97 protein-coding genes and 2 CRISPR repeat arrays (1 of these 99 only partly in view) are annotated in these 113807 nt (G+C 70.8%); of the genes, 52 read left to right on the top strand and 45 right to left on the bottom strand.

Annotated elements, in window-relative coordinates:
• Positions 1-295: transposase (locus tag BM424_RS25055; protein WP_139274155.1), on the top strand; the 295-nt coding region annotated here is incomplete at its 5' end.
• Between the two features lie 226 nt (positions 296-521).
• Positions 522-1412 (top strand): oxidoreductase, encoded by an 891-nt coding sequence (locus tag BM424_RS25050; RefSeq protein ID WP_217649829.1) that lies wholly within the window; start codon positions 522-524, stop codon positions 1410-1412.
• Between the two features lie 10 nt (positions 1413-1422).
• On the opposite strand, the gene BM424_RS25045 is transcribed toward BM424_RS25050, so the two are convergent.
• Positions 1423-2277: a VOC family protein gene (locus tag BM424_RS25045; RefSeq protein WP_093422778.1), complete on the bottom strand. Its 855-nt coding sequence runs from the start codon at positions 2275-2277 to the stop codon at positions 1423-1425.
• A 423-nt stretch (positions 2278-2700) separates the two neighbouring features.
• On the opposite strand from BM424_RS25045, the gene BM424_RS25040 reads away from it, so the two are divergent.
• The 3 genes from BM424_RS25040 (at position 2701) to xylB (ending at position 6709) form a co-directional block, all read left to right on the top strand.
• Positions 2701-3963: an ROK family transcriptional regulator gene (locus BM424_RS25040; protein ID WP_217649828.1), complete on the top strand. Its 1263-nt coding sequence runs from the start codon at positions 2701-2703 to the stop codon at positions 3961-3963.
• A 69-nt stretch (positions 3964-4032) separates the two neighbouring features.
• Positions 4033-5190: a xylose isomerase gene (xylA, locus tag BM424_RS25035; protein ID WP_093422775.1), complete on the top strand. Its 1158-nt coding sequence runs from the start codon at positions 4033-4035 to the stop codon at positions 5188-5190.
• Between the two features lie 94 nt (positions 5191-5284).
• Positions 5285-6709: a xylulokinase gene (gene xylB / locus BM424_RS25030; protein ID WP_093422773.1), complete on the top strand. Its 1425-nt coding sequence runs from the start codon at positions 5285-5287 to the stop codon at positions 6707-6709.
• Between the two features lie 108 nt (positions 6710-6817).
• Here xylB and BM424_RS25025 read toward each other — a convergent pair whose 3' ends face one another.
• A complete protein-coding gene (locus BM424_RS25025; protein WP_093422770.1) occupies positions 6818-7342 on the bottom strand; it encodes an NADPH-dependent FMN reductase in 525 nt (174 codons plus the stop codon).
• Between the two features lie 338 nt (positions 7343-7680).
• The gene (locus tag BM424_RS25020; protein ID WP_093422768.1) at positions 7681-8907 is read right to left on the bottom strand and encodes an MFS transporter; all 1227 of its coding nucleotides are present in this window, start codon (positions 8905-8907) and stop codon (positions 7681-7683) included.
• Between the two features lie 227 nt (positions 8908-9134).
• Between BM424_RS25020 and BM424_RS29610 the strand changes: the two genes are divergently transcribed.
• The 9 genes from BM424_RS29610 (at position 9135) to BM424_RS28570 (ending at position 17024) form a co-directional block, all read left to right on the top strand.
• Positions 9135-9470, top strand: coding sequence for a hypothetical protein (locus tag BM424_RS29610; protein WP_245776113.1), 336 nt, complete (start codon positions 9135-9137; stop codon positions 9468-9470).
• A complete protein-coding gene (locus BM424_RS29605; RefSeq protein WP_245776112.1) occupies positions 9458-9928 on the top strand; it encodes a potassium channel family protein in 471 nt (156 codons plus the stop codon). The genes BM424_RS29610 and BM424_RS29605 overlap by 13 nt, the downstream gene beginning before the upstream one ends.
• A gap of 218 nt (positions 9929-10146) precedes the next feature.
• Complete coding sequence (locus BM424_RS25010) at positions 10147-11283, top strand: endo-1,4-beta-xylanase (protein ID WP_093422765.1); 1137 nt, start codon at positions 10147-10149, stop codon at positions 11281-11283.
• Between the two features lie 139 nt (positions 11284-11422).
• The gene (locus BM424_RS25005) at positions 11423-12061 is read left to right on the top strand and encodes a RiPP maturation radical SAM C-methyltransferase (protein ID WP_093422763.1); all 639 of its coding nucleotides are present in this window, start codon (positions 11423-11425) and stop codon (positions 12059-12061) included.
• 231 nt (positions 12062-12292) lie between these two features.
• Positions 12293-13657, top strand: coding sequence for a sigma-70 family RNA polymerase sigma factor (locus tag BM424_RS25000; RefSeq protein ID WP_093422760.1), 1365 nt, complete (start codon positions 12293-12295; stop codon positions 13655-13657).
• A 101-nt stretch (positions 13658-13758) separates the two neighbouring features.
• Complete coding sequence (locus tag BM424_RS24995; protein WP_093422758.1) at positions 13759-14712, top strand: VOC family protein; 954 nt, start codon at positions 13759-13761, stop codon at positions 14710-14712.
• 13 nt (positions 14713-14725) lie between these two features.
• A complete protein-coding gene (locus tag BM424_RS24990) occupies positions 14726-15682 on the top strand; it encodes an alpha/beta fold hydrolase (protein ID WP_093422755.1) in 957 nt (318 codons plus the stop codon).
• Between the two features lie 96 nt (positions 15683-15778).
• Positions 15779-16393 (top strand): alpha/beta hydrolase, encoded by a 615-nt coding sequence (locus BM424_RS24985; protein ID WP_093422825.1) that lies wholly within the window; start codon positions 15779-15781, stop codon positions 16391-16393.
• 331 nt (positions 16394-16724) lie between these two features.
• Positions 16725-17024 carry a hypothetical protein gene (locus BM424_RS28570; protein ID WP_139274154.1) on the top strand — a complete coding sequence of 100 codons (300 nt, stop codon included), beginning with the start codon at positions 16725-16727 and terminating at the stop codon, positions 17022-17024.
• Here BM424_RS28570 and BM424_RS24980 read toward each other — a convergent pair.
• From BM424_RS24980 to BM424_RS24950, 7 genes are all read right to left on the bottom strand, one after another.
• Complete coding sequence (locus BM424_RS24980; RefSeq protein ID WP_093422753.1) at positions 17015-18019, bottom strand: LacI family DNA-binding transcriptional regulator; 1005 nt, start codon at positions 18017-18019, stop codon at positions 17015-17017. The genes BM424_RS28570 and BM424_RS24980 overlap by 10 nt on opposite strands.
• A 76-nt stretch (positions 18020-18095) precedes the next feature.
• A complete protein-coding gene (locus tag BM424_RS24975; protein ID WP_093422750.1) occupies positions 18096-19589 on the bottom strand; it encodes a long-chain-fatty-acid--CoA ligase in 1494 nt (497 codons plus the stop codon).
• A 315-nt stretch (positions 19590-19904) separates the two neighbouring features.
• On the bottom strand, positions 19905-20144 hold the full coding sequence (locus BM424_RS24970) for a hypothetical protein (protein WP_093422747.1): 240 nt from the start codon (positions 20142-20144) through the stop codon (positions 19905-19907).
• 45 nt (positions 20145-20189) lie between these two features.
• Positions 20190-20597, bottom strand: a complete 408-nt coding sequence (locus BM424_RS24965; protein ID WP_093422745.1) for a hypothetical protein — start codon at positions 20595-20597, stop codon at positions 20190-20192.
• A gap of 71 nt (positions 20598-20668) precedes the next feature.
• Entirely contained in the window at positions 20669-21370 is a 702-nt protein-coding gene (locus tag BM424_RS24960; RefSeq protein WP_175548258.1) for a helix-turn-helix domain-containing protein, read from the bottom strand.
• A gap of 440 nt (positions 21371-21810) precedes the next feature.
• Positions 21811-22503, bottom strand: a complete 693-nt coding sequence (locus BM424_RS24955; RefSeq protein WP_093422740.1) for a haloacid dehalogenase type II — start codon at positions 22501-22503, stop codon at positions 21811-21813.
• A gap of 121 nt (positions 22504-22624) precedes the next feature.
• A complete protein-coding gene (locus tag BM424_RS24950) occupies positions 22625-23098 on the bottom strand; it encodes an Lrp/AsnC family transcriptional regulator (protein WP_245776111.1) in 474 nt (157 codons plus the stop codon).
• 190 nt (positions 23099-23288) lie between these two features.
• Here BM424_RS24950 and BM424_RS24945 point away from each other — a divergent pair, with 190 nt between their 5' ends.
• Positions 23289-23948: a YitT family protein gene (locus BM424_RS24945; protein WP_093422820.1), complete on the top strand. Its 660-nt coding sequence runs from the start codon at positions 23289-23291 to the stop codon at positions 23946-23948.
• Positions 23949-23963: 15 nt separating this feature from the next.
• Here the strand turns inward: BM424_RS24945 and BM424_RS24940 are convergent, their stop codons facing one another.
• Entirely contained in the window at positions 23964-24893 is a 930-nt protein-coding gene (locus tag BM424_RS24940; protein ID WP_093422737.1) for a fumarylacetoacetate hydrolase family protein, read from the bottom strand.
• A gap of 49 nt (positions 24894-24942) precedes the next feature.
• Positions 24943-26058: an FAD-dependent monooxygenase gene (locus BM424_RS24935; RefSeq protein WP_093422735.1), complete on the bottom strand. Its 1116-nt coding sequence runs from the start codon at positions 26056-26058 to the stop codon at positions 24943-24945.
• A 217-nt stretch (positions 26059-26275) separates the two neighbouring features.
• On the opposite strand from BM424_RS24935, the gene BM424_RS24930 reads away from it, so the two are divergent.
• On the top strand, positions 26276-26926 hold the full coding sequence (locus BM424_RS24930; protein ID WP_093422732.1) for a class I SAM-dependent methyltransferase: 651 nt from the start codon (positions 26276-26278) through the stop codon (positions 26924-26926).
• Positions 26927-27019: 93 nt separating this feature from the next.
• Positions 27020-28189 (top strand): APC family permease, encoded by a 1170-nt coding sequence (locus BM424_RS24925; RefSeq protein ID WP_093422817.1) that lies wholly within the window; start codon positions 27020-27022, stop codon positions 28187-28189.
• Here BM424_RS24925 and BM424_RS24920 read toward each other — a convergent pair.
• Positions 28167-31133, bottom strand: a complete 2967-nt coding sequence (locus tag BM424_RS24920) for an AfsR/SARP family transcriptional regulator (protein WP_093422729.1) — start codon at positions 31131-31133, stop codon at positions 28167-28169. The two genes, BM424_RS24925 and BM424_RS24920, sit on opposite strands and share 23 nt — an antisense overlap.
• Before the next feature lie 905 nt (positions 31134-32038).
• Between BM424_RS24920 and BM424_RS24915 the strand changes: the two genes are divergently transcribed.
• From BM424_RS24915 to BM424_RS24895, 5 genes are all read left to right on the top strand, one after another.
• A complete protein-coding gene (locus tag BM424_RS24915) occupies positions 32039-32671 on the top strand; it encodes a carbonic anhydrase (RefSeq protein ID WP_093422726.1) in 633 nt (210 codons plus the stop codon).
• A gap of 75 nt (positions 32672-32746) precedes the next feature.
• Positions 32747-35113 (top strand): wax ester/triacylglycerol synthase domain-containing protein, encoded by a 2367-nt coding sequence (locus tag BM424_RS24910; protein WP_093422724.1) that lies wholly within the window; start codon positions 32747-32749, stop codon positions 35111-35113.
• Entirely contained in the window at positions 35110-36018 is a 909-nt protein-coding gene (locus tag BM424_RS24905; protein ID WP_093422722.1) for a DMT family transporter, read from the top strand. Before BM424_RS24910 ends, BM424_RS24905 begins: the two co-directional genes overlap by 4 nt.
• Positions 36015-36701 (top strand): SDR family NAD(P)-dependent oxidoreductase, encoded by a 687-nt coding sequence (locus BM424_RS24900; protein WP_093422815.1) that lies wholly within the window; start codon positions 36015-36017, stop codon positions 36699-36701. Before BM424_RS24905 ends, BM424_RS24900 begins: the two co-directional genes overlap by 4 nt.
• 68 nt (positions 36702-36769) lie before the next feature.
• A complete protein-coding gene (locus tag BM424_RS24895) occupies positions 36770-37579 on the top strand; it encodes an SAM-dependent methyltransferase (protein WP_093422720.1) in 810 nt (269 codons plus the stop codon).
• Positions 37580-37759: 180 nt separating this feature from the next.
• On the opposite strand, the gene hpnH is transcribed toward BM424_RS24895, so the two are convergent.
• The 8 genes from hpnH to BM424_RS24855 form a co-directional block, all read right to left on the bottom strand.
• Complete coding sequence (hpnH, locus tag BM424_RS24890; RefSeq protein WP_093422717.1) at positions 37760-38761, bottom strand: adenosyl-hopene transferase HpnH; 1002 nt, start codon at positions 38759-38761, stop codon at positions 37760-37762.
• Between the two features lie 2 nt (positions 38762-38763).
• Positions 38764-39423 (bottom strand): 5'-methylthioadenosine/S-adenosylhomocysteine nucleosidase family protein, encoded by a 660-nt coding sequence (locus tag BM424_RS24885; RefSeq protein WP_093422715.1) that lies wholly within the window; start codon positions 39421-39423, stop codon positions 38764-38766.
• Positions 39424-39425: 2 nt separating this feature from the next.
• Positions 39426-41366: a squalene--hopene cyclase gene (shc, locus tag BM424_RS24880; protein WP_093422712.1), complete on the bottom strand. Its 1941-nt coding sequence runs from the start codon at positions 41364-41366 to the stop codon at positions 39426-39428.
• A complete protein-coding gene (locus BM424_RS24875; RefSeq protein ID WP_093422710.1) occupies positions 41363-42370 on the bottom strand; it encodes a polyprenyl synthetase family protein in 1008 nt (335 codons plus the stop codon). The genes shc and BM424_RS24875 overlap by 4 nt, the downstream gene beginning before the upstream one ends.
• Positions 42367-43728, bottom strand: coding sequence for a hydroxysqualene dehydroxylase HpnE (gene hpnE, locus BM424_RS24870; protein ID WP_093422707.1), 1362 nt, complete (start codon positions 43726-43728; stop codon positions 42367-42369). Before hpnE ends, BM424_RS24875 begins: the two co-directional genes overlap by 4 nt.
• The gene (hpnD, locus tag BM424_RS24865) at positions 43725-44588 is read right to left on the bottom strand and encodes a presqualene diphosphate synthase HpnD (protein ID WP_093422705.1); all 864 of its coding nucleotides are present in this window, start codon (positions 44586-44588) and stop codon (positions 43725-43727) included. Before hpnD ends, hpnE begins: the two co-directional genes overlap by 4 nt.
• Positions 44585-45493 (bottom strand): squalene synthase HpnC, encoded by a 909-nt coding sequence (gene hpnC, locus BM424_RS24860; protein ID WP_093422702.1) that lies wholly within the window; start codon positions 45491-45493, stop codon positions 44585-44587. Before hpnC ends, hpnD begins: the two co-directional genes overlap by 4 nt.
• A gap of 327 nt (positions 45494-45820) precedes the next feature.
• Positions 45821-47014, bottom strand: coding sequence for a dipeptidase (locus BM424_RS24855; protein ID WP_093422699.1), 1194 nt, complete (start codon positions 47012-47014; stop codon positions 45821-45823).
• 139 nt (positions 47015-47153) lie between these two features.
• On the opposite strand from BM424_RS24855, the gene BM424_RS24850 reads away from it, so the two are divergent.
• Complete coding sequence (locus tag BM424_RS24850) at positions 47154-47351, top strand: hypothetical protein (RefSeq protein WP_093422696.1); 198 nt, start codon at positions 47154-47156, stop codon at positions 47349-47351.
• Between the two features lie 46 nt (positions 47352-47397).
• Here the strand turns inward: BM424_RS24850 and BM424_RS24845 are convergent, their stop codons facing one another.
• The 3 genes from BM424_RS24845 to BM424_RS24835 are packed head-to-tail and all read right to left on the bottom strand — an operon-like array spanning position 47398 to position 50131.
• Positions 47398-48156, bottom strand: a complete 759-nt coding sequence (locus BM424_RS24845) for an ATP-binding cassette domain-containing protein (RefSeq protein WP_093422694.1) — start codon at positions 48154-48156, stop codon at positions 47398-47400.
• On the bottom strand, positions 48153-49130 hold the full coding sequence (locus BM424_RS24840; protein ID WP_093422691.1) for an ABC transporter permease: 978 nt from the start codon (positions 49128-49130) through the stop codon (positions 48153-48155). The genes BM424_RS24845 and BM424_RS24840 overlap by 4 nt, the downstream gene beginning before the upstream one ends.
• A complete protein-coding gene (locus tag BM424_RS24835; RefSeq protein WP_093422689.1) occupies positions 49127-50131 on the bottom strand; it encodes a substrate-binding domain-containing protein in 1005 nt (334 codons plus the stop codon). The genes BM424_RS24840 and BM424_RS24835 overlap by 4 nt, the downstream gene beginning before the upstream one ends.
• A 222-nt stretch (positions 50132-50353) precedes the next feature.
• On the opposite strand from BM424_RS24835, the gene BM424_RS24830 reads away from it, so the two are divergent.
• Positions 50354-51457: a sensor histidine kinase gene (locus tag BM424_RS24830; protein ID WP_093422812.1), complete on the top strand. Its 1104-nt coding sequence runs from the start codon at positions 50354-50356 to the stop codon at positions 51455-51457.
• Positions 51454-52107, top strand: a complete 654-nt coding sequence (locus tag BM424_RS24825; RefSeq protein WP_093422686.1) for a response regulator — start codon at positions 51454-51456, stop codon at positions 52105-52107. The genes BM424_RS24830 and BM424_RS24825 overlap by 4 nt, the downstream gene beginning before the upstream one ends.
• Before the next feature lies 1 nt (position 52108).
• Here BM424_RS24825 and BM424_RS24820 read toward each other — a convergent pair whose 3' ends face one another.
• Complete coding sequence (locus BM424_RS24820; RefSeq protein ID WP_093422810.1) at positions 52109-53560, bottom strand: serine/threonine-protein kinase; 1452 nt, start codon at positions 53558-53560, stop codon at positions 52109-52111.
• A gap of 214 nt (positions 53561-53774) precedes the next feature.
• Between BM424_RS24820 and BM424_RS24815 the strand changes: the two genes are divergently transcribed.
• Complete coding sequence (locus BM424_RS24815) at positions 53775-54971, top strand: cytochrome P450 (RefSeq protein ID WP_093422684.1); 1197 nt, start codon at positions 53775-53777, stop codon at positions 54969-54971.
• Between the two features lie 53 nt (positions 54972-55024).
• Here BM424_RS24815 and BM424_RS24810 read toward each other — a convergent pair whose 3' ends face one another.
• The gene (locus BM424_RS24810) at positions 55025-56464 is read right to left on the bottom strand and encodes a glycoside hydrolase family 30 protein (RefSeq protein WP_093422681.1); all 1440 of its coding nucleotides are present in this window, start codon (positions 56462-56464) and stop codon (positions 55025-55027) included.
• A gap of 316 nt (positions 56465-56780) precedes the next feature.
• Between BM424_RS24810 and BM424_RS24805 the strand changes: the two genes are divergently transcribed.
• Positions 56781-58604: a glycoside hydrolase family 3 protein gene (locus tag BM424_RS24805; protein ID WP_093422679.1), complete on the top strand. Its 1824-nt coding sequence runs from the start codon at positions 56781-56783 to the stop codon at positions 58602-58604.
• Between the two features lie 51 nt (positions 58605-58655).
• Here BM424_RS24805 and BM424_RS24800 read toward each other — a convergent pair whose 3' ends face one another.
• From BM424_RS24800 to BM424_RS24790, 3 genes are all read right to left on the bottom strand, one after another.
• Positions 58656-58880: a hypothetical protein gene (locus BM424_RS24800; RefSeq protein WP_093422676.1), complete on the bottom strand. Its 225-nt coding sequence runs from the start codon at positions 58878-58880 to the stop codon at positions 58656-58658.
• 838 nt (positions 58881-59718) lie between these two features.
• A complete protein-coding gene (locus tag BM424_RS24795; protein ID WP_245776110.1) occupies positions 59719-60879 on the bottom strand; it encodes a helix-turn-helix domain-containing protein in 1161 nt (386 codons plus the stop codon).
• 1217 nt (positions 60880-62096) lie between these two features.
• Positions 62097-63302, bottom strand: a complete 1206-nt coding sequence (locus BM424_RS24790) for a helix-turn-helix domain-containing protein (protein ID WP_093422671.1) — start codon at positions 63300-63302, stop codon at positions 62097-62099.
• A gap of 80 nt (positions 63303-63382) precedes the next feature.
• Positions 63383-64212: a CRISPR direct-repeat array (repeat unit 36 nt; unit sequence GTGGCAATGAGGACCGGCCGGGGAGGCCGGTGACAG).
• Positions 64213-64944: 732 nt separating this feature from the next.
• Between BM424_RS24790 and BM424_RS24785 the strand changes: the two genes are divergently transcribed.
• From BM424_RS24785 to BM424_RS24715, 15 genes are all read left to right on the top strand, one after another.
• Positions 64945-65946, top strand: a complete 1002-nt coding sequence (locus BM424_RS24785; protein WP_093422669.1) for an aldo/keto reductase family protein — start codon at positions 64945-64947, stop codon at positions 65944-65946.
• Positions 65947-66022: 76 nt separating this feature from the next.
• Entirely contained in the window at positions 66023-66742 is a 720-nt protein-coding gene (locus BM424_RS24780) for a haloacid dehalogenase type II (RefSeq protein ID WP_093422666.1), read from the top strand.
• A gap of 145 nt (positions 66743-66887) precedes the next feature.
• On the top strand, positions 66888-68324 hold the full coding sequence (locus tag BM424_RS24775; RefSeq protein WP_093422663.1) for a mCpol domain-containing protein: 1437 nt from the start codon (positions 66888-66890) through the stop codon (positions 68322-68324).
• A gap of 175 nt (positions 68325-68499) precedes the next feature.
• Positions 68500-70269, top strand: coding sequence for a Cas10/Cmr2 second palm domain-containing protein (locus BM424_RS24770; RefSeq protein ID WP_139274153.1), 1770 nt, complete (start codon positions 68500-68502; stop codon positions 70267-70269).
• Entirely contained in the window at positions 70269-71312 is a 1044-nt protein-coding gene (locus tag BM424_RS24765; RefSeq protein WP_093422657.1) for a type III-B CRISPR module-associated Cmr3 family protein, read from the top strand. Before BM424_RS24770 ends, BM424_RS24765 begins: the two co-directional genes overlap by 1 nt.
• Entirely contained in the window at positions 71312-72214 is a 903-nt protein-coding gene (cmr4, locus tag BM424_RS24760; RefSeq protein ID WP_281248800.1) for a type III-B CRISPR module RAMP protein Cmr4, read from the top strand. The genes BM424_RS24765 and cmr4 overlap by 1 nt, the downstream gene beginning before the upstream one ends.
• Positions 72211-72594 (top strand): type III-B CRISPR module-associated protein Cmr5, encoded by a 384-nt coding sequence (locus BM424_RS24755; protein ID WP_093422652.1) that lies wholly within the window; start codon positions 72211-72213, stop codon positions 72592-72594. The genes cmr4 and BM424_RS24755 overlap by 4 nt, the downstream gene beginning before the upstream one ends.
• On the top strand, positions 72594-73409 hold the full coding sequence (gene cmr6 / locus BM424_RS24750; RefSeq protein WP_093422650.1) for a type III-B CRISPR module RAMP protein Cmr6: 816 nt from the start codon (positions 72594-72596) through the stop codon (positions 73407-73409). The genes BM424_RS24755 and cmr6 overlap by 1 nt, the downstream gene beginning before the upstream one ends.
• Positions 73406-74251 (top strand): hypothetical protein, encoded by an 846-nt coding sequence (locus BM424_RS24745; RefSeq protein WP_093422647.1) that lies wholly within the window; start codon positions 73406-73408, stop codon positions 74249-74251. Before cmr6 ends, BM424_RS24745 begins: the two co-directional genes overlap by 4 nt.
• Entirely contained in the window at positions 74248-75612 is a 1365-nt protein-coding gene (locus BM424_RS24740) for a hypothetical protein (protein WP_139274152.1), read from the top strand. Before BM424_RS24745 ends, BM424_RS24740 begins: the two co-directional genes overlap by 4 nt.
• Entirely contained in the window at positions 75609-76823 is a 1215-nt protein-coding gene (cmr1, locus tag BM424_RS24735) for a type III-B CRISPR module RAMP protein Cmr1 (RefSeq protein ID WP_175548256.1), read from the top strand. Before BM424_RS24740 ends, cmr1 begins: the two co-directional genes overlap by 4 nt.
• 994 nt (positions 76824-77817) lie before the next feature.
• Entirely contained in the window at positions 77818-79464 is a 1647-nt protein-coding gene (locus BM424_RS24730; protein ID WP_093422640.1) for a CRISPR-associated endonuclease Cas4/Cas1, read from the top strand.
• Positions 79465-79468: 4 nt separating this feature from the next.
• Positions 79469-79753, top strand: coding sequence for a CRISPR-associated endonuclease Cas2 (gene cas2 / locus BM424_RS24725; protein ID WP_093422637.1), 285 nt, complete (start codon positions 79469-79471; stop codon positions 79751-79753).
• Positions 79754-79769: 16 nt separating this feature from the next.
• Complete coding sequence (locus tag BM424_RS24720) at positions 79770-80501, top strand: DUF5343 domain-containing protein (protein ID WP_093422635.1); 732 nt, start codon at positions 79770-79772, stop codon at positions 80499-80501.
• A 6-nt stretch (positions 80502-80507) separates the two neighbouring features.
• Positions 80508-82202, top strand: coding sequence for a DEAD/DEAH box helicase family protein (locus BM424_RS24715; protein WP_093422807.1), 1695 nt, complete (start codon positions 80508-80510; stop codon positions 82200-82202).
• Positions 82203-82426: 224 nt separating this feature from the next.
• A CRISPR array of direct repeats spans positions 82427-82898; the repeat unit is 33 nt; unit sequence CCGTCACCGGCCGCTCCGGCCGGTCCTCATTGC.
• Between the two features lie 221 nt (positions 82899-83119).
• Here BM424_RS24715 and csb2 read toward each other — a convergent pair.
• Positions 83120-84094 (bottom strand): type I-G CRISPR-associated protein Csb2, encoded by a 975-nt coding sequence (csb2, locus tag BM424_RS24710; protein ID WP_175548255.1) that lies wholly within the window; start codon positions 84092-84094, stop codon positions 83120-83122.
• Here csb2 and BM424_RS24705 point away from each other — a divergent pair.
• Positions 84022-85326 carry a DUF222 domain-containing protein gene (locus BM424_RS24705; RefSeq protein WP_093422632.1) on the top strand — a complete coding sequence of 435 codons (1305 nt, stop codon included), beginning with the start codon at positions 84022-84024 and terminating at the stop codon, positions 85324-85326. The genes csb2 and BM424_RS24705 overlap by 73 nt on opposite strands.
• A 219-nt stretch (positions 85327-85545) precedes the next feature.
• On the opposite strand, the gene BM424_RS24700 is transcribed toward BM424_RS24705, so the two are convergent.
• The 3 genes from BM424_RS24700 to BM424_RS24690 form a co-directional block, all read right to left on the bottom strand.
• Entirely contained in the window at positions 85546-86829 is a 1284-nt protein-coding gene (locus tag BM424_RS24700) for a PrsW family intramembrane metalloprotease (protein WP_093422629.1), read from the bottom strand.
• A 78-nt stretch (positions 86830-86907) separates the two neighbouring features.
• Positions 86908-88401: a CoA-acylating methylmalonate-semialdehyde dehydrogenase gene (locus BM424_RS24695; RefSeq protein ID WP_093422627.1), complete on the bottom strand. Its 1494-nt coding sequence runs from the start codon at positions 88399-88401 to the stop codon at positions 86908-86910.
• Positions 88398-89696, bottom strand: a complete 1299-nt coding sequence (locus tag BM424_RS24690) for an aspartate aminotransferase family protein (protein ID WP_093422624.1) — start codon at positions 89694-89696, stop codon at positions 88398-88400. Before BM424_RS24690 ends, BM424_RS24695 begins: the two co-directional genes overlap by 4 nt.
• A 553-nt stretch (positions 89697-90249) precedes the next feature.
• Between BM424_RS24690 and BM424_RS24685 the strand changes: the two genes are divergently transcribed.
• The gene (locus tag BM424_RS24685) at positions 90250-90480 is read left to right on the top strand and encodes a hypothetical protein (protein ID WP_093422622.1); all 231 of its coding nucleotides are present in this window, start codon (positions 90250-90252) and stop codon (positions 90478-90480) included.
• Positions 90481-90528: 48 nt separating this feature from the next.
• On the opposite strand, the gene egtD is transcribed toward BM424_RS24685, so the two are convergent.
• From egtD to egtA, 4 genes are read right to left on the bottom strand one after another with little or no spacing between them, the layout of a single operon-like run.
• Positions 90529-91494: an L-histidine N(alpha)-methyltransferase gene (gene egtD, locus BM424_RS24680; protein WP_093422619.1), complete on the bottom strand. Its 966-nt coding sequence runs from the start codon at positions 91492-91494 to the stop codon at positions 90529-90531.
• The gene (gene egtC / locus BM424_RS24675) at positions 91476-92237 is read right to left on the bottom strand and encodes an ergothioneine biosynthesis protein EgtC (protein WP_093422616.1); all 762 of its coding nucleotides are present in this window, start codon (positions 92235-92237) and stop codon (positions 91476-91478) included. The genes egtD and egtC overlap by 19 nt, the downstream gene beginning before the upstream one ends.
• Positions 92238-92239: 2 nt before the next feature.
• The gene (gene egtB / locus BM424_RS24670; RefSeq protein WP_093422614.1) at positions 92240-93568 is read right to left on the bottom strand and encodes an ergothioneine biosynthesis protein EgtB; all 1329 of its coding nucleotides are present in this window, start codon (positions 93566-93568) and stop codon (positions 92240-92242) included.
• Between the two features lie 38 nt (positions 93569-93606).
• Complete coding sequence (egtA, locus tag BM424_RS24665) at positions 93607-94779, bottom strand: ergothioneine biosynthesis glutamate--cysteine ligase EgtA (RefSeq protein ID WP_245776106.1); 1173 nt, start codon at positions 94777-94779, stop codon at positions 93607-93609.
• A gap of 286 nt (positions 94780-95065) precedes the next feature.
• Between egtA and BM424_RS24660 the strand changes: the two genes are divergently transcribed.
• From BM424_RS24660 to BM424_RS24650, 3 genes are all read left to right on the top strand, one after another.
• Complete coding sequence (locus tag BM424_RS24660; RefSeq protein ID WP_093422612.1) at positions 95066-95659, top strand: TetR/AcrR family transcriptional regulator; 594 nt, start codon at positions 95066-95068, stop codon at positions 95657-95659.
• Between the two features lie 65 nt (positions 95660-95724).
• The gene (locus BM424_RS24655; protein WP_093422610.1) at positions 95725-97821 is read left to right on the top strand and encodes an FUSC family protein; all 2097 of its coding nucleotides are present in this window, start codon (positions 95725-95727) and stop codon (positions 97819-97821) included.
• A 98-nt stretch (positions 97822-97919) separates the two neighbouring features.
• A complete protein-coding gene (locus BM424_RS24650) occupies positions 97920-99437 on the top strand; it encodes an alpha/beta hydrolase (protein ID WP_093422607.1) in 1518 nt (505 codons plus the stop codon).
• Between the two features lie 66 nt (positions 99438-99503).
• On the opposite strand, the gene BM424_RS24645 is transcribed toward BM424_RS24650, so the two are convergent.
• Positions 99504-100982 carry a peptide MFS transporter gene (locus BM424_RS24645; protein ID WP_342742650.1) on the bottom strand — a complete coding sequence of 493 codons (1479 nt, stop codon included), beginning with the start codon at positions 100980-100982 and terminating at the stop codon, positions 99504-99506.
• 423 nt (positions 100983-101405) lie between these two features.
• On the opposite strand from BM424_RS24645, the gene BM424_RS24640 reads away from it, so the two are divergent.
• From BM424_RS24640 to BM424_RS24625, 4 genes are all read left to right on the top strand, one after another.
• On the top strand, positions 101406-102743 hold the full coding sequence (locus BM424_RS24640; RefSeq protein ID WP_093422799.1) for a hemolysin family protein: 1338 nt from the start codon (positions 101406-101408) through the stop codon (positions 102741-102743).
• Positions 102740-103780: a hemolysin family protein gene (locus tag BM424_RS24635; RefSeq protein ID WP_093422605.1), complete on the top strand. Its 1041-nt coding sequence runs from the start codon at positions 102740-102742 to the stop codon at positions 103778-103780. Before BM424_RS24640 ends, BM424_RS24635 begins: the two co-directional genes overlap by 4 nt.
• 217 nt (positions 103781-103997) lie before the next feature.
• Positions 103998-105698 carry a protein kinase domain-containing protein gene (locus BM424_RS24630; protein WP_093422602.1) on the top strand — a complete coding sequence of 567 codons (1701 nt, stop codon included), beginning with the start codon at positions 103998-104000 and terminating at the stop codon, positions 105696-105698.
• A 27-nt stretch (positions 105699-105725) separates the two neighbouring features.
• Positions 105726-106604 carry a 3-methyladenine DNA glycosylase gene (locus BM424_RS24625; RefSeq protein ID WP_093422600.1) on the top strand — a complete coding sequence of 293 codons (879 nt, stop codon included), beginning with the start codon at positions 105726-105728 and terminating at the stop codon, positions 106602-106604.
• On the opposite strand, the gene BM424_RS24620 is transcribed toward BM424_RS24625, so the two are convergent.
• A complete protein-coding gene (locus BM424_RS24620) occupies positions 106576-107490 on the bottom strand; it encodes a DMT family transporter (RefSeq protein ID WP_175548253.1) in 915 nt (304 codons plus the stop codon). The genes BM424_RS24625 and BM424_RS24620 overlap by 29 nt on opposite strands.
• 79 nt (positions 107491-107569) lie before the next feature.
• Between BM424_RS24620 and BM424_RS24615 the strand changes: the two genes are divergently transcribed.
• Positions 107570-108487, top strand: a complete 918-nt coding sequence (locus tag BM424_RS24615) for a LysR family transcriptional regulator (protein ID WP_093422595.1) — start codon at positions 107570-107572, stop codon at positions 108485-108487.
• On the opposite strand, the gene BM424_RS24610 is transcribed toward BM424_RS24615, so the two are convergent.
• The 6 genes from BM424_RS24610 to BM424_RS24585 form a co-directional block, all read right to left on the bottom strand.
• A complete protein-coding gene (locus BM424_RS24610; protein ID WP_093422592.1) occupies positions 108471-109685 on the bottom strand; it encodes a Bcr/CflA family multidrug efflux MFS transporter in 1215 nt (404 codons plus the stop codon). The two genes, BM424_RS24615 and BM424_RS24610, sit on opposite strands and share 17 nt — an antisense overlap.
• A 130-nt stretch (positions 109686-109815) precedes the next feature.
• A complete protein-coding gene (locus BM424_RS24605) occupies positions 109816-111315 on the bottom strand; it encodes a class I adenylate-forming enzyme family protein (protein WP_093422590.1) in 1500 nt (499 codons plus the stop codon).
• Positions 111316-111383: 68 nt separating this feature from the next.
• Positions 111384-112166 (bottom strand): energy-coupling factor ABC transporter ATP-binding protein, encoded by a 783-nt coding sequence (locus BM424_RS24600; RefSeq protein WP_245776105.1) that lies wholly within the window; start codon positions 112164-112166, stop codon positions 111384-111386.
• Positions 112163-112930: a cobalt ECF transporter T component CbiQ gene (gene cbiQ, locus BM424_RS24595; protein ID WP_093422585.1), complete on the bottom strand. Its 768-nt coding sequence runs from the start codon at positions 112928-112930 to the stop codon at positions 112163-112165. The genes BM424_RS24600 and cbiQ overlap by 4 nt, the downstream gene beginning before the upstream one ends.
• A gap of 1 nt (position 112931) precedes the next feature.
• A complete protein-coding gene (locus tag BM424_RS24590) occupies positions 112932-113267 on the bottom strand; it encodes a PDGLE domain-containing protein (protein ID WP_093422582.1) in 336 nt (111 codons plus the stop codon).
• A protein-coding gene (locus BM424_RS24585) for an energy-coupling factor ABC transporter permease (RefSeq protein ID WP_093422796.1) crosses the window boundary here: on the bottom strand, positions 113264-113807 show its 3' portion. 125 nt of this gene lie beyond the right edge of the window; only the last 544 of its 669 coding nucleotides appear in the window; its start codon lies beyond the right edge, outside the window; its stop codon occupies positions 113264-113266. Before BM424_RS24585 ends, BM424_RS24590 begins: the two co-directional genes overlap by 4 nt.

Below are 113807 nucleotides of genomic sequence, written 5' to 3'. Positions count from 1 at the left end.
TCGCCTGCGCTATCTGTGCCCGACCATCCGATTGGTCTGGGCCGATTCCGGCTACACCGGCACGCTCATCGACTGGACCAGATCGTTGTTCGGGATCAGCATCGAAATCGTCTCGAAACTCGCAGGTCAGGTCGGGTTCGTCGCCCTGCCACGTCGATGGGTCGTGGAACGCACTCTGGCCTGGATCAACCAGCACCGCCGCTGCGTGCGCGACTACGAACGCCGCCCCGAACACCACGAAGCCATGGTCCGCTGGGCCATGATCCACACCATCAGCAAGCGCCTCACTCGCTAGTTCAGGAACAGGCTCTCAGGACCTGACCCGAACAATCCGAACGGCCCGTGGATCGAGAAGTACCGGTCGGCACCACGGGAAGCAATAGGTGACGCCACTCCGCTCGACGCGAGAGCAGTCGATCCCTGCTGATCATGTCCTGCTGAAGGGGGGAACGTCGATGACCACGGCCGCCGCGCGGTCGTGGTCATCGGCACGTCCCGGCATCGATGGCACGATGGTGCCCATGACGCGATGGAGCAGCGACCAGCTACCCGACCTGGTGGGCAAGACGGCCGTCATCACCGGAGCGAACAGCGGCCTCGGGCTGGAGACCGCGCAGGCGCTCGGGCGCGCGGGGGCGCACGTCGTGCTCGCGGTGCGCGACATGGCCAAGGGCGAGCGGGCGGCCGGCAGCGTCCCGGGATCGGCGGAGGTGCGCAGGCTCGATCTCGGCGACCTCGCCTCGGTGCGGGAGTTCGCCGAGGGTTTCGACGGGGAGATCGCGCTGCTCATCAACAACGCCGGGGTGATGTTCCCGCCGGAGGGCGTCACCAAGGACGGCTTCGAGATCCAGTTCGGCACCAACCACCTCGGGCACTTCGCGCTGACGAACCTGCTGCTGCCGCAGGTCACCGACCGCGTGGTCACGGTGTCGTCGGGACTGCACCGGTCGGTGAGCGGAATCCGCTGGGAGGACCCGAACTTCACCGGCGCCTACGATCCGCGGAAGGCCTACGGACAGTCGAAGCTGGCGAACCTGCTGTTCACGCTGGAACTCCAGCGCCGGCTCACCGACGCGGGATCGCCGGTGCGCTCCACGGCCGCGCACCCGGGATACTCGGCGACCAACCTGCAGAGCCACGCGGGCAACACGCTGGCGCGCCGGTTCATGGCGCTCGGCAACCTCGTGGTGGCCCAGTCGGCGAAAGCCGGTGCGCTGCCCACGCTCTACGCCGCGACCCAGGACCTGCCGGGCGCCAGCTTCGTCGGTCCGGACGGGCCGCTGGAGCTGCGGGGCTCGCCGACCCTGGTCGGGCGCAGCAAGGCCGCCAGCGATACCGAAGCGGCGCAACGGCTTTGGACGCTGTCGGAGCACCTGACCGGCGTCGGCTTCCCGCTCACCGGGAAGTCCTGAAACGCGTCCGTCAGCGGGCGGTGATGGTCAGCGGCACCCCGTGCGGGTCGATGAGCAGCGGTTCGGTGCCCGGCCGCAGCACGGCGCCCGCGCCGGCGGCGGTCATGGCGCCCACGGCGCCGCGGGGTTCGGCCACGCCGAGCCCGAGGGAGCGCAGGCCGTGCCGGGCCTGCCCGGCCGACCAGGTGCTGGGCCGGGTCTCGCTGCGGAAGGTGAACAGCTCCAGCACGACGTCGCCGACGCGCACGTTGGTGATGACGAACCCGCGCGGGTCGTCGGTGCGCACGAGCTTGCCGATGACCCGGGCGCCGAGGGTGCGCACGTAGAAGTCGAGGGCTTCCTGCAGGTCCGGGGCGGTGACCGCGACGTGGTCGAAGACCGGACCGGCCTCGCGCGGCCGGTTCTGGTGCGCGGCGAGGTCTTCGGCGGCGAGTTCGTGCGAGAAGATCTCGTCGTGCTGGACGGCGCCTTCGACGAACTCCAGCAGGGTGCCGTCGGGGTCGGTGAAGAAGCAGATGCGGACCCCGCCGTGGGCGTCCTTGGGGTGCGCGGTGAACTCGACGCCCGCCTCGCGCAGCCGGGCGGCCTGGGCGTCGACGTCGCCGACCTTCATGCCGACGTGCCGCATCCCGCACTGCAGGTCGTCGGCTTCCCAGCCGCCGAGGTCGCCCTGGCCGACCTCGACCAGCTTGATCCGGGCGGGGCCCGCGTCCAGCCAGCTGATGCCGGATTCCACCGCGATCTCGCCGAATCCGAGCAGCTCGGAGTAGAACTCGCGGGAGCGGTCCAGGTTCCGGCACCCGATCTCGACGTGCCGGATCGCGGCGGTGGCCGCGCTCGGGTCGGCGGAATGGTTCGCGGTCATCGCCCCTCCGGCGAGGTCGTCCGGACGCCGCGCGCGGCGGTCCGCTGATCATGCGTGACGCATGATGCTGCCACCGGGTTCACCAGGAGAGCAACGGAATGTCGGGGACACGAACCTGAGCTGTCCGATTCCTGTCCCGGCATGAAGGGGGCGGGGTGCCCGCCTCGCCGAGGGGGCGGGGGCGAGACGGGCAGCCGCGAGGCTACGCCGTTCGGCCCACCCGGGGCTCCGCTGTCGGGGACCGTCCGGCGATCTCACCGGATTCAGCGATCACACCCGCTTTCGTTCAGCTCCTCAACTAACCCACCCGCAGTTCAGTGATCGCCGCCACACGTGACCAGGGAGAACGTCGATTTTCGCACGACCCTTGCCTCATCGGCGGCTCCGCATTAGTTTGATGCCCATACTTATTGGGAGGTGTTCGTGGCCGAACGTGGGAACGGCGAGGTCGTGCGGCTGGGCGGGACGTCCGGCGTCGACCAGACCTCGGTGCGGCGGGCCAACCTGGCTCGCGTGCTCGACGAGGTGCGTCGCGGTGAGGTCGTCTCCCGCGCCGACATCGCCACCCGCAGCGGGCTCACCAAGGCCACCGTCTCCAGCCTCGCCGCCGAGCTCATCGACCGCGGCCTCATCCGCGAGACCGGGCTGCGCCGCGACGGCGCCGTCGGCCGCCCCGGCCGGGCCCTGGAACTCGACGGCGGCGGCATCACCGCGCTCGGACTGGAGATCAACTCCCAGTACCTGGCCGCGCGCGGCACCGACCTCGCCGGGCGCGTCATCGTCGAGCGCCGCCTCGGTTTCGACGCCATCCACGCCGACCCCGAGGTCACCCTCGACCGGCTCGCCGGGCTGGCCCGCGACGCCGTCGCCGAACTCGCGGGCAGCGCCTCGTCGTACCTGGCAGGGATCGCGGTCGCGGTGCCGGGCCTGGTCGACGCCGAGACCGGGCGGGTCCGCTACGCGCCCAACCTCGAGTGGCGCTCCACCCCGATCGCCGAGGCGCTGCGCGAACGGCTCGGCAGCGACGTGCCGATCGTGGTGGACAACGAGGCCAACCTCTCCGCCCTCGCCGAACTGCACGCCATGCCGAACCCGGCGGCCGACCTGGTCTACCTGACCGGGGAGGTCGGCGTCGGTGCCGGCCTGATCACCGGGGGCCGGCTGCTGCGCGGTTCCGGCGGGTTCACCGGCGAGATCGGGCACATCCCCGTCGACCTCGACGGGCAGACCTGCGGCTGCGGGCGGCGCGGCTGCCTGGAGACCAAGATCGGCCTGCCCGCGGTGCTGCGCGCCGCGGCACCCGACCTGGCCGCCGACCGCGAGGCCGATCCGCAGGACCAGGCGCACGCGCTGCGGCAGCGCGCCGAGGACGGCGGGCCGGAGGCCATGGCGGGCTTCGACGAGATCGGCCGGTGGCTGGGCATCGGTGTCTCGATGCTGGTGAACCTGCTCAACCCCGAGGTCGTCGTGCTCGGTGGCTACCTCGGCACCGTCGCGCCCTACCTGGTGCCCGCCGCGATGCGGGAACTGCGGGAGCGCGCCGTGGCCGGGGACGCGGCGGTCTGCCGGATCACCGCGTCCACCTTCGGCTTCTCCGCCGCGGTGCGCGGAGCCAGCAGCATCGTCATCGAGGAGATCTTCAGCGACCCGCTGCGCATCCCCGCAGCCGAGAAAGCCGCTGAGTGAAGGACTTTCGGCACCTCCGGGTGCCGGTGGAGCACGCAGTGCACAACGAAGTGAGGAGTGACTGAAGCCATGACGGACTTCACCCCGAAGCGCGAGGACAAGTTCTCGTTCGGCCTCTGGACGGTGGGCTGGCTCGGCCGCGACCCGTTCGGCGAGGCCACCCGCAGCCCGCTGGACCCGGTCGAGGCCGTGCACCGCCTGTCCGACCTGGGCGCCTACGGCATCACCTTCCACGACGACGACCTGGTGCCGTTCGGCTCCACCGCCTCGGAGCGCTCGGCCATCGTGTCCCGTTTCCGCGGCGCGCTGGACGAGACCGGTCTCGCCGTGCCGATGGTGACGACCAACCTGTTCGCCCACCCGGTGTTCAAGGACGGCGGTTTCACCGCCAACGACCGCGACGTGCGCCGCTTCGCGCTGCGCAAGGTGCTGCGCAACGTGGAGCTGGCCGCGGAGCTGGGCGCCAAGACGTTCGTGGCCTGGGGCGGCCGCGAGGGCGCCGAGTCCGGTGCCGCCAAGGACGTGCGCGCGGCGCTGGACCGCTACCGCGAGGCCGTCGACACCGTCGCGGCCTTCATCAAGGAGCGCGGCTACGACCTGAAGCTGGCGCTGGAGCCCAAGCCGAACGAGCCCCGCGGCGACATCCTGCTGCCGACCGTCGGCCACGCGCTGGCGTTCATCAACGAGCTCGAGCACGGCGACATCGTCGGCGTGAACCCCGAGGTCGGGCACGAGCAGATGGCCGGGCTGAACTTCGCGCACGGCATCGCGCAGGCGCTGTGGGCGGGCAAGCTGTTCCACATCGACCTCAACGGCCAGAACGGCATCAAGTACGACCAGGACCTGCGCTTCGGCGCCGGCGACGTGCGCAACGCGTTCTTCCTGGTCGACCTGCTGGAGAACGGCGGCTACGAGGGCCCGCGGCACTTCGACTTCAAGCCGCCGCGCACCGAGGACTACGACGGCGTCTGGGCCTCGGCGGCCGGCTGCATGCGCAACTACCTGATCCTCAAGGAGCGCGCGGCGTCCTTCCGCGCGGACCCGCGGGTGAAGGAGGCGCTGGAGGCCTCCCGCGTCAGCGAGCTGTCGACCCCGACGCTGGGTGCCGGCGAGAAGGTCTCGGACCTGCTGGCCGAGGAGCTCGACGTCGACGCCGCCGCGGAGCGCGGCATGGCCTTCGAGAAGCTGGACCAGCTGGCGATGGACCACCTGCTCGGCGTCAAGTGAGCATGATCGCGTGATCGCCGGTTGATCGCGCACAATCGTCCGTGAGAAACCACCCCGGCCCGGGAGGCTTCACCGCCTCCCGGGCCGCGCGAGCATGAAGGATGACGCAATGCTGGTGCTAGGCATCGACTCGTCGACCCAGTCCACCAAGGCGCTGGTCGTCGACGCCGACAGCGGCGAGGTCGTCGCCGAGGCCAAGGCCTCGCACCCCGACGGCACCGAGGTGAACCCGGCGGCCTGGTGGGAGGCGGCGCAGTCCGCGATCGGCGAGGCCGTCGCGCAGGCGCCCGGCCGGATCGAGGCGGTGTCGGTCGGCGGTCAGCAGCACGGCATGGTCGCGCTCGACGAGCGCGGCGAGGTCGTCCGCGACGCCCTGCTGTGGAACGACACCCGCTCGGCGCCGCAGGCCGCCGAGCTCACCGAGCGCCACGGCGCGAAGGAGCTGGCCTCGCGCACCGGTCTGGTGCCGGTCGCCAGCTTCACCATCACCAAGCTCGCCTGGCTCGCCCAGAACGAACCGGCCAACGCCGACCGGGTCGCGCAGGTCCTGCTGCCGCACGACTGGGTCGGCTGGCAGCTCGCCGGGCGCCCGGAGCGGACCTGGACCGACCACGGCGACGCCTCCGGAACCGGCTACTACTCCCCCACCACCGGCGAGTGGCTGCCGGAGATGCTCGCCGAGGCGATGGGCGGGCGGACCCCGAAGCTGCCGGAACTGCTGGCCCCCAACGCCAAGGCCGCGGTCGCGACGCTGCCGGGCATCGAGGGCGCGACGATCGGCGTGGGCACCGGCGACAACATGGCCGCCGCGCTCGGGCTCGGGCTGCAGCCCGGTGACGTGGTGGTCTCGCTGGGCACCTCCGGCGCGGTGTTCGTCCCGGCCGAGCAGCCCAGCGCCGACGAGACCGGCATCGTCGCGGGCTTCTGCGACGCGACCGGCCGCTACCTGCCGCTGGTGTGCACGCTCAACGCCGCGCGGGTGCTGAGCTCGACCGCGCAGGTGCTCGGCACCGACCTGGAGGGCCTGTCGCGGCTGGCGCTGCAGGCCGAGCCGGGCTCGGGCGGGCTGAGCCTGCTGCCGTACCTGGAGGGCGAGCGCACGCCCAACCTCCCGGACGCCACCGGCACGCTGACCGGCCTGACCGGCGCGAACATGACGCCGCAGAACCTGGCCCGCGCGGCCGTCGAGGGGATGCTGTGCGGCATGGCCGACGCCATCGACGCCCTCCGCGACACCGGCGCCGAGGTCCGCCGCGTCCTGCTCATCGGCGGGGCGGCCCGCTCGGAAGCGGTGCAGGCGATCGCCCCGGGCCTGTTCGGCGTCGACGTGCACATCCCGGATCCCGCCGAGTACGTGGCCCTCGGCGCCGCCAAGCAGGCGGCCTGGGCCCACTCCGGTGCCGACACCCCGCCGGACTGGCCGGTCGCCGGCACCAGCCACCCCGTCGGCGACGACACCAGCGGCACGGCGGTCCGAGCCGCCTACGCCGCAGCCCGCCACCAGGTCCACGGAATCTGACCCCGCAGGGCGAATACCGCAGTTTTCGCCCGGTCAAATCCTGCGGTATTCGCCCGGTCGAAAACTGCGGTTTTTGACCGGGCGAATCCTGCGGTTTTTGACCCCGGGTCAGGCTGCGAGGGGTTCGGGGTGGGTGGCGGCGTGCAGGGCGCGGGCCGCCTGGTGGAGGAGGTCGCGGGCGCGGGGGTTCGGTGTCCAGGTCCGGTCGGGGTTCTCGGTGAACCACCGGTCGTAGAGGAAGGTGGCGGGCAGGACGTGCCCGTCTCCGAGGCCGCCGCCGAGCCCGATGGCGTGGCTGCGCATCGTGCCGAGACCGATCGGCAGCACCGGTGTGCCGGTCAGCGCACCGGGCGGGAGCATGTCGAGCCAGCAGCGCAGCGGTGCGCTGCCGTGCGGCTCGTAGCGGGGCGTCACCACGGCGATCGCGCTCGCCTCGGCCAGCCGCCGCCGGCTGCGACGCACGTCCGGGTTCCGGTGGTCCCCGGTCATCAGCGCCGAGTGCGGCAGCTCGCCGACGGCGATCTCGGCGACCCCGGCACCGGCGGCGCGCAACTCACCGGCGAGGGCTCGGGCGATCGCGCCGGGACGCGAGCGGCGGTTGAGGTGTCCGGTGATCACGGCGAACTCAACCACGTCGGCCCTCCTCGGGCCGCTGCGGGCGGAACGCGGGCGTGCCGGGGCACGACTTCATGCGGAACTCCTGAAGAAGCGGGATGCGCGGCGCGCGCGAGAACCGGTCGAAAACCGGTGGGAGAAGGGGAGATTCCGGTAGCGCGAGGCGTACCGGGGTCAGCCGCGGATCAACAGATCGCGCTGCACACGCGCAACAGGTCGATGTGGCACCGCACCACGAGACCGGCCAGGAGCGTCATACCGGTCATCCTTCTGCCTTCCGGGCGCGTCTGCAATGCCGCGCCGCGCGCATCCCACATGCCGGGCCGGGGCGCGTCGGCACCCCGGCCCGGAACGCCTCAGGCGGGTTGCCGCTTCGACACGAACGTCACCGCCACCAGGCCGATCACCGCGACCGCGGCGAAGGCGTAGAAGCCCCACGGGTAGGCCAACCCCGCGCTGAGCAGAGCACCGCCGAGCAGCGGGCCGCAGATGGCGCCGAGGCGGCCGACTCCGCTGGAGGCGCCGAGCGCGGTCGCCCGGCCCACGGCCGGGTAGTGGTGGCTGACGTAGGCGTAGACCAGCACCTGGGTGCTGAAGACGAACACGCCCGCCAGCAGCACGCTGACGTACACGCCGAACCCGGGCAGCGGCACGCTGAGCAGCGCCAGGAACACCGCCGCGGCGGTGAACCAGATCAGCGTGCAGGTGCGCACCCCGATCCGGTCGGAGACGCGGCCGGCCAGCAGCAGTCCCAGCACGGCGCCGACGTTGAGCGTCAGCAGCAGCGCCAGCGCGGCCCCGAGCTCGTACCCGGCCTCGCGCATGATCTCCGGCAGCCAGGTGTTGAGCCCGTAGACCAGCAGCAGCCCCATGAACGAGGTCACCCAGAACGCCAGCGAAGACCGCAGGTAGCCGCCGCGGAACAGGGTCGCCACCGGGTTGCGCGCCTCCTTCTCCTCGGCGCTGACCGGCAGCGATTCCGGCAGGTAGCGGGCCAGCAGCGGCACCAGGGCGATCGCCGGGATCGCGCCGATGACGAACATGGCGCGCCAGGTCAGCAGCGGGATCACCAGGATCCCCAGCAGCGAGGTGACCACCGCGCCGACGTGGTAGCCGGTCATCAGCGTGGTCGTCGCGCTGCCGCCGCGGGCCCGCGACGACTCGTTGACCAGCGCGATCGCCACCGGGAGCACGCCGCCCAGCCCGAGCCCGGCCAGGAACCGCAGGAGCCCGAACAACAGCGGGCCGGTGACCAGCGCGCACGCCAGGGTCAGCACCGAGAACAGCGTCACGGTGGCGATCATGAGCTTGCGGCGGCCGAAGCGGTCGGTCAGCGGCCCCACGCACAGCGCGCCGATCATCACGCCGACCAGGCCGACCGAGGAGATCAGCGAGGCGGTCGCGGGGGTGAGCTGCCAGCCGGGGTCGCGCAGCAGCTTGGGCAGCACGACGCCGAGCACCACCAGGTCGTAGCCCTCCAGCGCCACCGCCGACCAGCACAGCGCGGCGACGCCGCGGGCCGATGCCCGCCGGTCGATCGCCGGTCCCGGCTCGCCGCCGGACCGTCCTGACGCCGTTGTCATCCCAGGTCACCCCTTCGCCGTCCGTGTTGTGCACGGCATCATGCGATCCGGCTCCCCCGGCCCGACCAGCTTCGGTTTCCGATCAGCGGAACCCGCTGCGAGGTCGATACCCGGCCGTCGCCGAGGGTCATCGCCGGTCACCCCGCGCAGCGATCCTGGCGAAACGGGTGTACCGGATGTCTCCTTCGGTGCTCGTGGCGCGACCGGAAGGGGCATGATGTCGGGCCATGTACACCACGCACGAGGCCGCAACCGAGGTCGATGAGTCGCGTCTGCGCTGGTGGGAGCGGCGAACCGAGTGGCCGATGGTGGCCCTGTCGGTGCTGTTCCTGGGCCTGTACGCCTGGATGGTGCTCGACACCGGCATGAGCCCGGTGACGCACGCGCGCCTCGACGGAATCATGTGGGCGGTCTGGGCCGCCTTCGCCGCGGATTACCTCGTGCGCCTGGCGCTGGCCCGCCGCCGGGTGCGCTTCGTGCTGCACAACGTCTTCGACCTGCTGGTGCTGCTCCTGCCGCTGCTGCGGCAGTTGCGGGTGCTGCGCTGGTCGTGGTGCTGCTGACGCTCAACCGGCGGGTGCAGGCGCGTGTGCGCGGCCAGGTCGTGCTGTACGTGTCCGGCGCCGTGGTGCTGCTCGGCACCTCGGCGGCGCTGGCCGTGCTGGAGGTCGAGCGCACCGCGCCGGGCGCCGAGATCACCACCTTCGGCGACGCGCTGTGGTGGACCATGACGACGGTGACCACCGTCGGATACGGCGACTACTACCCGGTGACCGGGCAGGGCAAGCTCATCGCGGCCGGGCTGATGATCGCCGGGATCGCGCTGCTCGGTGTGGTCACCGGCAGCATCGCGTCCTGGTTCGTCGACCGCTTCGGCGGTCTGGAGCAGTCGATGAGCGCCAGCGCGGACGCCACCCGCAGGCTCGACGCCGAGAGCGATCAGCTGCGCGCGGAGATCGTCGCGCTGCGGGAGGAGATCACCGCGCTGCGCGCCGAGGTCGCCTCCCGCGACTCCCGCTGACACCCCGGCCCGAAACATTTCTGCAAACGAAGCTCCACCACGCCTCCCGGGCATCCGTGCCCGGGAGTTTTCCGCTCCTGCACCGCGTTGCCGCCGCGCATTCCGAAAGTTGCGATTCTTGACGTTTCGAACGACGCAACTCTAATCTTCGAAATCGCGAGAGTACAGAAATGTTTCGGAAACTGTTCGGCCAACGTCGACGAACACGGGAGCCCGCGATGAAGCCCATTCGCCTCGTCCCCGCCGCCGCAGCGGCGCTCATGCTGCTGCCCGCCTACGCCCAGGCCGCACCCGCGCCGTCGCAGGCCGAGACGCTGCGCGACGCCGCGCCCGACGGGCTGGTCATCGGTTCGGCCGTCGCCGGCGGCGGCCACCACGACGAGGCGCCCTACCCCGACCCGTTCAGCTCGGACCAGCCCTACCGCGACGTCCTAGGCCGCGAGTTCAGCTCGCTGTCGCCCGAGAACCAGATGAAGTGGGAGTACATCCACCCCGCGCGCGACACCTACAACTTCGGCGTCGCCGACTCCATCGTGGACTTCGCCCACCAGCACGGCCAGGTGATGCGCGGGCACACCCTGCTGTGGCACAGCCAGAACCCGGACTGGCTGGAGAACGGCGACTTCTCGCCCGAGGAGCTGCGCGAGATCCTGCACGACCACATCAGCACCGTCGTCGGCCGCTACGCGGGCAAGATCCAGCAGTGGGACGTGGCCAACGAGATCTTCGACGAGAACGGGAACCTGCGCACCACCGACAACATCTGGATCCGCGAGCTCGGCCCGGGCATCATCGCCGACGCCTTCCGCTGGGCCCACGAGGCCGACCCGCAGGCGAAGCTGTTCTTCAACGACTACGGCGTGGAGAGCGACAACGCCAAGAGCGACGCCTACTACGCGCTGATCCAGGAGCTGCTCGCCCAAGGCGTCCCGGTGCAGGGCTTCTCGGCGCAAGCACACCTCAACCTCGACGACGGCTTCCCCGCCGACCTCACCCCGAACCTGCAGCGCTTCGCCGACCTCGGCCTGGAGACCTCGATCACCGAGCTGGACGTGCGGATGACCCTGCCGGACGGCGGCGCACCGACCGAGCAGCAGCTGGCCGAGCAGGCCGACTACTACGCCCGCGCGCTGCGGTCCTGCCTGGACGTCACCACCTGCCACTCGTTCACCGTGTGGGGACTGCCGGACAAGTACTCCTGGGTTCCGGGCACCTTCCCGAACCAGGGCGCGGCGACGATCTACTGGGACGACTTCACCCCCAAGCCCGCCTACGACGCGCTGCTGCGCACCCTGTCCGAAGCGGGGCCGAAAAGCGGGAAAGCCGAGAACGAAGGGATGACGACGTCCGGGTGAACCTCGTCTGGTTTCGGTCGGCGGAACCTGGCACGGTGAACCGGACTGCGGGTCCGGCGGCGTCCGGACCACGAGCGCGCGAGCGGGGCGGCATCGGGCCGCCCCACCACGCCTGAGCGTGAAAGGTGTTGCGGGACCGATGCGGTCGCAGACCGAGGCCAGAACCGAGGTGTCCTTCGAGCGCCTGTCACGGTTGCGCGACACGGGTTTTCACCGGTTGCGCCCCGGCATCGACAACCTGAGCACGCGGGTGCTGCGGCTGGCGGGCAGCGCCGCCGAGGGCTGCGGGAACGTCCGGATGCTGCGCGACGCGCGGACCCTCGGGCTGTCGGTGGAGTGGCGCTACCGCTACGGGTTCCCCGGTGAGACCGACCGGGCCTACTCCCGGGTGCTCGCGCAGTTCCCCGCGCTGCACCACCTGCCGCCGATGTCGGGTGCCGAGCGCAGCGGCGACGGCATCTCCGCCGAGACCGAGACGGCGCTGCTGGCCGGGGTCGCGACGTGGCGCCGCGAGCACCCGGCCGGAACGCTGGAGGTCTTCGCCGACGGGGACGCGCTGGTGGTGCTCGACGATCGCCCGCGCTTCGGCAGGCACGAGTACGTCTTCGCGGGCCCGGGCGCGGAACTGCTGCGCTACCTGGAGGCGCCGTGCCCGCTGGCGGTGCTGTCGGCGCGCTTCGGGCCGCAGGTGCACGCGCGGCTGTCGGACCTGCGCGAATGCGGCCTGGTGTTCACCGACGCCGGTAACTGGGTGCACGTGCTGCCAAGCACCACCTGACCCGGACGGGGTGACCCCCGCCTCGATCGTGATCACCGAGTGCTCGCGCCGTGAGGTGTTCCGCCTATCGTCATCACCCGTCGGAGGGTGTCGCGCGCCGTTCGAACGAAGCAACGCGCGGTCACGAAGGCACAACGAAACCGGACCATGACAACCATCGTTGTCACGGTCGCGGTAGCAATTTCCCGTGCCGGAATCGGGTGGCACCGGGAAGTGAGCGGGGGGGACTGTATGGCGGCGTTGCCCACGGAAGCGGGTTCTCAGGAGCGCGGGGACAGCGAGCTCATCGAAGCGGTGCGCGACGGCGACACGGGCGCCTACGGGGTCCTCTACGAGCGGCACGTGGCCGCCGCGTACGCGATGGCCCGGCAGGTCACCAAGTCCTCCGCCGAGGCCGACGACGTGGTCTCCGAGGCGTTCGCGAAGGTCCTCGACCTGCTGCGCGACCAGCGCGGCCCCACCTCGGCGTTCCGCGCCTACGTGCTCACCGCGGTCCGGCACGCGGCCTACGATCGCACCCGCAAGCAGCAGCGGCTCCAGTACGCCGACGACCTGGAGACCGTGCCCAACATCGACGTCTCGCAACCGTTCCGCGACACCGCGGTCGAGGGCGAGGACCGGTCGCTGATCGCGGCGGCGTTCGCCAGGCTCCCCGAGCGCTGGCAGATGGTGCTCTGGCACGTCGAGATCGAGGGCGAGTCCCCGGCGAAGGTCGCACCGCTGCTGGGCATGACGCCCAACGGCGTGTCCGCGCTGGCCTACCGCGCGCGGGAAGGGCTCAAGCAGGCGTTCCTGCAGGTGCACCTGAGCAAGCTCGACGCCGAGCAGGAGCAGTGCCGGGCCAGCGTCGAGCGGCTCGGCGCCTGGACCCGCGGCGGTCTGTCCAAGCGCGAAACCGCCCAGGTCGAAGCACATCTCGACGACTGCGACCGGTGCCGGGCGCTGGCCGCCGAGCTCGCCGAGGTCAACGGCGCGCTGCGGGTGTTCGTGGCACCGCTGGTGCTGGGCGGCGGCGCCACCGCCACCGGCTACCTCGCCGCGGTCGGCGCCGGCGGCGTCCTCGGCGGCGGGGCGATCGGCGGGGCGATCAACGCCGTCGGCGGTCCGCGCCGCGCGGCGCTGTCGGGTGCCGCGCTCGCCGCGGTGCTGGCCGGGGTCGCGCTCGCCCTGACCTCCAACGACGGCGAGATCCCGCCGGTGGCCGCGCCGGCACCGCAGCAGCCCGCCTCCCCGCAGTCGCCGCCGTCACCGCCCGCTCCCCCGGCCGCGCCCGCACCGGCTCCGGCCGCACCCGGCGGTGCCGCCCCGGGCGGGCCCGCTCCCGCTCCGCCCGCGCCTCCCGCCGAGGACGGCGAGGCGCCGCTGCTGCCGATCCCGCTGCCGCTGCCCCCGGCCGCACCCGTCGCCGACGGCACCGTGCACACCGGGGTCGACCTGCTCGGCGTCGGCGTGGACGCCGACCCGCACCTGGTCGTCGACCGGAACGGCGTCGACGCGGGTGCGGAGGTGCGGCTGGGGCCGTCGGACCGCCTGCTGGGCATCGACCCGATCACCGGGGCCCTCGACCTGCTCGGCAGGCCGATCCTGGAGCGCTGACTTCCCTGCGCGAGCGGGACATTTGTCGGTGGAGGGCTTCTCGTGCGCGCTTGTAGCGTGGCGCCGATCATGCGCGCGCAAGTCGAGCGAGGAGGTTGTCCGTGACTTACCTCGAAGGCTCCCACCACGTGACGCTGTCGGTGGGACACGCCCAGGAGGACGTCGATTTCCACGTCAAGGTGCTGGGGATGCGCTTCATCAAGCGCACGGTGCTGTTCGACGGAGCCCTGCCGATCTACCACCTGTACTACTCCAACGCCGCCGGCGACCCGTCCAGCGTGGTGACCACGTTCCCCTGGGCGCAGGCGGGATTCTTCGGCAAGCGCGGCACGAACCAGGCGCGGGAGGTGCTGCTGTCGGTGCCGCACGAGTCGCTGAACTACTGGCACCAGCGGCTCACCGAGCACGGCATCGAGGTCACCGACCTGGAGCGGTTCGGCCGGCGGCGCTTGCTGTTCCACCACCCGTCGGGCATCGAGTACGTCTTCGTCGGCAACGCCGACGACCCCCGGGTGGGCCACACCGGCTACGGGGTGCCGCAGGAGCACGCGATCCACGGCATCCACGGGGTGGGTCTGCACGTGGCGACGCCGGACCGGATGGTGGAGTTCGCCGACGAGGTCTTCTTCTCCCAGGGCCAGCTCGCCGAGGAGGGCGACGTGGCGGCGCTGCAGATCGGCAACGCCAAGCACGGCAACCACCTCGAGCTCACCGTCAACCGCACCGACGAGCAGGGCACCTGGCGCTACGGGGCGGGCACGTTCCACCACTTCGCCTGGAACGCCGACACCCTGGACAACCAGGACGCGGTGAAGTTCGCGATCGAGGGCAACGGCTACACCGACATCTCCGAGCTCAAGGACCGCAAGTACTTCAAGAGCGTCTACGTCCGCACCCCCGGCGGCGCGCTGTTCGAGCTCGCCGTCACCCACGCCGACGGCGGCTTCACCTGCGACGAATCACCGCACGAGCTGGGCACCCGGTTCCAGCTGCCCGAGCAGTTCGAGCACCGGCGGGAGGAGATCTTCAGCCGCCTCGAGCACATCGAGATCTGACGGGAAGGATCGGATGACGGCACCACATCTGGACCCCGGCGACGCGCTGACGATCCGCCGGGGCCAGTTCTGGATCCCCGGCGAACGCGTGGCCACCGCGGCCGGAACCGCCCAGCGCGGACCGATGTTCGTGCAGTGGGAGGCGCCCGCCGACGGCGCGCACCCGGTGCCGCTGGTGCTGGTGCACGGCGGTGGCGGGCAGGGCACCGACTGGACCGGCACGCCCGACGGGCGCCCGGGCTGGGCGACCCGGCTGGTGCAGGCCGGTTTCGCGGTCTACGTCGTGGACCGGTGCGGGCACGGGCGTTCCCCGTACCACCCGGAGGTCATCGGGCCGATGGGCGCGCAGTTCCCCTACGAGGCCGCCGAGGCGCTGTTCCGCCCGGACCATCCCGGGCACACCCGGTGGTCCGGCGACCTCGACCAGGTGGTGGCGCCGATGGGCGCGATGCCCGCCGATCTCGCCGAGTCGCAGCGGATGGACGCCGACCGGCTCGCCCGGCTGCTCGACAGGACCGGCCCGGCCGTGCTGGTGACGCACTCGGCGGGCGGCCCGGTCGGCTGGCTGACCGCCAACCGGAGGCCCGGCCTGGTGACCGCGATCGCGGCGGTGGAACCGATGGGCCCGCCGTTCGGCGAGTTCCCCGGCATGGGCGCGCTCACCTGGGGCCTGACCGCCGCCGAGATCACCACCGAACCCCCGGCGAGCGGGCCCGGGGAGGTCGAGGGGCGCGAGATTCCCGGGTTGACCGGAACACCCGTGGCGGTGATCACCGGAGGCGCCTCGGCGTTCGCCGATTTCGCCCCGCGGGTGGTGGACTTCCTGCGCGGCGCCGGAGCCGACGCCGAGCGGCTGCACCTGCCCGACCGCGGCGTCACCGGCAACGGGCACGGGCTGATCTACGAGGCCAACTCCGACGAGACCGTGCGACCGGTCATCGACTGGCTGATGGCCTTCGAGAAGAGCTGAGAAGAGAGGCACGCGCCCTCCGGTCCGGCCGTGCCGCGCAACTGCGGCACAATGCCGGGAGTTCTTGGACCTCGTCGAACAGGAGTGATCGAGCGCATGTCGCCGATGCTGGAATGGGGCGCCTCGCGCGAGGACGCGCGTGTCGCGGTGCTGGCGGTGCACGGGCGCGGCGGTGATCCGGGCTCGATGCGCGAGGTCGCGGGCCGCTTCGGCGCGGCACCGGCGCGGTTCTTCGCGCCCGAGGCCCCGGGCAACGCCTGGTACCCGGGCGGGTTCCTGCAGCCGCTGGAGGACAACCAGCCCGCGCTGGAGAACTCGCTGCGCACCCTCGGGCAGTGCCTCGACGAGCTGGCCGGGGCCGGGTTCGGGCCGGAGCGGGTGGTGCTGTGGGGCTTCTCGCAGGGCGCCTGCCTGATCTCGCACTGCGCGCTGACCGTTGCGCCGCGCCGCTACGCGGGGCTGATCGTGTTCACCGGCGGCTTCATCGGGCCCGAGCTCATCGCCGACCCGGTGGACGAGCCGCTGGCCGGGGTGCCGGTGGTGCTGCGCAGCATCAGCGAGGACCCGTGGGTGCCGCGGCACCGGGTCGAGGAGACCGCTGCGTCACTGCGCGCAGCCGGCGCCGAGGTCGACCTGCGGATCGACCCGGGCACCGAGCACATCATCACCGACGAGGCCTGCGAGGCGGCCACCCGGCTGCTGAACAGCTGATCTCCGGACGAGACGTCCACCACCGCCGGTTCGGGGCGGGTGCCGCGGCACCCGCCCCGAACCGTTCGCGCAGCTCACCACCGTGATCACCGCCCGTGATCACCCGGCGGCCGAACGGGTGCAATCCCTCGAATTCCGGACGCGCCGGACAGGGACGCTTAACTTCTCCATCCCCCGATGACACATTGGACGCAGCAGCGCGGTGCGCGGGGAGAGGCGCACCGGTTCGATGCCGACCGAACGGACGGCACCGCTGCTGCCGTCGCAGGCGGGTGGAGGCGTCCATCCGCGGGCGCGGCGCAGGAAGACGCGAGCGAGGGGGACGCTGGTTTTGAGCACGGCACAGATCCAACGGAAGGCGCGACGCGGCAGCACGCGCAGGCAGCACGCCCGCGGCAGGCACAACGCGCGCCCGACCGCCACCCGGCCCTGGGTGGGACGCCCGCTCCCGGCCCGTCCCGGCACCTCGCCGATCCGCAGGCCGCTGCCGGTCACCCCGGCCGCGCCGCCCCCAGAACCTGAGAGCACCCAAGGACCCACGATGACCGCACGACACGCCGAAGTGATCACGGCGACACTCTCGATCGCGACGTTCCTGACCGTCGGCGCGATGTGGATCGGCTACTTCTGAGGAATCGCCCGCGTTGAGTCGCGGACGACGAGTTCCGGCTGGAACACGAGGCGCCGGTGCTGCACCGGCGCCTCCCCGGAGGTCTCGTCGATGAGCAGCTCCGCCGCCGTGCGCCCGATCCGGCGCGCGGGCTGGCGCACCGAGGTCAGCGGCACGGCCGCGGCCCCGGCGAACTCGATGTCGTCGTAACCGACGATGGCGATCTCGTCCGGCACCCGCACGCCCGCGGCGACCATCGCCTGCAGCAGCCCGAGGGCAAGCAGGTCGTTGGCGCAGAACACCGCCGTGGGCCGGGGGCTCAGGCCCAACAGGCGGGCGCCGGCGTCCCGGCCCGAGGCCACGTCCAGCGCGGGCGCGTCCAGGACGGTCAGGTGCGCGTCGGTGTCCTGCAGCACCGAGCGGGTGCCCGCTTCGCGGTCGCGGCACTGGGCCAGCAGCGTCGGGCCGTTGACCATCGCGATCTCGCGGTGCCCGGTCTCGACGAGGTGGCGGGCCGCCAGCGCTCCCCCGGCGACGTCGTCGACGGCCACCGAGCTGCCCTGCACCTCCGGCACGGTGCGGTCGACGAAGACGTAGGGGATGCCGTTGCGCGCGAACGAGCGCAGCCGTTCGCCGGTGGTGTCCACGGGTGACAGCAGCACGCCGCGCACCCGCTGCTCGGCCAGCATCGACAGGTACGAGGACTCCAGGTCGACGCGCTGCCCGCTGTTGCAGGTGATCACGTTGAGCCCTGCCTCGTGCGCGGCCTGCTCGGCGCCGCGGGCGATGTCGACGAAGAACGGGTTGGCGAGGTCGAGCACCAGCAGCGCCATGATGCGGCTGCGGCCCGCCCGCAGCTGCCGCGCCGACTCGTCGCGCACGTAGCCGAGCTCGTCGATCGCGGCCTGCACGCGCCGCCGCGTCTCCTCCGACACCAGCTGCGGCCGGTTGACCACATTGGACACCGTGCCGATGGAGACTCCCGCCGCGCGCGCGACGTCCTTGATTCCGACCATCCTCGAACCTCACTCACCGAACCATCGCGAGCCTAGTCCGAGGTGGTGGGCCCGGCGCGCAGCCGGGCCCACCCGCTCACGCCTCGCGCGGCATCTCCTTGACCTCGCGGCGGAGGATCTTGCCGGTGGGGCCCTTGGGCAGCTCGGGGACCAGCCAGATCTCGCGCGGGTACTTGTAGGCCGCGATGCGGGCCTTGACGAACTCGCGCAGCTCGTCCTCGGTGGCGTCCTGGCCGGGCTTGAGGGAGACGGCGGCGCCGATCTCCTCGCCGAGGTCGGCGTGCTTGACGCCGATGACCGCGGCCTCGGCCACGGCCGGGTGCTCGTAGAGCACCTCCTCGACCTCCCGCGGGTAGACGTTGTAGCCGCCGCGGATGATCAGGTCCTTCTTGCGGTCGACGATGAAGTAGTAGCCGTCGGCGTCCTTGGTGGCGATGTCGCCGGTGTGGAACCAGCCGTCCTGGATGGCTTCGGCGGTGGCCTCGGGCCGGCCCCAGTAGCCCTTCATCACGTTCTCGCCGCGGATGACGATCTCGCCGGGCTCGTCGATGCCGAGCTCGTTGCCGTCGAAGTCCACGACCTTCATCTCGCAGCCGCGCACCGGCAGGCCGATCGAGCCGGGCTTGCGCTCGTAGCCGGGCTGGTTGAACGAGGCGACCGGCGAGGTCTCGGACAGGCCGTAGCCCTCCAGGACGTGGCAGTCGAACTTGGCCTCGAAGCCGCGCAGCACCTCCACCGGCATCGCCGATCCGCCGGTGGCGCAGGTGCGCAGCGAGCTCATGTCGGCGCTGGCCGCGTCGGGGTGGTTGAGCATCGCGGCGTACATGGTGGGCACGCCTTCGAAGATGGTGACCTTGTCGCGCGGCACGATCTGCAGCGCCTTGGCCGGGTCGAACCGCGGCAGCAGCGTCAGGCACGCGCCGACCAGCACCGAGGTGTTCAGGGCGCAGGTCAGGCCGAAGACGTGGAACAGCGGCAGGCAGCCCATCACCACGTCGTCGGGGGTGAGCTCGAACAGCGTCTCCACGGCCATCGAGGCGTTGGAGGCGAGGTTGTGGTGGGTCAGCTCGGCGCCCTTGGGCTTGCCGGTGGTGCCGGAGGTGTAGAGCAGCACGGCGGTGTCGGAGTCGGCGCGCTCGGCCGGCTCGGTGATCGGCGTGCCGCCCAGCTCGTTCGGCCCCAGGGCCCCGACGACGATGCCGGGGATGCCGACCTCGGCCGCGGCGTCGGGCACCGCGTCACCGCCGCCGTCCCAGCCGTAGACCAGCGACATCTGCGAGTCCCGCAGGTAGTACTCGACCTCGCGGGCCTTGAGCAGCGGGTTCATCGGCACGACCGTCGCACCGGCCAGCAGCGCGCCGTAGAACAGGATCGGGAACGCGGGCACGTTGGGCAGCACCAGACCGACGCGGTCACCCGGTGAGATGCCGCGTTCCCGCAGGTCACCGGCCACGGCGGCGGCCGAGGCGTGGAGTTGGGCGTAGCTGAGCACGTGCTCGTCGAGACGGACCGCGGGCCGGTCGCCGTGCCGCTGCGCGGAGGCGACCAAGTTCGCTGCCAGGTTCGTCATGTTCCGTTCCCGTCGTCGTTGAGGTGGTCGGAGCAGGCGGGATCACCGATCCCAGGCAGATCGTCCATGCTCCGCAGCCACCTGGCAATCGTTTGGGTGTACATTTCGGTAACACGTAGTGCCGGTTCCTGTCAGCAAAGCCCCGACCTGCACGAACACTCTCGCCACACCCCGCTCGGCCCGCACGCGGCGATCCCCTCGCACGACGAATCCACCCACCGAGCACCACCCCTCGAGCACCAGGTCGGCGATTCGTCCGGTGGACGGCGAAGCGCCCCCGCCGTCCGACGGGGGCGCTTCGTCATGCTCTGCGGATCAGACGCTCACCGGTTCGAGGGCGCCGACCACCAGGTGGTCGAACTCGCCGTTCTTCACACCGGCGAAGAAGACCGCGAGGTTGCGGACCGTGGTCTGAACGATGACCGATGGATCATCGCTCTCCATCAGGTACGCATCCGTGCCCTTCGTGGAGACGTGGACGCATTCCTTGCCGTCCCAGTGCGAACGGCTCGCCTTGACGAAGGTCAGCTCGCTGCCGTCAACCGTGAGTTTCATTGCTGTGCTCCACATCCCGGAGCACGGGCCACGACACGGAACCTATCAGCGGTCGAAGCGCGCGAGAAGATCGTTCGCGCTAACGGATGAGTTGGCGATGGGGTTTCCCGAGCCGGTGAGGTCGTCCAGGATGCTGCCGTAGCGGGTCTGGCGCTCCCACTCGACGCGACCCGTGATGTCGAGACCCGACGAGCCGACGACCTGGAACTTGCCCTGGGCGATGATGTCGGCCAGGAACTCGTACACCCAGCCCGGAGAGTTCGTCTGGTCCCACTTCGTCCCGCAGGCGAAGCAGTCGACCTTGAACACCGACAGCGTCTCCGGGTCGGAGGGCGGGAACGAACCCGCCTGGAACCGCACGAATTCGTACGGGTGCAGGCACTGCTTCGGGTTCATCCAGATCTGCGACGGGTACTCCGGATCCCTGCCCGGAGCGAGCTGGTCGTCTTCCACAGTTCCCCCTTGATCAGCGGCGATGCCGATCAGAGTAGCGCTGAGTGCTCATCCGGTGACAGCGGGCGATGTCAGAGCGCGGGAACCAGGCCCTTGAGCAGGAACGCCCCGCACCAACGGCTCTCGACGTCGTCCTTGAGAAGGGCTTCCTTGGTCAGCGCCTTGGCCAGCTTCCGCGCTTCCGGGGCCTGGCTCGGATTCTTGGCGACCCGTTTGGACGTCTCCCAATCCCACTGGGTCAGCTTCGAGACCTCCGAGGCCAGCGAGAGGAACTGGAGCTTCTCGTCCGTCTCCAGCGCCTCGATGATGAGCTCCGCATCGCGCTTCTCGTTCACCTTCGAGAGCACCGCGAGTGCGTTGGCCCGCAACGTCGCGGTCTCCCCGGTGCGCACCCACTCACGGACGTGGTCGAGACCTGAATCAGCGAGCTTGGCCGCGAGGAAGAAGTCGACGGTGCGACTGCTCGGGTGGGTCTTGAGCACCCCGGGATCTCCGCCGTCGATCTGACGCGCGAGCTGTGTCAAAGTCGGCTTGTCCGCCTTCATCACGCCCGGGTGTGTGATGTCGCGACGACGCAGCATCTCGTCTCCAATCGGTCCAAAACGATCATCGTACGCCTTCACGATCGCCAGGCTGGGGCTTCGCCGTCCAGCCTCGATGTTGCTCAGATGCCCTACCGAGACGAAGAGCTCTCCGGCCCACTCCGTGAGGCCGACACCAGCCTCCTCCCGCGCGGCCTTCAGCGTCGAACCCACGTCGTCGGTTGAAAACACCTGAAAACTCCGATCCCTTTCGACCACGCACCGTGATCAGCAGACTACTGATCAGGATGTCTCGCCGGGCTCGGTCTGCCCCTTCCCCGGCCCGGTCTGGCGAGGCTCCGTCATGAAGGGAAAACCGTCCGGTCGGGGCCGCATCCGACATCGGAGCACGGGCCACAACCCGACCGGACAGCCGACCCCGTGTCTCCGGTTGGCGCTTGCGGCACGGGGTCGGCCCCAGCTTAGAGAGGTTGATCGGATGTGGAAATCCTGGAAGAGGTGGCGGGCTCGCCGACGGCTCCTGCGCGCACGCGTGCGGGTCCACCTCTAGCGAACTGACGGGTCGAACTCCCTGGCGCAGAAGAAGGACCCCACCGCGCCCAACCCGAGCCGCTGGGGTCCTTCTCAGGCGATGCCGCCCTGCAGCAGGGCAAAAACGCCATTCGAGGGGCTTACTCCTCCTCGGGAGTGGGTTGTAGGAGTTGGGCTGCGAGTTCGGCGATGGTGTTGGCGTGGAGGTCGAACTCGTCGGGGTCGGCCGGGTCGTCGTCCTCGCCTTCGCGGGTGATGTGGGCGGTGGCCATGCCGTGCTTGGCGGCGGCGCGCAGGTCCCAGGAGTGGGAGGCGACCATGAGCGCCTGGTCGGGTTCGACCCGCAGGAGCTCCAGCGCGCGCTGGTAGACGGCCGGGTCGGGCTTGTAGGCGCCGATCTGCTCGGAGGACAGGGCCAGCGCCCAGCGCAGGCCGCCGCGGCGGGTGATCTCGGCCAGCGAGCGCGTGGTGGTGTTGGACAGGGCGACCACGGTGAACCGGTCGGCGAGGGCGCCGACGCCCGGAGCGGCGTCCGGCCAGGGCTTGGGCCGCAGCCCCTGCTCGGCGAGGGCGGTCAGCGCGGGCTCGTCGAGGGAGGAACCGGTGGTGTCGGCCGCGTGGCGCAGGGCTTCCAGGTTGAGCTCGTCCATCGGCCGGTAGTCGTCGGCCTCGGTGATCAGGGCGTTGAGCCGGTCCAGCCACGCGGTGGCGAGCGCATCACCGCCCTCCCCCAGCGCGTCCCGCGCGGCGGCGAGGATCGAACCCCGCTCGTCGACCACGGTTCCCAGGACATCGAAGAGCAGCACGTTCAGGCGGGAGACATCGAGCGACACGTGGTGATCATGCCCGCTCCCGGACCATGATCACATCCCTCCGGCGGAACACGGTTCGGTTGCGAGCCGATGACCGCAGCGGCACAACACCGCGTCGGAACGGCCACTTCCCGCGCGCTGCTCAGGAGTTCCGCGCAGCGGCCTCCAGCAGGGCCCGCATCCGGGTGGTCATCGCCTCGTGCAGCGAGACGGCGGTGCTGGTGCGCTCGACGCCGTCGATGTCGAGGATCGCGTTGGTGATCCGGTGCAGGTCCTGGGTGTCGCGGGCGACGACCTTGACCATCAGGTCGGCGTCTCCCGAGGTCGCGTGGATCTCGATCACCTCGGGCAGCGCGCGCAGCGCCGTGGTGGTGGCCGGCTGCTGGGTCTGGCTGATCTGCATCGACACGAACGCCACCAGGTCGTAGCCGAGCGCCACCGGGTCGACGCGCCGGCTGAAGTCGCCGAGCACCCCGTTGCGGCCGAGCTTGCGCAGCCGCGCGTGCACGGTGTTGCGGGCGACGCCGAGTGCCCGGGACAGGCCGAGGATCGTCAGCTCCGGGTCGTCGTCGAGCGCCAGCAGGATCCGGGCGTCGAGGGCATCGATCTGGTTCACCGGCACATTCTCCTCCGCGCGGGGTGAAATCCCAGCGCAAGTGTGGTGCCGGGCACAGCGGGCGAGAACCGCGTGACGAGCACCGGATCGTTGAGCACTCTGACACACGATCGCGCGGATTCGCGACTTCCCGCGCAGCTCTCGAGGGCTGTGTTGCCCGATCTGACGCGCTTGCCCGACCATGTCGACCATGTCAGCACCGACCCTGTCCCCTACCCCGTCGGCCACCCCGACGCCCGCCGAGACCCGGCGGCCGGTGGTGCCGCACTCGCGCACCGAGGACGTGCTCGGTCTGCTCACCGGAACCTTCGTGGTCTCGCTCGGCCTGCACCTGCTCAAGGCCAGCGAGATCGTCACCGGCGGCACGGCGGGCCTGTCGCTGCTGCTCAGCTACGGGCTCCCGGTTCCCTTCGGGGTGCTGTTCTTCCTGGTGAACCTGCCGTTCATGGTGCTGGCGGTGGCCAAGAAGGGCTGGTCGTTCGCGGTCCGGTCGCTGATCTCGATCGCGCTGGTGTCGGTGTTCACGCCGCTGCACGCGCAGCTGTTCGCCGGGCTGCACCTGCCTGCGGTCTACGCGGCGGTGTGCGGCAACGTGCTGACCGGGATCGGGCTGCTGATCGTGTTCCGGCACAACTCCAGCCTGGGCGGTTTCAACGTGGTCGCGCTGATCGCCCAGGAGCGCCTGGGCTGGCGGGCCGGGTACGTGCAGATGGGCCTGGACGTGCTGGTGATCGTCGCGGCGCTCACCGTCGTCTCTCCCGTCGCCGTGCTGATCTCGGCCTTCGGCGCGGTGTTCCTCAACGGGGTGGTGGCCCTCAACCACCGTCCCGGCCGCTACCTGGGCACGTGAGGATCGCGGCGGGGCTCAGCGGTCGCGCGGGCGCGTGCGGGCCGGGGTGACCGCGGGGAGGTCGTGACCGGCGGTGACGCGGTTGCGGATCGTGCCGATGCCCTCGACGGTCATCTCCACGACGTCGCCGGGCCGCAGCGGCGGCGGGTCCTCCCGGTCGGGCCTGCCCCACAGCTCGCCGAGGCAGCCGCCGTTGCCGCAGGTCCCCGAGCCGAGCACGTCGCCGGGCCGGACCTCGGTGCCGCGCGAGGCGTAGGAGACGAGCTCCTCGAAGGGCCAGCCCATGTTGGACAGCAGGTCGTGGCCGATCCGCTCGCCGTTGACCGACACGCTCATCGGCAGCCGCAGGAAACCGTCGGCGTCGCGGTGGGTTTCGAGCTCGTCGGCGGTGACCAGGACCGGGCCGAGGGTGGTGGCGAAGTCCTTGCCCTTGGCCGGTCCCAGCCCCACTTTCATCTCGGCGGACTGCAGGTCGCGCGCCGACCAGTCGTTGAAGATCGTGTAGCCGATGATGTGCTCGCGCGCCTGCTCCGGGGTGAGGTCGCGTCCGGGGCGGCCGATGACGGCGGCGACCTCCAGCTCGAAGTCCATCCTGCGGCAGCCCGGCGGGATCGCGACGTCGTCGAACGGGCCGGTGATCGCGTACGGGTTGGTGAAGTAGAACGTCGGCGCCGCGTACCACTCGGCCGCGACGTTGCCGCCGGTCATGCCCTCGACGTGCTCCTCGAAGGCCACGAAGTCGCGCACCGTGGCGGGCTCCAGCGGGGCCCGCAGCTCCACCTCGGCCAGCGGCACGCCCGGCTCGGTCACCGCTTGCGCCCCGGCTTCGGGAAGCCGTTGGGAGCGCAGCAGTTCCAGGATCGGGGCGGGCAGCGGGTGGAACGTCTCGCCGTCGACGACCCCGCTGGTCTCGGTGCCGTCGTGGCGGGCTGTGGCGAATCGCATGGGCTCCTCCGGCTCCGAGCGCGGTGTTCTCCAGGCGGGTGGGCGTCCGCTAGGCGGGTTGGGTGAGCAGCGTCGTGACCCCGTCGAGCAGGCCGGGGACGTCGCCGCGCTCGCCGTCGAGCAGCCACTGTCCGAGCTGGTTGGAGGCGTCGACGACGGTCTTGGCGCGCGGGTGGCGCCGGTGCGCGTAGGCGGTGAGGACCTGGTCGTCGACGGTGCCTGCGGCCACCAGGAGCTCGGCGAGCACCGAGGCGTCCTCGAGCGCCTGGGCGGCGCCCTGGGCGATGGTGGGCGGGCAAGTGTGCGCCGCGTCGCCGGCGAGCACCACGCGTCCCCGGTGCCAGGGCGCGTCGAGCAGGTGAGTCTCGAACCAGGTGTAGTGGATGGTGTCCGGATCGGTGAGCCCGTCGTGGATCTCCCGCCACGGGCCGCCGTAGTGCGAGGCGAGTTCCCGCATCACCGCCAGCGACTGCTCGGGGGTGAGGTCGCTGCGGTCGCGGGCGTCCTCGGCGAGGTAGGCGTACATGTCGGACTCGCCGGTCGGGCAGTACCCGGCGATGTAGCAGTGCCCGCCGTAGTACAGCTCGGTGCGGGTGATCGACTCGGGCCGCCGGGTGAAGGCCCGCCAGATGCCCATGCCGGTGGGCCGGGTCCCCGCGTCGATGCCGAGCAGCTCGCGGGTCGTGGAGCGGATCCCGTCGGCGCCGACGACCAGGTCGTAGCGGCCGGTGCCGCCGTCGCCGAAGGTCACCCGCACGCCGTCGTCGTCCTGCTCCAGGCCGGTTACGGCGGTGCCGAAGCGCAGCCGCGCGCCCGCTTCGGCGGCGCGTTCGGTGAGCACCCGCGCCAGCTCGGGCCGGTAGGCGCCCAGGGTCGCGGGCAGCTCGGGTCCGCCGGTGCGGACGTCCTCGATCTCGGCCAGCAGCGTGCCGTCGGGGGCACGCATGCCCAGCCCGTCGAACGGGTAGCCGCTGAGCCGCTCCCACGCGCCGACCTGGTCGAGCACGCGAAGCGCGTTGCCCTGCAAGGTGATCCCGGATCCGGCGGTGGACACCGAGGGGCGCGCTTCGGCGATCTCGACCTCCCAGCCCCCTTCGGCGAGCAGGATCGCGGTCGCGGTGCCGGCCGCTCCTGCGCCGACCACCAGCACGGTCCGCGTCGTCATGGGTTTCTCCGAGATGAAGGGGGTGTTGCCGTTCCAGGGTGCGCCACGGGCCCGCATCGGCAAAGGGCGGCGTGGCTATGCCAGGTATCACCGGAACCGATAGTTGACCGATCTCACGGTCGCCCGCCCGCCGCGGGATCGACGGTCCGAACCGGCCCGTCGTGGTAGTTTTCGGTGGCAGCACGGGATATTTCACCGATCCGCTGTGGAGGCTCGCGTGAGCGAACTGCCCGATTTCGACGCCGTGTACCGGGGCGAGTCGCCGGTGCTGGAGGATCCCGGCGTGCCGTGGAACATCGGCGAGCCGCAGCCGGTGATCGCCGAGGTCATCGAGCGCGGTGAGATCGAGGGGCCGGTGCTCGACGCCGGGTGCGGGGTCGGCGTCACGACGCTGGACCTGGCGGCGCGCGGCTTCGAGGTGCTGGGTGTGGACGCGTCCGAGACCGCGATCGCCCAGGCCGAGGCCGGTCGCGACGCCCGGCACGCCTCGGCGACCTTCCAGGTCGGCGACATCACCGAGCTCTCCGGCCACGACGGCCGCTTCGGCACCGTCATCGACAGCACCCTGTTCCACTCCCTGCCGATCGACGCGCGCGACCCCTACCTCGCGGCCATCGCCCGCGCGGCCCGCGACGGCGCGCGGCTGCACATGCTGGTGTTCGACACCTCGGCGTTCCCGGAGGGCGGCGGCCCGAACGCGGTGGACGCCGAGGAGCTGCGCGCGGCCGTCGCCGAGCACTGGAGCGTCGACTCGATCGAGCCCAGCACCATCGCCGCGTTCATGCCGCCCGCCGTCGCCCACCACTACCCCGCCGACGAGCGGGGCCGGGCGCGCATCCCGGCGCACTTCCTGACCGCGCACCGCTGATCTACCGTCCCGGGCGTGACGACGAACCGGCCGGGGGCGCCGCTGGCCCGGCGCCTGGGCACGCTGGACGCGACCGCGATCGGTCTCGGCTCGATGCTGGGCGCGGGGGTGTTCGCGGTGTTCGCCCCGGCCGCTGCCGCCGCCGGCAGCGGACTGCTGTTGTCCCTGGTCATCGCGGGGTTCATCGCCTACTGCAACGCGGCGAGCTCGGCGCAGCTGGCCGCCGTGCACCCGGCCTCCGGCGGCACCTACGTCTACGGCCGCGCGCGGCTGGGGCACTGGTGGGGTTTCACCGCGGGCTGGGGTTTCGTGGTCGGCAAGACCGCGAGCTGCGCGGCGATGGCGCTGACCTTCGCCGCCTACGCCGCCCCGGGGTTCGAGCGGCCGGCGGCCGCGCTGGCGGTGGCGGTGCTGGCGGCGGTCAACTGCGCGGGCATCACCCGCACCGCCCGGCTGACCCGCGTCCTGCTGGTCGCGGTGCTGCTGGTGCTGGTCGGGTTCGCGGCGCTGAGCGCGCCGGCCGCCTGGTCCGGGGGCCCGCCGGACTGGTTCCCGCACGGTCCGCTGGGCGTGCTGCAGGCCGCCGGTCTGCTGTTCTTCGCCTTCGCCGGTTACGCCCGCATCGCCACCCTCGGCGAGGAGGTGCGGGATCCGGAGCGCACCATCCCGCGCGCGATCCTGCTGGCCCTGCCGATCGCCGCGGTGGTGTACGCGGGCGTGGGGCTGGTCGTGCTGGGCGTGCTCGGTCCGCACGAACTGGCCGCGAGCACCGCGCCGCTGGCCGACGCGCTCACCGCCGCCGGCCACGGCGGCCTGACGCCGGTGGTGCGCTTCGGCGCCGCGGCGGCCAGTCTCGGCGCGCTGCTGGCGCTGATCGCCGGGGTCGGCCGCACCGGGCTGGCGATGGCGCGGGAAGGCGACCTGCCGCGGTTCCTGGCGGCCGTGCACCCGAGGTTCCAGGTGCCGCACCGCGCCGAGCTCACCGTCGCCGCGGTGGTGATCGCGCTGGTGCTCACCACCGATCTGCGCGGAGTGATCGGCTTCTCCAGCTTCGGCGTGCTGGTGTACTACGCGATCGCCAACGCCTCGGCGTTCACCCAGCCCGCCGCCGAGCGCCGCTGGCCCCGCGCGCTCAACCTGCTCGGGCTCGGCGGGTGCCTGCTGCTGGCCGCGACGCTGCCGTGGACCTCGGTGGTCGTCGGGCTCGGGATCTTCGCGATCGGGCTGCTCGGCCGCCTGGTCAGCAGGGCACGCGCGAGGTGATCGCCTCGCTGAGCCTCCGGCGCAGCTCACCGGCCTCCGGTGCGTCCAGGGCCTCGTAGATCCGCACCGCCGTCTCCCAGTGGCGGCGGGCGGACTCGTGCCTGCCCGCGGCCTCGTGCAGGTCGCCGAGACCGGTGTGCGCGCGGGCGCGCACGTAGTGGCTGGAACCGCTGTTGGCGACGCCGAGGGCGTGCAGCAGGCAGCGGGTGGCCTCGACGTGATCGCCCATCGCCACGTGCGTCTCCGCCATCGCGGTCAGCGCCATCGCCTCCAGCGTCGCCGAGCGCATCTGGCGGGCGAACACCAGGGTCGCGCGGTGGTCGTCCAGCGCGCGCGGGTGGTCGCCGAGGCAGCGGTGGATGGTGCCCAGCCGGTACAGGGCCATGCCCTCCAGGTACCGGAAGCGGGTCCGGCGGGCCAGCACCAGCGCCCGCTCGGCGTGCTCGGCGGCCTCGCTGTAGCGGCCGAGGTCGCGGTGCAGCCCCGCCAGGGCGTAGGCCGCGTCGGCCTCGGCGGGCCGGTAGCCGTGCGCGGCGGCGACGCGGGAGGCTTCCTGCAGGCAGGTCAGCGACGCCTCGTGACGTCCCCACCTGCGGTGCAGCCGGCCCATGCAGATCATCGGCCGCAGTCCCAGCAGCCGCAGCCCCGCCTGCTGGTAGAGCCGGGTGGAGCGGCGCAGGTGCTCCAGCGCCAGCTCGGTGTGGCCGGTGACCACGCACACCTCCCCCAGGCTCAGCAGCACCGTCGCGGTCGCGCCCGGACCGTCGACCAGCTCCAGCGCCGCCTCCAGCAGTCGGCGCGCCGACTCGAACCGGTTGCGGCGCAGGCGCGCGACGCCGAGCCCGCGCAGCGCGACGCCCTCGGCGGCCCGGTCCCCGGTGCGGCGGGCGATCTCGCGGGCCCGGCCGTGCAGCCGCTCGGCCTCATCGACGTGCCAGCCGAAGTCCAGGGCGGAGTCGAGCACGATCGCGAAATCCACCGCGTAGTGGGCGAAATCGCCGTCGGCGGTCTCGGCGACGCGCGTCATCGTCTCGCGGTGGGCGTCCAGCCAGCGGGCCGCGTCCTCGTGGTCGCGCATCACCGGGATCTCGTAGCCGCTGTCGCGCTCGGGCAGCGCGCCGGGCGCGAGGAACCCGGTCGCGGTGGTGGCGGCCTGCAGGAAGTAGTCGTGGAGCCGCCGCAGCGCCGCGCGCCGCTCGGCGGCGGTCTCGGTCAGCTCGCACAGCTCCTCGGCGTAGGTGGCCAGCAGGTCGTGCAGCCGGAACCGCTTGTCCCCGACCTCCTCGACCAGGTGCGCGCGGGCCAGTTCTCCCAGCCCGCGCCGGGTGGTGCGCACGTCGTCGCCGGCCAGCGCGGCCAGCGAGTGGGCGTCCATCTCGTGGCCGGGGTGCAGCCCGAACAACCGGAACAACCGCGCCTCGGCGGCCGAGAGGTTGCGGTAGGAGGCCGCGAATATGGTGCGCACGCTGGCCTGCGGGTCGCCGCTGTCGAGCAGGTCCAGGCGCGCCTGGGCGCAGCCGAACTCGGCCACGGTCTGGTCGATGCCGCGGTGGCGGTTCCGCCGGACCCGTTCGGCGGCGATGCGCAGCGCCAGCGGGAGCCGGGCGCAGCACTCGATGAGCTCGTCGACGGCGTCGGAGTCGGTGACCAGGTCGCCCAGCAGTTCCTTGAGCAGCAGCCGCGCCTCGTCGGCGGTCATCCGGTCGAGTTCGACCCGCCGCGCTCCCTGACCGACGACCAGGCCGTTGAGCTGGTCGCGGCTGGTGATCAGCACGGCGCAGTGGGCGTTGCCGGGCAGCAGCGGGCGCACCTGGTCGGCGCTGACGGCGTTGTCGAGCACGAGCAGCACCCGCTTGCCGTCGAGCAGGCTGCGCAGCCGGGCGCCGCGCTCGGCCACCTCCAGCGGCACGTCCTTGCCGTCGACGCCCAGCGCCCGCAGCCAGCCGGCAAGCACGTCGCCGGGCTCGGTCGGGGCGTCGGTGCCGAAACCGCGCAGGTCGGCGTGCAGCTGACCGTCCGGGAAGCGGTTCTTCACCCGGTGCGCCCAGCGCAGCGCCAGCGAGGTCTTGCCGACCCCGGCGGTGCCGGCGATGACCGCGATCGGGATGGTGCGGGCGCTGTCGTCCAAGATCTGGTCCAGTTCGGACAGCGGGACCTCGCGACCCACGAAATCGGTGGCGCAGTGCGGGAGTTGGGCCGGCACCTGCGCCGGAGCGGAGACCTCGACGACCTCCCCGGCCCGGATCTGGCCGTGCAGCGCCCGCAGGTCCGGGCCGGGGTCGAGGCCGAGCTCCTCGTTGAGGACCTCGCGCGCGTGCTGGTAGGCCGACAGCGCCTCGGCCTGCCGGCCGCTGCGGTAGAGGGCCAGCATGAGCAGCCCGTGCAGCCGTTCCCGCAGCGGGTTCCGGTGCACGGCCTCGAACAGCTCACCGGCGACGGCGTCGTGCCTGCCCGCGCGCAGTTCGGCGGCGTGCAGCTCCTCGACGGCCAGCAGCCGCTGCTCGGCGAGCCGCTCGGCCTCGGCGGCGACCTCGGGCAGATCGATCTCCTGGTAGGGCCTGCCGCGCCACAACCCGAGCGCGCGCCGCAGGGTGGCGGCCGCGCGGGCCGGGTCGGGTTCGGCGGTGGCCTCGTCGAGCAGCGCCCCGAACACCGCCGCGTCGAGCTCGCCGGGTTCGACGCGCAGGCAGTACCCGGCGGGTCCGTGGCTGAGGCGGTCGGGTTCGTCGAGGTCCCGGCGCAGCCGGTGGACGTGGACCTGGAGCCGGCGCGCCTCCTGCTCCCCCGACTCGCCCCAGAGCGCTTCCAGCAGAACGCTGACCGGGACCGGTTCGTTGGCGTGCGCGAGCAGGACCGCCAGCAGGTGGCGCCGCAGCCCGCCGGTCAGCGGTGTCGCCGACCCCCCGTCGACCACCCGGATCGGTCCAAGAACGTCGAACCGCATCGTGCTCCCCCAGAAAAATCACAAACGATCAATACTGCCGCATCGAGACCCCTCGCCGCTGCCTCCCGAAAGCGACAAGAAAGCCACGCCGCGCACATTGGTCGCAAAACGCCGGGCGACTCAACGAGCGACACCCCAAAGAGTGATACCGGGTACCTGTTCGATACCCGATCAGAACTCGGGAACAGGCATGTCGACCCGATGACCGCACGCACGACCGCGTGCTCACGACCTCGCGGAACGGAACTCGAACCAATTCCGGGCATGCGTCACCCGGAATTCACGTTCCTCCGCCGAATGGACGCCCGCTCCCGCGAAACCGGACGGTGGAGCGCATTCCCGCCACACCCCACGTCCACGTGGGACTCGGCGCGTGCCGAATCCCGTTCGCAGCGACCGCGGACGACGACCGCCAACCCCGCCGCGCGAACCGGGTTCGCGCCGCGACGTCCGCCACGCGATCTACACGCGCTGCCGGAAAAGACGATGAACCATCGCTACACCCCCCAGGTGTTGGCGTTGCCTGCTGATCCCCCAGATCTCGGTGGCCGACACCACCGGGAATCCGACTTGATGATGAACGCTCACCCGAACAGCGCACAAGCTCTTGCGTCGAACAATTTTCGCCATTGCCCGGGATTACCATTCTGACCTGGCGAAACATCGCGCAATTCCGGGGATTTCGATTCACGCCCGGACACCGGGAACCCCGCGCAACACCGGTGTGGACCACTTCCGAACGAAAGAGGACCGGTGGTGAGGCGGCCCCCTCGCCCGCCTCACCACCGCAGGCCGAGCCTACGACGAACCGCAGATCGTTGCGAGATCAAACACCGCTGATCACCTGGGTGGTTTCGCCCACTCGCAGCCTGCCACGGCCACCCGGTTGGGTTAATCTCAGCAGCATGAACCGCACGCCCTCCACGCCGGCTGAAGCCTTCGCGACCCTCATGGAAGGCAACCAGCGCTTCGTCGACAGCACCCGGCTGCACCCCCACCAGGACGCCGACCACCGCGCCTCGCTGGCACCCGGCCAGACCCCGTTCGCCGTCCTGTTCGGCTGCTCGGACTCGCGACTGGCGGCCGAGATCATCTTCGACCGCGGCCTCGGCGACCTGTTCGTGGTCCGCACCGCCGGTCAGGTCACCGGTTCGGAGGTGCTGGGCAGCATCGAGTACGGCGTGGGCGTGCTGGGCACCCCGCTGGTGGTCGTGCTCGGCCACGACTCCTGCGGCGCGGTGGTCTCCGCCCGCCAGGCGGTCCTGGAGGGCACCAACCCGCCCGGCTACCTGCGCGACATCGTCGAGCGGGTCACGCCCAGCGTGCTGGCCGCCAAGGCCGCCGGGCACGAGGAGGTCGACGACATCGTCGACGTCCACATCCAGCGCACCAGCGAGCTGCTCGTCGAGCGTTCCTCGCTGCTGGCCGACGAGGTCGCCGCGGGCCGCTGCGCGGTCGCGGGCCTGTCCTACGGCCTGGCCGACGGCACGGTCCGGCTTGTCGCCAGCCACGGACCCCTCCAGCAGCAGGCCGCCTGAGCCGCTTCTCGGGGAGCCGATCTCCGCACCTCGCGTTAGCCTGCGAAGGCACGCTTGGTGAAAGGAATCGGTCGCGTGAGCTCCCAGCCGCGTCGAGTGCTGCTGATCAGCGCCACCATCGGTGAAGGACACAACGCGACCGCTCGCGCCGTCGAGGAGGCCGCGCGCCGGGTCTGGCCCGGGTGCGAGGTGGTGTGGCTGGACGCACTGCGCATCATGGGCCGCTGGGTTCCCCGCGCGTTCAACTGGATCTACGTCACCAACGTCGAGTCGACGCCCTGGCTCTACGACTTCTTCTACGACTCGCTGTGGCGGTACCGGTGGTTCGCCACCTCCTCCCGCCGCTTCGTCGGAGCCTGGTGCGGCCCGCTGCTGCGCCGCGAGATCCGCCGCGTCGCCCCGGATCTGATCGTCTCGACCTACCCGCTGGGCACCGCGGGGCTGGACTGGATCCGCAGGCACGGCGAGCTCGACGTGCCGGTCTCGGCGGTGGTGTCGGACTTCGCGCCGCACCCGTTCTGGGTGTACCCCGAGGCGGATCTGCACTACGTGATGAGCGAGGCGAGCCTGCGCGCGATGCACCGCGCCGAACCCGACGCGGTCGGGGCGGTGTCGGTGCCTCCGGTGCGCGGCGAGTTCCACCCGCGCGACCGCGCCACCGCCCGCGCCGAGTTCGGTGTCCCCGCAACGGGTTTCACCGCGCTGATCTCGTGCGGGGCGTTGAGCTTCGGCGCCGTGGAACGCGCGGTGGACGCCGCGCTGCGGGTGCCGGAGCTGGCCCGCGTGCTGGTGGTGTGCGGGCGCAACGAGGCGGTGCGCGAACGGCTGCTGGCGCGCGGCGATCCCCGGGTGGTGCCGCTGGGCTGGGTCGACGACATGCCCGGGCTGATGGGCTGCGCGGACGTGGTCATCACCAACGCGGGTGGTGCCACGGCGCTGGAGGCCCTGGCCTGCGGGCGCGCGGTGATCATGTTCGAGCCGATCGCCGGGCACGGCCGCGCCAACGCCGAGCTGATGGCCGACGCCGGCCTGGCCGAGCTGTGCCCGGAGGAGTCGCAGCTGACCGAGACGCTGCGCCGCTGGGTCGCCGACCCGCACGAGGTCGGCGAGCGGGAGGAACGGGCGTTCAAGCACTGCCGCGCCGCGGACTTCGACGAGCAGGTGGCCGCGCTGGCCGACCTCCCCCGCCACCGCGGTAGGCGGCCGCTGCGCCCGCAGGACGCGTTCTTCGTCTACGCCACGACCCCGGAGGTCGCGCAGCAGACCGGCGCGATCCTCCAGCTGGAGCCGTCGCTGAACTCCACGCACCAGTGGTGCGAGCACCTCGCGGCCCGGATCCGCGTGCACGCGCCGGCGCTGCCGATGCTCACCCGCAGGCTGGAGACCCGGACCGGACTGCGTCCGCAGTGGATCGCCGACGCCGACATCGACCCCGCCGACCACCTCAGCTCACGCGAGCTGCGCCCCGAGCACGACCCGGACGCGTTCATCACCGAGTTCTTCTCGACCCCGGTGCGCACCGACCGGCCGCCGTGGGAGCTGCGGCTGCTGCACGACCCGGCCACCGGCCGGGCGACGCTGCTGGCCAAGATGCACCACGCTCTCGGCGACGGGCTGGCGGTCACCGGGACGCTGCTGCGCCTGCTCTGCGACGGGCCCCAGCCCACGTCGAGACCGGCGCGAGGCGGCCGGACCGGGCAAGTGCGCGAGGTGCTGCGCGGCCTCGTCGGCCTGGCCACCACCGCGGGTGCGCCGAGCCGCGCCTGGACCGGGCGCAGCACCCCGGCCCGCAGCTTCGGACGCCTCGCCCTTCCGGCGGTGCGGGTGCGCGCGCACGCGCGGGACCACGGCGTGACGAGCAGCGCGCTGCTGATCGGTCTGGTCGCCGAGGCGCTGCACCGGGCGCTGGACGAGAACCGCACCGGCGCCCTGTTCCGCGTGATGGTGCCGCGCACGGCCCGCACCGGCCGCGACGGCGCGGGCCTGGAGACCCCCGGCAACCACACGCACACCCTGTCGGTGGACCTGCCGGTCGGCCCGATGCCGCTGGTGTGGCGGATCCGCGCGGTCGCCGACGCCCTGACCGCACCCGACCACTCCGGGCAGCCCGCAGCAGCGGGAGCGGTGCTGTCCGGGCTCGGCCTGCTGCCCGCGCCGCTGCACGCCTGGATCGTGCGCCGCATCTACGGGCGCCGGTTCTTCAACGCCGTGGTGTCGGTGATGCCGGGCAGGCGGCGCGCCGAGCACATCAACGGCTCCCGGCTCAGCCGGGTGCTGCCGGTGCTGTCGCTGGCCGACGGGGTGGGCGTGGCGATCGGCGCGATCGGCTGGGGCGAGGAGTTCGGCGTCGGCGTCACCACCGATCCCGGGCTCGCCCCGGACGCCGACGTGCTGGCCGGACACCTGCGGGACGCCTTCGACGAGCTGCGGGAGCGCCGGTGAGCTCCGGCACCGTGCTGGGCGTGGCCGTGCCCGCCGCGGTGGTGGGCGCCGCGAGCTTCGGGCTGGCCAGCGCCATCCAGCACCGGGTGACCAAGCAGGTGCCCCAGGTCGCCACCTTCAGCCCCCGCATGTTCTGGGACCTGGTGCGCAAACCGATCTGGGTGCTGAGCATCGGCACGGTGATCGTGGGCCTGTCGCTGCAGGTGGTGGCGCTGGCGTTCGGCCCGCTGGTGCTGGTGCAGCCGCTGCTGGTGACCTCGGTGCTCTTCGGCGCCGCGTTCGCGGCGTGGTTCGCGCAGCGGCGGATGGACCTGGTGCTCGCGCTCGGCGCGCTGTGCTGCGCGGGCGGGCTGGCGGCGTTCCTGGTGCTGGCGCGGCCTTCCGGGCAGGGCAGCGAGTTCACCGGGGCACCGGTGCTGCCGCTCGCGGTGGTGCTGGGGCTGCTGGTGGTGCTCTCGCTGCTGGCCGAGCGGTGGCTGCCGGGCGAGTTCGGCGTGGTCGGCCTGGCGGTGGCCACCGGCGTCCTCTACGGCGTCACCGCGGGGTTGATGCGGGTGGTGGCCGGGCAGTTCCGCACCGGCGGTCTGGTCGAGCCGTTCGGCCACTGGACCCTGTACGTGGTGTGCGTGGTCGGCCCGATGGGATTCCTGCTCAGCCAGCAGACGTTCCAGCGCGGCCGGTTGATGTCGCCGTCGCTGGCGGTGATCACCACCGTCGACCCGCTGGCGTCCGCGGCGATCGGGGTGAGCTGGCTGGGCGAGGAGATCGCCCACTCCCCCGCGATCCTGGCCGGGGAGGCGGTCGCGGCGGCGCTGATGGTCGGCGGGATCGCGGTGCTGGCGCGGCGCAGCGAGCAGCTGGGCCGCGAACTGGCCGCGCAGGAGGAACCCGGATCGTGGGGATGAACCACGCGCTGGTCACCGGCGCCTCGTCGGGCATCGGCGCGGCCACCGCGCTGCGGCTGGCCGCCGACGGCTGGAACCTGGTGCTCACCGGCCGCGACCGGCGGCGCCTGGAGGAACTGGCCGACCGCACCGGAGGCCGCGCCGTGGCCGCCGACCTCACCGACGACGACGCGCTGCGGCAGGTGATCGACGCCGGTCGCGGCGTGGACCTGCTGGTGCACAGCGCCGGGATCGGCTGGGCGGGCCCGTTCGCCGAGATGGAACCGGACCGCATCGACCGGCTCGTCGAGCTCAACCTGACCGTCCCGATGCGCTTGACCCGCGCCCTGCTGCCGCCCCGGGTGGCGTTCGTGGCGTCGGTGGCCGTGGTCGGCGTGCGCGACGAGGACGTCTACGCCGCGACCAAGGCCGGGCTGCGCACCTTCGCGGCGAGCCTGCGCTATCGCGGCATCACCACGACCGCGGTGTTCCCGGGCGCGGTGCGCACCCCGTTCTTCCACGGCCGCACCTACGACCGCCGCTTCCCGCGCATGGTCGAACCCGAGCGGGTCGCCGACGCCCTCGTCGACGCCGTCCTGCGCGGCCGGGCCGAGGTCTTCGTCCCCCGCTGGCTCACCGTCGCCGACCGCCTCCACGGCGCCCTCCCGGCCACCTTCCACCACCTCGCAAGGCGTTTCGGGTGAATCCCGCCGCACCCGGTCGCGTCGGTGGTTAAGCTCGTCGAGACGCCGTCGCGGGAGGTCCGTGCGTGATGTCCGATCCCATCGACACCAGCGTGCCGAGCATCGCTCGCGCCTACGACTACGCCATCGGCGGCACGACGAACTTCCCGGTGGACCGGGAACTGCTGCACCGCATGGACCAGGCCGTGCCCGAGGTCCGCCAGATCGCGATCAGCAACCGGATGTTCCTGACCAGGGCCGTGCGGTTCCTGACCGCCCACGCCGGGCTCGACCAGTTCCTGGACTGCGGGTCGGGCCTGCCGACCGCCGAGAACACCCACCAGATCGCCCAGCGGCTCAACCGCGATGCCCGCGTGGTCTACGTCGACAACGACCCGGTGGTGCTCGCCCACGGCCGCGATCTGCTGGCCGCCGACGAGGGAACGCGGCTGCTGGGCGCCGACATCTTCCGGCCGGAGCAGGTCCTCGACAGCGACGTGGTGCGCGACTTCCTCGACTTCTCCCGCCCGATGGCGCTGCTGCACGTGGCCACGCTGCACCACCACGAGGAGCGGTTCGGCCTCCCGCCGGCCGAGGTGCTGCGCACCTACGTCGACGCCCTGCCAGCCGGGTCCTACGTGGCGTTCACGCACTTCCTCGACCCGGAGGACGAGGACACCGCCACCGCCCGCCGGGTCGAGTCGATCATGCAGGGCGAGGGCGGGACGGGACGCGGGTTCTGGCGCACCCGCGCGCAGATCCTCGACATCCTCGGCGATCTCGAGCTCGTCGAACCGGGCTTGGTCGTCAACGACGACTGGTGGCCCGACGGCCCGCGCCTCACCCCGCTGTCCTCGGCCGCGCGCTGCATCGCGGCGGCCGTGGGACGCAAGTCCTGACCCCGCAGGGTGTTTCGGGTGACTCACTTCGGGTGCGTCGGTGGGCAGGGGGCAGTTTTAGCCCGAACTGTCCAGACAAAACGGATATTGATCATGGGTGATTTGGACTAAAACTGTCCCCTGCCCACGATCACCGACACCGCCGCGGCGCTCGATCGCAGGCGGCACCGCGCGGTGCGGTCAGCCGCGGAGGGCGCGCAGGGATTCTCGGAGGGAGCCCATGGTGGCCAGGACCGAGGTGGGTTCGTAGCCGCAGTGGGCCATGCAGTTGGCGCAGCGCGGATCGTTGCCCCGGCCGTAGGCCTGCCAGTCGGTGTCCTCCAGCAGTTCGCGGTAGCTGGCGGCGTAGCCGTCGTTCATCAGGTAGCAGGGCCGCTGCCAGCCGTAGAGCGAGTACGACGGGATCGCCCACGCGGTGCAGTCGAAGTCGACCTTGCCCTCCAGGAAGTCCAGGAACAGCGGCGAGTGGTTGAAGCGCCACTTCTTCCGCCGCCCGTCGGCGAAGACCTTCTTGAACAGCTCGCGGGTCTCGGTCACGCCGAGGAAGTGCTCCTGGTCCGGCGCCTTGTCGTAGGCGTAGGCGGGCGAGAGCATCATCTGGTCGACCTCGAGGTCGTTGTTGAGGAAGTCGAGCACCTCGATGACCGACTGCGGCGTGTCGGTGGTGAAGAACGTCGAGTTGGTCGTGACCCGGAAACCTCGCCGCTGCGCGTCCTTCACGTTGTCCACGGCCTGGGCGAACACGCCCTTCTTGCACACCGAGGCGTCGTGCCGCTCCTCCAGCCCGTCGATGTGCACCGCGAACGAGAAGTACGGCGACGGCTCGAACTCGTCGATCTTGCGCGGCATCAGCAGCGCGTTGGTGCACAGGTAGACGAACTTCTTGCGCTTGACCAGTTCCCGCACCAGCACGTCGATCTGCGGGTGCATCAGCGGCTCTCCCCCGGCGATCGAGACCACCGGGGCGCCGCACTCCTCGACCGCGGCCAGCGCCTGCTCGACCGGCATCCGCTGCTTGAGCACGTTGGCCGGGTGCTGGATCTTGCCGCACCCGGCGCAGGCCAGGTTGCAGGCGAACAGCGGCTCCAGCTCCAGGGTGAGCGCGAACTTCTCGCGCCGCGCGAGCTTCTGCTTGAGCAGGTAGGCCCCGACGCGGACCGCCTGGCGCACGGGAATGCCCATGGCTACAACGCCTCCTCACAGGTCGTGCGGACTTCCGGCGGGATCTGGCGGCCCCACCGCCGCAGGCACGAGCCCACGGCGTGCAGCCGCGCCAGCCCGGACATCGCCCGGCGGACGGTGCCCGGCCGCATCAGGGGGTGCTGCGGGGTGTCGACCACGACCCGCACCACCGCCAGCGGGCGGTGCCCGGCGGCCTGGGCCAGCACCGCCGACTCCAGGTCCACCGCCAGCGCACCGGTGGCGGCCAGCTCGGCGCGGCGCTGGCCGTGCGCCAGCGCGTCGGTGGTCACGATCGGCCCGCAGCGCACCGGGAAACCGCTGCGCACGAGCTCGGCCGCCAGCGAATCGGCGGCCTGGCAGCGCAGCACCTCCCGGTGCCCGCGCAGCTCGTCGGCGACGATCACGTCTCCGCTGCGCACCTCCGGCGACAGCCCGCCGGCGAGCCCGGCGACGACCAGGACGTCGAAGTCGGCGGCCAGCAACCGGACCGCGCTGCGGGCGCTGCGGCGCGGCCCGTAGCCGGTGCGGCGCACCGCCACCGAATCGGCCCCGAGGCCGGTGGTGCGCATGGTCTCCTGGCCCGACGCGGTGTTGTCGGCGGCCGAGCGCAGCGCGCTGGCCTCCAGCCGCATCGGAGCGCAGATCAGCATCCTCGTCGACATGCTCACTCCCCGTCCCGCAGGTAGCGCCCGAGCGCGGTCAGCGGGAAGATCACCCGGTACAGGTGGTAGTTGATGTAGAAGTCGCCGGGGAACCCGGTCCCGGTGAACTGCGGTTCGTCCCAGCCGCCGTCGGCGCGCTGGCTGCGGGCCAGGTAGCCGACGCCGCGGCGCACCGCGTCGCTGTCGTGCCGGTTCATCGCCAGCAGCGCCATCAGCGCCCACCCCGTCTGCGAGGCCGTGGAGGCGCCGCGGCCGATCCACTCCGGATCGTCGTAGGAGCGCAGGTCCTCGCCCCAGCCGCCGTCGGCGTTCTGGTGCTGCTCCAGCCACCGCACCGCGTCGCGCAGCGAGCGGTGCTGCCGGTCGACCCCGGCCGCGACCAGGGCGGGCACCACCGCGCCGGTGCCGTAGACGTGGTTGGCGCCCCACCGCCCGAACCACGACCCGTCCCGCTCCTGGTTGGCCAGCAACCACTTCACGCCGCCGCGCAGCACCTCGTCGTCCTCGCCGAGCACCGCCAGCGCCTCCACCACGTGCGCGGTGACGTCGGCCGACGGCGGGTCGATGACCTCGCCGAAGTCGCAGAACGGCAGCTTGCGGACCAACTGGCGGGTGTTGTCGGCGTCGAAGGCGGCCCAGCCGCCGTCCTTCGAGCGCATCCCGCGCAACCACCGCAGCCCGCGCGCGATCGCTCCGCGCACCGCCTCGGGATCGGGGTGGTCGACGCGGTTGAGCGCCAGCAGCACCTCGGCGGTGTCGTCGATGTCGGGGTATCCGTCGTTGTCGAACTCGAACGCCCAGCCACCGCCGGCGGGCAGATCGGGGCGCTGCACCGCCCAGTCGCCCTTGACCCGGATCTCCTCGGCCAGCAGGTAGTCCGCGGCGCGCCGCAGCGACGGGTGATCGGCCGGAACGCCCGCGTCGTGCAGCGCCTGCACGCCCAGCACCGTGTCCCACACCGGCGACTGGCAGGCCTCCAGCCTGCGCACCACGCCGTCGGGGGTCTGCTCGCGGATGAGGAACCGCTCCATCCCGCTGAGCCCCTGGGCGATCACCGGGTGGTCCATCGGATACCCGAGCAGGTGCAGCGCGAGGATCGAGTACACCCACGGCGGCTGGATGCCGCCCCACGAGCCGTCGGCCTCCTGGCGGGCCACGATCCACTCGGCGGCGCGGCGCATCGCGTGCTCGCGCAGCGACTTGACCGGGCGCCGGTGGTAGCGGTGCAGGACGCGGTCGAGGCTGTGGAAGCCGTAGGCCCAGGACCACTCCCGGCGCGGCGGCGACGCGGGCCGCCCGGTGCGCAGCTCGCGGACGCTGATGCCCAGGTCGCGGCGCGGCCGCAGGGTGCACACCACGGTCAGCGGCACCACGGTCTGGCGCGCCCAGCAGGCCCAGTCGGAGACGTTGAGCGGGCACCACTTCGGCAGCAGCACGACCTCCGGCGGCATGGCGGGCAGGTCGTCCCACGACCACTCGCCGAACAGCGCCAGCCAGATCCGGGTGAACACCCGCGTCTCCTCCAGCCCGCCGCGGGCGAGGATCCAGTCCCGCGTGATCCGCATGTGCGCGGCCTCGACGTCGTCGCCGGCGAGCTTGAGCGCGGTGTAGGCCTCGACGGTGGTGGACAGGTCGCCGGGACCGCCGTGGAAGTTCGCCCAGGTGCCGTCCTCGCGCTGCTGGGACCGGATCCAGCGCGCGGCCTGCTCGGTCTCGGTGGCGGTGCGGATGCCGAGGAACTGCCGCAGCAGGAGGTCCTCGACGTCCATCGTCACGTTGGTCTGCAGCTCGCCCTTCCACCAGCCCTCCGGGCTCTGCAGCGACAGCAGGTGGTCGCGGGCCGCCAGCGCGGCCATCCGCGCGTCCGCGCGCACCGCGCCCTGGCTGGGGATCTCCGCGGCCGTGGCGGCGGATCGCGCGGACTGTTGCAGCTGATCGGTCAAAGCTTCCTCCGTACGATGAATTCGGCGAGCTCTCCCAGTGCCGCGGTGTCGCCCAGCGATCCGGCTTCCAGCGCTGCCTCCGCGCGCTCGAGCCGACGCCGGCACTCCCGCCGCGTCCAGTCCTCGGAACCGGCGCGGCGCACCATCTCGGCGGCTTCGTGCAACTGCTCCTCGGTGAGCGGCTCGGTCTGCTCGTAGAGCTCCGAGAGCCGCTCGCCCGCTGTCGTGCCGGAGGTCAGGGCGTGCACCACCGGGACCGACTTCTTGCGGGTGCGCAGGTCCGACAGGACCGGCTTGCCGGTGACCTCCGGGTCTCCCCACAGGCCCAGCAGGTCGTCGACGAGCTGGAACGCCATGCCCAGCTCGGTGCCGTAGCCGTGCAGCGCGCGCACCTTCCCGCGCGGCGCGCCCGCGCTCAGCGGCCCGATGGAGCAGGCGCAGGCCAGCAGCGCGGCGGTCTTGTCGTGCGCCATGCTCAGGCACTCGGTGAGGTCGACGTCGGTGCGCTTCTCGAAGTCGAGGTCGGCGGCCTGCCCGGCGATGAGCACCCGGGTGGTCGCCGACAACGACCGCACCGCCACCGACGCGTGCGGCGAGGCGGACTCCAGCAGCACCTCCGGGGCGACCGCCAGCAGCGCGTCACCGGCCAGGATCGCCGCCGAGGAGCCGAACGCGGTCCAGGCGGTGGGCCGGTGCCTGCGGGAGGTATCGCCGTCCATCACGTCGTCGTGCAGCAGCGAGAAGTTGTGCACCAGCTCCACCGCCGCGGCCCCGGCGACGCCGAGTTCCGGTTCGCCGCAGGCGATTTCGGTGGCGGCCAGCGCCATCGCCGGGCGCAGCGCCTTGCCGCCGGCGTCGGTGGGCGCGCCGTGCACGTCGCTCCACCCGAAGTGGTACTCGGCGACGCGGCGGGTGTCGACGTCGAGCCGCGCCACCGCCGAGCGCAGCGTGGGTTCGACCGATTCCTTGGCGCTGCGCAGCGCCAGGGGCAGGACTGCGGTCATGCCGTCACCTCCACGCTCTGCGGTGCTCGCTGCTGGCTGTCGACCACCTCGGCGGCGCTGATCCCGCTGCGAACGGCACCTTCGGTGGTGTCCGGCCACCCGGTCGCGGTCCACGCGCCGGCCAGCACCAGCCCCGGCACGTTGGTGCGCGCCTCCGGGCGCAGCGCCGCGGTGCCCGGCGCCTGCCGGAACGTGGCGTGGGGTTCGCGGGTGACGAAGAAGTCGAGCAGCCGGGCCTGCCGGGCGGCCGGGAAGAGATCCCGCAGCGCGGGCAGGAAGATCTCGCGCAGCTCCTCGGTGCGCATCCCGAGCTCCTGCTGGGCCGCCGACTGCGACAGCGCCAGGTACTGGCCGGTGCGCGCCCCCGAGATGCGGGTGCGGTCGAAGACCCATTGCACCGGCGAGTCCAGCGCGGCGGCCATCTCCAGCTCGGTGACCTGGCGGTCGAAGTGGGCGTGCACGTTGACGATCGGCGCCGACGACAGCCGCGCCCAGTCGCAGGCGCCGCGCACCGGCAGGTCGGCCAGCAGACCGGCCGCCGCCGGGTGCGGCGTCGCCACGACCACCGAGTCCGCCGTGAGCTCGGCCTGCCCGGCCTGGTCGTCGATCGGGATCTGAAAACCGTTGGCACCACGCCGGATCGCGCGCACCTTGCACCGCAGCCGCACCTGCGCGCCCGCCGCGGTCAGGGCCCGCAGGCCGGCGTCGCCGTGCAGCTCCGACAGCGGCCGCTGCGGGATGCCGATGTCGCAGGCCTCGGCCGAGTCGAGCACGCCGGTGCGGAACACCTTGGCCGCCAAGGCCATCGAGGCGTGCTCGGGTTCGGCGTTGAGCGCGGCCACCGCCAGCAGACCCCACAGCGCCTCCACCGCGCGCGGCGTTTCGCCCTGGGCGCGCAGCCACTGCCCGAAGCTCTGCTCGTCCAGCGCCGGATCGGCCGGGTCCAGCCCGCGCAGCGTGAGCGCGGTGCGCGCGACCCGGGCCCGCTGCAGCGGGTTCAGCTTCCGGTAGCCCAGCAGCGCCGGGGTCAGGTGCGCGGGTGCGCGCAGGTTCCAGCGCCGCAGTGTCGCGGGCGCCGCACCGGGGCTGAGCACCGGGATCTCGAAGCGCTGCTGCATCCGGATCCCGTCGGCGGCGCCGATCCTGCGCAGCAGGTCGAGGTAGGCGGTGTAGCAGCGCAGCAGCACGTGCTGGCCGGTGTCGATGAGCAGCTCGCCGCGCGCGAACGAGTAGGTGGCCCCGCCCAGCCTGGGCCGCGCCTCCAGCAGCTGGACGGCGTAGCCGCGCTCGCGGCACTCCAGCGCGGCGGTGATCCCGGCCAGGCCACCGCCGACGACCACGACGCTCCCCCGGTTCACGGCGCCATCCCCGCCAGCGAGCGGGCCGCCACTCCCGCCTTGCGCCACCCGGTCAGCGAGGTGCGCTGGTGCATCGCGGCGTTGGGGTTGCAGGCGATGCGCACCAGCAGCTCGTGGTAGATCCCGGCCATCGACGCGCAGCAGGCCCGCGAGCGCCGGTCCAGCATCGGCAGCAACCGGAACCCCTCGATGTACCAGCGCTCGGCGCGGGCGGCCTGGAAGCGCACCAGCCGGTTCCAGCGGGCGCTGTCCTCGACGAACCCGCTGCCGGGTTCCAGCCGCACCCCGAAGTGCGCGAGGTCGTCCGCGGGCAGGTACACCCGGCCGTTGAGCTGGTCCTCGCGGACGTCGCGCAGGATGTTGGTCAGCTGCAGCGCCACTCCGAGCGCGTCGGCGCGCGGGGTGGCGGTGTCCGGGTCGTCGGTACCGAACACGCCCAGCGACAGCCGGCCGATCGACCCGGCCACGCAGCGGCAGTAGTGCAGCAGCTCGTCGAAGGTGGTGTAGCCGGTGCCGCGCACGTCGGCCTCGCAGCCGTCGATGAGCTCGTCGAAGGCCTCCAGCGGCAGCGGCATCCGGCTCGCGACGTCGGCGAGCGCGGCCAGCACCGGGTCGGCCGACCCGATCGAGGCCTGGTGCACGGCTTCGCGGCACTGCTTGAGCTCGCGCAGCTTGTCCTCGCGCGGCAGCTCGCCGTCGCCGATGTCGTCGACGCGACGGGCGAAGGCGTACACCGCCGAGAGGGCTCGGCGCTTCGGGCCCGGCAGCAGGCGGATGCCGTAGGAGAAGTTGCGCGCCTGCTCTCGGGTGATCCGCTCGCACTCCTGGTAGGCGTCGCGGATCTGAGTCGGTTGGGTCACCGAGTCCCTCCCATCGCGTGCAGTCGCGCCCACTCGGCGAACGTGCGCGACCTGCTCGGGCTGACCGGCGCGGCCAGCGGGTCGTGTCCGGCCGCGGCGAACGCGGCGACGGTGGCCAGCCCTCCGGCGACGTAGCCGGCCACGGCCACCCGCGCGGTTCCCGACAGGGCTCCGACCAGCACGCTGCCGTCGCGCAGCATGCGGCGGGCGCGGTCCACCTCGAAGCGCACCAGCCCGCGCAGCGCGGTCGAGGCGCGCGGGGCGGCCAGGTCGAGTTCCTGGCAGCCGTAGCGCGCCAGGTCCTCGGCGGGCACGTAGACGCGTCCGGCCCGGTGGTCCTCGGCGAGGTCCTGCAGGTGCTCCAGGATCTGCAGGGCGCTGCAGATCCGGTCGGACAGCGCGATCAGCCCTTCTTCGGCGCGGCCGAACACGTGCAGCACCGACTCGCCGACCGGGTTGGCCGACAGCGCGCAGTAGTCCAGCAGCTCGTCGAAGTCGGCGTAGCGCTTGACGTGCTGGTCGCGGCGGTTGGCCTCGATGAGCTTGACCAGTGTGGACTGCGGGATGGCGCGGTCGGCGACGGTCTCCTGCAGCGCCTGCATGAGCGGCAGCCGGGCGGATCCCGCGTAGGCGCGTTCGAGATCGTGTTCGAGGAAGTCCAGCAGCGCCTCGCGGTTTCCGGGCGCTTCGTCACCGGCGTAGTCGACGAGGCGGAAGTAGCCGTAGAGCGCGTGCAGGTGCCTGCGGACACCGCCGGGCAGGATGCGGGAGGCCACCGGGAAGTTCTCCGAACGCATCCGCGCCAGCACGGCGGCGCTGCGCGGGAAGTCGCCCGAACGCCCTGCCCCCTCCGGGTGTTCGGGATCCTCGCCGGACAGCATCTCGTCCGGCAACGACAAGACCATCGGTCCTCCTCCTATCCACTGGCCAGGAGGCGCAACCGGCATCGTATGAGCGCCCCTGCGGCAGCGCAGGGCGAACGAGGAACCCCGTGAATCAAGGTGATTCGCGCCGGTGTTCGAGCAAGCACCTTCTCCCCGGTTCCATATTGGACATCCCGGGGACGTGCTTCGCGCCGACTCGCCAGCAGGTGGCCGGATCGAGTGGCACGACCTGATCACTTTGGACCAGCCGACTACCGACTGCGACGGAGAAGACGACGATGCGCCGCCCCGGATCACCGGGACGGCGCATCGAAGGTGTGCTGATCCGGGCGCGCGGCCCCGCCGGGATCAGCCGTCGAGCTGGTCGATGGTGGCGATCGAGGGCGACTCGGTGCGCTGCAGGTCCGCGGCCACCCGCTCGGCGTCGCGCAGCACGCGCACGGCGTTGTGCCAGGTCAACTTGCCCAGATCGGTCTCCGACCAGCCGCGGTCGAGCAGCTCGGCGATGAGGTTGGGGTAGCCGGAGACGTCGTCGAGGTCCTCCGGCAGGAACATCGTGCCGTCGTAGTCGCCGCCGACGCCGATGTGGTCGATCCCGGCGACCTCCCGCATGTGGTCGAGGTGATCGGCCACCGTCTTGGCGGTGGCGGTCGGCTGCGGGTTCGCCTCCTCGAACTTGCGCAGCACCTCCTTGGCCCCCTCGCTGCTGTCGAGCGCGTCGAAGCCCTGGGCGACCAGTTCCCGCTGCGCCGCGGCCGTCCAGTCCACCGACTCCTGCAGCACGAATTTGCTCACGAACGTCGCCATCGCCACGCCGCCGTTGCCGGGCAGCTGGGCGAGCACGTCGTCGGGGATGTTGCGCGGGTGCGAGCACACCGCGCGGGAGGAGGAGTGCGAGAACAGCACCGGGGCACGGCTGACGCGCAGCGCGTCGCGCATGGTGTCGGCGGCGACGTGCGAGAGGTCGACGAGCATGCCCATCCGGTTCATCTCGCGGACGACCTCCTCGCCGAAGCGGGTCAGGCCGTCAGCGGCGGGCTCGTCGGTGGCCGAGTCGGCCCACGGGGTGTTGTCGTTGTGGGTCAGCGTCAGGTAGCGCACGCCGAGGTCGTAGAGCGCGCGCAAGGTCGCCAGCGAGCAGTTGATGGAGTGCCCGCCCTCGGCGCCCATCAGCGACGCGAGCTTGCCGTCGGCGCGGGCGGCCTCGACCTCGTCGGCGGTGCCGGCCAGCCGCAGCCGGTGCGGGTAGCGGGCCGCGAGGGCCTTGACGCAGTCGATCTGCTCCAGCGTCGCGCTCACCGCGGCGTCGCCCTGCAACGAGGTCGGCACGTACACCGACCAGAACTGGCCGCCGACGCCACCGGCCTCCAGCCGGGCGAGGTCGGTGTGCAGCCTGCCGGTCTGGTCGGTGGCGATGTCGCGCTGGTCGAGGTCGTAGCGGACCTGCTCGCGCAGCGCCCACGGCAGGTCGTTGTGGCCGTCGAGCACCGGCGTGGCCTCGAGCAGGTTCCGCGCCCGGGCCATCACGTCCACGTCGCTCATCGCACTCCCTTTTTCCGGTTCCGATTCACCCGGTCGGTCGTTCCCGCTGAGCATATCCGCTCGAGATCACCCGACCAGGGAGCGAAGCCACGCCGTAGATCGAATCGACGAATCGGGCGTTCGGCCGCACCATCGGCATATGGAGCGAATCCCCAGGCAGCAGGACACCAGCAACCTCCCCGCGGTGCTGGCCGAGTACGGGCACCTCGCGGCGCAGCTCCCCGGCGCCTCGACGCGGCAGGCCGAGCGGCTGCGCGAGCGGCTCGCCGAGCTCGACGAGCAGATCGACGGCTACGTCGCGCAGCTGACGGAGTACCACTCGATCGTCGACAGTTGACGGGTCGAACCGTCGAGGCCGCGCGCCCGCGTCCTCGCCCGCCGTCCTAGGCTGCCTCCTTCGCTCCGGTGATCAGCCCGACGACCTCGTTCATGTCGTGGGTGCGCGGTGACACCAGCCCGACGCGCCTGCCGAGCCGGTGCACGTGGATCCGGTCGGCGATGTCGAAGACCTGCGGCATGTTGTGGCTGATCAGCACGACCGGAAGACCTCGCTCCCGGATCCGGTCGATGAGTTCGAGGACCTTGCTCGCCTCGGCCACGCCCAGCGCCGCCGTCGGTTCGTCCATGATCACGGCCTTGCTGCCGAACGCCGCCGCGCGGGCCACCGCGACGCCCTGGCGCTGACCGCCGGAGAGCGTCTCCACCGGCTGGGTGATCGACTTGATCTTGATGCCCAGCTCGTCGAGCACCTGCTGCGCCTGCTCCCGCATCCGCGCCCGGTCGACCGCGCGCAGCACCCCGCCCAGCACACCGGGCCTGCGCGGTTCGCGGCCCAGGAACATGTTGGTCGCGATGTCCTGCGCCGGAGCCAGCGCCAGGTCCTGGTAGACCGTCTCGATCCCGCAGCGCCGCGCGTCCAGCGGGCCGCGGAAGCGGACCGGTTCGCCGTCCACCCGGATCTCCCCGGCATCGGGGATCAGCGCCCCGGACAGCGCCTTGATCAGGCTGGTCTTGCCCGCGCCGTTGTCACCGACCACGGCCAGCACCTCGCCGGGCAGGACCTCGAAGTCGGCGTCGTCGATGGCGGTGACCCGCCCGTAGTGCTTGCGCAGGCCCGCGGCCGACAGGGTCGGTGTGCTCATCGTTGCCTCCTGGCCAGCCGGTCGAAGACCACCGCGGCGATCACCAGCGCGCCGGTGGCCACGTCCTGGTAGAGCGCGTCGACGCCGAGCTGGGTGAGCCCGGAGCGCAGCACCGCCACGATCAGCGCGCCCATCAGCGTCCCCAGCACCGACCCGCGCCCGCCGAACAGGCTCGTTCCGCCGAGCACGACCGCGGTGATCGAGTCGAGGTTGCCCAGCTGGTAAGCGTTCGGGTCGGCGTTGGGGACCCGGCCGAGCGCCTGCCAGGCGGTGATCCCGAAGATCACCCCGGCGGTGAGGTAGACCGACAGCAGCGTGCGGTTGACCTTGATGCCCGACAGCCGCGCGGCCTCCGGGGCGTTGCCGACGGCGTAGACGTGCCTGCCCCAGGCGGTGCGGGTCAGCGCGTACCAGACCACCAGGTACATCAACAGGCACAGCGTCATGCCGTAGGTGATCTCGATGCCGCCGAACAGGTAGCGGCGGGTGCCCAGCCAGGTCAGCAGGTCGTCGCCGGTGGGCACCGCCTCGCCGCCGGCGAGCAGCTTGGCGATGGCGGTGAGCATCGTGAGCATGCCGAGCGTGACGATGAACGGGGGCAGCCGGATCTGGGTGACCAGCCCGCCGATCACCAGCCCGATCAGCGCGGTGGTGACCACGCCCGCGACCAGCGCGAGCCAGCCCGGGGTCCCGGCGAGCACGAGCAGCGCCATCACCAGCGTGGCCACCACGGCGGCGGAGGCGTTGGCCAGGTCGATGCCGCCGGTGAGGATGATCAGCGTCTGCCCCAGCGCGAGGGTGCCGATCACCAGCGACTGCTGGACCACCAGCGACAGGTTGTCGGGGTCGAGGAACGTGTCGGTGGTCAGCGAGAACACCGCGATGGCCAGCAGCAGCGCCAGCGCGGGGCCGACGGCCGGTGCGCGCAGCAGGAACTCGCGTGCGCTGAAGCGCTCCTCGACGGCAGCGGTCACCGCTCACCCCAGCAGTGCTGCTCGCCCCAGGCGACGGTCTGGCTGGGGATGCCGGGCATCGGCTGGTCGGTGATCACCACCGAGCCGGTGTCGTGGAACCCGGCGGGTTTGGCGCCGGTGCGCGCGTGCTCGACGGCGGCGTCGACGCCCTGCTGCGCCATCTTGTCGGGGAACTGCATGACGGTGGCGCGCAGCTGACCGGACTTGACCGCGGCGACGCCTTCGCAGCCGCCGTCGATCGAGGCCATCACGACCTGCTCGGCCAGTCCGCGCGATTGCAGCGCCGCGTGCACGCCGCGGGCGGTCGGCTCGTTCATGGTGTAGACGGCGTTGATGTCGCTGCTGCGGGCGAGCAGGTTCTCGGCGCCCTGCTGGGCGAGGTTCTGGTCGCCGTTGGCGTTGGTCGTGCCGCGCACCTCCGGGGCTCCCTCGGCCAGGCCCATGCCCGCGAGGAACCCCTCGTGGCGCATGCTGCTCACCGATGATCCGGCGGTGCCGTCGATCATGAGGACCTTCGGCGGGCGGTCGCCGAGGGCGGCCTTGGCGTAGGCGCCCTGCAGGCGTCCGGCTTCGCGGTTGTCGGTGGCGATGGTGGCGTCGGCGGCCTCGGCGGGTTCGGTGGCGGTGTCGAGGGCGATCACCAGGACGCCGGCCTGCCGGGCGCGGGCGAGGGCGTCGATGACGCCGGTCGAGGAGTTCGGCGTGATGAGGATCGTGCTCACGCCCTGCTGGATGAGGTTCTCGATGGCGCGGACCTGGCCGTCGTTGTCCCCGTCGAACTGCCCTGCCAGCGCGATGAGCTGGGCGCCGCGGTCGGCGGCGGCCGCTTCGGCGTCGGCTCGCAGGCCCACGAAGTACGGGTTGGTGTCGGTCTTGGTGATCAGGCCGATCTTGGCGGGGCCGCCGCCGGGCGAGGCGTTGCCGCCCCACTCGCGCTCGGCCGAACACCCCGAGACCACCAGCACCAGTCCGACGACGACGCTGACAACTCTCCCGAACATGAGTCCTCCCCGTTGAGGCCGCTCCGAAGACGCGAGGCGATCATGCCGATCCGAACGTCCCGGCGACTCCGCCGATCGGTGGCCCCGCCGTTCGGTGACGCCGGATTGATTTCACTCGACACTGAACCCACCAAGGTTGTTGATGTCTACGTCGGGGTGCGTAGCCGCGATGTCGGTGACGAGGGGACGTCGGCGCGCGGTTCGTGGGCGAGACTGGTGGGCATGGGTTCGGTGCGTCCTCGGGTCGGCGATGTGGGGCTGGCCGTGCTGGTGACCGCGGTCGGCGTGATCGGCACGGTCGCCGCGAACCGCTGGTCCGGCCACGGGATGCGCGGGATGCACGGCGTCGACGGCCTGGCCGTCGCCTTCGTGCTGGTCGCCGGGGTGGCGCTGGCGTGGCGGCGGCGGGTGCCGCTGGTGGTGCTCGGGGTCGTGGCCGCGGCCGTCACCGGCTACCTGGTCAGCGGCTTCCGGTACGGGCCGATCCTGTTCGCGCTGCTGGTGGCGGTGTACACGGCGGCGCGGCACCGGCCGCCGCGCACCGCCGGGATCGCCGCAGGCGCCGTCGTCGTGCTCGTGTGGGCGCAGACGCTGATCACCGGACCCGGCTGGCCGGGACTGCTCCCGGCGGCCGCGTGGGTGGTGGTCCCGTTCGCCGCGGGGCTGGTGGTGCGCACCCAGACCGAGGCGGTGGCGCGGCACCGGGCCGAGGCGCTGCGGCAGCGCGTCGACGACGAGCGGTTGCGCATCGCCCAGGAGGTGCACGACGTCGTCGGGCACGGGCTCGCGGCGATCAAGATGCAGGCCGACGTGGCGCTGCACGTGCTGCCGAAGAAGCCGGAGCAGGCCGAGATCGCGCTCGACGCGATCAGCCGCACCAGCAGCGACGCCCTCGACGAGCTGCGCTCCACGCTCGCGATGGTCCGCACCGGTACCGGGCGCGGACCCGAACCGGGCCTGGAGCGGGTGCACGACCTCGTCCACCGCACCCGGGAGGCCGGTGTGGACGTGGCGCTGCGGGTGCGCGGCGAGCGTCCCGAGCTGCCCAGGGCCGTCGACCTCACCGGCTACCGGGTGCTGCAGGAGTCGCTGACCAACGTGCTGCGGCACGGTCCCGAGCAGCGCGCGGAGGTCACCGTCGACTACGCCCCCGAGGAGGTCCGCATCGAGGTCACCAACCCCTCCCCCGCCGGCCCCGGCGGCGACGGTCTCGGCATCCCGGGGATGCGCCGCCGCGTGGAGGCGCTTGGCGGCGAGTTCGACGCGGGGGCGTCCGGCGGACGGTTCCGGGTGCGCGCCCGCCTGCCGATCGGAGACCGCCCGTGATCAGCGTGCTCATCGTCGACGACCAGGACCTGGTGCGCATCGGTCTGCGCACGCTGCTCGACTCCGAGGACGACCTGCGCTGCGCCGGGGAGGCCGCCGACGGGCTCGAAGCCGTGGCGCGAGCGCGCGAAACCCGGCCCGACGTGGTGCTGATGGACATCCGGATGTCCGGTGTGGACGGTCTGGAGGCGACCCGGCGGATCACCGCGGACCCGGACCTGGCCGGTACCAGGGTGATCGTGCTGACGACCTTCGAGATCGACGAGTACGTCTTCAGCGCGCTGCGGGCGGGCGCCAGCGGGTTCCTGCTCAAGGACACCACCCCGGTGGAGCTGCTGCGGGCGATCCGGCTGGTCGCCGGGGGCGAGGCGCTGCTGGCGCCGTCGGCCACCCGCAAGCTGGTGCGCGAGTTCGTGACCCTCGCGCCGCGCTCCCGCGAACCGCACCCGCAGCTGCACACCCTCACCGACCGGGAGCGGGAGGTGCTGGCGCTGGTGGCCGAGGGGCTGAGCAACGAGGAGATCGCGCAACGCCTGGTCGTCAGCCCGGCCACCGCGCGCACCCACGTCAGCCGCGCGATGGTCAAGCTGGGAGCGCGGGACCGGGCGCAGCTGGTGGTCTTCGCCTACCAGTCGGGACTGGCGGACTGACTCACTTGCCGATCGGGGTGTACCGGGTCCAGGGGGTGTCGGCGAGCTTCTTCTGGCCGTCCCAGAGCTCCACCATGATCCGCAGCGAGCCGTCGGACTTGAGCTGCAGCTGGCACTTGATGTAGTCGCCCTCGCTGCTGGTGTCGCGGCACTCGGCGGTGTGGTGGTAGTCGGTCTCGGAGCGGGTCTTGATCCAGTACCCGTCCTTGTTGGTGTCCTTGGCGGCGATGAAGTCGCCGTCGGCGTCGAAGCAGCCGGTGCCCCGGGACTTGCCCTGGTAGCTGATGGACTTGCAGATCTTCGCCGAGTACGGCGCCTTCGAGGTCGTCGGCGCGCTGGTCTCCGGCGGGGGCGGTGCGGGCTGCACCGAGGACGGGGTCGCCACCGGGGTGGTCGTGGGCGGCGCAGCGGAGGTGGTCGGCGGGGGTGCGCTGGTCACCGGGGCGACAGTGGTGGTGGGCGCGGGGCGCGGCAGCGGGGTGGCCTGGCCGTCGGTGGGCTCGGGTCTCAACGTGACCGCGGCGGCGGCGACTCCGGCGATCGCGGCCACCGCGCCGATGGCCACCAGCGCGATCGGCCAGCGGGAACGGCGCCGCTCGGTCTCGAAACCGCCCGCTCCCCCGGCCGCCAGCGGCGCGGTGGTGCGCAGGGCGCGGCGCGCGGCGGCGGCGAGCTCACCGGCGGTGCGGTAGCGGTCGGCGGCGTTCTTGGCCATGCCGGTGGCCACGACGCGGTCGAACTCCGGCGGCACGCCCGGCATCGCCTCCGACGGCTTCGGGGGCTCGCGGTTGAGGTGGGCGTAGATGAGCGCTTCGGTGCTGGTCACGCCGTAGGGCTTGGCGCCGGTGAGGCACTGGTAGAGCACGCAGGCCAGCGAGTACACGTCGACCCGGTGGTCGGAGGGCGCGTCGCCGAAGCGCTCCGGCGCCATGTAGGCCAGGGTGCCCATGGTGACGCTGCCCGAGGTGCGGCTGGTGGCGTCCTGGATGGAGGCGGCGATGCCGAAGTCCACGAGGTAGGCGAAGCCACCGGCGCCGAGCAGCACGTTGGAGGGCTTGACGTCGCGGTGCACGACGCGGGCCGCGTGCGCGGCGTCCAGCGCCGCGGCGACCTGCTCGATCACGTGCACCACGTCGTTGGGGTGCATCGGCCCGTGGGCGTTGAGCCGGGCGCCGAGGTCTTCGCCCTCGACCAGCCGCATGTCCAGGTAGAGGCGGCCGTCGATCTCGCCGTAGCCGTGGATCGGGATGACGTGCGGTTCGTTGAGGCGACCGGCCGCGTGGGCCTCGCGCTTGAAGCGCTCGCGGAACTCCCGGTCGGCCGCCAGGTGCGGCGCCAGGAGCTTCAGCGCGACGATGCGGTCGTGGCGGGTGTCGTAGGCGCGCAGGATCTCGCCCATTCCCCCGCGGGCGATGACGCCCTCCACCCGGTACGGGCCGAACTGCGACTGCACGACCACTGCTCCTCGTCCGACGTTTCCGTCATCCTATTGGGTTACTCAGCGCGCAGTGCACGCCCACCGGCGGTTCCGCTCAACGGATGCCGCGGTCGGTGAAGTTTCCGCTACGAAGCGAAGACCTCCGGTGCGCGGGCGGTCACCGTCCTGCTACCAAAGGTGAGGAAAGATCATGTTCCTCACCGGCTTTGGGAAAGGACCGGTCCCCACCATGTCGACGACCGACGACGGCACCGACGCGCGCAAGATCGACCGCGGCCAGGACACCGGCGGATGCCCGGTGAGCCGGGACGCCGACGGCGTGTGGCGGGTTCGCGGTCACGCCGCCGCCCGCGCGGCCCTGCGCAGCACCGACACGGTCCAGGCCGGGCTCGGCGTGGAGACCGTCGAGAAGATGCCTGCCAAGATCCGCCGTCCCGTGCTGTACCGGGACGGGCCGGAGCACCGGGAGCACCGCAGGCAGACGGCCAAGTACTTCACTCCCCGCAAGGTCGACGAGTCCTACCGCGGGATCATGGAGCGGGTCACCGACGAGCAGCTGGGCAAGCTCACCGCCAACGGCACGGCGGTGCTGTCGGAGCTGAGCTTCGAGCTGGCGATCGGCGTGGCGTGCGCGGTGATCGGGCTGACCGAGAGCAAGCCGGGGCTGGCCGGGCGGCTGGAGCGCTTCTTCCCGGAGGAGTTCGGCGAGCCGGGTTTCACCAGCCTGCACGGCCTGTACTGGGTGTGGCGGCAGGCGGTGAACTGGGGCGGCATCTACTTCGCCGACGTGCTGCCCGCGGTGCGCGCCCGGCGCAAGCGGCCGCAGGACGACCTCATCTCGCACCTGCTGGCCGACGGCTGCTCGTCGGCGGAGATCCTCGGCGAGTGCATCACGGTCGCCGCCGCCGGCATGGTGACCACGCGTGAGTTCGTGAACCTCGCGGCCTGGCACCTGTTCGACGACGACGCGCTGCGCGAGCGCTACGTCAACGCCGAGGAAGCGGAGCGGCTGGCGATCCTGCACGAGTTCCTGCGCCTGGAGCCGGTGGTGTCGAACCTCCGCCGCCGCACCACGGCCCCGGTGGAGCTGCCCGGCGAGGACGGCGCGACTCACGTGGTGCCGGAGGGCGAGGTCATCGACATCGACGTGACCAGCACCAACGCCGACACCGCCGCGTTCGGCGACAAGCCGCTGGAGGTCTGCCCGCACCGCGAGCTCACCGAGGCCACGGCCCCGGGCCTGTCGTTCAGCGACGGCGCGCACCGCTGCCCGGGCAACAACATCGCGATCCAGGAGACCGACGTCTTCCTGACCCGCCTGTTCGCCCTCCCCGGCGTCCGCCTCCAGACCCCGCCGAGGGTGTCGTTCAACGACGCCATCGGCGGCTACGAACTCCGAGGCATGGTCGTCGCCGTAGACCACTGACCTCCCGTCGTTCCGTGGGTGGGGAAGTTTTCATGAAAACTTCCCCCACCCCATCAGGACCACGCGAAGGTCGTCACGGCTCCCGCGGGCAGCGAGTGCTCGAAACTCTGCCCGCCGGAACGGACCTGGAAGGTCTGCTCGGAGTCGGAGGCGTTGAGCGCGAGCAGCGCGATCGAGCCGTCGGTGTTGCGGAAGGCGACGGTCTCGATCCCACCCGGGTTGCTGCTCGATTCCACCCGCTGCGCACCGGGTTTCACGAACTTCGCGACGTGGCCGAGGACGTAGTACTCCTCGTTGTAGGTGACCTGCCCGCTGCCGGTGTCGACGGTGACCACGCCGCGGCAGTCCGAGCAGCCGCCGTTGGTGGGCCCGTGGTTCTGGTCGAGCGCCATGTTCCACAGCGTGACGCCCTTGGCGCCGTTGCGGGTGCCGCCGATGATGAGGTTCTGCGTCTGCCACTTGAGGTTCTGCGCGAAGTCGGGTGACCAGTCGCCGCCGGAGCACTCGGTGAGCCACACGCCCTTGTCGGGGTGGGCCTGCTGGAACTCGCTCTGCCCGGTCACGTCGCCCTCGTAGCAGTGGAACGCGGCCCCGGCCACGTGCGGGCCGGCTTCGGGGTCGTCGACGACGGTGCCCGGGTAGTCGGGGTGCGACCAGTTGTGGTCCCACGCCAGCAGTTGGGTGCCGAGGCCGGATTCGGCGAGTTTCGGCCCGATCTCGTCGCCGATGACGGCGGCCTGCTGCTCGGGGCTCATGTGCATCGACGGGTATCCGGCCGAGCCGTCGCCGGATTCGGGGTGGTAGGGCTCGTTCTGGATGCTCAGGTAGTCCAGCGGCACGCCCGCGTCGGAGTAGGCCTGGGCGGTCTTGACGAGGTAGTCGGCGAAGATCCCGTGGCTGTCGGTCTTGAGCTCGCCGCCGTCGATGTTGTCGTTGGTCTTCATCCAGGCCGGCGCGCTCCACGGCGTGCCCATCACCTTCAGCCCGGGGTTGATCTGCTTGGCCTGCCGCAGCAGCGGCAGGATGTAGGCGTCGTCGTGGGCGGTGGAGAAGTCGCCGAGGTCGCAGCAGGTGTCGTCGAAGGTGTAGTCGCCGGAGTCGGGTGTGGCGAAGTCGCTGGCACCCAGGGGCTGCCGGACCATGCTGAGCCCGATCCCGTTGGCGCCGAAGAGGTTGTTCATCAGCTCGTCGCGCGCGCCCTGGTCGAGATCGTTGGCGACGAGGGAGGCCGCGGAGTCGGTGAAGGCGGCCCCGAACCCGTCGATGGTCTGGTGGGTGGTGGCCGGGTCGACGTCGATGACGGTCTCGGCGCTGCCGCCGGAGCCGAACTCCTCGTCCGCCTGGCGTTCGAGAAGCTTGCCGCGGTCTCCGGTGGTCTCCCACACCTGCACGACCGGGGCGGCACCGCCGGGCGCGACGCCCACCGAGGTTCCCAGCAGCAGGGTGCCGGTGAGCAGTGCGGCGCGGGTGCGCCAGGGTCGGGTTCGCCTCATCGCGGTGTCCTCTCGGCCGTGTTCGTCACCGCGGGATTGTTCGCGGATTCCGGCTCCGCCGCACGCGGCATGACCCGCCTGATCGTGCATTTCGGTGAACGCGAATGCGCCTTTTCGCCGCATGGTGTCGAACTCTCGCCAGGAATTCCCGTTCCGGTGCCGCGGTGCTATGTTCGGCGATCGCGACAAACCCGACTTCACGGCGACTGGATCGGTCCGGGGCATTCGTCGCGCGGAGGGTCCGAAACATTTCGGATTCCCGTCTCGGCGAATGCTTTTCACGACGGTGTTTTCTCAACGCGGAGGAGATGCGTTCATGGCCTTCAGCAGACGAATGCGCGTGGCGGCGATCGGTGCCGCTCTCGCGTGCACGGCGCTGATCACCCCGACGGTGGCCGCCGCTGCCCCGACCTACCGCGACGCGTCGGCGCCGATCCCGGATCGGGTCGAGGACCTGCTGTCGCGGATGTCGTTGCAGGACAAGATCGGTCAGATGACCCAGGCCGAGCGGGCGGCGGCCGATCCGCAGACCGCGGCGTCGGCGTCGCTGGGGTCGATCCTCAGCGGCGGTGGTTCGGCGCCGGAGCCGAACACGGCCGAGGCCTGGGCGGACATGTACGACGAGTACCAGCGCGCGGCGACCGCGACGCCGCTGGGCATCCCGCTGATCTACGGGGTGGACGCGGTGCACGGGCACAACAACGTGCACGGCGCGACGATCTTCCCGCACAACATCGGTTTGGGCGCGGCCAACGATCCGCAGCTGACCGAGGACATCGGGCGCGCGACCGCCGAGGAGATCTCCGGCACCGGCATCGACTGGGACTTCGCCCCGTGCCTGTGCGTGGCCCGCAACGACCGCTGGGGCCGCACCTACGAGTCGTTCGGCGAAACCCCGGAGCGGCCCACGGCCAACGCGACGGCTATCGACGGCCTGCAGGGCGAGGCGCTCAACGCCCCGGGTTCGGTGCTGGCCACGGCCAAGCACTACGTCGGCGACGGCGGCACGACCGGCGGTGACGACCAGGGCAACACCGAGATCGACGAGCAGGAGCTGCGCCGCATCCACCTGCCCCCGTTCCAGGAGGCGATCAACCGGGGCGTCGGCTCGGTGATGATCTCCTACAGCAGCTGGAACGGCCTGAAGCTGCACGCCCACTCGTACCTGATCAACGACGTGCTCAAGGGCGAGCTGGGTTTCCAGGGCTTCGTGATCTCCGACTACGACGCAATCGACCAGATCGACGGCCAGCTGGGCTTCACCGCCGAGGAGGTCGCCACGGCGATCAACTCCGGCCTCGACATGATCATGGTGCCGAACGACTGGCGGAAGTTCACCGAGCTGCTGCGCGGCGAGGTGGAGAACGGCCACGTCCCGATGTCGCGCATCGACGACGCGAATCGCCGCATCCTCACCAAGAAGTTCGAGCTCGGCCTGTTCGAGAACCCCTACACGGACCGCCAGTTCACCGGCACGGTCGGCAGTCCCGAGCACCGCGCGCTGGCCCGCGACGCGGTCCGCAAGTCCCAGGTCCTGCTGAAGAACGAGGGCGGCGTGCTGCCGCTGGCCAAGGACGGCGGGAAGCTGTTCGTGGCGGGCAAGAACGCCGACGACATCGGCAACCAGTCGGGCGGCTGGACCATCAGCTGGCAGGGCGAGAGCGGCCCGATCACCCCGGGAACCACGATCCTGCAAGGCATTCGGGACGCCGCGAAGGGCACGGAGGTCACCTACGACCGCTACGGCCAAGGAATCGACTCGTCGTACCGCGCCGCGATCGCGGTCGTCGGCGAAACCCCGTACGCCGAAGGCCAGGGCGACCGCCCGTCCGGTATGGGCCTCGACCAGGAAGACCTGGCGACGCTGAAGAAGCTGGAGGACAGCGGAGTCCCGGTCATCGCGGTCACGGTCTCCGGCCGCCCCCTGGACATCGCCGAACACCTCCCCCGCTGGGACGCCCTCCTCGCCTCCTGGCTCCCCGGCACCGAAGGCGCCGGCGTCGCCGACGTCCTCTTCGGCGACCACAACCCGACGGCCACCCTGCCCATGACGTGGATGACCTCCGCAGACCAACAACCCATCAACGACGGAGACGGCCAAAAACCCCTGTTCCCCTACGGCTTCGGCCTGACGTACTGACCTGACGAGTCTGGAAATCCCCTGGTCACCACGTGGTGGCCAGGGGATTTCTCATGCTTCTGCCGTTTGGGACGACGTTCGACATTCAACGCGAGCCGGTTGGTTCCAGGTGTTGACGTAGTCGTCGAGGACTACGGCCACCTCGCGGAGCGACTCGCTCAACTCCCGGCAATCCGCGCAGGTGAACCGCCCTCCCCCGAGGTCGAAGGCCGCCTCGTCGAGCATCCACTGCATCCGCCGCAGCACAACCGCCAGCGCGACCTCACGCCGACTCACCGAGCACGCTCGCAATCCCCGCACCGCGGCCGCCGCGTCACGGGATGGCCAGGCACAGCCCACATCACCGGCTGCCCGCACGCCCCGACTGACTCGCTCTCGATGGCGAGATGAATCTCCAAGTCCCGCAACGAAGTCGACGGCAACCACCGCCGAACAACAACCCCCAGCAACACATCACTCATACCCACCACAATGTCCGAGCCGACCCGGACCGGGGTATGACACAACGTCCCACTACCCACCCGAGCTACCGCATGCGCAGCCCGAATCCCACACCACCACACGGCCGGACGCCTGCGGACAGGCAGTAACAAGGACCGGCAGTGGAGGCCGGTGACAGCGGCACGACGAGCTCGGCTGGGTCACACGCCCGGTGACGCCGGGGGCAATGGGGACCCGGCCGTGGAGGCCGGTGACAGCTTTTCCCTGGTGAGAACAGTCCTATCCCGTTCCGACGTGGCAATGGGGACCGGCCATGGAGGCCGGTGACAGCCGGACCGAAATGGATATGAACCCGAAAAAGGAGTTGTGGCAATGGGGACCGGCCATGGAGGCCGGTGACAGCCGTCGAAGACCTCTGGCGACACAAAAACAACCTACCCGGTGGCAATGGGGACCGGCCATGGAGGCCGGTGACAGGGCTGTCCAAATCCACCGGGTCTGACCTGGGTTTTCAAAGATCAACGCGAGCGACCCCCGCTGGAGATCGCGCACAACCGACCTTAACGATCTTACACCCGACCACCAGCGCCATGACCTGCGAAAACATCATGCGAGCGGCCACGCCTGGAACGGTCACCGCTGAGCCGCTCGCACGGAGCGACCTGGTGTTCGACTACCGGACGCCAATGCGTCCGGCCATGCTGCGGAGTCGAGGTGTCCGGGATTCACGGGTGCCGAGCAGGTCGCGGGTGACGGACTTGACGAGCGTCTGGTGCTTGGCCCAGTCCGGCGCCATCTGCTCGGCGGCGAGGACGAGGTTGGCGGCTTTGTCGTGCTGTCCCAGCCGGGCGTGCGCCAGTGCCCGGTCGGTGAGATGCCGAGCCCTGGATGCCAGAGGCAGGGCTGCTCCCGCGTTGGGCATGACGCGGGCGGCGGTGAGAGCGTCGCCGAATTCCTCGGTCTGCACGCCGACATCGACGCTCTGCATCGCAACTTGCGACGGGCCGAACGCGGTCTGGTAGTCCTGCCGATCCTCGCCGATCCGGTGCGCGACCTGGGAGCTCTCGGCGAGCAGATTCCGCGCACGCCCGTTCTTCCGCGCACGTGCGGCCGCGGTCGCTGCGGTGAGCACCAACGAGCCGTACACCGACAAGCCCGGCGGGCTCACCTCTCCACGCGGCTCGATCACTTCGGCAGCCCGAACCGCCAGCGCCTCGGACTCGACGAATCGGCCCGCCACCATCAACTGCCACGACAACGAACCTCGCAGAGTCGCCGCGAGCAACGGATCCCCGCTCTGATCAGCGGCATCGACGGCGTGCCGAATCGCGATGAACGCCGCGTCCGGCTGCCGCAGCTGAGTCAGCACGCACCCGGCGACCCAATAACCGTGGGCGACGGCAGCGGGATTCCCGGTCTCCGCCCGCAGTGAGGCCAGCGCAGACGGGATGAGAGAAACCAGCTGGTCGTAGCGCCCGGCCCAGTAGACACCCCACAGGTACGTGAGCGTCCGCTCGACCTCCCGAGGCTCCACGGGCTCGATCTCGGAGGGGTCGAGCAGATCATCGATTCCGGACACCGCGAACCGAAGCGCGGTAACCCCCTCACCACTCCCCTGCTCGGGAAGCGAACCCGGCCCGACGAGCTCCGCCAACGACACGTCGAGCGCACGAGCCAGCCGATGAAGACTCGCGACACTGGCCGAATTCCGGGTTCCCTGCTCAAGTTTCCGCACCAGATCCACGGAAACCCCAGCCCGCTCGGCGAGCTGTCGCTGCGTGAACAACCACCCCCGCAACTCGCGAACCCGCTCACCAAGAGCCTTGTCAGACACGAGGAACCACCTCATCCCACCGCCAAGAACCACCCAGCCTAGCCATCACACGATCAGCTGACGACCCCCGACCAGGCAAAATGCGCGCATTTGAGTCGGCGGGGCGGTGACAGACCTCCGTCGAGTCGGGTGAGAGAGGGTTTTGCCACCCAGAACGCAAGGAGGACCGACCGAGGAGGCCGGTGACGGCCGGTCCCGGCGGTGCCCGCGCCGTTCCAGTGGGGTGGCAATGAGGACCGGCCGGGGAAGCCGGTGACGGTGTGCTGTGATGACCCGCTCATCATCCAGGAGTGGTTGTGGCAATGAGGACCGGCCAGGGGAGGCCGGTGACGGGCTCCCCGGCGCTCACGCCTGTCCCCGGTCCTGCACTAGTGGCAATGAGGACCGGCCAGGGAGGCCGGTGACAGCGGACACGGTGGATGCCAGCTCGTCCGCAGCAGGCCGTGGCAATGAGGGCCGGCCAGGGAGGCCGGTGACAGCTACGGCCCGCCCGGAACGGGTAAGACGTCGGTGGTCGAGTGGCAATGAGGACCGGCCAGGGAGGCCGGTGACAGGGCTGTGCAAATCCACTGGGTCTGACCTGGGTTTTCAAAGATCAAGGCGAGCGACCCCCAATGGAGATCGCGCACAACCGACCTTGATGATCTTACACCCAGCCGCCAACCTCCTGACCTGCGAAAAGGGTATGCGAGCAGCTACGCCTGGGACGGTCACCGCTGGACCGCTCGCACAGCTCGACCGCCTGTTCTGCTGGCTTGAGCTGAGCGCGAGGCAGCGTCACTGCGTGAGGCTCTTCGTCCGGGTTGCGGGCGCTGGGTACGTGTCGAGAACCTCCGCAAGGTCTCGGAGGTGTTGGCCGAGTTGTTGGCAGTCCTGGCCGGTGAGGCGTCCGCCTCCGGCGTTGAAGGCTGCTTCGTCGAGGAGCCATTGGGTTTGGCGGAGGGCGATTGCCAGTGCCGTTTCGCGAGTGGTCATCGTGGGCGCTCGCAGGTCTTGCAGCGGGGGCGTCGGGTCGTGGGGTGCCCAGGTTCTGCCCACATCACCGGTTGCCCGCACGCGGCGGTCGGCTCGCCTTCCACGGCGAGGTGGGTTTCGACGTCTCGCAGTGACGGCGACGGAAGCCACCGCCGCACGACCGCCCCCAGAGTTGTTCCAGTCATGCCTTCAACATCGGCCCGCCGCAGCGGGAATCGGGTACGTTTCGTACCTCCACCCGATCAGTGGACGCCGATGCGGGTGGCGAGGGAGCGGACGGCCGCGGTCTGGCCCGTGGGTGGTTGGGCGAGCAGCGAGTGGGTGAGTTCGCGCGCCCATCCGTTGAAGCGGGCCGTCTCGGGCGCGGTTCGCACCGAGCGGTCGAGGATCGTGAGCGTGGCGTCCCGATCTCCTTGCAGGGCGTGTGCTCTCGCGACCTCGATGAGGTGCCGGGCACGACGCGGAACCGAGGCGATGTCGGCCGGGTCGAAGTCGGCCGCGCGCCGTGCTTCTCCCGCGCGGCGGAGTTCCACGCCGAGGGTGACGGCGTTGGCCTTCATCACGGGAAGACCGAAACTCGTTTGCACATGGCGGTATTCGGTTCCGAGCCGTTGGGCGATCCGGTTCGCTGCTTCCCAATGCCGCCAGGCTTCACCGTGCCGGCCTCGGCGGGCGCAGGTGAGGGCGTTCTCCGCGTGCAGCGCGCCGGCGATGCCCCGCCAGTCGTCCGGGCACGAGTCGAGGTGGGGTTCGACCTGGGCGATGCCGTCGGTGGCCACGCTGATCGCCTCCTCCCAGCGTCCCGACTCGCGCAACGCCTGCACCAGCGCCCACGCGCTCGCCGCCAGCTCGTACGGGTCGTCGGTTTCCTGCGCCTCGGTGACCGCGCGGTCCGCCACCAGCCACACCAGTTCCGGCGCGGGCTGGAACGCCACGTAGAAGTCCGCGAGCCGGTAAACACCCGCCAGGACACGTCGTGCCTCCCGTCGTTCCGAGCCTTGACGTGCGCGGACAGCGGTTTGGGCGTCGCGGATCAACGCGGGCAGCAGTCCGCCGAGGCGCGTGCGGTGATCGGGCGAAGCGTGCCGGACCTTCCACGCACCTGCCAGCCGCTCCCGCAGATGCGCCAGATCCACCGCGCGCGACTCCGGCTTCAGCCGATATTCGGTCAACGCCACCTGAACGTCGTGAAGCGCGGCGTGAGCCGCGGTCGGACCGTACTTGGCGACCGAGACCGCGTCCCCGTTTCCGGTGAGCTCGGCCAGGTCCCGCACGTCGAGCGCGTGCGCGATCTTGGCGAGCATCGACAACTTCGGCGTCTGCAACCGGCCCGTCTCGACCGCCTTCACCCACTCGGCCGACCGCTCAACGAGCCCGCCCAGGACACGACGACTCATCCCGACGCGCTCCCGCGCCAACCGAATCCTTGCTCCCACCGAGGAAGACATGGACCGAGCGTAGGCGAAAAGACCGACAGATGACGCCGAGTGAACCTACCGAGCAGAGAACCCGGGTCTGATTTGGCAACGTTGCAACGGGGACCGGCCGGGGAGGCCGGTGACGGTGGACCCGCTGCGGTCCGAGCTGACCGCTGCGCGGTGGCTATGAGGACCGGCCGACGAGGCCGGTGACAGGCTGGAATTGACGATTAGCCTGATGTGGCGGTTGTGGTGGCAATGAGGACCGGCCGACGAGGCCGGTTACAGATCTGGCCACCGCGGTGGAGCGCCTCCTCGACGACATGTGGCAATGAGGACCGGCCGGGGAGGCCGGTGACGGTGGACCCGCTGCGGTCCGAGCTGACCGCTGCGCGGTGGCTATGAGGACCGGCCGACGAGGCCGGTGACAGGCTGGAATTGACGATTAGCCTGTTGTGTGGGTTGTGGTGGCAATGAGGACCGGCCGGCGAGGCCGGTGACAGTCTGGGCCGAAGCCGCGGGCACCTGGATCGTCCCCGCGTGGCAATGAGGACCGGCCGGGGAGGCCGGTGACAGGTTGGGGTGCCGTACGTGATCCCCACGATGGGATCGGTGGCAATGAGGACCGGCCGGGGAGGCCGGTGACAGCTCCACGGTCTGCCCCTTTCTCGCGGTGTGGTGTACCCCGTGGCAATGAGGACCGGCCGGGGAGGCCGGTGACAGGAACGTGGCGTCTGTGCGGGCCGTCATCGACGGCAGGTGGCAATGAGGACCGGCCGGGGAGGCCGGTGACAGGCGCTGACAGCCGCGGGCATTCGGCCCGTCCTGGCGCAGTGGCAATGAGGACCGGCCGGGGAGGCCGGTGACAGCGTCCGTTGATGACGCCAAGCGCGTCGCCGAGACCGTGGCAATGAGGACCGGCCGGGGAGGCCGGTGACAGGGCTGTCGAAATTTGGCGGGGTTGACCTGGGTTTTCAAAGATCAAGGCGAGCGACCCCCGCTGGAGATCGCGCACAGCCGACCTAGACGATCTTACACCCAGCCACCAACGTCCTGACCTGCGAAAAGGGTATGCGAGCGGCCACGCCTGAGACGGTCGGCGCTGGACCGCTCGCGAAGCCGTCCGCTCGTACGGCGACCGCGCATCAGCAGGACCGCAGAGGACCAGGCGCGACGCGCACCGAGCGGACGGACTTCGCGAGGGATCAACGATGCCGATCAGGCACAACCCCGACGAACCGGACACCCCTCGTCCGGTCGGTCAGCGTACGAAGGAGGTGAAGAGTTGCAGCCAGGCGGCTCGCAGGAGGAGGCGGGTGGTGCCCGCCCTGTCTTCGTCGGCGGTCCGTTGCCGGCGGATGTTGCGCACCAGGAAAAATCCTCTTCGAATCCGTAGGGCCGGGCGTCGTCGCACATCGGCCCTGGAACTTTCGACGCCTGGCGGGACTCCGTTGTCTCGCCAGGCCGCACACCCGGCCGAAGCACGGGCTGCGATCGATACCTTGGCGGTTACCTGGCGTTTACGCAAGGGATTTCTCCTGCCGGCCACCCTCGGTTGATCGCGAACGAGCGTCTGACCTGGGATGATCGAATGCGAGTGAGCCGATCGGGTGGAGCAACGGCTGATGCTGCGAACGGCGGCTTGCGCTTCGAGGAAACCAGGAGGACGCGAATGCAGTACCGGCATCTGGGCAGCAGCGGCATGATCATCAGCGAGCTCGTCTACGGCAACTGGATCACGCACGGCTCCCAGGTCGAGGAGAACGCCGCCGTGGCGTGCGTGCGGGCCGCGCTGAACAACGGCATCACCAGCTTCGACACCGCCGACGTCTACGCAGGTGGGCGTGCCGAGGAGGTGCTGGGGCGGGCGTTGAAGCCGGAGCGCCGCGAGGGGCTGGAGATCTTCACGAAGGTCTACCACCCGATGGGCGAGGGCAAGAACGACCGCGGGCTGTCCCGCAAGCACATCATGGAGTCGATCGACAACTCGCTGCGCAGGCTGCAGACCGACTACGTCGATCTCTACCAGGCGCACCGCTACGATCAGGAGACTCCCCTGGAGGAGACGATGGAGGCGTTCGCCGACGTCGTCCGCAGCGGAAAGGCCCACTACATCGGTGTTTCCGAGTGGACCGCCGAGCAGATCCGCGAGGGCCACCGGCTGGCCCGGGAGCTGCGGATCCCGCTGGTGTCGAACCAGCCCCAGTACTCCGCGTTGTGGCGGGTCATCGAAGGCGAGGTCGTGCCCGCGTCCCGCGAGCTGGGAATCGGGCAGATCGTGTTCTCCCCCATCGCCCAGGGCGTGCTGACCGGCAAGTACCTGCCGGGCGCCGCGCCGCCGGAGGGTTCGCGCGCCACCGACGAGCGCGGCTCCACGTTCGTGGCCCGCTACCTGCGCGACGAGGTCCTCGAACGCGTCCAGCTGCTCAAACCCCTCGCCGAGGAGGCCGGCCTGACGCTGGCCCAGCTGGCGGTGGCGTGGGTGCTGCAGAACGACAACGTCTCGGCCGCGATCATCGGCGCCTCCCGGCCCGAGCAGGTGTCGGAGAACGCCGTGGCCGCGGGCGTGCGGCTGGACGCGGACCTGGTGGCGAAGATGAACGAGGCCCTCGCGCCGGTCGTGGTCACCGATCCCGGCAAAACCGCGGAGAACGCCCCGAAGTCCCGCAGCTGACCGCCGCGTCGCCCCTTCCGGGAGCGCCGACGAGCTCGTAACCTGCGACCGTTGGCCACGACCCGGGAGGGCGACGATGCGACCGAAACGCCTGGTGGACGCGGTGCTGTTCGACACCTTCGGCACCGTCGTCGACTGGAGAACCGGCATCGCCCAAGCCGTCGCCGAGTTCGCCGGGGACGCCGTCGACGCGAACGCGTTCGCCCTCGCCTGGCGAGGCCGGTACCAGCCGTCGATGGCGCCGGTCCGCCGCGGCGAGCGGGGCTTCGTCGACCTGGACGTGCTGCACCGCGAGAACCTCGAAGCCACCGCAGCCGAGTTCGGCCTCCCCCTGGACCGCCAACCGTCCGATGTGGACTGGCTGAACCGCGCGTGGCACCGGCTTCCCGCCTGGCCCGACAGCGTTGCAGGACTCACCGAGATCAAGCGGGACTTCATCATCGGACCGCTGTCCAACGGTCACACCGCCCTGCTGACCAACATGGCCAAGCACGCGGGCCTGCCGTGGGACGTGATCATCGGCTCCGACATCACCCGCACCTACAAGCCCGACCCGAACGCGTACCTGCGCACCGCCGAACTCCTCCACCTGCCACCCGAGCGCGTGATGCTGTGCGCCGCGCACAACACCGACCTCGCCGCCGCCCAGAAGGCGGGCCTGCGGACGGCGTTCATCCCCCGCCCGACGGAGTACGGCCCGGACCAGCGCGAAGACCTCCACGCAACGGGCCCGTGGGACGTGATCGGCCGCGACATCGTCGACCTGGCGAAGCAACTCCGGGAGCACGTGGCGTGAGAGGTCCGACTGCTCCAGCCGGGTGATCAACTGGAGCGCCTTTCACAGCCGTCACCTGATCGAGTTATAGCCTTCGCCCGCACGGTCGAAGCCAGATCAGGAGGAACGAGTGCCGGCGAAGAGGGCGCGATTCAGGTATTGGGTCTTGGACGCGCGGGATTTCTTGTACTGGATCGGCGCCGCGTTCTTCGCCGGTGCGCTGCCGAACATCGCCAGTGGTAGCGGTGGTTACGTTCTTTACAGCCTGACCGCGATAGCCGTGATCATGGCTTTCGCGCTCTGGTTGTACGCGAAGCGGAAGGACGGCATCGGCGTTCTCGTCCACTTACCCCGAGGCGGCGGCCGGAACGTCAAGAGCGATGCCTTCGAGGTCGTCGACAACGAGCTGAGCAAGAAGCACCGCGACTGGTTCAGGTCAGGTCCCGAACCCGAGCCCGTCGACGACCGAGCAGGTTGGGCGCTCCAGACCATCCAACACCGGCTGGGCGAAGCCGAATCGCGCGACGGGCGGAACCCGCCGATCTCCCTCTACATCCACTGCCACCACCCTGAAGCCTTCGCGCTGGGCGCCAAAGCCCAGCAGGCATGGCACGAGAAGCCGACCGGGCGCAGTGCCGATGCCGTGCTCCCGAGCAAGAACTCGTACCTGCGATTCCGCGTCGGCGCGTTCTCCACCTTCCGGATGGATCGGGGCCTCAGCTGCACTCCCGATGTCTACAGCCTGGACTTCTCCAGACTGTTCCGCGTCAACCCCAACCGGACCGCCCGAAAGCACAAATTCCACCGCCTCGAAGACGGGGACCGAGCGCACAACCGATTGGCGCTCATCATCCACGTTCACGGCGAGCACGACGATCCCGAAGCGTTCAAGCGATTCGCGCTCTGCGCCGCCTACGGCGGAGAACCAAACGGCTACCAGGTTCGAGACACCGACCGCTGCAACCGCGCCCTGTGCACCAGCATCCCCGCTTCCGAGCTGTTCCAAGGCCTGGAGAAGGGAACAGGCGAGGACATCCTGCTCGACCTCTTCGCCTCCTACCGGGAACAGAGCCGGAACATGTTCGGCCACGACCGAACACCGGTCCGGGTGTTCACGAACGGGCCTGCCCTTCTCGCGTTCGCGCTCGGAGCTCAGCTTCCTGCGGGAAGCCGAATCATCGAGTTCTCCCCCAGCCAGGCACCTTCCTCGAAGACCTCGACGCCGCCGAGCGAGAAGGTGATCGCGATCGTGGACGGCGACGACATCGGCAACCAGATGGAGCATCGCCTCCTGACCGGTAACGTCGAAGACGCCGCCGATTACAGCCATTCGGTCACCACGAGCCTGAGGGCGCTCGTCGACGACGTTCAGGAAATCGACGGCGCGCGGCTCATCTCGCAGGGCGGAGACAGCGCGATCTTCGAGTTCCCGGCCGACAAGCGCGCGGAGTTCGAGCAAGTGCTCCACCGGATCCGGATCAACCGCACGTTCCACGTCTCCTGCGGATATGGCGCCACGTCGAAGGAAGCCTTCATGGCACTGCGTCTGGCCAAGACGACCGGGAAGAACTCCACCGTCAACCACGACGAGATGCTCGCCTGACTCACCGCCACCGGGTCCGCACGTGTGCTGGACAAACAACGTCATGGCCGGGGGCATGCGAATGTCGTTCACCCTGTGTGACAGCATGTGTCGTGTCAGTGTTCGTGCTCGGGTTGGTCTTTGAGCAAGTCCGGACTGACCGACATCCAGCTGGGGGCTGTGTGTTCGGGTATGCATGGGGGCGCGGTTGAACGCCGACCTGGTGTTCTTGACATTGGGCGGCGTGCAGCCGTTCATCGCTGAATCCCGGAAGACCGCCGATGCGGCGGGGGCGAGTCTGACGGTTCGCCACGTGGTGGCTGCGGCGGCGAAACGTCCTGCGGCGCTGGAAGCGCCGTTCGGCCTGGTGATGCCGGCGCCGTCCGTGCTGACCGAGCAGCACAACGACGTTCCGGTCGGCATCAGCAACAAGATCGTGTTCCTCGCGCCTCCGGGCACGGGACCCGAAATCGCTGCGCGCGCAACGGCGGACGCCCGCGCGGAGTGGGATCGGCTGGTCCGGGAAGCTCATGGCAAGACCGTGAGCACTCCGGGTATGCCGGACCTGACCTGGGCGTGCGCCACGGGCGAGTTCGGTTCCGACGCGGAGTACCGGGAGTTGTGGAAGGCCGCCGAGGCGGCGATGCGGCAGCGCAAGCGGACCCGCTGGTTCACACCGCACCGGAGCACCGGCATGACGCTCTGCGACCAGTCGCCGCTGCTTCCCGCGATCGGTGTGCCCCGAGGCCAAGAGGCCATGAAGGTGCCCTCGCACGAGCGGAAGGAACGCTTATCCGCCGCCGGGTGGACCAAGCGTTCCGTGGGCAACACGATCTACGGGAAGGGCAGGCGCTTCGCGGCCACGACGGTCGTCGCCTCGAGCTGGTTCCGCGCGAAGCTCCTCGAGCGCGCCGCCACCGATCCGGAGCTGCGCCGGGAGCTGGTTCCACTCGTCGAGCACCTGGCCAGGATCTCGCCGAACAAGCCGGACCACGCGTCGATTCCCGGCGAGCATCCCGCCGAACTGGAAGCGCTGTCGAGCAAGGTCGGTTCCACGATCAGCCCGGACGCGTGGGAACCGCACGCGCTGCCCCACGACGTCCGCGAGAACGCGGCCGCGGGCCGTCGACTCGCTTCGCAGATCGGCCGCCTCGCCCAGCAGCACGAACTGCCGTCCCTGACGCCCTACTTCGCCATCGTCGTCCAAGACCTCGACAAGCTGGGCGCCACGATCAGCGATCTGAGCCTGGCGGACCAGCGCAACGCCTCGCGAGTGCTCACCGATCTCGGCGGCCGGCAACGAGAGCTCAGCCGTCACGCCGAGCACCTGGGTGTTCCCGTCTTCGCCGGCGGTGACGACTTCCTCGCCTTCGCTCCTGCGGCCACCGCGCTGCGGTTGGCCTCGGCGATTCGCCGCAGCACCGCGGAGCACCTGCGGGACGAACCCTCGCTCAGCCACGTCACGGCTTCCACGGCAGTGGTGTTCAGCCACATGACCAGCCCCTTGCGCGAGGCGATCGCCGCCGCACAACAAGCCCTCGACCAGGCCAAGGAGGCGCACGGACGCGGAATCTCCGCCCAGCGCAACGCGCTGAGCGTCGTCGTCCGGCGCCGCGGTGGGGAGCGAGCGCGCACCATTCAGCCCTGGTATCACCACGACCACGACGCCGCCGAGCTCCTGGGCTCCGCGGCTCCAGACGCGCAGTTCTCCGCCAAGCTCGCGAGCCGTCTCGAGCACGACCGGGACGAACTCGCCCGCCTCGCCGGAGCCGACGACGGTCTCATCCGGGACGTCGCCCGCGCCGAGGTGCGACGGCTCGTGGAGCGTCAGGGCGGCACACCCGACGTCGCCGATGCCGTGATCGAGCTCGGCGAGCACGAGCGGCGCGCCGACGGAACGTCCTCGCGGTTCGACCCGGTCCCGGCTGCGCTGGTCGCCCGCTTCCTCGCCCAGGAGTGCCGCTGATGGACACGACATGGCTGTCGATCGAACCTCTCGACACGCTCATGGTGCGGGACGGCCGCACGTTCGCGCCGGGGGAAGGCGTCCGAGGTGAGGCCACGACACCGCCGCCGTCCACGTTCGGCGGGGCCGTGCACCAGGCCCTCCAGCGCGACGTCTCCCACCGCATCGTCGGACCGGTGGTGCGGGTCAACGGCACTCCGCAGTTCCCGACCCCGGCCGATCTGGTCGTCGACGACCGCGGAAATCTCGACCGCCTGAACGTCGTCGAACGTCCCGCGGGTATCACCACGGATCTCGACGAGCGCAAGGTGTTCAGCCACGTGCTCGACGGCGAAGGCCAGCCTCGGGGAGGATGGTTCACCAGGTCCGGCATGGAGGCCTGGCTGTCCGGAGACGTGGCGACGGGAACCGACGATCCCGCCGAACACCTCGGTGAAGACCCGTGGCGCACCGAGTCGCGTCTGGGGCTCACTCGCGAGACATCCGGCCGGTACCGCGACACAGCTGCGAAGTCGCTGCTGTACCTGGCCGATCACCTGCGTCCCGCGGACGGGATGTCGTTCCTCGTCGGGTGCGAGGACGATCAGCCCATCGACGAACCGGTCACCGACGTGGTGCGCCTCGGCGGGCTCGGGCGCAAGGCCACGGTGCGAAAGCACCCGTACGGCAGCCCGATGCCCTCAGCGCCGAAGCGCTTCCCCGGCGGACGGATGACCGTCTACCTCGCCACGCCGGCGCTGCTCAACGACGTGTTCTGGCACCCGTCGAACGCCGAGTTGTGCGCCGTGGCGCTCACCGGGCCGACGCCGCTGGCCAGCGCGTCGTGGCGGAACGGGGTCGATCGCACGAAGCTGCTGCGCTGGGCCGTGCCCGCCGGGAGCGTGTACTACCTGAAGTTCAGCACCGAACAGGACGCCCTTCGCTGGTCTGCCGACCACCACGGCACCCTGCTGCCGGACGGAGCGCAAGGCGAACGCGGCGAACACGGAGAAACAAGGATCGCCACAGCGGGTTTCGGCACCTGCCTGACCGGGAGTTGGTAGTGGAACGACGATTGCTGGTTCTGTTCGCGGAAACCCCTGTGCACGCCGGTGGAAGCGTGTCCACGGGCGTGGTGGACCTGCCGATCCAGCGGGAGGCCTCGACGCGTTTGCCCGTGGTGTGGGGGCAGAGCCTCAAGGGCGCCATCCGCGACGCCGCGCGCGACGCCGGCTGGGAGATCCAGGACAAGGGGCAGAAGGTCTTCGGCTCACGCCCTCCGGGGCAGGGGCCCGGCGAAGCCGACGGCGACTTGGTCAAGGGAGACGTCTCGTTCGGCGACGCGCAGCTGCTGCTGTTCCCGGCGCCGACCATGACCAACACCTACGCCTGGGTGACCTCCCGACAGCTGGTCTCCCGGCTCAACCGCAAGGTCGAGCTCGTCGCGCCCGGGCTCGAACCACGGCGGCTCCCGAGCCCGGGCAGCCGGGGCTTCGCACCCGCGGGATGGGAATCGCAGCAGGCCATCGGACCGTACGTCGTGACGCTTTCGGAGGACTCGGCGATCGCCGGGTTGGGAACCGAGCTCGCATCGTTGTGCTGCCCGTCGAGCAACGCGTTCCAGTACACCCGCGACAAGCTCGCGAAGGACCTGCTCTACGTCGGCGATGACGTGATGGGCCACCTCGCCGAGACCGGGACCGACGTGTCCGCGCGGGTGCAGCTCGACTACGGCACCGACAAACAACCCGGTAGCAAGACGGTCAACAACCTCTTCTACTCCGAGAACCTGCCGGCCGAGTCCGTCCTCGTCTCCGTGCTCACCGGGACGAAGGAGGCGCTCGACGCGGTGTCGGATCTCCTGGACGGGCAACCGATGCAGCTCGGTGGGAACGAAACCATCGGCAAGGGGATGTTCTGGTGCCGCGTGCACGATGCCCACTCGCTGCGGGAGGCGCGCGCATGACCCAGCGCATCGATCAGGAGCTCGCGGTCACCGCAGCGACCGCGCTGCGCGACGTCGAAATCGGCCCGGAGTTGTTGAGCGTGCTGCGTTCACTGCCGGTGCTGATCCACAACAACGGCCTCGTGATGGCCTCCACCTACCTGTTGTCGAAGGCCGACAAGGCCCACGACGACGATCGGCACTGGCGCGTCGCCCGCACGATCCTGACCGAGGCGGCTCGCGTGATCCAGCTGGATCCGCGCGACCGACCTCTGGACATCCTCGACCAGCTGTCGGGAACGGACGGAACCAAGTACGCCGTCGCGCAGCGCCGTGCCCAGGAGCTCGCGACGTGGTTGAGCCGGGTCGGTTCGGCGAAGGCCGCGGAGACGAGTTCCTGATGGCGCAATACGGTCCGATCGCCGACCTGAGCAAGGAGAACCGGGGCAGTCGCGGCGGCTCGAACGGTGCGCTCGTCTACACCGGCAAATGGGTCGGTGGTCGAAGCACGGACGGCCGCCTCACGCCGGATTCCTCGGCTCAGAAGAGGCACTTCAAGGAAGTCATCGAGGCGGTCGAGCACGTCGACGGAGCGATGCTGCGCGGATTGCACATCCGCCGCCGAGCTGCCGCAGATCAGATCGCGAAGCGGTCCGGCATGCGCGTGCTTCCGATCCGGATCGCCCCGAAGTGGCGGGTTGTCGTCGGGCACGGAGCCGACGACAACTACGAGACCGGCTTGACGTTCTCCCGCACCTACGGCGTGCCGATCTGGCCCGGCTCGGCGTTGAAGGGCTTGGCCGCCGCGCAAGCGCGCGAGTCCTCGGTGCCGGACGAGACGATGCGGCGGCTCTTCGGTTCGCCTCGACCGAACATGCCCGACGCGGAGGCCTCCCGAGGACGGGTCGTCGTGCTCGACGCCCTGCCCGCGCAGCCTCCCGAGCTCGCGCTGGACGTGCTCACGCCGCACCAGCCCGACTACTACGCGCAGGTCAACCAGGCGATCAAGCCCGTGGACAAGCAACCGGCGGAGTACAACAACCCGGTTCCGGTGCGGTTCCTGGCAGTCCACGGGACTCCGTTCAAGAGCGTTCTGATCGGGGAAGACAGCGACGTCCACGCCTTCGCAGCTCTGCTGAAAGAGGGGCTGGACGATCTCGGCATCGGAGGGAAGACCTCTGCCGGCTACGGCTACTGCGGTCTGGATTTGAAATGACTTCACGCGTGCACGTCATTCCCGTCGGCCTTTCCTTGCTGAAGAAGCTGGAGGGAAAGGACATACTCGGGTCGGTCTATGAACGAAACCTGTGGCAGGCGCTCCGCGACAACAACGACGCGGAATCCCTCCTGCCCGCTGAGGCCCTGACCGAACTGGACGGCCTTCCGCACGACCTCTGCCCGGAATGGCAAGGCATCGACGTCTACTTTCAGCGCCACGTCAATGACGACCAAGACTCTTGGGTCTTCGTCGGCTCCGACACCGAGAAGGGATCGCAAGCTGCTCTGCTCACAGCGATGCGGCAAGCACGGCTGAAAAACGTTCCGCTGCAGTACATCGACGATCCCGCGGAGTCCAACCCTCGTTTGACCGCCGGGGCCTGCGTTGTCGCACGCATCCCAGGATTAGATCTGTCGTCACCGGAGCTTCCGCGACAGACGTTCACCGCCTTGGGCGGGCTAGGACGTCTGATCGTGCAGTCTCGTCCCGAAACCGCCGTGGTGTTCCACCTCTCCGGCGGGTATAAGGCGATGCTCCCCTACTTCCTCACCGTGGCGCAGGCGGTCAAGACCAAGCTCGGGCGGGAGGTGGTCGACGCGTACTGCTTCCACGAAACCGGCACCGGTTCGCTCGTAGAACTCCCGGTTCCCCGTTTCACGGGAAAGCTAGCCGAACTGCTGGGCACTCTGGCCCGGGTCTCGGATGGCGGCACCGTGGATGTGCCCTCCGGCAACGAGTTCAAGTACTTGGAAGGTCTCTACGTGGAGTCCAAGCCCCTCATCGGCTACGAACTCAACCCCTCCGGCGTCGTCATCGCGGGATCGCTATGGACGGGGTGACCACCGACGAGCTGAGTGAGTACGAGAAGTCGGCTCTGATCCTCAAGCGACACAGGTCTGCGCTACACCCCGTTCCGACGAAAGGATCACAGCTCGAAGTCATCGGTGCAGGAGAAGAACTTCTCGCCAATGCTCTTGAGGACCCAACCCTGCTCGAGGGCTACCGCCGCGAGCGCGACGCCCTGTCCCGCTACCGGATGCTCGTGGAGTTCGTGGGACATCTCGAGTGCAACCTGGAACTCCTGCCGTCTCGATACCGGACGCGTGCTGCACGTCTGCGATTCTTGGTGTGGAGTCTGCCCTTCCGCATCAGCAACCAGGAAGATGCCGCCTGGATGCGCGAAGTCCACTCATCGGTGTTGGGCGATAAGCGCTTGAGCCGCAACACCATCGCACAGCGAGCCATCGCCGCCAGGAACGACTGGACGGAACATCTCGCGCGCGCCGAGGACGACCCATGGCTGTCCGCTCGCCGCGCCGACTCGCCCCGCGAGTTCGACATCGACCACAGGTGGCTGACCGAGCGCTGGCCGAACCGCACGCGGGAGGGCCTGAGGATTCCTTCTGCCGAAGGTGGCGATGACCAGCCCGGCCACGCCCAGCGGGTCACCGAGCTGCACTGGCTCGCCATCGGCGACGTCCTGGCTGCCGCTCGGGCGTTGTCCCCTTTCAGCTGGTGGCCACGACTGCTGCCGTGGTTGCCGCCCCTCCTGGCCGGGTTCGCTCTCATCACCTTGTTGTGGTGGCCGGGAGCCGGCGTGGCTCGCTACCTGGCACTCGCGGGGATGTTCGCCGTGGTCCTGCTCGCCACATCCCTGCCCTCCGGCTGGGATTCCCTCTTGCTGCTCCGCCTGCCCGCAGCCGTCTCGGTGGGAACGGCAGCGGTCTTGGCTCTCACACCGCGGTGGTGGGTCGCCACGACGGGATGGCACGTGGGACTCGGTCTGGCCGTGGCCGCGTCTCTCTACCTCATCCTCGAATCGCGGCTGCACAACGTCCGGAGCCTCGACGCATACCGCCGCGGGCTCATCGTCGCGCTGATCGGCCTCTCCTACGCCTTCCTGATCAGCCTGGTCATGCTGGGTTTCGCCTTCCCCGTTGTGGCCGAACACGGGCAGTGCCTTGCCGGTTGGTGGGATCAGCCGGCCACCGAGGCCCGGACGTTGGACGCGCAGTGCACCAAGGCACTCGGGGCGTGGCCTGACAACTCCCCTCTCCCGAAGGTCTCCAGCCCGATCGGTGCGTTGGCCACGCTCACCGGCTGGTCGTTCAGCATCGGAATCGCGGTCCAGCTGATGTGGGACAGCCAACCGGTCACCGCACCGCTGGGCCGACTTCGTCGTCGAGGAGGTTCCTCTTGAGCGCGTGGACGAAGTTCACGTTGGAGGTCGTCACTCCGCTGTTCAGCGGAGACGACCCGCAGGACAAGACGTCCCCGATCCGGGTACCGTCGATTCGCGGCGCGCTCCGCTTCTGGTTCCGCGCCCTCGCCGCCGGCCACGGCGTCGAAGACCTGACAGAGCTCGCCAAGCAGGAGTCCGAGCTCTTCGGCAACACCAACCGCCCCTCCCCGATCCGCCTGCGCGTGAACGACGGGCCGACGGCGCGTCGTGACGAGTGGTCTTGGTGGGTTCCGAAGCCGAAGAACAGCGCCTTCAACGGAGTGCACTACCTGCTCGGACAAGGACTGTGGAACCACAGGGACGGACTCACTCGTCCCCACGTCCCCCCGCGCACCGAGTTCACCCTCGAGGTCCGGTTCACCGGAAACGAGCGGCTGGACTCCCGTTTCCTGCTCACGATGTGGACGTGGCTGTACTACGGCGGGCTGGGTGCCCGAACCCGCCGCGGATTCGGGCAACTCCGCTGCACCAACGTCGAGAGCACCCTGAACCACCCGATTCTCGGCATGATCGCCAAGCGACCGAGCATCGACTTCTACCGTAAGCTCATGCGAGACCCAGTACCGCCGAAGCTTCGTGAGGGCACTGGTCTCGGTGCGACGAAGGCGGAATCACCCGCATCACCCTTGCCGAAATTTCCCATGCTGGCGCCGTACGGCTGGAAGGGCGCGGTCCTCGACCCCGACCCATACGATGATCTGGAACCGGTCCTGCACGAAGCCGGTAGGCGGTGGCGCAACTACCGCGCCAGCCAGGACATCGACCACATCCCGGGCAAGAACACCCGCTCCCCGGAGTGGATCGACGTCATCCACGGCAATGAGAGCGAGTACCCGATCGCGGCCCTCGGACTCCCGATCAACTACTTCTCGAAAAAGTCGCAGTCCTCAATCTACAAGAACACGATCGACGTCAAGTTCGGCCTCGATAACGAGCCGGGACGGCGCGTCTCTCCCGTCTGGATCCGCCCCACACCCCTGAAGATAGGCCCAAAGGAAAGTGACCCGACCTCGTGGTATTTGACCACCCACATCTTCTACTCCGAGCTGCTTCCGCCTGGAGCACGGCTGGAGCCGAAAAAGAAGCTCTCCCAAACCCCTGCTATTCCTGACGAAACGCTCGCCAAGACCCAATGGGACAGATGGCTCAAGAACGAACGCCGCCGGTAGCCGAATGCCCACCCTCCACCAGGGCCCCGGCCCCCTCACCGCCGATCTACACTCACTGCTCTACAAAGACCTGTGCGAAGCCGAAGAAGTCGGCGGCAGATTAGAGGCAGGGGTCCTGGGAACGCGGCTTGAGCCACGCGTCTTGGGTTGTTGGTCAATCACCCCGGCCTCGAACCTCGCTCATCCGCACCGGCCAGCATCAAGAACCGCACACCACCACACGCACTCGAATCCACCCCACGATGCGAGCGACCCAGCGATGCCCCCACCCGACAGGACCGCTCCCACCCCGTTTCCGCAGTTCATCGCCGTGATCGCGGTCCGGTAAGATCAGGAACGACTACCGCAGCGATCTCCACAAGGGGTCGCTCGCATTGATCTTTGAAAACCCAGGTCAAACCCGGTCAAACTCGACAGCCCCGTCACCGGCCTCCACGGCCGGCCCCCATTGCCACTCCAATTCCCGGGCGATCGCGGCGATATTGGGTTTCTCCCGTCACCGGCCTCCACGGCCGGTCCCCATTGCCACTCAACGATCCGCCGTTCGGCCACGGCACTCCCCTTTTTCTGTCACCGGCCTCCACGGCCGGTCCTCATTGCCACGACTACGTTTCGGAGATGCGTCCGCTTAGCCTTCTCCGACCGTCACCGGCCTCCACGGCCGGTCCTTATTTTGCTGGGATCCACGAGTGCGGGGGCATGACAACCGTGGGTTCGTCAGTGTGCGGCGGTCTCCGCTGATGCCGGTTCTGACGTTGTGGTGGCAGCCGCGCCAGAGCGCGGTTTACCTGGTCACTCCGACGTCGCCCGGACGGTCAGGCTTCGATTCGAACGAGCGGACGACCCACGAGAACCATCAAATGTCCTCCGCCACACCGTGGTTCATTCACCGAACGGTCATCTCCAAGGTGAACCGAATCGGGTGACGCGCGGTTCAGGCGGATCGGGTGCGTCCTCCGGGCGTCAGGACTTCCCTCCCCCGAGGAGCGTCGAGATGGATATCGACCTACCACTCGGTGCCCGTGCTTTAGGCGATTTCAACTTCTGCAAACGCCTGTTCCACCTGGAGCACGTCGACGGCTACTGGACGGACACGGAGGAGACACGCCTGGGACGTCTCGTCCACGCGCGGGTGGACGTCGCGAAGAGTCCGGACGCTGGTCAGCGTGTTGCGTCCGGCAACTGGATAGCGACTTCGATGAAGGTGTTCTCCGATGAGCTCGGTGTTGTTGCCGTGTGCGATGTGGTTGTGGCACAGCAGGGGAAAGTTCGGCCTGTCGAGTTCCGCCGTGGCTCGCCGCGGAATGACGGCGAACCGTGGCACAGCGACCGGATGCAGCTGCTCTGTCAGATCGTCGTGCTCCGGCACAGCGGTTACCCCTGCGATCACGGGTTTCTCTGGTACGCGGAGACGCGCTCCCGCGTGAGAGTGGACTGGTCGGCCGAGGCCGAAACCGAGCTCCGGCGATCTCTGCACAAGGCCCGCGAAGTCGCTACCAGCTCGGTCCTCCCGCCACCTCTCCAGCACAGCAAGAAGTGCGAGCGGTGCGCCTTACTCCCGGTGTGCCTCCCGGATGAGATCAACCTGCTGTCAGGGCGAGACGAGGCTCCGCCCCGACGGTTGCTGGCAGCGGCGCCCGAGAGTCAGCCGCTCTACATCGTCGAACCGGGTTCCCGCCTCGGAGTGCGCGGCGGACGACTGCACGTCACGCGTGCCCGGGACGAACTCGCCTCCCTCCAGCTGCGCGACGTCCTCCACGTGGTGGTAGCCGGCCCTTCGCAGGTCACGACGCAGGCCATCCACGCGCTGGCCGAGCAAGACACCCCTGTGGTGTGGACGACCACCGGGGGCTGGATGAAGGCCGTCACGATTCCGTCCCTCGGCAGCAACGTCGACCTGCGGCGTCGTCAGCACACCATCAGCCCCCAGCGGGCCGTCGACTTCTCCCGCCGACTCGTGGGCGGGAAGATCCGCAACTGCCGGACTCTTCTCCGCCGCAACAGCCACCACACCGATCCCGAAGCACTCAAGCGACTCGACACCGCCATCCGCAGTGCCGACCGAGCCCAGACCGTGACCATGCTCCGCGGCATCGAGGGGGCGGCCGCGCGCACCTACTTCGACGGTCTTCCTCACCTTTTCCGCCCCGATCACCGGCTTCCGGGACCAGGTTTCGCCGACTCCGGTCGCACTCGGCGTCCACCTCGTGACGCCGTGAGCTGCCTGCTGTCGTTCCTCTACGCATTGCTGGTCAAGGACGTCACCGTCGCCTGCTACGGACTGGGGCTCGATCCCTACGCCGGCGTCTACCACCAGGACCGGTTCGGACGTCCGGCGCTCGCGCTCGACCTCATGGAGGAATTCCGGCCGCAGATCGCCGACTCCACGGCGTTGACGCTCATCAACACCCGCCAAGCCGACGCCGGACTGTTCCACGTGCGCCCGGACCAGGTGACCTTGACCCAGTCCGGCAAACGACGCGTCATCGATGCCTACGAGCACCGCATGACCACCGAAATCCGGCATCCCCTCTTCAAGTACACCGTGACCTACCGCCGGGCTCTGGAGTTGCAGGCGCGTCTGTTCGCCGCCTACCTGCTCGAAGAGTTCGCCAGGTACAGGCCCTTCACCAGCAGGTGACCTCATGGCTCGGCACCGCTACCTCGTCGCCTACGACATCAGCGATCCGGTCCGGCTTCGCCGGGTCGCCAAGACCGTCGAGGACTACGGCGAGCGCATCCAGTACTCGGTGTTCCTCTGCGATCTTTCGCGCGCGGATCTCGCCGAGCTGCAGTGGCGGTTGAACCGGGTCATCACAACCTCAGCGGATCACGTTCTGTTCGTCGACCTGGGCATCCCGTCACAGGTCACCTTCGAATTCCTCGGGCACCGCAGGCCGCTGCCTCCGACCGGGGCCCGTGTCGTGTGATGACAAGGAGAAGATCATGGCTCAGAACAAGGAAACAACCTTCACACCACCGTACGCCACCTTCCGGAATTTCCTGAACAGCCTGGACAAGATGGCGCAGCAGCCCACGCTCCCGGCGGCGATCGATCGCAGCTATCTGCGCTGGATGCCCGGCTCCACCCAGACCGGGTATCTCGGGATGTGCCGCCAGTTCGGGCTCATCGACGAAGACGGCGCGCCCACCGACCTGCTCCGCGAGTTGGTCTACGACCCGGATTCACGGCCGAAGAAGGTCAAGGAACTGATCCTGCGGCACTACGCGCCGATCGTGGAGTTCGGTAGTCAGCACACCACCTCGCAGCAGCTCCTCGACAAGTGGACGGAGACCTTCGGACAGCACGGCGACACGCGGCGCAAGGCCAGCACGTTCTTCCTCCACGCCGCTGAATACGCGGGAATCCCGGTGAGTCCCGAGTGGAAGCACATCGCGACGACCTCCCGCAAGCGGAGTCCGGGAACCCGGCGCGCTCGCCGCACGACGAAGGCCGAGGAACCGACCGCGCCGACGGGAAGTTCCGGAGCGACGCGGATCCGGCTCAAGTCCGGCGGGAGCATCACGCTCAGCGTCGACGTCAACCTCCTGGAGCTCTCCGTCGAGGACCGCGAATTCGTCATCAAGCTCATCGACGCCGTCCACGACTACCAGTCCCGCACTGGGCAGGACGACCTCGCTGACGACATCCCCTCGCAAAACTCGATGGAGGAGTAGTTGGTCATGGAACCGATCGGACGTGATCGACGGAGAGGCGCGACACGTCAACAGCGCGCATTGCTGTACCAAGCCGCGCGCGGGAGGTGCCAACGCTGCGGGGTCGAGCTCGACGCGGATTACCAGTGCGCACACCTCGCTGCCCACCGCAACGGCGGAGGCACGACGTTCGCGAACATGGAGGCTTGGTGCTCTCGATGCAACCTCGCGCTCGGTGGCAAGGACGCGCACCCGCTGCCCGGAGTGTCGTTGCGCGACTGGCAGGCCGAGGCACTGCCCGTCATCGGCGACCGGCTCTTCCAGGAGGGCATGGCGACACTTCATGGGGCACCGGGTGCGGGCAAAACGACCTTCGCCGCGTTGATGTTCCGGAAGTTGCGAGACGCGGGATACGTAGGACGCATGACCGTCGTCGTGCCGAACCGAGCGTTGGTCGGACAGTGGCAATCACAGCTGGCCGAGCACGGGATTCACTTGGACCCGAGCCCGGTCGTGGGAGCCGTCGAGGGCACCGGCCAAGCCGGGTTAATCACCACGTATCACTCCCTGCCCAACTCGGCCGGAACGCATCTCATCCGGCAGGAGCAGCAACCTACGTTCGTGGTGTTCGACGAGGTGCATCACCTCGCGAGCTACGCGGCGTGGGGTTTGGCCGCGCAGCGGATGATCGGTGGTCCCGATCAGCTCCGGGCTCGGGCTGTTCTGAACATGACCGGAACCCTGTTCCGGTCCGATCCTCGTCATCGGATTCCGACCGTTCCGTACCGGCGGGTCTTCGCCGATGGCGTGCCGAAACTGCAGGCCGTGGCGGACTTCTCCGTGTCGACACAGCAGCTCATCAAGACGGTGCTTCGGGCACCCGATCTGTACCGCTACGCCGCGCGGGCGGAATGCGTGGACCTGACCGGTGACGGTGTTCCGCAGCACCGGCTGATCGCGGACCTCGATGATCAGGAGCGCTCCGGGGTCATGCTCAAGATCCTTTCCTCCCCGGAGTGGATCGAGAACTTCGCTCGCGAAGCACTTGCGCTGCACGACCAACAGCTCGACGCCCTCGGTCACGCCGAGCCGCTGAAGCTGCTGTACGTGGCTCCCTCGATCCCGGCTGCACGTCTGGCGCAGGACAAGCTCAACAGGCTCACGGGGACCGATTTCGCGCGGCTGGTCGTCTCGGACGAGTCCGGGGCGATCTCGACGTTGCGGCTTGCTGCTGCAGAGCCCCGGCCGTGCGCCATCGTGACCGTCCGGATGGTGACCGAGGGCTTCGACTGCCCGCAGGTCGCGACGATCGCCTACGGGACGAACATCGTCGCGCCACTGTTCATCGCGCAGATGATGGCGCGGGCCATGCGCCGGACCGAGACCGAGCACTCTGCTGGGACGCCGCTGCCTGCGAAGATCCTCATCCCGGATCATCCGCAGATCGAGGCGTCGTTCGTCGCGGCCGTGCGCGACGCGGCTCCCCTGGCCGAGGGGACCGACGACGATGAGCGCGTCGGCGGGCTCGTCGGTGACCGCGTTGAGAGGTTCGAACTGCTCGGCGTTGAAGCACCCGAGTTGAGCGGGGTGAACGTGCTCGACCAGGAGGACGGCGAAGTCGGGGCTGAGGACGTTCGGGAGGGGGTTCGGTTCTGCGAGTCCGTGGACGTGCCGGTGACGTACGGCCCTCGGGTCGCCGTCGGGCTCCGGCGGCGGGAGTAGGGGCACTCCTGTCGCTGGAGTGCGCAGGAGGTGACAGCGATATCGCGATGCGAGCGGTCCAGCGGCGATGGTGCCAGGCAGGGCCGCTCGCATGGCGTTTCCGCAGGTCATCCTGTTTTGTTGGGTACGCTAAGATCGAATCTGGCTCCGGTGGCGATCTCCACGAGGGGTCGCTCGCCTTGATCTTTGAAAACCCAGGTCAGACCCACCGCATTCGGACAGCCCCGTCACCGGCCGTCCCGGCCGGTCCTCATTGCCACGCGTTCGCGGTGATGGCGTAGACAAGGCTCACGTGTCCGTCACCGGCCGCTCCGGCCGGTCCTCATTGCCACCCGAGCTGCTGTCGTGCTGACCGGCAGAGGCGGTTTCAGCCGTCACCGGCCGCTCCGGCCGGTCCTCATTGCACCATCATGGTTTCCCTCTTTCTCTCTCCCGGTTGAGGTCTCCGTCACCGGCCGCTCCGGCCGGTCCTCATTGCCACTGGGCGCCGCCCGGTGCGGCGTAGACCAGGCCTGCGGTGCCGTCACCGGCCGCTCCGGCCGGTCCTCATTGCCACTCCACCTCCGGGGTGACCCGAAACCGAATGACTTCACCGTCACCGGCCATCCCGGCCGGTCCTCATTGCCACTCCAGCTCGTCGGGAAAACCGTAGATCACGAAGCCGCCGCACCGGCCGGTCCGGCCGGTCCTCATTGCCACAGGATCGTCGCCATCGGCTCCCACCGGTGGTAGCGCAGCCCGTCACCGGCCGTTCCTCATTGCCACGGAAGCCGTCGAGCCTGATCTCCGTTGTCCTGTGTCATCCGTCACCGGCCGCACCGGCCGGTCCCCATTGCCACACGTGGCCGGTCAGCACGTGCAGCAGGTCAAACCCGCCGCCGTCACCGGCCGTTCCGACAGGCCCATTGCGTCTGGGCTTACACGGTAGTCGCAGCAGGTCGGAACAGGCCCATGCCCAAATAGCGTTGGGAGCCGAGGACCACCGGGCCCGGGATCGCGTCTGGGAAGGTGATGTGGGCGTGGGTGTATGGAAGCCGGGTTTTTCGGGGTAGGTCTGCGGGGGCGAGGTCTGTTGCCGCTGTGGTGAAGGGGCTCCGGGCCGTGCGGATCTCGGTGGGTTCGGGCAGGCCTGCTGTGCGGCAGGCTCGGGCGAGTTCTGCGGATTCGTTGCCCTTGCCCGGGAACCGGTCGAGGACGATGGGGGTGACCGTGGTCCACGTGCGCGACGGGGTGGTCCACTCGGTGGCCGTTGTGGACGGTTGCGGCTTCAGTCGGAGGGTGGCGCCTGGGATTTCGAGCCGAAACGCTGTGGTGTGCAGGACTTTCTTGAGTAGTTCCACCAGACCGGGTTTGCCCGGTGGGCAGAGGATCGCCACGCCGCGGATGTTCCCCGGAGTCGTCGAGTGCTCGGGTTCGATCAGCGGGAGGTAGGCGGCGTGGGTGCGGTCTTCGGCTTCGTGGCCGGAGATCTCGGGCGGGAGCGGGTTCGGGGTCCGGCTCATGACCGCTTTGCGGAGGCTCGTGGTGATCGTGCCCGCCAGTTTCCCTTCGATGCGGATGCCTTTCGGGAAGCTGAACATCAGCATCCGGTCGGCGTTCTGTGCGATGCCGGCCTCTGCGCTCACCGTGTATCTCATCCTGTCTTCGCGTCGTTCCCCAGAAGTAGGGGAAATCCTAGCTTTTCGGGATTCGACGGTGGGTCGATCTCGACAATTTCGTGAAAGCCGCTTGGTTTCCACTGTTTTTGCCCTGACGTTCACCCGGTTTAGCGATGCCATGAGCCTCGTTTTCCGCCTCCCCGCCGGGCACAATAGGGAACATGCGTTCGATGACGTCGTTTTCCGGTGCCGTGGCCGCGGCTCGGGCCGCTCTTGCGGGTGCCGTGGCGTCACCGAGGTGTGCCGGTGAGTTGGCCGGTGCGATTCGGGAGTTGGAATCGCTTGCGCGGTACGTGCATTCCGTGCAGGCCGAGTTGATTCAGGAGGCGGAACAGCACCAGATCGCGCGCTCCGCGGGGGCGCGGAACACGGGCGTGTGGTTGCAGGACGTGCTCAAGGCCGACCCCGGGCAGGCTCGCGGCCGGGTCCAGGTCGCTACGAGCACTGCCGTCCCGGTGGCGCGGAAGGCGTTGGCGGACGGGGTGATCAGCGTGGAGCACGCGCAAGTCATCGCTGCGTGCGTCGACAAGCTCCCCGACGCCGCCGAGACCTCTCGGGTGGAGGCTGTGCTGGTCGAGCAGGCGCGAACGTGCCGGCCTCGCGACCTGCGGCAGCTGGCCGAGGGGATCAACGCCGCGCACGACCGCTCCCTCGCCGTGCGGGACGAGCAGGCCCAGCACGAGTCGCGGGAGCTGCACTACGTCGCCTCCGGCGACGGGATGGTCATGATCAAGGCGCGGCTCGACAAGGAGACGGGCCAGAAGTTCCTCGCCGCGATCCGCCCGCTGTCGAAACCGCTTCCGTCCCACGACGGGACGCCTGATCCGCGCACGCCCGCGCAGCGTCACGCCGACGGCCTCGCGACCTTGGTCGACCTCGCGCTCGGCTCCGAGAACATGCCGCGCGTCGGGGGTCAGCGGGTGCAGGTCCAGGTCACCGTCGGCTACGACGACCTGGTGCGCAGCCTCGACCCCCGCGCCGAAGGCGTCGCGCCCGGTTCGTTCGCCGACGGGACTCCGATCACGGCCGACGCCGTGCGGCGGATGGCTTGCGACGCCGGGATCCTGCCCGTCGTCCTCGGCGGCGACGGTGTCGCGCTGGACTACGGGCGCGAGGAGCGCACCGCTCCCCCGCAACTGCGGGCCGCCCTGTTCCGGCGCGACGGGATCTGCGCGTTCCCGGGCTGCGAACACCCGCCCGGAACGTCGCAGGCACACCACATCGTGGAGTGGTTCCACGGCGGCGAGACGACGCTGTCGAACATGGTCATGCTCTGCGCCTTCCACCACCGGATCGTCCACAACGACCGCTGGACGATCACCGTCGACGAAGGGAGAACCGCGTTCACACCACCGCACCGCATCGATCCGCACCGCCGATCCCGGCCCGGCTCGACGTCGCGCCCGGGAACGCACCGACAACTGATCCGGGATCTCATCCCCGCACCACGAGAACCCGCCCTCTGAACCGACCTGCACCAGGCCGGGCACCCCGGCACGCCCTCAGCGGCACTTGCTGTTTGACAACTGCAGAGTGGGAAACAACGCGGCCGGAGCCCCCGGCCTCGGGGTCACGCGCAGCGCCGGAATCGGATCACCGCTCCGGGCTCGGGCCTGATCGCTGATCGTGACACCGAGGCCGGGGCTGCTCGAACGACGTTCAAGACCCGGCACCGCGCGCTGTCGTCAGCTCCAAGAACCGGGCCGTCCCGGCGGCTGCGGGGGCTGGGGCGGGATGCGCAGCTTGTGCGTCGGCATGTCGTGCAGCTGCTGCGGCACGGTGAAGAAACCCGACTGCTGGTTGCGGGCCCACGGCGCCGGTTGTTTCGGCTGCGGCATGCGGCGGAAGAACGCCTCGCGCGCCATGCCCATCAGGGTCACGATCTGCCCGCGGCGAGCGAAGAACGCCTGCGGATCGATCGTGCGGCGCTCGGCCTGGGCGTGCAGCAGCGCCAGTTCCGTGGCCGCCAGCTGGTAGTCGCCCATCGCCTGCGCCCCCACGGCACCGGCCTGGTGACGCGCCCAGTTGCGGGCGCCTCGGCGCCCGCGCATCGTGCCCAGCATCTGGATGTCGTTGGGCGCCACCAGCCCGCTGGGGATGTAGGACGGCAGGTAGCGGCCGATGAGGTGCACCAGGCGCCTGCGGTCCCGGACCAGCACGATCACCAGCACCGCGAGCACCACGGCCTCCACCAGGTAGGCCAGCACCAGTCCGCCGAAGCCGAACAGCACCGAACCGCCGTTCCACAGCGCGTGCAGGAACACCGCCGCGCACCAGCCCAGGATCGGCGCGAAGACGCGGCCGACGCCGCGGTGCGTGGCGGCGTAGGCGATGCCCAGCCCGGTCATCGCCGTGTACATCGGGTGCCCCAGCGGTGCCACCACGCCGCGGATCAGGACCGTGCCCCAGATCTCGCCGGGCACCGAGGCCAGGCCCTGCATGTAGTAGAGGACGTTCTCGACCAGCGCGAAGCCCAGCCCGCACAGTCCCGCGTAGACGATCCCGTCGGTCGGGCCGTCGATCTCGCCGCGCCGCACCACCAGCAGGAACAGCAGCAGCGCGCCCTTGAAGCTCTCCTCGACGACCGGGGCGATCACCGACACCGTCAGCACCGTCGCGGGCTCCGGCCCCAGCACCACGGCCAGCACCGACTCGCCGAGGGAGTTGACGATCAACGCGCCCAGCAGCGCCACGCCGGCGCCCCAGCCGAAGGCCACCAGCAGGTTCAGCCGCGGTTCCGGTTCCAGCCGGTCGATCAGCAGGATCAGCGCGACCAGCACGATCGCGGTCGGCAGCGCCAGCAGCATGCCGATCACGACGTTGCCCGGCGCACCGGGATCCATCGCGAAGTACGACGCCAGCGCCAGCAGCATGCAGACGCCGGAGATCACCAGTCCGATGATCAACGACACCGGCGCGCGGTTGGAGCTGCGGCCTTCCAGAACCGATTTCGGGCTCAGTGCGGGCATGCCCGGCAGCGTAGGAGATCAACCCCGGTCCCGTCCGGTCAGCCCCGGAATCTCCCCCGGGGCCGACCGGCGGGTGGATCAGCTGTTCTGCGGAAAACCCAGGTTCACCCCGCCGTGCGAGGGATCCGGCCAGCGCGTGGTGATCACCTTGGTGCGGGTGAAGAACCGGATTCCGTCGGGCCCGTAGGCGTGGGAGTCGCCGAACAGCGAGTCCTTCCAGCCGCCGAAGGAGAACTGGGCGACCGGAACCGGGATCGGGACGTTGACGCCCACCATCCCGACCTCGACCTCCTCGCCGAACCGGCGGGCCGCCCCGCCGTTCTCGGTGAAGATCGCGGTCCCGTTGCCGTACGGGCTGCTGTTGACGACCTCCAGCGCGGCGTCGTAGGTCAGCGCGCGCAGCACCGACAGCACCGGCCCGAAGATCTCGTCGGCGTAGATCGACATCCCGGGCTGCACGTGGTCGAACAGCGTCGGCCCGAGCCAGAAACCGCCCTCGGCGCCGTCGACCTCGATGCCCCGGCCGTCGACGACCAGCTCCGCACCGGCGGCCAGTCCCGCGTCCACGTAGGACGCGACCCGGTCCCGGTGCGCCGCGGTGACCAGCGGGCCCATGTCGCAGGAGCGGCGTCCGTCGCCGACCTGGAGCTTGCCCATCCGCTCGGCGATCTTGGCGACCAGCTCGTCGCCCACCGGGTCGACCGCGACCACCGCCGAGACCGCCATGCAGCGCTCCCCCGCCGAGCCGAAACCGGCCGAGACGGCGGCGTCGGCGGCCAGGTCCAGGTCGGCGTCGGGCAGCACCACCATGTGGTTCTTCGCCCCGCCCAGCGCCTGCACCCGCTTGCCGTGCACGGTGCCGGTCTCGTAGACGTAGCGGGCGATCGGGGTGGAGCCGACGAACGAGATGGCCTTGACGTCGCGGTGCTCCAGCAGCGCGTCCACCGCGACCTTGTCGCCCTGGACCACGTTGAACACGCCGTCGGGCAGCCCGGCTTCCTTCCACAGCCGGGCCAGGAACAGCGCCGCCGACGGGTCCTTCTCGCTGGGCTTGAGCACCACCGAGTTGCCGCAGGCGATCGCGTTGGGCACGAACCACAGCGGCACCATCGCCGGGAAGTTGAACGGCGAGATCACCCCGACGACGCCCACCGGCTGCCGGGTGGAGTGCACGTCGACGCTGGTCGAGGCGTTCTCCGAGAACCCGCCTTGCAGCAGGTTCGGGATGCCGCAGGCGTATTCGACGTTCTCCAGCCCGCGCTGCACCTCCCCGGCAGCGTCGGAGAGCACCTTGCCGTGCTCGGCGGTGACGATCTCGGCGAGCTCCCCGGCGCGGGCGTTGAGCAGTTCCCGGAACGCGAACAGCACCGAGGAGCGCTTGGCCAGCGACGCCCGCTTCCACTCGCGCTGCGCCGCGACGGCCGCGGACACCGCCGAGTCCACATCGGACCCGTCGGCGTAGGCGACCGTGCCGGTCCGCTCCCCGGTCGCCGGGTTGAACACCGCCCCGGTGCGTTCCGGGGTGGCGCCCGCGGGGGCGCCGGCGATCCAGTGGTCGATCAGCTCGGTCATGATGAGAACAGCTCCTGCTCGGCCTGCGAGACGGTTTCGGTGAGCACCTGCAGCGCGTGTGCCGCTTCGGTCTCGGTGAGCGTCATCGGCGGCGCCAGGCGCAGGACGTTGCCGTGCAACCCGCCCTTGCCTATCAACAGGCCCCGCTGCTTGGCCAGCTCCATCACCCGCGCGGCGGCCTCCGGCGCCGGCGTCTTGCCGCCGGGCACGACGAGCTCGACGCCGATCATGAGTCCCTTGCCGCGCACGTCCCCGATGAGCGCGCTGTCGTGGGCCCGCAGCCCCTGCAGCAGCTGGGAGCCGAGCTTGGCGGCGTTGCCCTGCAGGTCGTGGGCCAGCAGGTACTCCAGCGCGGCGTGCGCACCGCCGGTGGAGACCGGGTTGCCGCCGAAGGTGGAGATGGAGTTCGCGCCGATGTCGTCCATCAGCGCGGATTCGGCGACCACGCCGCCGATCGCCAGGCCGTTGCCGAGCCCCTTGGCGAAGGTCATGGCGTCCGGGGTGACGCCGTGGGCCTGGATGCCCCAGAAGTGCTCGCCGGTGCGGCCCCACCCGGTCTGCACCTCGTCGGAGATGAGCAGGATGCCGTACTCGTCGAGGACCTCGGCGAACGCGCCCAGCAGCCCGTCGGGCGGGGTGGCGAACCCGCCGACGCCCTGGATCGGCTCGGCGATCATGCAGGCCACGTCCCCGGCGGTGGTGGTCTCGATGACCTCGCGCAGGTCGTCGACGCAGGCGGCGATGTAGTCGGCGTCGGACAGGCCGGAGAACGGGCTGCGGTAGCGGTAGCCGCCGTGCACGTAGCTGACCTTCACCGGCGACAGCGACGTCGCCGACCAGCCCCGGTTGCCGGTCACGGCCAGCGTCGCGAACGCGCGCCCGTGGTAGGAGTTGCGCAGCGCCAGCACCTGGTTGCTGCGGCGCTTCTGGGTGGCCAGCATCAGCGCGGTCTCGTTGGCCTCGGTCCCGGAGTTGGTGAAGAACACCTTCGGGTCGCGCAGCCCGGACAGCTCGGCGATGCGCTCGGCCAGCTCGACCTGCTGGCGGATCAGGTACAGCGTCGAGGTGTGCAGCACCCCGGTGTCGACCCGGCGGCGGATCGCGTCGCTGATCTCGTCGATGTCGTAGCCGATGGCGTTGGTGAGGATGCCGGCGAAGAAGTCCAGGTAGGTGTTGCCGTCGGCGTCGGTGACGTGGCGGCCGGAGCCGCTGACGATCTCGATCGGCTCCTGGTAGTACAGCGACAGCCAGTCCGGCATCACGGCCTTGTGCCGCGCCAACAGCGAATCCGACATGCTTCCTCCTGCTCCGGCGACCTCGTAGCGGTCGGACCAGTCTCTCGCCTCGGAAGCCCCGCGGCCATGGCCCGGCCCCTGTGATCAACGCGATGCCCTGTGATCAAGGCGGGGCGATCAACACGATGCGGGGGCGCGCGCCGCTACCGCCGATGACCGCGCGGGCACCGGGTGTAGCCTGTGCCCCGCCGGTCACGCGGCACCAGCACCTCCCCCCAGTAGCTGGCGTTCGCGTGGCCGGCCCTTGTTTGCGAGGGGCGCCCGCCGCACGGCCGCCGGGCGATTCCCCCGAATGCCGATCACCGGGCGTGCCCGGCAGGACTCCGGCAACCCCTTCGGGTGATCAATGGGGCGTTTCAGCGCATGGCCGTTGGGCCGAACGGGTCAACCCGCCTAGCCTCGCGTCACGACCACCTCCGGGACGAGTCCCGTCCGCGGAGGTGGGGAAAATGATCAACCGAAACCACGACGCCCTGTCCGCCCGCTGCCTGCCGGGAGACCCGGTGGACACGAGCCTGCGGCCGGGCGCAGCACAACCACCGGGGGCGACACGATGAGCGCAGTGGTCGCGGTGCGGTTCGCCGCAGGCGTGGTCGCGGAATCCCGCCGCCAGACGCACCTGGCGGCCCGGCCGGAGGGCCCGTTCCCGGCCGCGTGGCGGACCTTGTGCGGCCTGCAGATCCCCTCGTACGTGGCCGAGGTGTCCGAGCAGCCGGCCGGGATGCCGTGCGTGCGCTGCATGTCGCGGCTCCCCGGCCCGTCGGACCCCGAGCTGGAGCGGTGACCGGCGCGCTCCGCGAAAGCGGGCGCGCCGGGACGAGGGGACGCCGGACTACCGCGCGACCGACAGCGACAGCGCGAACTCGGCCGAGTCGTCGAGCCACCAGCTGCCCAGGTCGAACCCGGCCACGGCCAGCTCGTCGGCGATCCGGTCGCGCCGGAACTTCGCCGAGATCTCGGTGCGGATCTCCTCGCCCTCGGTGAAGTCCACGTCCAGCGCCAGCTCGCGCACCCGCACCCGCATCGGGCGCAGCGCGCGCAGCCGCATCTCGATCCACTCCTGATCGGTGTTCCAGCGCGCCACGTGCTCGAAGGCGTCCACGTCGAAATCCGCTCCGAGCCGCCGGTTGAGCACCCGCAGCACGTTGCGGTTGAAATCGGCGGTCACGCCCGCGGCGTCGTCGTAGGCGCGGATCAGCCGCGAGGGCTCCTTGACCAGGTCGGTGCCCAGCAGCAACCACTCCCCCGGTCGCATCGCGGCGCGCAGCGCCCCGAAGAACCCGGCACGCTCCTCCGGGAGCAGGTTGCCGATGGTGCCGCCGAGGAACGCCACCAGCCGCGCGTCGCCCTCGGCCAGGCGCCCGGTGGTGAAGTCGTCGACGATCCCGGAGACCTCCAGCTCCGGGTAGTCGGCCTCGATCGCGGCGACCGCACCGCGCAACGCCGACTCGGACACGTCCAGCGGCGCGAACCGCCGCAACGTGCCGTGCTTGCCGAGCGCGTCGAGCAGCAGCCGGGTCTTCTCCGAGGACCCGGAACCGAGCTCCACCAGCGTCGCGGCGTTGGTGAGCTCGGCGATGGTCAGCGCCGTGCGCCGCAGGATCTGCTGCTCGGCGCGGGTCTGGTAGTACTCGTCGAGCTCGGTGATGCGCTCGAACAGCTCGCTGCCCTCGGCGTCGTAGAACCACTTGGGCGAGAGCCACTTCGGGTCGTCGGTGAGGCCTTCGCGCACGTCGGCGCGCAGTTCGCGGTCGGCGTCGGCTTCGGTGAAGCGCACGGTCAGTTCGGGATGTCGCACGAATCCTCCCCCAGGGACACGACTTCGGTGTGCTCGGCGTCGGCGACCACCAGGCGGCGGTCGGGGATCTCGACCCACGGGTCGGCGGCACCGAACGGTTCGGACGCGACGGTCACCGCGTCCGCTTCCCGGCGCACCCACAGCGAGTGCGTCCAGGTGGTGGCCACGATCCGGGTGCCGTCGGACAGCAGCAGGTTCAGCCGCGATTCGGGCGCGGCGGCGTGCACCTCGCGCACCAGCCGGGCCACCGCGGTCTCGGGAGCGACGCCGTCGTCGAGGAGCTGCCGCAGCAGCGCCCACAGCACGGCGGAGTCGGTGGGCTGGGCGGTGAGCAGGTCCGCGGGGTCCAGCCGGGAGGCGAGCTTGGCCAGCGAGTCCGGCCAGCCGCCGACCTTGCCGTTGTGGCTGAACAACCAGCGCCCGCCGGTCAGCGGCGCGCACAGCTCGGGCCCGACGGGCATGCCCGTGGTCGCCGAGCGCACCGCCGCCACCACCGCTGAGGCCCGCAGGTCGCGGGCCAGCTGCGGGAACGAGGTGTCGGTCCACATCGCCGCACCGTTGCGGTAGGCGCCGGTGGTGCCGTCGTCGCGGAACCAGCCTGCGCCGAAGCCGTCGGCGTTGACGGTCCCGCCGCCGCGCATGTTGTTCGGCGCCCACGACTGCTCCAGCAGCGAGTGCGCCGGGTCGATCAGCAGCTCGGCCAGCGACACGGGCGTTCCGAGGTATCCCAGGTGTCGGCACATGCTCAGCGCTCGTCCGGCAGCGGGGTGCGGGCGCAGCGGAACCCGGCGAAGATCTGCCGCCGGATCGGGAAGTCCCAGTTGCGGAACGTGCCCCGGCACGCGGCGCGGTCGGTGCCGAACGAGCCGCCGCGCAGCACCTTGTGGTCGGAGCCGAAGAACACCTCGGAGTACTCGCGGTACGGGAACGCGACGAAACCCGGGTACGGCAGGAAGTCGCTCGCGGTCCACTCCCACACGTCGCCGATGAGCTGCCGCGCCCCGCACGGCGCCTCGCCCAGCGGGTAGGCCCCGGCGGGTGCCGGGCGCAGGTGCCGCTGGCCGAGGTTGGCGCGGGTCTCGTCGGGATCGTCATCGCCCCACGGGTAGCGGCGGGAGCGGCCGGTGGCCGGGTCGTGGCGCGCGGCCTTCTCCCACTCGGCCTCGGTGGGCAGCCGCTTGCCGGCCCAGGCCGCGTAGGCCTCGGCCTCGTGGAAGCTGACGTGCACCACGGGTTCGTCGCCGGGGACCTCCTCGATCTCGCCGAACCGGCGGCGCCACCACCGGCCGCCGTCGCGGAACCAGAACCGGGGCGCTTCCAGCGAGGCCTTGGTGCGGTAGCGCAGCCCGGTCTCGCTCCACCACTGCGGGTCCCGGTAGCCGCCCGCGTCGATGAACCGCGCGAACTCGGCGTTGGTGACCGGCGTGGTGTCCAGGTAGAACGCCTCGACGTGCACCTCGTGCGCCGGGCGCTCGTTGTCCAGCGCCCACGCCTCGGTGGAGGTGCCCATCGTGAACGGTCCACCGGGCACGAACACCTCGGCGGGCAGCGCTTCGTCGGGTGCCGCGGGCGGGGGTTCGGCGTGCAGCGCGGGTGGGCCGTCGCGGAGCTGGTGGGTGGCCAGCATGGTCTCGTCGTGCTGCTGCTCGTGCTGCACGATCATCCCGAAGGCGAACGCCCGCTCCACGAGCGCGCGCCCCTCCAGCGGGGTGTCGTCGAGCAGGTCGAAGACCTTCTCGCGCACGGTGCCGATGTACTCGCGGGCTTCCCGCGGTCCGAGCAGCGGCAGCTCGGGGCGGTCGGCGCGGCGGTGCTGGAAGGCGTCGTAGAGGTCGTCGATGTCGGGCCGGATGGCCTCGCGGCCGCCCACGTCGCGCACCAGCCACAGCTCCTCCTGGCTGCCGACGTGCGCGAGGTCCCAAACCAGCGGCGACATCAGCGGCGAGTGCTGCTTGACGAGGTCGGCGTCGTCGACGGCGTCGGTGAGCTGCGCGCTGCGCCGCCGGGTGCGGGCGAGTTCGGTGGCGACGTGCTCGCGCAGGTCTTCGGTTCCCAGTTCCTGCAGATCTTTCACCGTGCACTCCTCGAGGTCGTGACGGGCGTGGGTTCGGGTCAGGTTCGGGCGAGCCGCAGGGCGAGGTGCTCGGCGAGGCGGTCGGACAGGCCGATGCCGTCGCCGACGCGGTCGAGCAGCCGGCAGGCGAGGTCGAAGATATCGCGGGCGCAGCGCGCCAGCACCGGGTCGGCGAGTCCGGAGCGGGCGGCGTGCACCCAGCGCCCGGCGGCGGGCGCGGCCATCACGGCGACCTTGTCCACCACGGACTCGTCGCCGAACAGGGCGGCGAGCGCGGCGGTCGGCAACATCCAGTCCGAACCGGACTGCGCGTCCAGGTACCGCACCTCCAGGTAGCCGCGGGCGCGGACCGGCGGGAACACCGTGGTCAGGTGGTAGTCGAGGTCGTCGTGGGTGGGCGGTTCGGGGAGGCCACCGTGGATCCACTCGGCGAAGCTCAGCCCGGCCGGGGCCGACCAGTCGTCGCCGTCGCGCCTGCGGCACACCAGCGACATGTCCAGCATCCGCCGCGCCCAGCCGGTCACCGGATCGCCCTTGGTGGGGCCGGGTCTGGTGCGCGGCGGGTCGGTGTCGAGCAGCACCCGGGTACGGGTGGAGGCCCAGCCGGTGTCGCGGCCGAACAGGCGGGGCGAGTTGGCGAAGGCGGCGATCATCACCGGGCCGAGGGCGTGCAGCGCGTTCCAGCGGGCGGCGATCCGGTCGGGCTCACCGGCGTCCAGGCACACCTGCACGCCCGCGGTGCTGCACATCATCAGCCTGCCGTCCAGGCCGATCCGGTCGAACGCGTTCTCCATCGCCCGGTAGCGCGGCACCTGCAGGATGCGGTGCGGGTGCCGGTGCGGGTCGATGCCGCTGTCGCCGAGCACGAGTCCTGCGCGCTCGACGCGGCGGCGCAGGTAGTCGGCGTCGGCGTCGACGACGCTCAGCAGCGAGCGCAGCGAGGTGGTGGGAAGGCTGGAGATCTCGACCTGGCCGCCGGGCTCGACGGTGAGCACGGAGCCGTTCGGCAGCGCCTGCTGGGGGCTGTCGGGGACCAGGGAGCGGGGTGCGTGCGGGCCGAGCGCGGCGATGAGCGTCGCGGCGTCGAGGGCACGGCCCGGATCGGATCGGTGGTGCACGGTCCATTCGAGTTCGACGCCCAGCAGGCGCGGAGGGCCGTGCTTGAAGCACACCGACGCGACGTAGGCCTCGGCCTCGGCTCTGGTGCGCACGCGCGAGGTGGGGAACTCGTCGGTTGGAGGATCGGCTGAACGATCGGCAGATATCGGCAAGATGATCACCGCCCGTGATTGGCCGGTTACCGACGCTACCGCCCACCTCTGACGGTCGCGAGCCTTGTTCTGCACCGCTGCGGCTGTTATCGCCGACCCCGAGTTCGGTCCACATCGGCCGAAAAACCGCCCGAACGGCACCGGTTCGGGTGTGATGCAACCGAAACGCCAACAAAACGTACGTACGGATTGCGATGGCCGGGACCGTCCTGCGAGGATTCACGGCATGCCTCGGGTCAGCCAGGACCACTTGGACGCGCGACGCCGTCAGATCCTCGACGGCTCGCGGTCCTGCTTCGCGCGCTTCGGGTACGAGGGTGCCACCGTCCGGCGACTGGAAGAAGCCACCGGGCTGTCGCGCGGCGCCATCTTTCACCACTTCAAGGACAAGGAATCGCTGTTCCTCGCCCTGGCCGAGGACGACGCGGCGCGGATGGCCGACGTGGTCGCCGAGCAGGGCCTGGTGCAGGTGATGCGCAACCTGCTCGAGGACCCCACCGGCGCGGAAGCCCGCGCGCTCGGCGCGGACTGGCTGGGAACGCGGCTGGAGGTCTCCCGCAGGCTGCGCACCGACCACGAGTTCCGGGAGCGGTGGGCGCAGCGCTCCGAAGCCCTCACCGCCGCCACCCGGGCGCGTCTGCAGTGGCAGCGCCAGTCCGGCAACCTGCGCGACGACGTGGACGTCGACGTGCTCACCGCCTACCTGGAACTGGTCCTGGAGGGCCTGGTCTCGCACCTGGCGATGGGTCTGCCCGCCCGCCACCTGGGTTCGGTGCTCGACGTCGTCGAGGAGAGCGTGCGACGCCACCGGGGTCGCTGATCCCACAGAACCAACCCCGTTCGGCGTAATCTCGCGTCAGGGTCGGCCGGAACGAAGGAGTGCGCGTGGCCAGCGAGTGGTGGAACCGCTTCCTCGCGTCCGACCCGTCGTTGCGGAGACTGCGCACCGCCGTTCGCGTCACCCTCGCCGTCGCCCTGACCCTCGCGATCGCGGTGCCGCTGCTGGCCTGGTGGGGGCAGCCGCTGCCCAGCGCCATGATCGGCGCGGTGGTGGCCATCAACGGTTCGCTGGGCGTCAACGACCCGGACCGGCGGGGCCAGGCGATCACCTACGCGCTGCTGCCGCTGCCGGTGCTGGCGGCGCTGGGCCTGGCCATCGCCACCCAGGTCTCCCCGCCGCTGCACAGCGCGGTGTTCCTGGTCGTCATCTTCGTCGCGGTCTACGTGCGCCGCTTCGGCCCGCGGTTCTTCCCGCTGGGCATGGTCGCGTTCATGGGGTACTTCTTCGCGATGTTCCTCCGCCCGCAGCTCGCCCAGTTCCCGGCGCTGGCGGTCGCGGTGCTGCTGGGCACGCTCGCCGCGGCGGGCCTGCGGTTCCTGGTGCTGCGCGACGACCCGGAAGGGGTGCTCGCGCGCGGGCGGCGCACGCTGCGCGCCCAGGTGCACGGGCTGCTGCACGCGGTCCGCGACGTCGCCGACCAGCCCGGCTCGACGGCCCGGCGCCGCAAGCTGCACAACCGCTCGGCCCGGCTCAACGAGACCTCGCTGATGCTGGAGAACACCGTCGGCCGGATGGACGAGCTCACCGAGGCCGGCCGCACCGTGCTGCGGCAGCGGATCCTCGACGTGGAGCTGGCCGCGGAGAACCTGGTGACCCGGCTGCTGAGGCTGGTCGACCACCCCAGCGGTGGTGGTGTGGTGCCGCACGCGGTCGGCGCCCTGCTGTCGGTGCTGGAGAGCCGCCCGCGCGAGATCCGCGATGCCACCCGCCGGGTCTCCGAGCAGATCGAGGACCGCGGTTCGGTCGACGTGGCGATGGCCATCCGCAGTCTCGGCACCGAGCTGGCCGAACTCGCCGAGGCGACCGGTGAGCTGGGCGAACGCACCGACGACGCCGAGTCCGACGTCGCCGAGGAGACCGAGGAGAGCACCGAGGAGCAGACCGGGCTGGCCCGCCCGGAGCTGCGCACCGCCATCCAGGTCACGGTCGCGGCCGGGCTGGCGATCCTGCTGGGCCAGCTGGTCTCGCCGAACCGCTGGTACTGGGCGGTGATCACCGCGTTCGTGGTGTTCATCAGCACCAACAGCCGCGGCGAGCTGCTGGTGCGCGCCTGGCAGCGCACGGCGGGCACGATCCTCGGCGTCGTGTCGGGCATCCTGGTGGCCGCGCAGGTCGGCGGCGATCTCACGGCCGAGCTGTCGGTGATCCTGCTGTGCGTGTTCCTGGCGTTCTACTTCGTCGGCTACTCCTACGCGGCGATGACGTTCTTCATCACCACGCTGCTCGGCGCGCTGTACGGGATGCTGGGCACGTTCAACGTCTCGGTGCTGGAGACGCGGCTGGCCGAGACCGCGGTGGGCGCGCTGGCCGGGGTGCTGGCGGCGGTGTTCGTGCTGCCGACCCGCACCCGCGAGGTGGTCCGCAACAACACCTCGGAGTTCCTCGGGGCGCTGCGGGACTTCCTGCGCAGCACCGGCACCGAGCTCAGCGAGCACGGCACCGCCTCCGGACTGCAGGAACCCACCCGGGCCCTGGACGACGCGCTGCAGAAGGTGCTCACCAGCGCCAACCCGCTGACCGCCTACCGGTTCCGGTCGCGGCGCAGCCAGGTGCAGCGGATGGCCGCGAAGCTCAGCGGCTGCGCGTACTACGTGCGCAACCTGTCGGTGGCGCTGGGCGACGCGGCCGAGATGGTCGACGCCGACACCCGGGACCGGCTCGCGGAGCACCTGTGGGCGCTGGCCGATGCCGCCGACGCGCTCACCGAGGAGGGGCAGGTGCCCTTCGACGAGGCGCTGGCCGCCGCGCACCGCCGCTCCGACGAGCTGCACGATCTGTCCGAGTCGCTCACCGACGGCCCGACGTCGCTGCACCGCAGCGTCCGGTTCCTGGATCGCACCACGCAGGTCCTCGACGAGCTGGCGCGCGAGCTCGGCACCGACGCTCACCTGACGGGGTCTCACCTGGCCGGGCGAAGCTGACGCCCCCTTCCGGCGACACGGCATCGAGTCCGCCGATCACCACCCGGACCGCTCCTAGGCTGCGAGATCAACTGCCTGCACGCCTGTGAGGAGCCCCCGTGAAGCGTTCGATCGCGCTCGGCCTGGCGGCGGTGGCCGCGCTGGCCGTCGTCCCCGCGGCGACCGGCACCGCCGTCGCGCAGCCGGCCCCGCGGTTCGGCCCGTGCCCGCAGGACGTGGCCACGCCGTACCCGCAGCTGACCTGCGCCACCGTCGAGGTGCCGCTGGACCACGCGAACCCGGGTGGCGAGCGGATCCCGCTGCTGGTCTCCAAGCTGCCGGCCCGCAACCCGCAGGCCCGCAAGGGATCGCTGCTGGTCAACCCCGGAGGCCCGGGCGGGCCGGGCGTCGACTTCGCGGGCACGCTGGCGGGTCTCGTGCCGCCGGAGGTCCGCGACTCCTACGACCTGATCGGCTTCGACACCCGCAACACCGCGCACAGCGCCCCGATCCACTGCGTCGACCCGGCCTCGTACTGGGCCAACCCGCTGCCCGACCCGGACTCCCCCACCACCCGCGAGGCGAACTGGCAGCGGGCCGAGGCCTACGCGAACGGCTGCGCCCAGCGCGCGGGCAAGTACCTGCCGCACCTGAACACGCCCACCAACGCCCGCGACATGGACGCCATCCGGGCCGCGCTGGGCGAGCAGAAGATCAGCTTCCTGGGCTACTCCTACGGCACCTACCTGGGCGCGGTCTACGGGCAGCTGTTCCCGCAGCGGGTGGACCGGATGATCCTGGACAGCTCGGTCAACCCGGACACCTCGGAGATCTGGTACGGCAACAACCTGGCGCAGGACGTGGCCGCGCAGCAGCGCCTGGAGCACTTCTTCGACTGGGTCGCCCGCCACGACCCGGTGTTCCACCTGGGCACCGACCGCAGGCAGGTCGAGGCCGCCTGGGAGCGCACCCGCGCCGAGCTGCGCAGGGCCCCGCGCGGCCCGCTGGGCCCCTCCGAGCTGATCGAGATCAGCTTCAACGCCCTCTACGGCGAGTCGTCCTGGCAGCCGCTGGCCCAGGGCCTGGCGGACTTCCAGCTGCGCGGCGACGACCGGGCGCTGGCGGCGATGGTGGAGCCGAAGGACGCGCTGGCCGAGAACGGCAACGCCATCTACAACGCGGTGGAGTGCGCCGACGCGCCGTGGCCGACCCGGCGCGCGGAGTGGGAGCGCGACTCCCGGCAGGTCGCCGTCCAGCACCCGTTCGCCGCGTGGTTCAACAGCTGGACCGTGGCTCCGTGCCGGACCTGGCAGGCACCCCGGCAGGAGCCCACGAAGATCACCGGCGCGGACCTGCCGCCGGTGCTGATGTTCAACTCCGAGCACGACGTGGCCACCCCGTACGCCGGAGCGGTCGAGATGCACCGCTCGCTGCCGTCGTCGGTGCTGGTCACCGAGCGGGACGCGGGCAAGCACGGCGTGTGGGCGCTGGCGGGCAACGCCGAGGCCGACCGGATCGGCGCCGACTACCTGGTCCGCGGGACGCTGCCGCCGCGGGACGTCGCGATCCCCGGTCACCCGGAGCCCGACCCGGCGGCCCCGGAGACGCGCGAGTCCCGCACCTACGACCTGCGCTGAACCCGCCCGAACGCGAAGAAGGCCGGTCCCCCGAGCGGGGACCGGCCTTCTTCGCGGATCAGCGCGTCAGAGCACGCCGTGCATGTAGCGCTTGATGCTGCGCGCCGACAGCAGGAGCAGTCCGGCGCAGGCGATCGTGGCGACACCGATGATCGCGAAGTACATCTGCTGGTTGTCCACCGAGTACATCTTGACCACCTGGGCGCCCAGGCCCTGGCCCATCGCGGGCGCGAGCCAGTACAGACCCATCATCTGCGAGGCGAACACCTTCGGCGCCAGCTTCGTGGTGGCCGACAGGCCGACCGGCGAGAGCATGAGCTCACCCACGGTCATGATCACGAACACCAGGGCCAGCATGATCGGCAGGTGCTTGCCGTCGTCGCCGGCGACGAACTTCGACAGCACGACCCACAGGAACGACACGGCGACGAAGAACAGACCGCCGACGAACTTCTGCGGGGTGGAGGGCTGCCGCGAGCCGAGCTTCATCCACAGGGTCGCCATGACCGGCGCGAGGATGATGATCGTCAGCGGGTTGACCGACTGGAACCAGGACGCCGGGATCGCGAACCCGAGGACGTTGAGGTCGGTGTCGGCCTCGGCCAGGTTCGCCAGGGTGTTCGGCTGCTGCTCGAACAGCAGGAAGAACAGGGCGGTGGCCAGGAACAGCGGGATGTAGGCGATCAGCCGGTCGCGCTCGACCTTGGTGATCTCCTTGCTGGAGAGCATCACGGCGAAGTAGGCGATCGGCAGCACCGCCGAGATGATGCTGATCAGGTTGACCAGGCCGTCCAGGCCCATCACGCCGCTGACCGACAGGCCGACCAGCACCAGCACGAACACCAGCGCGATGCCGCCGGCGCGGCCCAGGACGCGGCCCTTGTGCTCGGCGGGCAGCGGGTTGACCGGTTCGCGGCCGCCGCTGCCGAGGTGCTTCTGCCCGACGACGTACTGGATCAGGCCCAGCGCCATGCCGACCGCGGCGACGCCGAAGCCGAGGTGCCAGCTGACCTTCTCGCCGAGGGTGCCCACCACGAACGGGGCGACGAAGGCACCGAGGTTGATGCCCATGTAGTAGATCGAGAAACCGGCGTCGCGCCGGTTGTCGTCGGCGCTGTAGAGGGTGCCGACCAGGCCCGAGACGTTGGGCTTGAGCAGACCGGTACCGATCACCAGCAGCACGAGCCCGATGAGCACGGTGGTCATGCCGCCGGGCAGCGCCAGTCCGATGTGGCCGAGCATGATGATCACGCCGCCGTACAGGACCGCCTTCTGCGCGCCCATGATCCGGTCCGCGAGCCAGCCGCCGAGGACACCGGTCATGTAGACCGAGGCGCCGTAGACGCCGACCACCGAGAGCGCCGTGGACTCGGGTATCCCCAGCCCGCCTTCGGAGACGGCGTAGTACAGGTAGTACGCCAGGATGGCGCGCATGCCGTAGTAGGAGAACCGCTCCCACATCTCGGTGAAGAACAGCGTCAACAAACCGCGCGGGTGACCGAAGAAACCCTTCTGCGGCGCGTCCGCAACCGTGGGTGTGCTCACGATCACGTCCTCTCGTGATTGTTCAGCGCGGCGGTGACCGCGACGACGTTTGACGCAGGTTACTTCTAGGTAGTCTGGATCAGACCATCGGGGCGAGAACCAGCCACCGACCGGCCACAACGGACTCCCCTCGAGGCCAACGCGCCTGGTGAGAAGGTTGCCGCGCGTCGGCTCGGGACGCACGCCTGACCCGTTGCCGACAACTCCGGGAAAGCCGCGAATCGTGATCGTGGCGCTACCGAAAGCACACCGGATCTCCCGGTATACTCGGTATGACCCAATTCCGAGTCGGTCTTTTCTATTCACGGGAGTGAGCACTTCAGTGCCTGCGGCACAATCCCCCGAGGGAAGCAGTACCGAGCCGGGTAGCAGACCCGGCTCCCCCCGATCCACGGTCGCGAGCACGAGGCGGGCCGAGGGTTGATCGACATCCTGCTGGCCGTCGTCGGCCTCCTGTTCATCGCCGTCCTCACCCTGGGCACGGCTCTGGCGGTCGCGGCGGAGTTCTCGCTGACCTCGCTGGAGCGCTCCACCGTGGACGCCCACGTCCACTCGGTGGGCGACAAGCGCGCCCGGGCCGTGCAGCGAGCCCACCGCACCCTGTCCTTCCAGCTCTCCGGCGCCCAGGTCGCGATCACGCTGACCACGCTGATCACCGGTTACGTGGCCGAGCCGCTCATCGGTGACCTGATCCAGCCGGTGATGACCCTGATAGGCCTGCCGCTGGGCGTGGCCGAGGGCGTCTCGCTGGCGCTGGCGATCCTGCTGGCGACGGCGCTGTCGATGGTCTTCGGCGAGATGGTGCCGAAGAACCTCGCGATCGCCCGCCCGCTGCCGACCGCGCGCACCGTGTCCGGCTACCACGCCCGCTTCTCGCAGGTGTTCAAGTGGCTCATCGACGCCATGAACAACAGCGCGAACTGGGTGGTGCGCAGGCTCGGCATCGAGCCGCAGGAGGAGCTGCGCTCGGCGCGCTCCCCCGACGAGCTCGGCTCGATCGTGCGGTCCAGCGCCGAGCACGGCACGCTCGACGAGTCCACGGCCCGGCTGATGGACCGCTCGCTGCGCTTCGGCGACCGCACCGCCGAGGAGCTGATGACCCCGCGCGTCAAGGTCGCCTCGCTGCAGGTCGGCGAGACGGTCGTGGACCTGCTGGACCTCGCCCGCCGCACCGGTTTCTCGCGATTCCCGGTGCACGGCGGCGATCTCGACGACGTCCACGGCGTCGTGCACGTCAAGCAGGCCTTCGGCATCCCGGCCGATCGCCGCGAGACCACGCGGGTGGAGACCCTGACCCGCCCGGTTCCGACCGTTCCGGCCACGCTGGACGGCGACGCGCTGCTCAACCGGCTGCGCGGCTCCGGCCTGCAGCTGGCGGTCGTGGTCGACGAGTACGGCGGCACCGCCGGGATCGTCAGCCTGGAGGACGTGGTCGAGGAGATCATCGGCGACGTCCGCGACGAGCACGACCGGCTGGAGATCGCCGCCGTGCGCAGGCTCGGCGACGACTCCTGGCTGATCTCCGGCCTGCTGCGCCCCGACGAGCTCGCCGAGGCCACCGGCTTCCAGATGCCCGAGGGCGACTACGAGACGGTGGCCGGTCTGCTGCTGTGGCGGCTGGGCCGGATCCCGACCGTCGGCGACAAGCTCGACCTCGACGGCTGGCGGCTGACCGTCATGCGCATGGACAAGCACCGCATCGCCGAGCTGCGCCTGACCAAGCAGCCCGCGCACACCGAGGCGAAGGAGGCCCTCCGATGAGCGACTCCTTCGCACTGCTGCTCGGCGTGCTCCTGCTGGCGCTCAACGCGCTGTTCGTGGGCGCGGAGTTCTCGCTGCTGTCGTCCCGCCGCGACCGCCTGGAGGCGCTGCTGGCGCAGGGCGTCGGCCGGGCCCGCACGGTGATCAAGGCGAGCCAGGAGGGCTCGCTGATGCTCACCAGCGCGCAGCTGGGCATCACGCTGTGCTCGCTGGGACTGGGGCGCCTCGGCGAACCCGCCGTCGCGCACACCCTGGAGGCCCCGTTCACCGCGCTGGGCATCCCGGCGGCCGTCACGCACGCGGTGGCGTTCACGATCGCGCTGGCGATCGTGGTGGTGCTGCACGTGCTGGTCGGCGAGATGGTCCCGAAGAACCTCGCGCTGGCCGAGCCGGAGCGGATGGCGCTGTGGCTGGTGCCGGCGCTCGTCGGGTTCGTGCAGCTGGCGCGGCCGTTCATCGCGCTGTTCAACATGATGGCCAACGCGGTGCTCAAGCTGCTGCGGGTCGAGCCGAAGGACGAGCTGGAGACGGCCTACACCTCGGCGGAGCTGGCCGAGCTGCTGGTGGAGTCGCGGCGCGAGGGACTGCTGGAGCAGTCCGAGCACCGCAGGCTCGCCCAGACGCTGTCGTCGGTGGAGCACACCGTCGCCGACGTGCTGGTGCCGCTGCAGGAGGTCACGACGCTGCCGGGCCGTCCGACGCTGGGCGACGTGGAGCGGCTGGTGGCCGACACCGGCTTCTCCCGCTTCCCGGTGCGCGGCGACGACGGCAGGCTGCTGGGCTACCTGCACGTCAAGGACGTGCTGGACCAGGCGGGCGACGACCCGGGCACGCCCATCGCCGACGCGCGCAGGCGCGATCTTCCGACGGTGCCGGTCACCGCGCGGCTGGACGAGGCGATGGCCTCGCTGCGCCGGGCGGGCAGCCACCTGGCCGCGGCGGTGGACGCGGGAGGCGTGGCGGTCGGCGTCGTGGCGCTGGAGGACCTCGTCGAGGAGTACGTCGGCACGGTCCGCGACGGCACGCACGTGCACTGAGCGGGCGAGGCGCGGTGGCCCCGCGCCTCGCCCATCTGGCCCAACTTCGGCGGAAACCCCGGGGCAGCGGGCCCGCCCGAACGGCCGCGAAATCCCGTTTTCCCAGTTCGCGCGGGGGATGCCCCCGGCGCGGACGGGAGAGCTCACTCGGTAGTGTCCACGCGTGCGAGATGATCAGCTCTCGCCGTCCCACGCGGACACATCGACTTCGGGCCGCGTGGTCGGCGGCAGATACCGGCTGGACCGCACCATCGGCAAGGGCGGGATGGGCTACGTCTGGTCCGGGACGGACGAGCTCCTGGAGCGACCGGTGGCGGTCAAGGAGCTGCACCTGCCCGCGAACGTGCCCGAGGAGGAGGCCGCCGACCTCCGCGAACGCGCGCTGCGCGAGGCACGCGCGATGGCCACGCTGAGCCACCCCAACACCGTGATGCTCTACGACGTGGCGCGCGAGGGCGGCAGCCCGTACGTGGTCATGGAGCTGGTCCCGGGCCAGAGCCTGTCGGCGATCCTCAAGCGGCACCGCGCGCTCAACCACTACCAGCTGGCCGTGATGATCGACGGGGTGGCGGCCGCGCTCGACGCCGCGCACCGGGTCGGGATCGTGCACCGCGACGTCAAGCCCGGCAACGTGCTGCTGGGCCCGCGCGGGCAGGTCAAGCTGGCCGACTTCGGCCTGTCCCGCAACGTCGCCGAGACGACCATGACCCGCTCCGAGGTGCTGCTGGGCACGCCCGCGTACCTGCCGCCGGAGATCGCCCGCCGCGGCACCCTCGACGCCTACGCCGACCTGTGGGGGCTGGGCGCCACGCTGTACTCGGCGGCGGAGGGCCGCCCGCCCTACGACAAGACCAACGACCCGCTGGTCACCATCAGCGCGATCGTGCACGGCCCGCTCCCCCGCCACCACCAGACCGGCCCGATCGGCGAGGTCCTGGGCGGTCTGCTGGTCAAGGACCCGGAGCGGCGGATGCCGCTGGTGGAGGTGCGCCGCAGGCTGCACGAGATCGTCCGCTCGGCCGGCGACGAACCGTTCGAGCCGCTGCTGGACCCCAACACCCCGGCCGCCACCGAGCGCATCCAGACGCCCCCGGCTCCCCCGTCACCACCCTCGATGGCGCCGTACAGACCCGCGCGGCAGGCCGATCGCCGCCAGTCCATCCCGCACGTGGCACCGACCCCGCCGTCGCAGCCGCGCCCGGGGGCCACCCCGGCCGGTTCCTCGCAGGACCGCTCGCGGCCGTGGATCCCGCCGCAGCAGGTGCGCGCGGCGCAGCCGAACCTGCCCGCGCAGTCCGGGGCGTGGCCGCGGGGTGCTGTTGCGGATGAAGGGGAAGTTTTCATGAAAACTTCCCCCACCCCCGAAACGCCCGCGCCGAAGCGCCGCTTCGGCCGGACCACGATCATCGCGGGCTCGGTGACGCTCGCGCTGGTCACCGGGGCCGCGACGTTCGGGTTCCTGGTCGGTCAGAGCGAGCCGCCGGGGCCGGATTCGTCGCTGAAGCGCAGCGAACCGATCGGCGACGCCTACCGGCAGATCCAGGCCGAGGTGGCCGGATGGGCAGGACCGAGGATCTCCACGGCCACCTACCAGGGCACCACCTTCGCCGGGCCGCTGCCGTCCGGGCACGTGCTGCGGTTCGACGCCGTGGACTTCGGGACCAACGCCGCGCGGAAGATCAAGGCCCGGTTCCGCAGCTCGGTTCCGGCCACGGCCCATGCCGCGGTGTCGGTCCGGCTGGACACCACCAACGGCGAGAAGGTCGGGCAGATCCAGATCGTGCCCACCCGCGGCTGGGCCACCCTGGAGACCGCCCTCACCCGGCCCGTCACCGGCACGCACGTGGTCTACCTGGTGGTGAGCTCCGACGTGGGTGGCGAGGCGCTGCAGCTGGACTGGGTGCAGTTCGCTCGCTAGTTCCCCGCTTCGGTACCCTGACCAGCGATGTTGGTGTTGAGCGAGCAGGAGTGGCGGGAGCGGCAGAGCGCCCACCGGGAGCGGGTGTCGCATTGGACGGTCCCGCACCGGCAGCGGCAGCACCACCAGCGCAAGCACCCGGTGCTGGACTTCCTGTTCACCTACTACTCGTTCCGCCCGGCCCGCTTGGAGCGCTGGCAGCCCGGGGTGGGCGTGGCGCTGGAGAACGGCCGGGAGTTCCTGTCCCGCAAGGGTTTCACCGACACCCCCGAGGGCGTGGCGCTGGATCCGGCTGCGCTGACCGACAAGCGCCGCGACTCGGCGGAGTTCATCCTCGGCCTGCTCAGCGCCACCGCGTCCCGCCCGGCCCGGCTGGGCTGCTTCGGCCTGCACGAGTGGGCGATGGTCTACCGCACCGAGCCGGGCGACGTCCGGCACGCCGGGTGGCCGCTGCGGCTCGGGCACCGGGGCACCGACGAGGTCGTGGAGTCGATGCCGATCAGCTGCACGCACCACGACGCGTTCCGGTTCTTCACCCCGCAGGCCCGCCCGCTCAACGCGCTGCAGCCCTCGCGCGCCGACCAGGTCCGGCTGGAGCAGCCGGGCTGCCTGCACGCGAACATGGATTTGTTCAAGTGGGCCTACAAGCTCGACCCGTTCGTGCCGGGTGAGCTGCTGGCCGACTGCTTCGAGCTGGCGGTGCGGGTGCGCGAGCTGGACATGTGCGCGAGCCCCTACGACCTCGGCGAGCTGGGCTACGAGCCGGTGGCGATCGAGACCCCGCAGGGCCGCGCCGAGTACGTCCGCCGCCAGCGCGAGTTCGCCGACGAGGCGGCGGTCCTGCGCTCCCGCCTCATCGACACCTGCCGCGACCTGCTCACCTGGGGCTCACCCCAGCCGGCGTGACCTCGGCCCGGCGGGGAACGCGTGCGGACAGGTACGCCCCGGCCAGCACGAGCACGACGCCCACCAGCGACAGCGGCCGCAGGGGTTCTCCCGCCACGGCTCCGATGAGCACCGCGACGACGGGCACCAGGTAGGTGGCGAGGGAGGCCCGGGCGGCCCCGACTCGCCCGACCAGCGTGGCGAAGCACGCGAAAGCCACTCCGGTGCTGATGATTCCGAGCACCGCGACGGCGGCGAGAGCGGTCGGGGTGGGCGTGGAAGCGCCCAGCCCGAGCAGCCCGGCGGGCGTGGAGAGCACGAGGGCCGCCAGCTGCGCGCGCCAGATCACGGGCAGCGCTCCGTTGCGCGCCTGCAGAGGTCCGGTCAGGTTGAACGCGACGCCGTAGAGCGCCGTCGCGCCCAGCACCATGAGGACACCGGTCGCGCTGCCACCTCCGGTGATCTCGGGCAGGTTCACGGCGACGACCCCGAGGAACCCCACGGCCAGTCCGAACGACAGGTGCGTTCCCGGGCTCTTGCGCGTCACCAGCATCGCGATGAGGACCGTGAACAGCGGCGCCGAGCCGTTGATCATTCCGGCCAGCGCCGACGGGATCGTCCGCTCAGCGGCGGGGAACAGCACGAACGGCACCGCCATCCACACCAGCCCGAGCAGCACCACCGACCACCGGTCCCGAGGTACCCGCAGCGGAACCCGCGCGGCGGGTACCAGGGCCAGCGCCGCCGCCCCGAACAGCAAACGCAGCCACGCCACGGTCGCCGGGGCGAAGTCCTCGGCTCCGATCTTGATGAACAGGAACGACGTGCCCCACCCCGCGGCGGAGGCGAGGAGCAGGAACCAGTCGCGGACGGCGAACGGACCCGGAGCGTGCTGCGCGGAAGCCATGTCCTCCATGCTCGGGACTCCGCCCGCGCGCTCCAGGACAAGCTAATGTTTCTTGCCCTGTTCCATTAGCATTGCTTCTATGTTCGACGTGGTTCGGGCTCGTTCCCTGCACGCGGTCGCGCGCCACGGGACGATCAGCGCGGCCGCGGCGGCGCTGCACCTCACCCAGTCCGCGCTCTCGCAGCAGCTGGCGCGCCTCGAACGCGAGGTGGGTCAGCCGCTGCTGGTCCGCCGGGGTCGGGGCGTGGTGCTGACCGACGCAGGCCACCTGCTCGTGGAACGCACCGAGGAGATCCTCACGCGCATCACCGCTGCCGAGACCGCGTTGGAGGCCCAGCGCGGCCGGGTGACCGGGCGCATGGCGGTGGCGGCGTTCGCGACGGCGACCCGCGCGATCCTGCCCGCGGCGCTGCATCACCTCCGGCGGCACCACCCCGACCTGCGACTGGAGTCCCGCGAGCACGACCCCACGGCGGCGCTGGAGCTCCTGGTGCGCGGGGACATCGACCTGGCGGTCATCGACGAGTGGGACCTCGCCCGGCCTCCGCTACCCGACGGCGTCGACGCCGCGCACCTCATCGACGACGTCTCCGACCTGGCGCTGCCCACTTCGCACCGGCTCATCTCGGAAGCGGGGCCGATCGATCTGGCCGAGTGCGCGGACGAGTCCTGGATCTCCTGGGAACCCGGCGTGCGCGCGCACGCATGGCTGACCCGGGAACTGCGCGAACGCGGCTGCGGGTTCTCCGTCGCCCACGCCGCGAGCGAGCACCAGACGTTCCTGGCGCTGGTCGCCGCCGGGCTGGGCATCGCACTGGTCCCGAGGCTGGGGCGAGGCCCTGTGCCGGACGGGGTGGCGCTGGCGTCGCTGCACCGGCCGCCAACGCGGCGGGTGTTCGCCGCCTGGCGGTCCGACACCGCCGACCGGCCCGCGGTTCAGGCGGCGTTCGCCGCGCTGCGCGCAGCGGTCGGCGGTGAGCTCAGCCCGCGCTCGTGACGGGTTCCGCGGTCTCCTCACTACGACGCCGGGCGAGGACGACGAAGACCAGCACCGCCGACAGCGACAGCGTGCCCATCACCAGGCCCATCGGCACCTCGGTGTGCGAGCCCGCGATGCCGACCAGCGGCGAGACCAGGCCGCCGATCATGAACTGCAGCACGCCCAGCAGCGCCGAGGCGCTCCCGGCCATCTCGCGGTGGCCGGACAGGGCCAGCGCGGTGGCGTTGGGGAAGACCAGGCCGATGCTGGCCACGGTCACGAACAGCGCGGGCAGCAGCGCCGGGAGGCCCAGGCCCAGCACGGTCGAGACGGCCACCGAGACGCCGCCGACGGCGTTGCCGCCCAGCCCGATCGCCAGCAGCCGTCGCGAATCGACCTTGCCCACCAGCAGGCCGTTGATCTGGCCCATGGTGACGATGCCGATCGAGTTCACGCCGAAGACCAGGCTGAACATCTGCGGCGACAGCCGGTGCACGTCCTGCAGCACGAACGACGAGCCGGAGATGTAGGCGAACATCGCGGCGAAGGCCAGCGACGCCGACAGGGCGAAGCCGACGAACGAGCGGTCGCGCAGCAGCGTGCAGAACGTGCGCAGGGTCTGCGGGAGGCTGCCGGGCCTGCGCTGCTCCTGCGGCAGCGTCTCGGGCAGCGCGAGCAGGGCCGCCACCAGCAGAGCGGCGCCGATCGCGCACAGCGTCACGAACACCCCGCGCCACGAGGTCAGCCGCAGCAGCTGGCCGCCGAGCACCGGGGCCAGCACCGGCACCACGCCGTTGACCAGCATCAGCAGCGAGAAGAACTTGGCGAGCGCGACCCCGGAGAACAGGTCGCGGACGACCGCGCGAGCGATGACGATGCCGGCCGCGCCGCCGAAGCCCTGCACCAGCCGCAGCGCGGCCAGCGCGTAGGCCGACGGGGCCAGGGCGCAGGCCAGCGAGGCGAGGGCGAACACGACGACGCCGATCAGCAGCGGGCGGCGGCGGCCGTAGGTGTCCGACAGCGGGCCCATCACCAGCTGCCCCAGCGCGAGACCGGTCGTGCAGGCCATCAGCGACAGCTGCACCTGGGAGGCTCCGGCGTGCAGCTCGCCGGCGATCGCCGGGAGCGCGGGCAGGTACATGTCCATCGACAGCGGCCCGAACGCCGACATCCCGCCCAGGATCAGCGCGAACTTCGCCCGCGACGACTCAGCCATCCCACCCTCGATCGTTCGCCCCGCAAACCACTTCGGGGGTCACGGTAACCCGGGTCCGACGACGGCGGCGATGAGTCGTTCGTCGCACGAGACGATCACCGCTGGCCGCGCCCGCACGCGGTGAGGGGGCTCACCGGCCCCAGAGCGGGCCCTGCCAGCCGGTGGTGCCGCGCAGCTCGCGCTTGAGCAGCTTGCCGCCGGGGTTGCGCGGCAGCGGCTGGTCGCTGAGGTGCACGAACTGCGGGATCTTGAAGTCCGCGAGCCGGTCGGCCAGCCGCGCGGGAAGCTGCGCGGCGTCGAAGGTCTCGTCGGCGACGATCACCGCGCCCACCTTCTCCCCCATCACCTCGTCCGGGACGCCGACCACTGCGGCCTCCACCACGCCGGGCACCGTCGCCAGCGCGTTCTCGACCTCGACGGAGTAGACGTTCTCGCCGCCGCGGTTGATGACGTCCTTGGCGCGGTCGGCCAGGTGGACCAGCCCCTCGTCGGACACGCGCGCCAGGTCGCCGGTGCGCAGCCAGCCGTCGACGAAGGTCGCGGCGGTGGCCTCGGGCTTGTTCCAGTAGCCGGCCACCACGTTGGGCCCGCGGATCAGCAGTTCGCCGACGCCGGTGTCCGGGTCGGGCTCGCGCACCGCCACGTCGACGACCGGCGCCGGGAACCCGACCGAGTCGGCGTGCTCCACCGAGTGCTCGTGCGGCAGGAACGTGGCGATCGACGAGGTCTCGGTGAGCCCGAACCCGTTGCCGACCCGGGCCTGCGGGAACGCGGCCTTGATCCGCTCGACCAGCGCGGGCGCCATCGGCGCGCCGCCGTAGGAGACGTGCCGGACCGAGCTGACGTCGAACTCGGCGAAGTCGGGTTGCTTGAGCGCCAGCGCGTAGATCGCGGGCACGGTGGTGAACATGGTGATCCGCTCGGCGGCGATGACCTCGAGGAACCGCCGCACGTCGAACTTCGGCAGGATCACGGTCGCCCCGCCGAAGGACAGCTGCAGCAGCAGCTGGGTGTTGCAGCCGGTCACGTGGAACAGCGGAACCGACACGAGATTGCGCGTGCTCCAACCGGTTTCGGCGTCGATACCCTTGGCGCGGCAGACGTTCTCCACGTTGGACAGGAAGTTCTCGTGGGTGGTCATCGCACCTTTGGGCAGCCCGGTGGTGCCGCTGGTGTAGAAGATCGCCGCCACCTCGTCGCGGGAGAGGTCGTCGACGACGTGCGGCTCGCCGTCGGGCAGCGGGTCCTCGGGCCGGACGGTGAACGCCGCGCCGGAGTCAGTGAGCACGTAGTCGATCTCGGGCGGGGCGAAGCGGGTGTTGACCGGCACCGCGATGGCCCCGGCGAGCTGGGTGCCGAGGAAGGTCAGCACCCAGTCCACGCCCGCGGGCAGCAGGTTGGCGACCCGGTCGCCGCGCCCGATCCCGGCGGCGCGCAGCCCGCCGGCGACCCGGGAGGCCCGGTGCCACAGCTCCCGGTAGGTCAGCCGACCGCCGTCGACCTCCACCAGCGCCTCGCGGTCGCCGAAGCGCTCGACGCTCGCGCGCAGCATGTCCACCAGCGAGTCGGGCAGCCCGGTGTAGCGGGCGATGCCGTGCTCGTCGCGTTCGATGCCGGACTCGTCGAACATCGCCTGACCTCCCCGTCGAGTGCGACCGCGCGATCACGGTCGCCCGCCGGATGTGCGGGGTCAAGCGGTCACGGCACGCGGAACCCGAACGGCAGCTCCAGGCGGTGTTCGGCGAGCAGCGCCTCGTCGGCCAGCAGCTCGGCGGTCGGCGCGTCGGCGACGACCCGGCCGTGGTCGATGATCACGCTGCGCGGGCACAGCTGCAGGGCGTAGGGCAGGTCGTGGGTGACCATGAGCATCGTCCCGCCGACCGCGAGCAGCACTTCGGCGAGTTCGCGGCGCGCCACGGGTTCCAGGTTCGCCGAGGGCTCGTCGAGCACCAGCAGCTCGGGTTGGCAGGCCAGCACCGCCGCCAGCGCGACCCGCTTGCGCTGGCCGCCGGAGAGGTGCAGCGGCGAGCGGTGCCCGTGCTCGGCCATGCCGACCGCGTCGAGTGCCTGCTGGACGCGCTGTTCGAGGTCGGCGCCGCGGGCGCCGAAGTTGGCGGGCCCGAACGCGACGTCCTCGCGGACGGTGGGCATGAACAGCTGGTCGTCGGGGTCCTGGAACACCAGGCCCACCCGGCGCCGGATCTCCTTGAGGTGCCGGGGCTCCACCGGCAGCCCGCCGACGCTGATGCTGCCCGCGGTGGGCCGCAGCACGCCGTTGAGGTGCAGCGTCAGGGTCGTCTTGCCCGCGCCGTTGGGTCCCAGCACGGCGACCCGCTCCCCCGGGTCGACCCGCAGGTCCACCTCGTGCAGCGCGCGGTGGCCGTCCGGGTAGGCGTGGGCCAGGCCGCTGATCTCCAGGGCCGGGGTGCCCGGCGATTCGCCCGCCGCGGTGGTCTGCTCAGCAGCCGGTTGCTCGGTCACGCGGTCCACCACGACACCCCCAGGACGACGGCCGCCGCCGCGGGCGCGGTCAGGCCGAGGCTCCACGTCTTCCACGAGGTGCGGCGAGCGGGTTCGAGCTCGGGCATCTCGCCGCTCCAGCCGCGCGAGAGCATCGCCAGGTGCACGCGCTCGCCGCGCTCGTAGGAGCGGATGAACAGGCTGCCCACCCCGCGCGCGGTCGCCCCGACCTGCCAGGCGAAGCGCGGGTCGTGGCCCCGGGAGATCCGGGCGACGCGCATCCGCCCGGCCTCGGCGACGATCACCTCGGCGTAGCGCAGCATCAGCGTGATGATGGTGATCACCAGCTTCGGGGCGCGCAGCCGCTGCAGTCCCAGCACGATCTCGCGGGGCGCGGTGGTGGCCGCGAGCAGCAGCGAGGTGCCCAGCCCGAGCGTTCCCTTGACCAGGATGTTGAACCCGGCCAGCAGCCCCTCGGTGGACAGCGCCAGCCCGGCGACCTCGGTGGTCGGGCCGCCCGCGGTGAACGGCAGCAGCAGCGCCAGCACCACGAACGGCACCTCGATGAGCAGGCGGGTCAGCATCCAGCGCGGCGGGATCCGGCCGAGCGCCGCCAGCGCGGCCAGCACGACCGCGTACCCGGCGAAGGCGGCGAAGTGCTCGCGCGGCGTGGCCACCACGCACAGGACCAGCAGGAACGCAGCGGTGATCTTGACGTGCGGGTCGAGCCGGTGCAGCACCGTGGCACCGGGCAGGTGCAGGGCGTGGGCGTGCCCGGCACCCATCTCAGGCCTCCCCCGACCCGGATCGGCGGCGCAGGCCCCAGAACAGGCCTCCGGCCGCGGCCAGCGTCACGACGGCCCCGATGATCCCGGCGACGCCGGTGAACCGGTCGTCGCCGCCGACGGTGTAGTCGGTCAGCGGGCCGTCGCCGAGCGCGTGGTCGCCCGCGTGCTGGGCGATGCACTTGCCCTCCAGCGACTCGCCCTGCTCGGTTCGCACGACCGAGCACCCCCGCTGGGTCACGGCGTCGAGGCCGTCGGGGTCGGAGTCGGCGAAGTAGGCCACGCCCCCGGCGACGGCGAGCACGACCAGGGCGAAGATCAGCAGAAAGCGCTTCATCGGACGACCTCCTGGGTGCGGACACCGCGCAGCAGGTGCACGAGATCCGGTCGGGCGGCGGCCACGGCGCCGACGGTGGCGGCGGTGATCAGCCCCTCGCCGAGGCCGATCAGGCAGTGCACGCCGACCATCGCCACCGACACGGTGGCCAGGCCGAACCCGGCGTCGCCGCCGATGGCGTACTCGAGGAGGAAGCCGCAGGAGGCGACCACGGTGTTGACCCAGGCGGCGACGAACGCGGTGGTCAGCAGGCCGGCCCGGCTGCGCGCGGCGAAGCGGCGCAGCGCCAGGGCCACCAGGTAGCCCACGGCGGTGCCGATCAGCGCCATGTTGGTGATGTTGGCGCCGAGCATCGTCAGGCCGCCGTCGGCGAACAGCAGCGACTGCACGACCAGCACGATCGCCACGCACAGCGCCCCGACCCACGGCCCGGCCAGGATCGCGGCCAGCGCCCCGCCCAGCAGGTGCCCGCTGACGCCCGGCAGCACCGGGAAGTTGATCATCTGGGCGGCGAAGACGAACGCCGCCACGAGTCCGGCC

Source organism: Saccharopolyspora flava (assembly GCF_900116135.1).
Classification (GTDB): Bacteria; Actinomycetota; Actinomycetes; order Mycobacteriales; family Pseudonocardiaceae; genus Saccharopolyspora; species Saccharopolyspora flava.
Note: the sequence above shows the minus strand (reverse complement) of the source record. Positions and strands in the feature narration are given on the sequence as shown.

What these genes read in the sequence shown, in the direction of transcription:
- BM424_RS25050 (WP_217649829.1), top strand. Translation starts at nt 522, where the DNA reads ATGACGCGATGGAGCAGCGACCAGCTACCCGACCTGGTGGGCAAGACG.
- BM424_RS25045 (WP_093422778.1), bottom strand. Translation starts at nt 2,277, where the DNA reads ATGACCGCGAACCATTCCGCCGACCCGAGCGCGGCCACCGCCGCGATC.
- xylA (WP_093422775.1), top strand. Translation starts at nt 4,033, where the DNA reads ATGACGGACTTCACCCCGAAGCGCGAGGACAAGTTCTCGTTCGGCCTC.
- xylB (WP_093422773.1), top strand. Translation starts at nt 5,285, where the DNA reads ATGAAGGATGACGCAATGCTGGTGCTAGGCATCGACTCGTCGACCCAG.
- BM424_RS25020 (WP_093422768.1), bottom strand. Translation starts at nt 8,907, where the DNA reads ATGACAACGGCGTCAGGACGGTCCGGCGGCGAGCCGGGACCGGCGATC.
- BM424_RS29610 (WP_245776113.1), top strand. Translation starts at nt 9,135, where the DNA reads ATGTACACCACGCACGAGGCCGCAACCGAGGTCGATGAGTCGCGTCTG.
- BM424_RS25010 (WP_093422765.1), top strand. Translation starts at nt 10,147, where the DNA reads ATGAAGCCCATTCGCCTCGTCCCCGCCGCCGCAGCGGCGCTCATGCTG.
- BM424_RS25005 (WP_093422763.1), top strand. Translation starts at nt 11,423, where the DNA reads ATGCGGTCGCAGACCGAGGCCAGAACCGAGGTGTCCTTCGAGCGCCTG.
- BM424_RS25000 (WP_093422760.1), top strand. Translation starts at nt 12,293, where the DNA reads ATGGCGGCGTTGCCCACGGAAGCGGGTTCTCAGGAGCGCGGGGACAGC.
- BM424_RS24990 (WP_093422755.1), top strand. Translation starts at nt 14,726, where the DNA reads ATGACGGCACCACATCTGGACCCCGGCGACGCGCTGACGATCCGCCGG.
- BM424_RS24985 (WP_093422825.1), top strand. Translation starts at nt 15,779, where the DNA reads ATGTCGCCGATGCTGGAATGGGGCGCCTCGCGCGAGGACGCGCGTGTC.
- BM424_RS24980 (WP_093422753.1), bottom strand. Translation starts at nt 18,019, where the DNA reads ATGGTCGGAATCAAGGACGTCGCGCGCGCGGCGGGAGTCTCCATCGGC.
- BM424_RS24975 (WP_093422750.1), bottom strand. Translation starts at nt 19,589, where the DNA reads ATGACGAACCTGGCAGCGAACTTGGTCGCCTCCGCGCAGCGGCACGGC.
- BM424_RS24970 (WP_093422747.1), bottom strand. Translation starts at nt 20,144, where the DNA reads ATGAAACTCACGGTTGACGGCAGCGAGCTGACCTTCGTCAAGGCGAGC.
- BM424_RS24945 (WP_093422820.1), top strand. Translation starts at nt 23,289, where the DNA reads ATGTCAGCACCGACCCTGTCCCCTACCCCGTCGGCCACCCCGACGCCC.
- BM424_RS24940 (WP_093422737.1), bottom strand. Translation starts at nt 24,893, where the DNA reads ATGCGATTCGCCACAGCCCGCCACGACGGCACCGAGACCAGCGGGGTC.
- BM424_RS24935 (WP_093422735.1), bottom strand. Translation starts at nt 26,058, where the DNA reads ATGACGACGCGGACCGTGCTGGTGGTCGGCGCAGGAGCGGCCGGCACC.
- BM424_RS24925 (WP_093422817.1), top strand. Translation starts at nt 27,020, where the DNA reads ATGCTGGGCGCGGGGGTGTTCGCGGTGTTCGCCCCGGCCGCTGCCGCC.
- BM424_RS24920 (WP_093422729.1), bottom strand. Translation starts at nt 31,133, where the DNA reads ATGCGGTTCGACGTTCTTGGACCGATCCGGGTGGTCGACGGGGGGTCG.
- BM424_RS24915 (WP_093422726.1), top strand. Translation starts at nt 32,039, where the DNA reads ATGAACCGCACGCCCTCCACGCCGGCTGAAGCCTTCGCGACCCTCATG.
- BM424_RS24900 (WP_093422815.1), top strand. Translation starts at nt 36,015, where the DNA reads ATGAACCACGCGCTGGTCACCGGCGCCTCGTCGGGCATCGGCGCGGCC.
- BM424_RS24895 (WP_093422720.1), top strand. Translation starts at nt 36,770, where the DNA reads ATGTCCGATCCCATCGACACCAGCGTGCCGAGCATCGCTCGCGCCTAC.
- hpnH (WP_093422717.1), bottom strand. Translation starts at nt 38,761, where the DNA reads ATGGGCATTCCCGTGCGCCAGGCGGTCCGCGTCGGGGCCTACCTGCTC.
- BM424_RS24885 (WP_093422715.1), bottom strand. Translation starts at nt 39,423, where the DNA reads ATGTCGACGAGGATGCTGATCTGCGCTCCGATGCGGCTGGAGGCCAGC.
- BM424_RS24875 (WP_093422710.1), bottom strand. Translation starts at nt 42,370, where the DNA reads ATGACCGCAGTCCTGCCCCTGGCGCTGCGCAGCGCCAAGGAATCGGTC.
- hpnC (WP_093422702.1), bottom strand. Translation starts at nt 45,493, where the DNA reads ATGGTCTTGTCGTTGCCGGACGAGATGCTGTCCGGCGAGGATCCCGAA.
- BM424_RS24855 (WP_093422699.1), bottom strand. Translation starts at nt 47,014, where the DNA reads ATGAGCGACGTGGACGTGATGGCCCGGGCGCGGAACCTGCTCGAGGCC.
- BM424_RS24850 (WP_093422696.1), top strand. Translation starts at nt 47,154, where the DNA reads ATGGAGCGAATCCCCAGGCAGCAGGACACCAGCAACCTCCCCGCGGTG.
- BM424_RS24845 (WP_093422694.1), bottom strand. Translation starts at nt 48,156, where the DNA reads ATGAGCACACCGACCCTGTCGGCCGCGGGCCTGCGCAAGCACTACGGG.
- BM424_RS24835 (WP_093422689.1), bottom strand. Translation starts at nt 50,131, where the DNA reads ATGTTCGGGAGAGTTGTCAGCGTCGTCGTCGGACTGGTGCTGGTGGTC.
- BM424_RS24830 (WP_093422812.1), top strand. Translation starts at nt 50,354, where the DNA reads ATGGGTTCGGTGCGTCCTCGGGTCGGCGATGTGGGGCTGGCCGTGCTG.
- BM424_RS24815 (WP_093422684.1), top strand. Translation starts at nt 53,775, where the DNA reads ATGTCGACGACCGACGACGGCACCGACGCGCGCAAGATCGACCGCGGC.
- BM424_RS24810 (WP_093422681.1), bottom strand. Translation starts at nt 56,464, where the DNA reads ATGAGGCGAACCCGACCCTGGCGCACCCGCGCCGCACTGCTCACCGGC.
- BM424_RS24805 (WP_093422679.1), top strand. Translation starts at nt 56,781, where the DNA reads ATGGCCTTCAGCAGACGAATGCGCGTGGCGGCGATCGGTGCCGCTCTC.
- BM424_RS24790 (WP_093422671.1), bottom strand. Translation starts at nt 63,302, where the DNA reads ATGTCTTCCTCGGTGGGAGCAAGGATTCGGTTGGCGCGGGAGCGCGTC.
- BM424_RS24785 (WP_093422669.1), top strand. Translation starts at nt 64,945, where the DNA reads ATGCAGTACCGGCATCTGGGCAGCAGCGGCATGATCATCAGCGAGCTC.
- BM424_RS24780 (WP_093422666.1), top strand. Translation starts at nt 66,023, where the DNA reads ATGCGACCGAAACGCCTGGTGGACGCGGTGCTGTTCGACACCTTCGGC.
- BM424_RS24770 (WP_139274153.1), top strand. Translation starts at nt 68,500, where the DNA reads ATGGGGGCGCGGTTGAACGCCGACCTGGTGTTCTTGACATTGGGCGGC.
- BM424_RS24765 (WP_093422657.1), top strand. Translation starts at nt 70,269, where the DNA reads ATGGACACGACATGGCTGTCGATCGAACCTCTCGACACGCTCATGGTG.
- BM424_RS24755 (WP_093422652.1), top strand. Translation starts at nt 72,211, where the DNA reads ATGACCCAGCGCATCGATCAGGAGCTCGCGGTCACCGCAGCGACCGCG.
- cmr6 (WP_093422650.1), top strand. Translation starts at nt 72,594, where the DNA reads ATGGCGCAATACGGTCCGATCGCCGACCTGAGCAAGGAGAACCGGGGC.
- BM424_RS24745 (WP_093422647.1), top strand. Translation starts at nt 73,406, where the DNA reads ATGACTTCACGCGTGCACGTCATTCCCGTCGGCCTTTCCTTGCTGAAG.
- BM424_RS24730 (WP_093422640.1), top strand. Translation starts at nt 77,818, where the DNA reads ATGGATATCGACCTACCACTCGGTGCCCGTGCTTTAGGCGATTTCAAC.
- cas2 (WP_093422637.1), top strand. Translation starts at nt 79,469, where the DNA reads ATGGCTCGGCACCGCTACCTCGTCGCCTACGACATCAGCGATCCGGTC.
- BM424_RS24720 (WP_093422635.1), top strand. Translation starts at nt 79,770, where the DNA reads ATGGCTCAGAACAAGGAAACAACCTTCACACCACCGTACGCCACCTTC.
- BM424_RS24715 (WP_093422807.1), top strand. Translation starts at nt 80,508, where the DNA reads ATGGAACCGATCGGACGTGATCGACGGAGAGGCGCGACACGTCAACAG.
- BM424_RS24705 (WP_093422632.1), top strand. Translation starts at nt 84,022, where the DNA reads ATGCGTTCGATGACGTCGTTTTCCGGTGCCGTGGCCGCGGCTCGGGCC.
- BM424_RS24700 (WP_093422629.1), bottom strand. Translation starts at nt 86,829, where the DNA reads ATGCCCGCACTGAGCCCGAAATCGGTTCTGGAAGGCCGCAGCTCCAAC.
- BM424_RS24695 (WP_093422627.1), bottom strand. Translation starts at nt 88,401, where the DNA reads ATGACCGAGCTGATCGACCACTGGATCGCCGGCGCCCCCGCGGGCGCC.
- BM424_RS24690 (WP_093422624.1), bottom strand. Translation starts at nt 89,696, where the DNA reads ATGTCGGATTCGCTGTTGGCGCGGCACAAGGCCGTGATGCCGGACTGG.
- BM424_RS24685 (WP_093422622.1), top strand. Translation starts at nt 90,250, where the DNA reads ATGAGCGCAGTGGTCGCGGTGCGGTTCGCCGCAGGCGTGGTCGCGGAA.
- egtC (WP_093422616.1), bottom strand. Translation starts at nt 92,237, where the DNA reads ATGTGCCGACACCTGGGATACCTCGGAACGCCCGTGTCGCTGGCCGAG.
- BM424_RS24660 (WP_093422612.1), top strand. Translation starts at nt 95,066, where the DNA reads ATGCCTCGGGTCAGCCAGGACCACTTGGACGCGCGACGCCGTCAGATC.
- BM424_RS24635 (WP_093422605.1), top strand. Translation starts at nt 102,740, where the DNA reads ATGAGCGACTCCTTCGCACTGCTGCTCGGCGTGCTCCTGCTGGCGCTC.
- BM424_RS24625 (WP_093422600.1), top strand. Translation starts at nt 105,726, where the DNA reads ATGTTGGTGTTGAGCGAGCAGGAGTGGCGGGAGCGGCAGAGCGCCCAC.
- BM424_RS24620 (WP_175548253.1), bottom strand. Translation starts at nt 107,490, where the DNA reads ATGGCTTCCGCGCAGCACGCTCCGGGTCCGTTCGCCGTCCGCGACTGG.
- BM424_RS24615 (WP_093422595.1), top strand. Translation starts at nt 107,570, where the DNA reads ATGTTCGACGTGGTTCGGGCTCGTTCCCTGCACGCGGTCGCGCGCCAC.
- BM424_RS24610 (WP_093422592.1), bottom strand. Translation starts at nt 109,685, where the DNA reads ATGGCTGAGTCGTCGCGGGCGAAGTTCGCGCTGATCCTGGGCGGGATG.
- BM424_RS24605 (WP_093422590.1), bottom strand. Translation starts at nt 111,315, where the DNA reads ATGTTCGACGAGTCCGGCATCGAACGCGACGAGCACGGCATCGCCCGC.
- cbiQ (WP_093422585.1), bottom strand. Translation starts at nt 112,930, where the DNA reads ATGGGTGCCGGGCACGCCCACGCCCTGCACCTGCCCGGTGCCACGGTG.
- BM424_RS24590 (WP_093422582.1), bottom strand. Translation starts at nt 113,267, where the DNA reads ATGAAGCGCTTTCTGCTGATCTTCGCCCTGGTCGTGCTCGCCGTCGCC.